The 115343-nt window shown below is 60.5% G+C and carries 107 protein-coding genes, 1 pseudogene and 1 other annotated feature (2 of these 109 cut by a window edge); of the genes and pseudogenes, 56 read left to right on the plus strand and 52 right to left on the minus strand.

The window, feature by feature from the left end; translation table 11 throughout:
* The 12 genes from N5D22_RS13275 to N5D22_RS13330 all read right to left on the minus strand — a co-directional run.
* Window positions 1–794, minus strand: partial view of a sodium-translocating pyrophosphatase gene (locus N5D22_RS13275; RefSeq protein ID WP_279655413.1) — the 5' end (the start) only. 1345 nt of this gene lie to the left of the window's left edge; only the first 794 of its 2139 coding nucleotides appear in the window; its start codon is at window positions 792–794; the stop codon falls past the left edge of the window.
* 221 nt (window positions 795–1015) lie between these two features.
* Window positions 1016–2239 carry an MFS transporter gene (locus N5D22_RS13280; RefSeq protein WP_279655414.1) on the minus strand — a complete coding sequence of 408 codons (1224 nt, stop codon included), beginning with the start codon at window positions 2237–2239 and terminating at the stop codon, window positions 1016–1018.
* A gap of 21 nt (window positions 2240–2260) precedes the next feature.
* Window positions 2261–2758, minus strand: coding sequence for a transcription antitermination factor NusB (gene nusB / locus N5D22_RS13285; RefSeq protein WP_004441180.1), 498 nt, complete (start codon window positions 2756–2758; stop codon window positions 2261–2263).
* Between the two features lie 4 nt (window positions 2759–2762).
* On the minus strand, window positions 2763–3242 hold the full coding sequence (locus N5D22_RS13290; RefSeq protein ID WP_279655415.1) for a 6,7-dimethyl-8-ribityllumazine synthase: 480 nt from the start codon (window positions 3240–3242) through the stop codon (window positions 2763–2765).
* A 130-nt stretch (window positions 3243–3372) separates the two neighbouring features.
* A complete protein-coding gene (locus N5D22_RS13295; protein ID WP_279655416.1) occupies window positions 3373–4005 on the minus strand; it encodes a LysE family translocator in 633 nt (210 codons plus the stop codon).
* A 197-nt stretch (window positions 4006–4202) separates the two neighbouring features.
* Window positions 4203–4814 (minus strand): riboflavin synthase, encoded by a 612-nt coding sequence (locus tag N5D22_RS13300; protein WP_279655417.1) that lies wholly within the window; start codon window positions 4812–4814, stop codon window positions 4203–4205.
* Window positions 4814–6058: a bifunctional diaminohydroxyphosphoribosylaminopyrimidine deaminase/5-amino-6-(5-phosphoribosylamino)uracil reductase RibD gene (gene ribD, locus N5D22_RS13305; RefSeq protein ID WP_279655418.1), complete on the minus strand. Its 1245-nt coding sequence runs from the start codon at window positions 6056–6058 to the stop codon at window positions 4814–4816. Before ribD ends, N5D22_RS13300 begins: the two co-directional genes overlap by 1 nt.
* 2 nt (window positions 6059–6060) lie before the next feature.
* Window positions 6061–6540, minus strand: coding sequence for a transcriptional regulator NrdR (nrdR, locus tag N5D22_RS13310; protein ID WP_003502218.1), 480 nt, complete (start codon window positions 6538–6540; stop codon window positions 6061–6063).
* Between the two features lie 12 nt (window positions 6541–6552).
* Window positions 6553–7842, minus strand: a complete 1290-nt coding sequence (gene glyA / locus N5D22_RS13315) for a serine hydroxymethyltransferase (protein WP_279655419.1) — start codon at window positions 7840–7842, stop codon at window positions 6553–6555.
* 372 nt (window positions 7843–8214) lie between these two features.
* Window positions 8215–9546, minus strand: a complete 1332-nt coding sequence (locus N5D22_RS13320; protein WP_279655420.1) for a murein L,D-transpeptidase — start codon at window positions 9544–9546, stop codon at window positions 8215–8217.
* A 374-nt stretch (window positions 9547–9920) separates the two neighbouring features.
* Entirely contained in the window at window positions 9921–10430 is a 510-nt protein-coding gene (locus N5D22_RS13325) for a MarR family winged helix-turn-helix transcriptional regulator (protein WP_026363448.1), read from the minus strand.
* A gap of 234 nt (window positions 10431–10664) precedes the next feature.
* Window positions 10665–11102, minus strand: a complete 438-nt coding sequence (locus N5D22_RS13330) for a DUF6163 family protein (RefSeq protein ID WP_164056192.1) — start codon at window positions 11100–11102, stop codon at window positions 10665–10667.
* A gap of 174 nt (window positions 11103–11276) precedes the next feature.
* On the opposite strand from N5D22_RS13330, the gene hemB reads away from it, so the two are divergent.
* From hemB to N5D22_RS13345, 3 genes are all read left to right on the plus strand, one after another.
* On the plus strand, window positions 11277–12290 hold the full coding sequence (hemB, locus tag N5D22_RS13335) for a porphobilinogen synthase (protein ID WP_279655421.1): 1014 nt from the start codon (window positions 11277–11279) through the stop codon (window positions 12288–12290).
* Window positions 12291–12388: 98 nt separating this feature from the next.
* Window positions 12389–12847, plus strand: a complete 459-nt coding sequence (locus tag N5D22_RS13340) for an RDD family protein (protein ID WP_279655422.1) — start codon at window positions 12389–12391, stop codon at window positions 12845–12847.
* Window positions 12848–13025: 178 nt separating this feature from the next.
* Window positions 13026–13784, plus strand: a complete 759-nt coding sequence (locus N5D22_RS13345) for an arginyltransferase (protein ID WP_279655423.1) — start codon at window positions 13026–13028, stop codon at window positions 13782–13784.
* Between the two features lie 90 nt (window positions 13785–13874).
* On the opposite strand, the gene parC is transcribed toward N5D22_RS13345, so the two are convergent.
* Complete coding sequence (gene parC, locus N5D22_RS13350) at window positions 13875–16127, minus strand: DNA topoisomerase IV subunit A (RefSeq protein ID WP_279655425.1); 2253 nt, start codon at window positions 16125–16127, stop codon at window positions 13875–13877.
* Window positions 16128–16356: 229 nt separating this feature from the next.
* Between parC and N5D22_RS13355 the strand changes: the two genes are divergently transcribed.
* A complete protein-coding gene (locus N5D22_RS13355) occupies window positions 16357–17547 on the plus strand; it encodes a hypothetical protein (RefSeq protein ID WP_279655426.1) in 1191 nt (396 codons plus the stop codon).
* A 40-nt stretch (window positions 17548–17587) separates the two neighbouring features.
* On the opposite strand, the gene N5D22_RS13360 is transcribed toward N5D22_RS13355, so the two are convergent.
* The 4 genes from N5D22_RS13360 to aspS form a co-directional block, all read right to left on the minus strand.
* Window positions 17588–19069, minus strand: coding sequence for a SulP family inorganic anion transporter (locus tag N5D22_RS13360; protein ID WP_279655427.1), 1482 nt, complete (start codon window positions 19067–19069; stop codon window positions 17588–17590).
* A 73-nt stretch (window positions 19070–19142) separates the two neighbouring features.
* Window positions 19143–19198 (minus strand) — a sequence feature (sul1 is cis-regulatory element that is thought to sense ions involved in sulfur or methionine metabolism; They are found in Alphaproteobacteria).
* A 78-nt stretch (window positions 19199–19276) separates the two neighbouring features.
* Window positions 19277–21382 (minus strand): HAMP domain-containing methyl-accepting chemotaxis protein, encoded by a 2106-nt coding sequence (locus tag N5D22_RS13365; protein WP_279655428.1) that lies wholly within the window; start codon window positions 21380–21382, stop codon window positions 19277–19279.
* Between the two features lie 279 nt (window positions 21383–21661).
* Entirely contained in the window at window positions 21662–23131 is a 1470-nt protein-coding gene (creD, locus tag N5D22_RS13370) for a cell envelope integrity protein CreD (protein ID WP_279655429.1), read from the minus strand.
* 246 nt (window positions 23132–23377) lie between these two features.
* The gene (aspS, locus tag N5D22_RS13375; protein ID WP_279655430.1) at window positions 23378–25165 is read right to left on the minus strand and encodes an aspartate--tRNA ligase; all 1788 of its coding nucleotides are present in this window, start codon (window positions 25163–25165) and stop codon (window positions 23378–23380) included.
* Between the two features lie 193 nt (window positions 25166–25358).
* Here aspS and N5D22_RS13380 point away from each other — a divergent pair, with 193 nt between their 5' ends.
* The 7 genes and pseudogenes from N5D22_RS13380 (at window position 25359) to N5D22_RS13410 (ending at window position 32570) form a co-directional block, all read left to right on the plus strand.
* Entirely contained in the window at window positions 25359–26630 is a 1272-nt protein-coding gene (locus tag N5D22_RS13380; RefSeq protein WP_279655431.1) for an MFS transporter, read from the plus strand.
* An 82-nt stretch (window positions 26631–26712) separates the two neighbouring features.
* Window positions 26713–27867 carry a ribonuclease D gene (rnd, locus tag N5D22_RS13385; protein WP_279655432.1) on the plus strand — a complete coding sequence of 385 codons (1155 nt, stop codon included), beginning with the start codon at window positions 26713–26715 and terminating at the stop codon, window positions 27865–27867.
* Between the two features lie 412 nt (window positions 27868–28279).
* Window positions 28280–29308, plus strand: coding sequence for an adenylate/guanylate cyclase domain-containing protein (locus tag N5D22_RS13390; protein WP_279655433.1), 1029 nt, complete (start codon window positions 28280–28282; stop codon window positions 29306–29308).
* 144 nt (window positions 29309–29452) lie between these two features.
* Window positions 29453–30811 carry an esterase-like activity of phytase family protein gene (locus N5D22_RS13395; RefSeq protein ID WP_279655434.1) on the plus strand — a complete coding sequence of 453 codons (1359 nt, stop codon included), beginning with the start codon at window positions 29453–29455 and terminating at the stop codon, window positions 30809–30811.
* Between the two features lie 150 nt (window positions 30812–30961).
* Complete coding sequence (locus N5D22_RS13400; protein ID WP_279655435.1) at window positions 30962–31309, plus strand: hypothetical protein; 348 nt, start codon at window positions 30962–30964, stop codon at window positions 31307–31309.
* A 164-nt stretch (window positions 31310–31473) separates the two neighbouring features.
* Window positions 31474–31822 (plus strand): annotated as a pseudogene (locus N5D22_RS13405) (hypothetical protein).
* Window positions 31823–31937: 115 nt separating this feature from the next.
* Window positions 31938–32570 carry a DapH/DapD/GlmU-related protein gene (locus N5D22_RS13410; RefSeq protein WP_279655437.1) on the plus strand — a complete coding sequence of 211 codons (633 nt, stop codon included), beginning with the start codon at window positions 31938–31940 and terminating at the stop codon, window positions 32568–32570.
* Between the two features lie 30 nt (window positions 32571–32600).
* Here the strand turns inward: N5D22_RS13410 and ppx are convergent, their stop codons facing one another.
* The 4 genes from ppx to N5D22_RS13430 are packed head-to-tail and all read right to left on the minus strand — an operon-like array spanning window position 32601 to window position 38309.
* Complete coding sequence (ppx, locus tag N5D22_RS13415) at window positions 32601–34124, minus strand: exopolyphosphatase (RefSeq protein WP_279655438.1); 1524 nt, start codon at window positions 34122–34124, stop codon at window positions 32601–32603.
* A complete protein-coding gene (locus tag N5D22_RS13420) occupies window positions 34121–36367 on the minus strand; it encodes an RNA degradosome polyphosphate kinase (protein WP_279655527.1) in 2247 nt (748 codons plus the stop codon). Before N5D22_RS13420 ends, ppx begins: the two co-directional genes overlap by 4 nt.
* 53 nt (window positions 36368–36420) lie before the next feature.
* A complete protein-coding gene (hdaA, locus tag N5D22_RS13425; RefSeq protein WP_279655439.1) occupies window positions 36421–37149 on the minus strand; it encodes a DnaA regulatory inactivator HdaA in 729 nt (242 codons plus the stop codon).
* Window positions 37150–37151: 2 nt separating this feature from the next.
* A complete protein-coding gene (locus N5D22_RS13430) occupies window positions 37152–38309 on the minus strand; it encodes an AI-2E family transporter (RefSeq protein ID WP_279655440.1) in 1158 nt (385 codons plus the stop codon).
* 242 nt (window positions 38310–38551) lie between these two features.
* Here N5D22_RS13430 and N5D22_RS13435 point away from each other — a divergent pair, with 242 nt between their 5' ends.
* From N5D22_RS13435 to N5D22_RS13450, 4 genes are all read left to right on the plus strand, one after another.
* The gene (locus N5D22_RS13435; RefSeq protein ID WP_279655441.1) at window positions 38552–39346 is read left to right on the plus strand and encodes a class I SAM-dependent methyltransferase; all 795 of its coding nucleotides are present in this window, start codon (window positions 38552–38554) and stop codon (window positions 39344–39346) included.
* Between the two features lie 123 nt (window positions 39347–39469).
* Window positions 39470–40543 carry a phosphoribosylformylglycinamidine cyclo-ligase gene (gene purM, locus N5D22_RS13440; RefSeq protein WP_279655442.1) on the plus strand — a complete coding sequence of 358 codons (1074 nt, stop codon included), beginning with the start codon at window positions 39470–39472 and terminating at the stop codon, window positions 40541–40543.
* Entirely contained in the window at window positions 40540–41214 is a 675-nt protein-coding gene (purN, locus tag N5D22_RS13445) for a phosphoribosylglycinamide formyltransferase (RefSeq protein ID WP_279655443.1), read from the plus strand. Before purM ends, purN begins: the two co-directional genes overlap by 4 nt.
* A gap of 132 nt (window positions 41215–41346) precedes the next feature.
* Window positions 41347–42282 carry an omptin family outer membrane protease gene (locus N5D22_RS13450; RefSeq protein WP_279655444.1) on the plus strand — a complete coding sequence of 312 codons (936 nt, stop codon included), beginning with the start codon at window positions 41347–41349 and terminating at the stop codon, window positions 42280–42282.
* Between the two features lie 158 nt (window positions 42283–42440).
* On the opposite strand, the gene N5D22_RS13455 is transcribed toward N5D22_RS13450, so the two are convergent.
* The 3 genes from N5D22_RS13455 to N5D22_RS13465 are packed head-to-tail and all read right to left on the minus strand — an operon-like array spanning window position 42441 to window position 45890.
* Window positions 42441–43052, minus strand: a complete 612-nt coding sequence (locus N5D22_RS13455; RefSeq protein WP_279655445.1) for an NUDIX domain-containing protein — start codon at window positions 43050–43052, stop codon at window positions 42441–42443.
* Between the two features lie 24 nt (window positions 43053–43076).
* Entirely contained in the window at window positions 43077–43673 is a 597-nt protein-coding gene (locus N5D22_RS13460; RefSeq protein ID WP_279655446.1) for an NUDIX domain-containing protein, read from the minus strand.
* A 12-nt stretch (window positions 43674–43685) separates the two neighbouring features.
* A complete protein-coding gene (locus N5D22_RS13465) occupies window positions 43686–45890 on the minus strand; it encodes a molybdopterin oxidoreductase family protein (RefSeq protein ID WP_279655447.1) in 2205 nt (734 codons plus the stop codon).
* A 41-nt stretch (window positions 45891–45931) separates the two neighbouring features.
* On the opposite strand from N5D22_RS13465, the gene N5D22_RS13470 reads away from it, so the two are divergent.
* A complete protein-coding gene (locus N5D22_RS13470) occupies window positions 45932–46795 on the plus strand; it encodes a 23S rRNA (adenine(2030)-N(6))-methyltransferase RlmJ (RefSeq protein ID WP_279655448.1) in 864 nt (287 codons plus the stop codon).
* Between the two features lie 5 nt (window positions 46796–46800).
* Here the strand turns inward: N5D22_RS13470 and N5D22_RS13475 are convergent, their stop codons facing one another.
* The gene (locus tag N5D22_RS13475; protein WP_279655449.1) at window positions 46801–47748 is read right to left on the minus strand and encodes a lysylphosphatidylglycerol synthase domain-containing protein; all 948 of its coding nucleotides are present in this window, start codon (window positions 47746–47748) and stop codon (window positions 46801–46803) included.
* Window positions 47749–47945: 197 nt separating this feature from the next.
* Between N5D22_RS13475 and N5D22_RS13480 the strand changes: the two genes are divergently transcribed.
* Both N5D22_RS13480 and N5D22_RS13485 read left to right on the plus strand, forming a co-directional pair.
* Window positions 47946–48704 carry a ribonuclease gene (locus N5D22_RS13480; RefSeq protein WP_279655450.1) on the plus strand — a complete coding sequence of 253 codons (759 nt, stop codon included), beginning with the start codon at window positions 47946–47948 and terminating at the stop codon, window positions 48702–48704.
* A gap of 30 nt (window positions 48705–48734) precedes the next feature.
* Window positions 48735–49331: a glutathione S-transferase gene (locus N5D22_RS13485; RefSeq protein WP_279655451.1), complete on the plus strand. Its 597-nt coding sequence runs from the start codon at window positions 48735–48737 to the stop codon at window positions 49329–49331.
* A gap of 116 nt (window positions 49332–49447) precedes the next feature.
* Here the strand turns inward: N5D22_RS13485 and N5D22_RS13490 are convergent, their stop codons facing one another.
* Window positions 49448–50104, minus strand: a complete 657-nt coding sequence (locus tag N5D22_RS13490; RefSeq protein WP_279655452.1) for an outer membrane protein — start codon at window positions 50102–50104, stop codon at window positions 49448–49450.
* A 349-nt stretch (window positions 50105–50453) separates the two neighbouring features.
* Between N5D22_RS13490 and N5D22_RS13495 the strand changes: the two genes are divergently transcribed.
* The 5 genes from N5D22_RS13495 to N5D22_RS13515 all read left to right on the plus strand — a co-directional run bounded on the left by N5D22_RS13495 (window position 50454) and on the right by N5D22_RS13515 (window position 54689).
* Window positions 50454–51242: an SDR family oxidoreductase gene (locus tag N5D22_RS13495; RefSeq protein WP_279655453.1), complete on the plus strand. Its 789-nt coding sequence runs from the start codon at window positions 50454–50456 to the stop codon at window positions 51240–51242.
* Window positions 51239–53284: an excinuclease ABC subunit UvrC gene (gene uvrC, locus N5D22_RS13500; protein ID WP_279655454.1), complete on the plus strand. Its 2046-nt coding sequence runs from the start codon at window positions 51239–51241 to the stop codon at window positions 53282–53284. The genes N5D22_RS13495 and uvrC overlap by 4 nt, the downstream gene beginning before the upstream one ends.
* Before the next feature lie 103 nt (window positions 53285–53387).
* Window positions 53388–53975, plus strand: coding sequence for a CDP-diacylglycerol--glycerol-3-phosphate 3-phosphatidyltransferase (gene pgsA, locus N5D22_RS13505; RefSeq protein WP_059752461.1), 588 nt, complete (start codon window positions 53388–53390; stop codon window positions 53973–53975).
* Window positions 53975–54229, plus strand: a complete 255-nt coding sequence (gene moaD, locus N5D22_RS13510) for a molybdopterin converting factor subunit 1 (RefSeq protein WP_279655455.1) — start codon at window positions 53975–53977, stop codon at window positions 54227–54229. The genes pgsA and moaD overlap by 1 nt, the downstream gene beginning before the upstream one ends.
* 4 nt (window positions 54230–54233) lie before the next feature.
* A complete protein-coding gene (locus tag N5D22_RS13515; RefSeq protein ID WP_279655456.1) occupies window positions 54234–54689 on the plus strand; it encodes a molybdenum cofactor biosynthesis protein MoaE in 456 nt (151 codons plus the stop codon).
* A 61-nt stretch (window positions 54690–54750) separates the two neighbouring features.
* On the opposite strand, the gene N5D22_RS13520 is transcribed toward N5D22_RS13515, so the two are convergent.
* Window positions 54751–55647, minus strand: coding sequence for a branched-chain amino acid ABC transporter permease (locus N5D22_RS13520; RefSeq protein ID WP_279655457.1), 897 nt, complete (start codon window positions 55645–55647; stop codon window positions 54751–54753).
* A gap of 61 nt (window positions 55648–55708) precedes the next feature.
* On the opposite strand from N5D22_RS13520, the gene N5D22_RS13525 reads away from it, so the two are divergent.
* Together N5D22_RS13525 and N5D22_RS13530 are read left to right on the plus strand one after the other, a co-directional pair.
* The gene (locus tag N5D22_RS13525; protein WP_279655458.1) at window positions 55709–56260 is read left to right on the plus strand and encodes a CGNR zinc finger domain-containing protein; all 552 of its coding nucleotides are present in this window, start codon (window positions 55709–55711) and stop codon (window positions 56258–56260) included.
* Complete coding sequence (locus tag N5D22_RS13530; protein WP_279655459.1) at window positions 56257–56769, plus strand: lipoprotein; 513 nt, start codon at window positions 56257–56259, stop codon at window positions 56767–56769. The genes N5D22_RS13525 and N5D22_RS13530 overlap by 4 nt, the downstream gene beginning before the upstream one ends.
* 319 nt (window positions 56770–57088) lie before the next feature.
* Here the strand turns inward: N5D22_RS13530 and ndk are convergent, their stop codons facing one another.
* Complete coding sequence (gene ndk, locus N5D22_RS13535; protein ID WP_003496769.1) at window positions 57089–57511, minus strand: nucleoside-diphosphate kinase; 423 nt, start codon at window positions 57509–57511, stop codon at window positions 57089–57091.
* Between the two features lie 103 nt (window positions 57512–57614).
* Window positions 57615–58310, minus strand: coding sequence for a glutathione S-transferase family protein (locus N5D22_RS13540; protein ID WP_279655460.1), 696 nt, complete (start codon window positions 58308–58310; stop codon window positions 57615–57617).
* A gap of 257 nt (window positions 58311–58567) precedes the next feature.
* Between N5D22_RS13540 and N5D22_RS13545 the strand changes: the two genes are divergently transcribed.
* Together N5D22_RS13545 and N5D22_RS13550 are read left to right on the plus strand one after the other, a co-directional pair.
* Window positions 58568–59614 carry a GGDEF domain-containing protein gene (locus N5D22_RS13545; RefSeq protein WP_279655461.1) on the plus strand — a complete coding sequence of 349 codons (1047 nt, stop codon included), beginning with the start codon at window positions 58568–58570 and terminating at the stop codon, window positions 59612–59614.
* 69 nt (window positions 59615–59683) lie between these two features.
* Window positions 59684–61567 carry an ABC-F family ATP-binding cassette domain-containing protein gene (locus N5D22_RS13550; protein ID WP_279655462.1) on the plus strand — a complete coding sequence of 628 codons (1884 nt, stop codon included), beginning with the start codon at window positions 59684–59686 and terminating at the stop codon, window positions 61565–61567.
* A 59-nt stretch (window positions 61568–61626) separates the two neighbouring features.
* Here the strand turns inward: N5D22_RS13550 and N5D22_RS13555 are convergent, their stop codons facing one another.
* The 5 genes from N5D22_RS13555 to N5D22_RS13575 all read right to left on the minus strand — a co-directional run bounded on the left by N5D22_RS13555 (window position 61627) and on the right by N5D22_RS13575 (window position 67883).
* Entirely contained in the window at window positions 61627–62109 is a 483-nt protein-coding gene (locus N5D22_RS13555; protein WP_279655463.1) for a heme-binding protein, read from the minus strand.
* 89 nt (window positions 62110–62198) lie between these two features.
* Window positions 62199–62807, minus strand: a complete 609-nt coding sequence (locus N5D22_RS13560; protein WP_279655464.1) for a response regulator transcription factor — start codon at window positions 62805–62807, stop codon at window positions 62199–62201.
* Window positions 62804–64465, minus strand: a complete 1662-nt coding sequence (locus tag N5D22_RS13565) for an ATP-binding protein (protein ID WP_279655465.1) — start codon at window positions 64463–64465, stop codon at window positions 62804–62806. The genes N5D22_RS13560 and N5D22_RS13565 overlap by 4 nt, the downstream gene beginning before the upstream one ends.
* Before the next feature lie 151 nt (window positions 64466–64616).
* The gene (locus tag N5D22_RS13570) at window positions 64617–66557 is read right to left on the minus strand and encodes a GGDEF domain-containing phosphodiesterase (RefSeq protein WP_279655466.1); all 1941 of its coding nucleotides are present in this window, start codon (window positions 66555–66557) and stop codon (window positions 64617–64619) included.
* Window positions 66558–66668: 111 nt separating this feature from the next.
* Entirely contained in the window at window positions 66669–67883 is a 1215-nt protein-coding gene (locus N5D22_RS13575; protein WP_279655467.1) for a GGDEF domain-containing protein, read from the minus strand.
* 309 nt (window positions 67884–68192) lie between these two features.
* Here N5D22_RS13575 and N5D22_RS13580 point away from each other — a divergent pair, with 309 nt between their 5' ends.
* Complete coding sequence (locus tag N5D22_RS13580; RefSeq protein WP_279655468.1) at window positions 68193–69119, plus strand: Gfo/Idh/MocA family oxidoreductase; 927 nt, start codon at window positions 68193–68195, stop codon at window positions 69117–69119.
* A 31-nt stretch (window positions 69120–69150) separates the two neighbouring features.
* On the opposite strand, the gene N5D22_RS13585 is transcribed toward N5D22_RS13580, so the two are convergent.
* From N5D22_RS13585 to N5D22_RS13595, 3 genes are all read right to left on the minus strand, one after another.
* The gene (locus tag N5D22_RS13585; protein WP_279655528.1) at window positions 69151–70179 is read right to left on the minus strand and encodes a sensor domain-containing diguanylate cyclase; all 1029 of its coding nucleotides are present in this window, start codon (window positions 70177–70179) and stop codon (window positions 69151–69153) included.
* A gap of 208 nt (window positions 70180–70387) precedes the next feature.
* Window positions 70388–70837: a DNA polymerase III subunit chi gene (locus N5D22_RS13590; protein ID WP_279655469.1), complete on the minus strand. Its 450-nt coding sequence runs from the start codon at window positions 70835–70837 to the stop codon at window positions 70388–70390.
* Window positions 70838–70862: 25 nt separating this feature from the next.
* Window positions 70863–72356 carry a leucyl aminopeptidase gene (locus N5D22_RS13595; RefSeq protein WP_279655529.1) on the minus strand — a complete coding sequence of 498 codons (1494 nt, stop codon included), beginning with the start codon at window positions 72354–72356 and terminating at the stop codon, window positions 70863–70865.
* Between the two features lie 298 nt (window positions 72357–72654).
* Between N5D22_RS13595 and N5D22_RS13600 the strand changes: the two genes are divergently transcribed.
* The 7 genes from N5D22_RS13600 to N5D22_RS13630 all read left to right on the plus strand — a co-directional run bounded on the left by N5D22_RS13600 (window position 72655) and on the right by N5D22_RS13630 (window position 81114).
* Window positions 72655–73824: an LptF/LptG family permease gene (locus N5D22_RS13600; RefSeq protein WP_279655470.1), complete on the plus strand. Its 1170-nt coding sequence runs from the start codon at window positions 72655–72657 to the stop codon at window positions 73822–73824.
* Window positions 73821–74909, plus strand: a complete 1089-nt coding sequence (gene lptG, locus N5D22_RS13605) for an LPS export ABC transporter permease LptG (protein ID WP_279655471.1) — start codon at window positions 73821–73823, stop codon at window positions 74907–74909. Before N5D22_RS13600 ends, lptG begins: the two co-directional genes overlap by 4 nt.
* Window positions 74910–77291 carry an LPS-assembly protein LptD gene (locus tag N5D22_RS13610; RefSeq protein ID WP_279655472.1) on the plus strand — a complete coding sequence of 794 codons (2382 nt, stop codon included), beginning with the start codon at window positions 74910–74912 and terminating at the stop codon, window positions 77289–77291. It begins immediately after the preceding gene.
* 299 nt (window positions 77292–77590) lie between these two features.
* On the plus strand, window positions 77591–78538 hold the full coding sequence (locus N5D22_RS13615; RefSeq protein WP_279655473.1) for a peptidylprolyl isomerase: 948 nt from the start codon (window positions 77591–77593) through the stop codon (window positions 78536–78538).
* A 26-nt stretch (window positions 78539–78564) separates the two neighbouring features.
* Window positions 78565–79587 (plus strand): 4-hydroxythreonine-4-phosphate dehydrogenase PdxA, encoded by a 1023-nt coding sequence (gene pdxA, locus N5D22_RS13620; protein ID WP_279655474.1) that lies wholly within the window; start codon window positions 78565–78567, stop codon window positions 79585–79587.
* On the plus strand, window positions 79587–80417 hold the full coding sequence (gene rsmA / locus N5D22_RS13625; RefSeq protein WP_279655475.1) for a 16S rRNA (adenine(1518)-N(6)/adenine(1519)-N(6))-dimethyltransferase RsmA: 831 nt from the start codon (window positions 79587–79589) through the stop codon (window positions 80415–80417). Before pdxA ends, rsmA begins: the two co-directional genes overlap by 1 nt.
* 73 nt (window positions 80418–80490) lie before the next feature.
* Window positions 80491–81114 carry an alpha/beta hydrolase gene (locus N5D22_RS13630; RefSeq protein ID WP_279655477.1) on the plus strand — a complete coding sequence of 208 codons (624 nt, stop codon included), beginning with the start codon at window positions 80491–80493 and terminating at the stop codon, window positions 81112–81114.
* On the opposite strand, the gene gmk is transcribed toward N5D22_RS13630, so the two are convergent.
* From gmk to fabD, 7 genes are all read right to left on the minus strand, one after another.
* Window positions 81115–81777 carry a guanylate kinase gene (gene gmk, locus N5D22_RS13635; protein ID WP_279655478.1) on the minus strand — a complete coding sequence of 221 codons (663 nt, stop codon included), beginning with the start codon at window positions 81775–81777 and terminating at the stop codon, window positions 81115–81117. It lies immediately after the preceding gene.
* 5 nt (window positions 81778–81782) lie between these two features.
* Entirely contained in the window at window positions 81783–82670 is an 888-nt protein-coding gene (locus tag N5D22_RS13640; protein WP_279655479.1) for a YicC/YloC family endoribonuclease, read from the minus strand.
* A gap of 66 nt (window positions 82671–82736) precedes the next feature.
* A complete protein-coding gene (mltG, locus tag N5D22_RS13645) occupies window positions 82737–83957 on the minus strand; it encodes an endolytic transglycosylase MltG (protein ID WP_279655480.1) in 1221 nt (406 codons plus the stop codon).
* Window positions 83958–84286: 329 nt separating this feature from the next.
* Window positions 84287–85549, minus strand: a complete 1263-nt coding sequence (gene fabF, locus N5D22_RS13650) for a beta-ketoacyl-ACP synthase II (protein WP_279655481.1) — start codon at window positions 85547–85549, stop codon at window positions 84287–84289.
* A 250-nt stretch (window positions 85550–85799) separates the two neighbouring features.
* Window positions 85800–86036: an acyl carrier protein gene (locus tag N5D22_RS13655; RefSeq protein ID WP_003502080.1), complete on the minus strand. Its 237-nt coding sequence runs from the start codon at window positions 86034–86036 to the stop codon at window positions 85800–85802.
* A 350-nt stretch (window positions 86037–86386) separates the two neighbouring features.
* Window positions 86387–87124 (minus strand): 3-oxoacyl-[acyl-carrier-protein] reductase, encoded by a 738-nt coding sequence (gene fabG / locus N5D22_RS13660; protein ID WP_206914611.1) that lies wholly within the window; start codon window positions 87122–87124, stop codon window positions 86387–86389.
* A gap of 83 nt (window positions 87125–87207) precedes the next feature.
* Complete coding sequence (gene fabD / locus N5D22_RS13665; protein ID WP_279655487.1) at window positions 87208–88152, minus strand: ACP S-malonyltransferase; 945 nt, start codon at window positions 88150–88152, stop codon at window positions 87208–87210.
* 222 nt (window positions 88153–88374) lie between these two features.
* Here fabD and N5D22_RS13670 point away from each other — a divergent pair, with 222 nt between their 5' ends.
* The 5 genes from N5D22_RS13670 to rplI all read left to right on the plus strand — a co-directional run bounded on the left by N5D22_RS13670 (window position 88375) and on the right by rplI (window position 92160).
* Window positions 88375–89418, plus strand: a complete 1044-nt coding sequence (locus tag N5D22_RS13670; protein ID WP_279655488.1) for an aldo/keto reductase — start codon at window positions 88375–88377, stop codon at window positions 89416–89418.
* 293 nt (window positions 89419–89711) lie between these two features.
* A complete protein-coding gene (rpsF, locus tag N5D22_RS13675) occupies window positions 89712–90143 on the plus strand; it encodes a 30S ribosomal protein S6 (protein WP_004441041.1) in 432 nt (143 codons plus the stop codon).
* A gap of 16 nt (window positions 90144–90159) precedes the next feature.
* Window positions 90160–90408, plus strand: coding sequence for a 30S ribosomal protein S18 (rpsR, locus tag N5D22_RS13680; RefSeq protein ID WP_003502063.1), 249 nt, complete (start codon window positions 90160–90162; stop codon window positions 90406–90408).
* Between the two features lie 187 nt (window positions 90409–90595).
* Window positions 90596–91570, plus strand: coding sequence for a DUF2232 domain-containing protein (locus tag N5D22_RS13685; protein WP_279655491.1), 975 nt, complete (start codon window positions 90596–90598; stop codon window positions 91568–91570).
* 14 nt (window positions 91571–91584) lie between these two features.
* Entirely contained in the window at window positions 91585–92160 is a 576-nt protein-coding gene (rplI, locus tag N5D22_RS13690; RefSeq protein WP_003520720.1) for a 50S ribosomal protein L9, read from the plus strand.
* 260 nt (window positions 92161–92420) lie between these two features.
* Here the strand turns inward: rplI and N5D22_RS13695 are convergent, their stop codons facing one another.
* Genes N5D22_RS13695 through N5D22_RS13705 form a run of 3 tightly spaced genes read right to left on the minus strand, consistent with a single transcriptional unit; the run spans window position 92421 to window position 95710 of the window.
* Window positions 92421–93488: an HlyD family secretion protein gene (locus N5D22_RS13695; protein ID WP_279655492.1), complete on the minus strand. Its 1068-nt coding sequence runs from the start codon at window positions 93486–93488 to the stop codon at window positions 92421–92423.
* Between the two features lie 18 nt (window positions 93489–93506).
* Window positions 93507–95258 (minus strand): MFS transporter, encoded by a 1752-nt coding sequence (locus tag N5D22_RS13700; RefSeq protein WP_279655493.1) that lies wholly within the window; start codon window positions 95256–95258, stop codon window positions 93507–93509.
* Window positions 95255–95710, minus strand: a complete 456-nt coding sequence (locus N5D22_RS13705) for a MarR family transcriptional regulator (protein ID WP_279655494.1) — start codon at window positions 95708–95710, stop codon at window positions 95255–95257. The genes N5D22_RS13700 and N5D22_RS13705 overlap by 4 nt, the downstream gene beginning before the upstream one ends.
* A 310-nt stretch (window positions 95711–96020) precedes the next feature.
* Between N5D22_RS13705 and N5D22_RS13710 the strand changes: the two genes are divergently transcribed.
* The gene (locus tag N5D22_RS13710; protein WP_065115307.1) at window positions 96021–97517 is read left to right on the plus strand and encodes a replicative DNA helicase; all 1497 of its coding nucleotides are present in this window, start codon (window positions 96021–96023) and stop codon (window positions 97515–97517) included.
* Window positions 97518–97586: 69 nt separating this feature from the next.
* On the opposite strand, the gene N5D22_RS13715 is transcribed toward N5D22_RS13710, so the two are convergent.
* From N5D22_RS13715 to N5D22_RS13730, 4 genes are all read right to left on the minus strand, one after another.
* Window positions 97587–99281, minus strand: coding sequence for an ABC transporter ATP-binding protein (locus tag N5D22_RS13715; protein WP_279655495.1), 1695 nt, complete (start codon window positions 99279–99281; stop codon window positions 97587–97589).
* A 188-nt stretch (window positions 99282–99469) separates the two neighbouring features.
* The gene (locus tag N5D22_RS13720; RefSeq protein WP_279655496.1) at window positions 99470–99772 is read right to left on the minus strand and encodes an AzlD domain-containing protein; all 303 of its coding nucleotides are present in this window, start codon (window positions 99770–99772) and stop codon (window positions 99470–99472) included.
* Entirely contained in the window at window positions 99769–100473 is a 705-nt protein-coding gene (locus N5D22_RS13725; RefSeq protein WP_279655497.1) for an AzlC family ABC transporter permease, read from the minus strand. Before N5D22_RS13725 ends, N5D22_RS13720 begins: the two co-directional genes overlap by 4 nt.
* 138 nt (window positions 100474–100611) lie before the next feature.
* Window positions 100612–101469: an AraC family transcriptional regulator gene (locus N5D22_RS13730; protein ID WP_279655498.1), complete on the minus strand. Its 858-nt coding sequence runs from the start codon at window positions 101467–101469 to the stop codon at window positions 100612–100614.
* 194 nt (window positions 101470–101663) lie between these two features.
* Here N5D22_RS13730 and alr point away from each other — a divergent pair, with 194 nt between their 5' ends.
* The 15 genes from alr to rarD all read left to right on the plus strand — a co-directional run bounded on the left by alr (window position 101664) and on the right by rarD (window position 114488).
* Window positions 101664–102839, plus strand: a complete 1176-nt coding sequence (gene alr, locus N5D22_RS13735) for an alanine racemase (protein WP_279655499.1) — start codon at window positions 101664–101666, stop codon at window positions 102837–102839.
* 65 nt (window positions 102840–102904) lie between these two features.
* Window positions 102905–103159: a type II toxin-antitoxin system ParD family antitoxin gene (locus tag N5D22_RS13740; RefSeq protein ID WP_003520710.1), complete on the plus strand. Its 255-nt coding sequence runs from the start codon at window positions 102905–102907 to the stop codon at window positions 103157–103159.
* Complete coding sequence (locus tag N5D22_RS13745; RefSeq protein ID WP_279655500.1) at window positions 103156–103467, plus strand: type II toxin-antitoxin system RelE/ParE family toxin; 312 nt, start codon at window positions 103156–103158, stop codon at window positions 103465–103467. Before N5D22_RS13740 ends, N5D22_RS13745 begins: the two co-directional genes overlap by 4 nt.
* Window positions 103468–103473: 6 nt before the next feature.
* Window positions 103474–104880: a DNA repair protein RadA gene (gene radA, locus N5D22_RS13750; RefSeq protein ID WP_279655501.1), complete on the plus strand. Its 1407-nt coding sequence runs from the start codon at window positions 103474–103476 to the stop codon at window positions 104878–104880.
* A gap of 89 nt (window positions 104881–104969) precedes the next feature.
* On the plus strand, window positions 104970–105557 hold the full coding sequence (locus N5D22_RS13755) for a CvpA family protein (protein ID WP_279655502.1): 588 nt from the start codon (window positions 104970–104972) through the stop codon (window positions 105555–105557).
* Between the two features lie 139 nt (window positions 105558–105696).
* Entirely contained in the window at window positions 105697–107205 is a 1509-nt protein-coding gene (gene purF / locus N5D22_RS13760) for an amidophosphoribosyltransferase (protein ID WP_279655503.1), read from the plus strand.
* A 145-nt stretch (window positions 107206–107350) separates the two neighbouring features.
* Entirely contained in the window at window positions 107351–108091 is a 741-nt protein-coding gene (locus tag N5D22_RS13765) for an SDR family NAD(P)-dependent oxidoreductase (RefSeq protein WP_020809110.1), read from the plus strand.
* A gap of 322 nt (window positions 108092–108413) precedes the next feature.
* Window positions 108414–108794, plus strand: coding sequence for a hypothetical protein (locus N5D22_RS13770; protein WP_279655504.1), 381 nt, complete (start codon window positions 108414–108416; stop codon window positions 108792–108794).
* Between the two features lie 191 nt (window positions 108795–108985).
* A complete protein-coding gene (gene cysS, locus N5D22_RS13775; protein ID WP_003520700.1) occupies window positions 108986–110371 on the plus strand; it encodes a cysteine--tRNA ligase in 1386 nt (461 codons plus the stop codon).
* Window positions 110372–110625: 254 nt separating this feature from the next.
* Window positions 110626–110994 (plus strand): endonuclease domain-containing protein, encoded by a 369-nt coding sequence (locus N5D22_RS13780; RefSeq protein ID WP_279658939.1) that lies wholly within the window; start codon window positions 110626–110628, stop codon window positions 110992–110994.
* Window positions 110991–111464 (plus strand): GFA family protein, encoded by a 474-nt coding sequence (locus tag N5D22_RS13785; protein WP_279658940.1) that lies wholly within the window; start codon window positions 110991–110993, stop codon window positions 111462–111464. Before N5D22_RS13780 ends, N5D22_RS13785 begins: the two co-directional genes overlap by 4 nt.
* Complete coding sequence (locus N5D22_RS13790) at window positions 111464–111928, plus strand: GFA family protein (protein WP_059752385.1); 465 nt, start codon at window positions 111464–111466, stop codon at window positions 111926–111928. Before N5D22_RS13785 ends, N5D22_RS13790 begins: the two co-directional genes overlap by 1 nt.
* Complete coding sequence (locus N5D22_RS13795; RefSeq protein WP_279658941.1) at window positions 111925–112410, plus strand: GFA family protein; 486 nt, start codon at window positions 111925–111927, stop codon at window positions 112408–112410. Before N5D22_RS13790 ends, N5D22_RS13795 begins: the two co-directional genes overlap by 4 nt.
* Window positions 112407–113363, plus strand: coding sequence for a prolyl aminopeptidase (gene pip, locus N5D22_RS13800; protein WP_279658942.1), 957 nt, complete (start codon window positions 112407–112409; stop codon window positions 113361–113363). Before N5D22_RS13795 ends, pip begins: the two co-directional genes overlap by 4 nt.
* A 216-nt stretch (window positions 113364–113579) precedes the next feature.
* Window positions 113580–114488, plus strand: a complete 909-nt coding sequence (gene rarD / locus N5D22_RS13805) for an EamA family transporter RarD (RefSeq protein ID WP_279658943.1) — start codon at window positions 113580–113582, stop codon at window positions 114486–114488.
* A 66-nt stretch (window positions 114489–114554) separates the two neighbouring features.
* Here rarD and N5D22_RS13810 read toward each other — a convergent pair whose 3' ends face one another.
* A protein-coding gene (locus N5D22_RS13810; RefSeq protein ID WP_279658944.1) for a penicillin-binding protein 2 crosses the window boundary here: on the minus strand, window positions 114555–115343 show its 3' end. The gene runs 972 nt beyond the window's last position; the window shows 789 of its 1761 coding nt (coding positions 973–1761); its start codon lies off the right edge, out of view — the gene reads right to left on this strand; its stop codon occupies window positions 114555–114557.

Genomic DNA, 115343 nt, shown 5'->3' on the forward strand with positions numbered 1-115343 from the left:
GCCAGCGGATAGACCATGGCGCTTTCCAAAATCGGCGTTCCGGCAAAGAAGATTGCGGCGAGAACCATGGTCGCGACGACAGAGACGGCATAGGTCTCGAACAGGTCGGCGGCCATGCCGGCGCAGTCGCCGACATTGTCGCCGACATTGTCGGCGATGGTTGCCGGGTTGCGCGGGTCATCCTCGGGAATGCCGGCCTCGACCTTGCCGACGAGATCGCCGCCGACATCGGCACCCTTGGTGAAGATGCCGCCGCCGAGACGGGCGAAGATGGAGATCAGCGATGCGCCGAAGCCGAGCGATACCAGCGCGTCGATCACCTCACGCGAGCCGGCCGGGTGGCCCATGACCGAAGTCAGGATGAAATAATAGATGGAGACGCCAAGCAATGCGAGACCCGCCACCAGCATGCCGGTGATGGCGCCCGACTTGAAGGCGATATCGAGACCGGCGGAAAGGCTGTGCGAGGCGGCCTGCGCGGTGCGCAGGTTGGCGCGCACGGAGACATGCATGCCGACAAAGCCGGCGACACCTGACAGCACCGCGCCGATGAGGAAACCGATGGCCGCCATGGAGGACAGGAGATACCAGGCCAGAATGGCGACGATCAGTCCGACGATGGCGATGGTGAGATATTGACGGGTGAGATAAGCCTGCGCACCTTCACGGATAAAACCTGCTATTTCACGCATGCGCTCGTTGCCCTGATCGGCATCGAGAACGCTTTTGGTCGCCCATACCGCGTAAACCACGGACAGGACACCGCATAAAATCACTATGGGTATTACGGTCATGCGCACTTACCTCCCAAAAGGCCGGGTCTCACTCCCTCCCCGGCTCGGCGAAACCTTGTGCAAGGACGGGGGCGATCACACGCTCTCCGCGTCCTGTCTTGGCGATTCGTTCCCCTCCCAAGGAAGAATGACCTGCGCGGCAAGATTGCGTTGGCGAAAGGCGCGGCGTCAAGCCCACAAATTTGCCTGAAACATGAAAGGGGTAGAGCGCGAATGCGATCTCAGGCAGTGTTCCTGCGCGGCCTCAGCAGCAGCGCCAGGACCAGCACGAGGCAAAGCCCCGCAACCGGCCAGATAACGAGGTTCATGACCGACCAGCCCCATGCCGTGAACACCTTGCCGGACGAGAAGGACGACAGCGCCACCGTGCCGAAAAGCACGATATCGTGGAAGCCCTGCACCTTGTCCGCCTCGTGCGGACGGTAGCTCGAGGTGATGATGGCGGTTGCGCCGATGAAACCGAAATTCCAGCCGAGACCGAGCAGGATGAGCGCCGCCCAGAAATTCCACAGCTCGATGCCCATGTGGGCGACGACGGCGCAGGCCATCAGCACGACAAGGCCTGCCGCCACGATTTTTTCAGCACCGAATCGGGAAATCAGCATGCCGGTGAAGAAGCTCGGGCCGAACATGGCGAGAACATGCCACTGGATGCCGAGCGTGGCGAGTTCGGTGGGGAAACCGCAGCCGACCACCATGGCAAGCGGCGCGCCGGTCATCATGAAGGTCATCAGGGCGTAAGAACCGATACCGCAGATCATGCCGGTGACGAAACGCTGTGTGCGGACGATTTCCGACAGCGGCCGCGCCGCCTCGGCATGGGCGGCGGCGGCTTTGGGGTCGGGCAGCTTCAGAAATGCCAGAATGACGATCGAAACGATGCCAAGCGGAACAAGCGCCATGAAGGCGCCGGCGAAGGTTACCGGCGCCAGCAGGTCCTTGCCGAAGATGGCGAGCTGCGGCCCGACAATGGCCGAGATGATGCCGCCCGCCAGAATCCACGAGATCGCCTTCGGCTTGTAGAAGGATGGCGAAGCATCGGCGGCGGCGAAGCGGATTTTCTGGGTGAAGCCGCCTGAGATGCCAATCAGCAACAGGCCAAGGGCAAACAGCCAGAAATCGGAGCGGAAGAGCGCGAGCGCGGCAATGCCGCCGCCGATGGAGCACATCAGCGCCCCGACCATGAAACCCGCCTTGCGGCCGAGGAAGCGGGATGCGGCCGCCACACAGATGGCGCCCAGCGCAACGCCGATATTAAAGCCGGTGAGCGGCGCGGTCGCCAGCGACTTGTCCGCGCCGAGCAGCTGATAGCCGGCAAGCGCGCCGACCGCAAAGCTCATGGGCGCGGCCGATCCCATGATCGCCTGCGCCATGGTGAGGAGGAAGACGTTGCGTTTCGCCTCGTCCAGTTGAACTTCAAGTCCGGGGACGGAAACCGCGCTCATCTCTTCCTCACCTGTTTTATTTCAGCGTTTAGCCTCGCCGCGCACCTGCTTGGCGATGCGGTCCAGAACTGCATTCACCAGCTTGGGCTCGTCATGCTCGAAGAAAGCGCGGGCGATCTCGACATATTCAGTGACGATGACGGCGACCGGCACATCCTTGCGCTCGAGAATTTCGAAAGTGCCGGCACGCAGGATGGCGCGCACGGTGGCATCGAGGCGCGACAGCGGCCAGTCTTCCAGAAGGGCGGAGCGCACCAGCGGGTCGATCTTCGTCTGATCGCGCACGACGCCGGAAACGATGGAACGGAACCACGACGGGTCGGCCTTCAGATAGGTATCGCCGTCGACTTCCTGGCCGAGACGATGCGCCTCATATTCGGCGACGACTTCCATCACGCCGGTTCCGCCGACATCCATCTGGTAAAGCGCCTGCACGGCCGCAAGGCGGGCCGCGCCGCGCTGGTTGGCGGGCTTTACCGAGGGCTGGCGCGGTTCGCCGCCATTTTCAACATTCGACATGCGCTCAGCCACCCAGTTTCCGCTTAAGCTCGATCATGGTCAGCGCCGCACGGGCGGCAAAACCGCCCTTGTCCTTGTCGGAGCGCCGCACGCGCGCCCAGGCCTGCTCGTCATTTTCGACGGTCAGGATGCCGTTGCCGATCGGCAGCGATTCGCTGACGGCGAGATCCATCAGGGCGCGGGAGGATTCGTTGGCGACGATATCGAAGTGATAGGTCTCACCGCGAATGACCATGCCGAGTGCGACGAAGCCGTCATATTCGGTGCCGTCATTGTCCGCGCCGTCAAGCGCCATGGCGATGGCCGCGGGGATTTCCAGCGCGCCGGGAACGGTGATGACGTCATAGGTGGCGCCGGCTTCGTCGAGCGCGAATTTCGCACCTTCGAGAAGGGCATCCGCCATATCGTCGTAAAAACGTGCTTCCACGATAAGAAGATGGGGTTTGGACATGATATTTTCCTGAAAAGCTTGATGCCGGATCATACCGGCTTTTGCGGCGGTCAAACCACGGCTGGCCGTTTTTGGCAAGTAATTTCATGTGTCGGCGACGCGAGAGGCCGCGTCTGCAGGGCATTTAGCCGGGTTTTTGCGCTCCCGGCGCGCTTCCCGAGAATCAGGTTTTCTGGAAGGCCAGATGGACGCCGAGCCCCATCAGCACCGTTCCGGCAGCGCGGCGGGCGAGCACCTGCACCGCGCCGGAACGCTTCAAGCGCCCGACCATTGCGCCCGCCAGAAGTACGCCGACCAGATCGGCAGAGGAGAAAATGAAATTGACGGCGACGCCGAGGATCAGGAATTGCAGCCAGACCGGGAATGCGGCAGCCGGATCGACGAATTGCGGCAGGAAGGCGAGGAAGAACAGCGCGGTCTTCGGATTGAGCACATCGACGATGATGCTGTCGATAAAGGCGCGGCGGGCCGATTTCGGCTCGATGGTCAGATTGACCGCCTCCCCTTCGAGCTTGCTACGCAGCATCGAGAAGCCGAGCCAGATAAGATACAGCGCACCGCAGAGCTTTACCGCAAGATAAAGCCACGGCACCGCCTGAAACAGCACCGAAAGTCCTGCCGCAGAGGCAAAGATGTGGAAATAACAGCCGACATGGATGCCAAGCACCGCCATCAACCCGGCAAACCGGCCGCGCGCCATGGTCTGCGCCGCCGCATAAAGCATGGCCGGGCCGGGGATATAGGCAAACAACGCGGTGGTGATGAAAAAGGCTGTCAGCAGTTCGAAGGACGGCATGATGTATTCCCCTACCCCGTTTGGGCCTAAAGACGTCTTTATAACGTTTGCGCGCCAATCGGAAGCAAAGTGTCCGACAAGAATCGATCTGTCGCAATGTCAGACGACGGTAAGTCCTTCCATCATTCCGGCTCACGGCCGGAATGATGGAGGAGGAAGTGCAGCGGCCACAATAAAGGCCGAGCCTGCTCCTCAGCTTAAGTCGACGGAAATTCCGCAAGCCTTGCGGCGTAACGCGCCATGGTATCGACTTCGAAATTGACGAAATCACCCGGCTGGCGTTCGCCCCAGGTGGTGACAGCAAGCGTGTGGCGGATCAGCAGTACATCAAAATCCGTGCCTTCGACGGCGTTGACGGTGAGCGAGGTGCCGTCGAGCGCCACGGAACCCTTGGGCGCCACGAATTTCGCCAGATGTTCCGGCGCACGCAGGCGAATACGCACCGCCTCGCCTTCCGCTTCAACAGCCAGGATTTCCGCCCTACCGTCGACATGGCCGGAGACGATATGGCCGCCAAGCTCATCGCCGATCTTGAGCGCCCGCTCCAGATTGACGCGGGTGCCTTGTCTCCAGCCGGCAATCGTCGTCAGTCGCAGCGCCTCTTCCCAGGCCTCGACCTCGTACCAGCGCTCATTGCTGCCGTCTTCCGGCAATCTCGTCACCGTCAGGCAAACGCCGCCATGGGAGATCGACGCGCCCATATCGATGGTCTTGGGATCGTAATTGGTCGCCACGCGAAGACGAATGCCTTCGGCCAGGGATTCCAGCTCGGAAACGGTTCCGACGTCGGTGACAATTCCGGTAAACATCAAATCGGCCTTTCATAATCGAAGCAGCGATCCGGCCCGTAGGCGGTTTCGCTGACCAGAGCATAGTCGCCCGTGATATCGGCACGCTTGAGCGGCGTTTCAATGCCGCCCTCACCGATCACAACAGGGCTTTCGAACAGCATGATACGGTCCACCAGATCAGCTTCAAGGAATGATTTTGCGGCGTGAGCGCCGCCTTCGACCAGAAGTTCCGACATGCCGCTTTCGGCGAGGATGTGGAGGAGGTTTTCGAGCGACGGGGCTTCGAGGATCTGGACACCGGCGTCGGTCAATCGTTGGCGTCGGAGATCGCGGTTACCCCCCTCCGCCCTGCCGGGCATCTCCCCCTCAAGGGGGGAGATCGGCAAGGGGCTAGCCGCCCGCTCAAACCGCGCCTTCGGTTCATCCTCTCCGCCCGTCGATGCAGGGTGGAGCGGCGCTCCATCGATCTCCCCCCTTGAGGGGGAGATGCCCGGCAGGGCGGAGGGGGGTATCGCCGCGACGATCACGGGGACCTCCCGCGCCGTCTTCACCAGCTTCGACGTCAACGGTAATTCAAAATGTCGGTCGAGCACGATGCGGACTGGAGAACGACCCTCAAGACCGTCGATTCGAACCGTCAGCTCCGGATCGTCCGCAATCGCCGTCCGAATACCAACGAGGATGCAATCGCAGCGCGCCCGAAGTTCATGTACGGCACGGCGCGACTCGGGACCGGTGATCGCAATCTGCCCCTCGCCTTCCCTGCCGATCATGCTGTCGGCGGAAATCGCAAGCTTCAGAATCACATGCGGTCGTTTTTTCATCTGGCGTGTGAGGTAACCCGCCAGCGCCCGCTGGCCCTCCGCGTGTAGCAGCCCGGTTTCCACGGCAATGCCGGCGTCGCGCAATATCTGATAACCACGGCCGGAAACGCGTTCATCCGGATCGTCCACCGCCACCACGACACGGGCGACGCCGTATTCCACCAACGCATTGGCGCAGGGCGGGGTCTTGCCCCAATGGGAGCAGGGTTCAAGCGTCACATAGGCGGTGGCGCCGCGCGCCGCCTCGCCGGCCAATTCCAGCGCCTGCCGTTCGGCATGCGGGCGGCCGCCGATGGCGGTTACGGCTTCGGCGATGATTTGTCCGTCCTTGACGAGAACGCAGCCGACCGAGGGGTTGGTCAGCGTCTGGCCCTGGTGGCGAAGCGAAACCTCGATGGCCCGCGCCATGAATCTTTCGTCATCGGCACGGCTCGTCACATCTATGCTCCACCGTCCGTATCACGGGCGATCTTGGCGTTGATTTCGGCAATCACGTTCTCGAAATCCTCGGCATGGCTGAAATCGCGATAGACCGAGGCGTAACGCACGAAGGCCACGTCATCGAGGCTCTTCAGCGCTTCGAGAACCTGCAGGCCGATTTCTTCCGAGGGAATTTCCGTCTCGCCGGAGCTTTCCAGTCGGCGGGCGATGCCTGACACGGCACGCTCGATCCGGTCGCGATCAACCGGGCGCTTGCGCAGCGCGATCTCGAAGGAGCGCACCAGCTTTTCCCGGTCGAAGGGCAGCTTGCGGCCGCTTTTCTTGATGACCATCAGCTCGCGCAGTTGCACGCGCTCATAGGTCGTGAAGCGGCCGCCGCAATCGGGGCAGATGCGCCGCCGGCGGATGGAGGTGTTGTCCTCCGCCGGACGCGAGTCCTTGACCTGTGTGTCTTCGGAACCGCAGAATGGGCAGCGCATCGTCTTCTTTCCTTACATGTAAGGGTACATCGGGAAACGGTCCGTCAGGCCGACGACCTTTTCACGCACCGCAGCCTCGACCGAGGCATTGCCCTCATCCGAGTTGGCAATCTTCAGGCCATCGAGAACCTCGACGATCAGCTTGCCGATTTCGCGGAATTCCGCTTCCTTGAAACCGCGCGTCGTGCCGGCCGGCGTGCCGAGACGGACACCGGAGGTGACGAAGGGCTTTTCCGGATCGAAAGGAATGCCGTTCTTGTTGCAGGTGATGTAGGCGCGGCCGAGTGCGGCTTCCGCCCGCTTGCCCGTGGCGTTCTTCTTGCGAAGATCGACCAGCATCAGGTGGTTATCGGTGCCGCCGGAAACGACATCCAGACCGCCTTCGATCAGGGTTTCGGCCAGCGCCTTGGCGTTCTTGACGACCTGTGCGGCATAGTCCTTGAATTCCGGCTGCAGCGCTTCACCGAAGGCGACGGCCTTGGCGGCGATGACGTGCATCAGCGGGCCGCCCTGAAGGCCGGGGAATACGGCGGAATTGAACTTCTTGGCCAGATCCTCTTCGTTGGTAAGGATCATGCCGCCGCGGGGGCCGCGCAGCGACTTATGCGTCGTCGTGGTGGCGACATGGCAGTGCGGGAACGGCGACGGGTGCTGGCCACCGGCGACAAGACCGGCGATGTGGGCCATGTCGACCATCAGATAAGCGCCGACTTCATCGGCGATCTCGCGGAATCGCTTCCAGTCCCAGATACGGGAATAGGCGGTGCCGCCGGCGAGAATGAGCTTCGGCTTGTGTTCCTTGGCCTTGCGCTCGACTTCGTCCATGTCGAGCAGGTTGTCGCCCTCACGCACGCCATAGGAGACGACGTTGAACCACTTGCCGGACATGTTGACCGGCGAACCATGCGTCAGGTGACCGCCCGAGTTCAGATCGAGGCCCATGAAGGTGTCGCCCGGCTGCAGCAGTGCGAGGAACACGGCCTGGTTCATCTGCGAACCGGAATTCGGCTGCACGTTGGCGAAGTTGACGCCGAACAGCTTCTTGGCGCGCTCGATGGCGAGTTCTTCAGCGATGTCGACGAACTGGCAGCCGCCGTAATAACGCTTGCCCGGATAACCTTCCGCATATTTGTTGGTCATTATCGAACCCTGCGCTTCGAGCACGGCGCGGGAAACGATGTTTTCCGAGGCGATCAGTTCGATCTCGTGGCGCTGGCGACCCAGTTCCTTCTCGATCGCGCCGAAAATATCCGGATCGACTTCGGCAAGCGGGCGGGAGAAGAAAGCATCTGTGTTCGACATGGTGAAGGCTCCTGAAACAGTAATGCGATGGCGTCTTAGCGCCCTGCCCGGACAAGAGCAATACAGGCAGCGAGATTTGCCCGTCAAACTGCGACGTTGCGACAAAAAACGACAGTTGTTTTTCAAAATCGCAAGAAAAAAGCCGCCCCGGGTGGCGCGACTTATAAACCCCATGCTTCACGTCATCCTCGGGCTTGACCCGAGGATCCATTCTTTGTGCGGCTGTGGATCCTCGGGTCAAGCCCGAGGATGACGGAGGAGAGGTTTTCGCGCCTACATCAGCGGTCAGAGCGAAGGGAAAACAATATCATCACCGCTGCTGAAAGCCGCACCAAACCGATGCAGCTTCCTTTCACAAAACCGATGCAGAGATCAGTTGCGCGGCAGCAGATCGTCGTCCACAGCGCCGGCCGGCTGTTCCATGCCTGCCGTGGTGTTGAGCGCCAGTTCGGCATTGCCGTCCTTGCCGTAGATGTCGTCGCGGAACTGCACCACGCCGTCCTTCGCCGACCATGCGGTGATGTAGACGAAATAAACCGGAACTTCCTGCGCCAGCTTGATCGGCGTGTTGACGCGGGTGGCGATGACACGTTCCATTTCCTGGCGCGACCAGCCGGGCGTGTCGCGCAGCAGCCAGCTCGTGAGGTCACGCACGTTCTGCACGCGCACGCAGCCGGAGGATTCAAACCGCATCAGCTTGTTGAACAGGCCCTGCTGCGGCGTGTCGTGCATATATTCGTTGTTCGGATTGTGGAAGTTGATCTTCGTCGAGGACATGGCGTTGATCTTGCCGGGGTCCTGGCGGAACATCAGGTTCGGAGCCTTGGGCGCAAACCAGTCGACTGCGGTCGGCGAAACTTCCTGCCCCTTGCCGTCGATGAGGCGGATGTTGTTCCGCTCCAGATAGGTCGGATCCTTCTGCATCAGCGGCACGATGTCCTTTTCGACGATCGAGCGCGGCGCGGTCCAGTAAGGGTTGAGGATGACCTCGTAAATCTTGGAATTGATGACGTGGGTCGGGCGGCTGGCGCGGCCGACGACGGCCGTGTTGCGCAGCACGACACGTTCATTTTCAACGGCTTCGATGGCGGCGGCCGGGATATTCACCATCAGGTGACGCTGGCCGAGATCGCCCGACATGGACTGGATGCGCACGAGGTTGGTCTGCAGCTGCGCCAGACGGATCTGCGCGGAAACATTGAGCGCCTTCGTGGTATATTCGCCGCTGACGCCATCGGCCGGAAGGCCATGACGGGCCTGGAAACGCTTCAGCGCGCCATCGACGTAACTATCGAAGGCGCTGGAAATGCCGGCTTCGCGCGGCAGGTCGCCGGATACCATCAGTCGCTGGCGCAGCGCCTGTACGGAAGGATCGGAGACGCCGATCTGGAGACGCTGCTGGGACGCAGGCACTTCCGGCCAGCCGCCATTCTGCACAATCTGCTGATATTGCATGATCGCCTGCTGCATATAGACAGGGGCTTCGCGACCGAGAACCGGATTGTTGGAAACGACGCCCACGGCGGAACGCGACGTATTGGCGTCGAACTGGTCATCCCAGTTGCCGCGGCGCGAAGAACCCATGAGATCGTTGAGCGCGTTCTGCGCAAAGGCCGGCGCGGCAAGCGCGGCGGCGCCAACGGAAACGGCCGAACGCAGAAGCGCGCGGCGCGATACGGAGTCGGAAACGGATTTCTTTGTCATTCTACCTACCAGCCACTTTGTTCGGCATTCTCAACAATGCCTAAATCAATATGATTAACAAACACGTACAACGCGCCTGCCGGCCGGTAATGCTCAACACCCATAACGCGGGCGCTATTGTCTGGCAGAACAGTCGGGACTTGCCGCGACAGCAGGAGAAACAGCCGGCTCCTTCACCCTTGCCGGTCCCATATCAATATGGCCGATTCGTGTCACGGCCCTATTCTCACGAAGCTTTGTTCGCCTGAGAAACAGGGCGAAGGCTCGATAAAGGGATGCGCTTGACAGTCAAAAGCGCCTGGTGGTGACCTGCGGAATCCGCAAGCCGGGAGCAAAAGGATGCCCCCGGCTTAAACAGTGAAACCGTCGCGATATTACAGGCGGTAAGCGATCGAGTCGTTCCAGAAGCGGTCGAGGCGCTGCAGCAGCTTGTTCATTTCGGAGAACTCGCCGGTGCCGATGCCGCCGACCTTTTCGATCGAGCCGACGTGGCGTTCATAAAGGCGGGCAACCGTTTCGGCGATTTCCTGGCCCTTTTCGGTCAGGCTGATGCGGACCGAGCGACGGTCGACACGCGAGCGCTGGTGGTTGATGAGACCGAGGTCGACCAGCTTCTTGACGTTGTAGGAGACGTTCGAGCCGAGGTAATAACCACGCGAACGAAGCTCGCCGGCCGTCAGTTCGGAATTGCCGATGTTGAACAGCAGCAGGGCCTGAACGGCGTTGACGTCATCGCGACCCTGACGGTCGAACTCATCCTTGATGACATCGAGGAGGCGGCGGTGGAGACGTTCCACCAGGTGCAGCGACTCCATGTAGAGCGAGCGGATGGTATCTTCATGTGCATCGGCAACAACGGCCTGGGGCTTAACTTTGCTATTGATCATGACTGCCTCACTGTTTTGTTTGGCGGTGTGTTTGTTTGTCTCCCGCCTTGAGTGAGAACCTAATCAATGCGCATAAAATTCTACTTAAAAGCTACGATTAACAAATGGTTACCTGCATTTTCCCCGGAAGGCCCAACTTGTGGCGAAGCGGGAATGGTCCAAGGTCATCTATTATAAATCAATAGCTTAGCCATGAAATGTGGCCCAAAATCAGGCCGAATTGCTTTATTCTTATGGTAAATCAATTCTTGCGCGTTCTTCATTCTGGCGCTGATCCAGCCAGAAAGCGACCAGGAATAGTATATAAATGGTTGCCACGAGGCCGTGCATGACCGGCACCAGCGTGTTGGCGCCGAAGATATGCGGCCATACCTTATACATGGCGATCTGCGCACCCGCGCCCATGACCCATATGACGGCCCCCCAGGATGCGCCGAGCCAGAGGCCGAGCGCCGCGACCGGAAAAATCACCGCCAGCGCGCTGCCCGCCACGCGCCATGGCAGGTTCAGCATATCGAACCGCCCGTGGCCGCCAAGCGAATAGCCCGTCAGCATCGCCCAATATTGCAGGCCGAACCAGAAACAGGAGACCGCGACCAGTCTCATGAAGACCAGAAAGAGGATTTCCGTAAGCGGGCGTTTCGGCAGAGGTTGAGAATCAGGTTCCATGGCCGGAAGATACGGTCTCGACGGACGGGCGACCAGCCCATATTGAATCCCGCCGCCTGCCTTGTCAAAGCATCATCGTCATCGCAGGACGCCGATGAGGGAAGATTGTCGCATTCGCATGGGCCAAGCTTCATGCTATGCAGCTTTCCAAATTCGATCGAAGGACATTCTTACATGCAGGACAAAACGCATCTGGTCGACGAGATCACCGGCCATCGCCGCATGCGGCGCAATCGCAAGGCGGACTGGACGCGCCGTCTGGTGCAGGAAAGCCGCCTCACCGTCGACGATCTCATCTGGCCGGTCTTCATCGTGCCGGGCAGCAATATTCTCGATCCCATTCCGGCGATGCCCGGCGTCAACCGCATGAGCATCGACAAACTGGTCGAAGCTGCGAAAGAGGCCGCCGATCTCGGCATTCCGGCAATCGCGACCTTCCCGAACATCGAGATGGAGCTGCGCGACGAGACCGGTTCCAACGTGCTCGAGGCGAACAATCTCATCAATCAGGCGACCATCGCCGTCAAGAAAGCCGTTCCGAATATCGGCATGATCACCGATGTCGCCCTCGATCCATTCACCAGCCACGGCCATGACGGCATTCTGCGCGGCGACGAGATCGTCAACGACGAAACCGTCGACCAGGTCGTCAGGGCGGCGATCCTGCAGGCGGAAGCCGGCTCCGACATTATTTCCCCGTCAGAGATGATGGACGGCCGCATCGGCGCCATCCGCCGCGGTCTCGACGCCGCCGGACACCAGAATGTCGGCATCATGGCCTATGCGACAAAATTTTCGTCCGGATATTACGGCCCCTATCGCGAAGCCATCTCCACGGCCGGCCTGCTCAAGGGCGACAAGGCGAGCTACTACATCAGCCCTGCCAACGGCATGGAAGCAATCCGCGATGCAGCGCTCGACGTGGAGGAAGGCGCCGACATGCTGATGGTCAAGCCCGGCCTGCCCTATCTCGATATCTGCTGGCGGCTGAAGGAAAATTTCGGCCTGCCGACCTTTGCCTATCAGGTCTCGGGCGAATATAGCCAGATCAAGGCCGCGGCCATGAATGGCTGGATCGACGGCGAGCGGGTGATGATGGAAACGCTCCTCTGCTTCAAGCGTGCAGGCTGCGACGGCGTTCTCACCTATTTCGCCATCGAGGCCGCACGCAAACTCGCAAAGGGCTGAGGACGGACGCTTATTGTATTCGGTCGTTTGTTTCCCATATTGTCTGCTGACACGGCATGCATGCCGCGCTTTCAGACCCTCTCAGGAGAAAACGACCGATGAGCCTCGACCAGAACCCCACCTATATCGCACCGGATGACTGGCGCGCCTATAGCGGCGTCCTGAGCCGGCGCGTCTTCGCATTCCTGATCGATTATGCGATCGTTCTCCTGCTGTGCATCCCGGCCGCGGTGATCGTCTTCTTTCTCGGCGTGATTACCTTCGGCCTCGGCTGGTTCCTCTTCCCGGCGCTGTTCGTCATCGTCGCGGTGCTTTATTTTGGCATGACGCTTGGCGGCTCCTCGCAGGCCACCCCCGGCATGCGGGCGATGGGAATTGCGATGGCGCGTATGGACGGGCAGCGAATCGATTTCCTGCTGTCGACCGTTCACATCGTGCTTTTCTGGGTCATCAACTCGGTTTTGACGCCGCTGATCCTGCTTGCCGGCCTGTTTACCGAGCGCTCGCGCCTCGTTCACGACTTCCTGCTCGGCACCGTCATCGTCCGAACACGCTGATATCGCTGAAAGCCACGTAAACGTGGCTTTCATATCGGGCAAATACCTCATCCCGCAGTTGACGTTTTCCGTCATTTTGCCATTCTGTGACATTATGCATGTCGCTTGAAGCGCCGCCGCCGGCCCCGTGAAATCGCGGCGCGCTTTCATAACAGACGCAGGAGGCGATCACGGTTCGATGAACACGCAGGCGACGCCCTCTCCCCAATTCTATCTTACGGCGCCGGCCACATGCCCCTATCTGCCGAACCAGATGGAGCGGAAGGTCTTCACCCACCTGGTCGGCCCGCGCGCCTCGGAAATGAACGATCTTCTGACCCAGGGCGGTTTCAGGCGCTCACAGAACATCGCCTATCGCCCGGCCTGTGAAAACTGCCGCGCCTGCGTTTCCGTGCGTATCCTGACCGAACAGTTCCAGCCGACGAAATCGATGCGGCGTGTTCTCTCCGCCAACCGGGATGTCGTCGCCACCGTGCATGCCGCCGAGCCTTCCACCGAACAATTCGCCCTGTTTCGCCGTTATCTCGATCACCGCCACCAGTCGGGCGGCATGTCCGACATGTCGGCCCTGGACTATGCGATCATGGTGGAAGACACGCATGTGAACACCCGCATCATCGAATATCGCGTGCGCGAACCCGGCTCCGGCATCGATTCCAGCAAGCGCGGCGAGCTTCTGGCCGTGGCGCTCAGCGACGTGATGAGCGACGGCCTCTCGATGGTCTATTCCTTCTTCAATCCCGATCTCGAAAAACGCTCGCTCGGCACCTTCATGATCATCGATCACATCACCCGCACCCGCGCGCTCGGCCTGCCGCATGTCTATCTCGGCTACTGGGTCGATGGTTCGGAAAAGATGGGATACAAGACCCGCTATCATCCGCAGGAACATCTGACGCCGCGCGGGTGGGAGGTTTACCACCCTGAAGAAAAATGAGCTGCCGTTAAAACCTCAGCGAATGCCGAGCTCTTGTAAGTAAAGCAGGAAAGACGTCCCGGCTTTGCCACCGGGAACGTCATTTACGTATTATCCGCCAAATTTCCCGCTGCGCGGAAAGCCCTTCGGCACGGTACGGCCCACAGTGGCACGGTCGGCCAGCCATTCGCGCAATTCCTCACCCACCTTGTTGAATAGACGCCCGGCCGTGTCGGACCAAGACAAGCCTTCGGCAAGCGCAAAACATTTCACGTCGATGACGCCGCCATCCTTGTAGCGTTGCAGGCGCACGCCCTTGCCGCGTGACATTTCCGGCACCTGCGACAGCGGGAAGGCTAGGAGCTTGCGGTTCTCACCGACGACGGCGACATGGTCGCCCGTGACGGGCACGGCGAGCTTGGCTTCATCCGGCATCGAGACATTCATGATCTGCTTGCCCTTGCGGGTATTCGCGACCATTTCGCTCTCGGGTACGATGAAGCCGTTGCCGGCGGTGGAGACGAGCAGCAACTTGCGCGCCGGATCGTGGACGAAGGCGGTCAGGATGTCCTGATCGTTCTCCATATCGACCATGATGCGGATCGGCTCGCCATGGCCTCGCCCGCCCGGCAGCTTGTCGGCGCCAAGCGTATAGGCCTTGCCGCCCGTCGTCAGCAGCAGCAGCTTGTCGGTCGTCTGCGCCGGGAACGCGATTTTCGGGCCATCGCCTTCCTTGAAGGTGAGCGACGAGGTGTCGGACATGTGCCCCTTCAGCGCCCGGATCCAGCCCTTCTGCGAGATGACGATGGTGACCGGTTCCTTTTCGATCATCGCCTGCTGGATGGCCTCGATATCGGCATCGGGCGCATCCGCGAACTGCGTACGACGGCGGCCGATTTCGGTTGCCTTGGCATATTTCTTTTTGACCTCGCCGATTTCCCAGGCGACGGTCTGCCATTGCTTGTCATCGGAAGCGAGCAGCGACTCGATCTCTGCCTTCTCGTTGCTGAGATCGTCGAATTCCTTGCGGATTTCGAATTCTTCGAGCTTGCGCAGGTTGCGCAGCCGCATGTTGAGGATGGCTTCGGCCTGATTGTCGGTGAGCGACCACTTGGCCATCATCACCTGTTTCGGCTCATCCTCCTCGCGGATGATGCGGATCACCTCATCGAGATTGAGATAGGCAACGAGCAGGCCGCCGAGAATCTCAAGCCTGCGGTCGATGGCCGCGAGACGATGGCGGGAACGGCGGACCAGCACATCCTTGCGGTGGGCCAGCCACTCGCTCAGCACCTCGTTCAGCGCCATCACCTTCGGCACCCTGCCGAGCGACAGCACGTTCATATTGAGCGGCAGGCGGCTTTCAAGGTCGGACAGGCGGAACAGTGATTCCATCAGGAGCGTCGCATCGACGGTACGGCTCTTCGGCACCAGCACGATGCGCACGTCTTCGGCGGATTCGTCGCGAATATCTTCCAGCAGCGGCAGCTTGCGGGCGATCAGCAGCTCAGCGATCTTCTCGATCAGCCGCGATTTCTGCACCTGGAAGGGAATTTCGGTGATGACGATCTGATAACCGCCGCGGCCGAGATCTTCCGTCTCCCATTTGGCGCGCACGCGGAAACCGCCGCGACCAGTCTTATAGGCATCGAGAATATTCTCGCGGCTTTCGACGATCACGCCGCCGGTCGGCAGGTCGGGGCCGGGAATGAATTCCACCAGCTTTTCCACCGTCGCATCGGGATGCTTGATGAGATAAAGCGCCGCATCGCAAATCTCATGGGCGTTGTGCGGCGGGATCGATGTCGCCATGCCCACCGCAATACCGGAGGCGCCATTGGCGAGCAGATTGGGGAAAGCGCCCGGCAGGACGACCGGCTCCTCGTCTTCTTCGTTATAGGTGGCGCGGAAATCCACCGCATCCTCGCCGATGCCCTCGAGCAGCAGCGCCGCAACCTCGGTCATGCGCGCTTCGGTGTAACGATAGGCGGCCGCACCGTCGCCATCGATATTGCCGAAATTGCCCTGCCCGTCGACAACAGGATAACGCTGCGAGAAATCCTGCGCCAGACGCACCAGCGCATCATAGACCGACTGGTCGCCATGCGGGTGGAACTTACCGATCACGTCGCCGACGATACGGGCGCATTTCTTGAAGGCCGAGTTGGGGCGAATGCCCATTTCGCTCATGGCATGGATGATGCGGCGGTGAACCGGCTTCAGGCCGTCACGCACATCCGGTAGCGCACGATGCATGATCGTCGACAAGGCGTAAGCGAGGTAGCGCTCTTCAAGCGCCGCCTTCAAATCGACCGGATGAATGTTATCGTCTCCGCCGGACGGAGGTAGAAGATTTTTTCCCATGGCGCTTGACTAGCGGAAATGCAGATTCCCGGCAAGAAATTCAGGGGTCTGCCCTGTGGATGAAACCACCTCTTTCATGAGGTTTTTTATTAACTGCGTTGCAAATGCCGCAATGCCGCCGTCATGGGAATCGATCTAAATCCTATAGACCTTTGAATAATCGCGAATATAAGTATCACCATTAGCATTGAGACACGGAACACATCCGTACGTTGAGGGAAGAAACATCATGAGACTGAAATCCACCCGGCAGGTTCTTTTCGCGAGCGCCGCGCTTCTTACACTTTCGGCGCCGGCCTTCGCGCTGGATGGCGGGGATGTGCTGAAGAAGATCAATGCAGCCTATGCCACACAGGGCGGCGAGATCGCCGCCGGCTCCGTCGCCGTCAACGGCTCGACGGTGACGCTGAGCGACGTGACCTTCAACGCGGCCGCAGACCCGGCCAAGAAGATCCCGGTCGGCAATGTGACGCTCGAAGGCGTCGAGGAAAACAACGGCGGTTACAAGATCAAGAACGCCCGTTTCGACAATATCGACTACAAACAGGAAAACGTGGAGATCAAGGCAAGCGACATCTACATGTCCGGCCTCGTCATTCCCGCCGATGCCACCACGGGCACCATCGATGCGCTGATGTTCTACGATGAAGCCCATAGCGGCCCGGTTTCCGTTTCCGTCGACGGCAAGCCGGCTTTCTCGCTTGAAGAAAGCACCGCGACCATGTCGGTCAGCGACGACAAGTCGTCGATCGGTTTCGAACTGGATGCATCCGGCTTCAAGGCCGATCTCAGCGAAGTCACCGACCCGGCCACGAAGGACGCAATCGAGAAGCTCGAACTCAAGGCGCTCTCCGGTGACATGACCATGAGCGGCAGCTGGGAAGTGGCTTCCGGCACCATCGATGTCGAGGAATATGCCATCGATCTCGATAATGTCGGCCGTCTCAACATGTCGTTCGGCTTCTCCGGCTACACACTCGACTTCATCAAGTCGATGCAGGAGACGGTGAAGGCGCAGGCCGCCAATCCGAACAAGGAACAGGCGGACCAGGCGGCAAGCCTCGCCATGCTCGGCCTGATGCAGCAGCTCTCCTTCGTCAATGCTGAAATCAGCTTCGAGGACGCCAGCATCACCAAGCGCGCCATCGACTATGCGGCAAGCCAGCAGGGCATGACCGGCGATCAGCTTGCCCAGACCATCAAGGGCATGGCGCCGATCATGATGGCCTCGCTCAACGTTCCGGAACTGCAGAACATGGTCTCGACGGCCGTCAACGCCTATATCGACAACCCGAAGAACTTCTCGATCACCGCGGAGCCGGAAAAGCCGGTTCCGTTCCCGATGATCATGGGCGCTGCGATGGGCGCGCCGAACACCCTGCCGAAAATGCTCGGCGTGACGGTGACGGCAAACGAATAAACAAAAAAGCCCCGGTTACGCCGGGGCTTTTCATTTGTGCTCAGTGCAGGGGTGATGCCGCGCCTTCCTGCTTGTCGTGCAGGGCGAAACGGTCGATCATGTGGGCGCTCGCCTCGTTGACGCCGATGACCTCGACCCGTTTGCCGACCTTACGGAATTTCAGCACCACCTTGTCCAGTGCGCCGACCGCCGAAATATCCCACAGATGCGCCCCCGTGACATCGATGGTCACGGCGTCCGCCTCATCGGCGAAATCGAAGGCGGCGATGAAGCTTTCCGTCGAGGCAAAGAAAATCTGGCCGTCGACGCGATAGATGCGCTCGCGGCCATCGGCTGAAAGCTCCGGCCGGACATGGAAGAGTTTCGACACCTTGCCCGCAAAAAACACGCCGGAGAGAAGCACGCCGACCAGCACGCCTTTTGCAAGATCGTGGGTCGCAAGCACCGTGCCGACGGTCGCCAGCATGACGATGCTCGATGATGGCGGGTTACGGCGAAGATCGAGGATCGAGCGCCACGAGAAGGTGCCGATGGAGACCATGATCATCACCGCCACCAGCGCCGCCATCGGAATGATCCGCACGAGATCGTCAAGCACCAGAATGAGAAACAGCAGGAAAGCGCCCGCCACGAAGGTGGAGAGCCGCCCGCGCCCACCGGAACTGACATTGATGACGGACTGGCCGATCATGGCGCAGCCGCCCATGCCGCCGATGAGGGCGGATGCGATGTTGCTTGTCCCCTGCCCGATGCATTCCTGGCTCTTGTTGCTACCCGTATCCGTCATGTCGTCGACGATCTGGGCCGTCAGCAGCGATTCCAAGAGGCCGACGGCGGCGAGCGCCACGGAATAGGGAAAGATGATCTGCAAAGTCTCGAAGGTCAGCGGCACCTGCGGCAGGGCAAGAACCGGCAATGTCGAGGGCAATTCGCCGAGATCGCCGACCGTGCGGATATCCATGCCGGAGAAAACCGCCACGCAGGTCAGGGCGACGATGGCGGCCAGTGGCGACGGAATGACCTTCGTGACCAGCGGGAAGAGATAAATGATCGCAAGGCCGGCCGCGATCATGACATAGGTTTCGACCGGCACGCTGATCAGTTCGGGCAATTGCGCCATGAAGATCAGGATCGCCAGCGCATTGACGAAACCGGTCATGACCGAGCGCGACACGAAACGCATCACCCGGCCAAGTTTCGCAAAACCCGCCGCGATTTGCAGCACGCCCATGAGAATGGTGGCGGCGAAGAGATATTGCAGCCCGTGTTCCTTGACGAGCGTCACCATCAGGACGGCGGTGGCGGCGGTTGCCGCCGAGATCATGCCCGGCCGGCCGCCGGTGAAGGCGGAGACGCAGGCAATGGCGAAGGAGGCGAACAATCCCACCTTCGGATCGACGCCGGCGATGACGGAAAAGCCGATGGCTTCGGGAATGAGGGCAAGGGCCACGACGATGCCGGAAAGAAGATCGCCGCGAATATTGGAAAACCACTCACGTCTGTAAGTCTGAAATCTGTTCATCTGATTTTTTCGCAAAGAATGACGCACCGGCCGGAGCCATGTCCGGTAGATTGAAAGGAATGTCGGTGCTTTGCGTTGTCTGGCGGATCGGCGGCCAGAAGAGCCACCCGGAATTTCACCGGGTCCGTGGTGAGTGGCCCAGCTATAAACGGCAAAAAAGCGGGCCGCAAGTTGCCTGCCCGCTTTTCAATGCCCGCAATGGCGCCCTCAGGCCGCTTCGCGCTGGCCGTCGTCCCGCAGATCCGCCTCGCTCAGCCGGAACTGATAGACCAGTTCCTTGAGGCGCGCCGTTTCGCCCGCCAGCATGGCGCTGGCGGCATTGTTTTCCTCGACCATGGCCGCATTCTGCTGCGTGCCCTGATCCAGATGGTTGACCGTGCTGTTGATCTCGGAAAGACCGAGCGACTGTTCTTTCGTTGCCGCGGCAATAGCCTCGATATGGTCGTTGATCGTCTTTACCGAACCGCCGATGCGCGACAGGGCAGCCCCCGTTTCCCTGACGAAACGCGCGCCGTCCTTCACCTCCGAACCGGAGGTCTGGATAAGCACCTTGATCTCGGCGGCAGCCTTTGCGGAACGCTGCGCCAGCTCGCGCACCTCCTGCGCGACGACGGCGAAACCGCGGCCCGCCTCGCCTGCACGCGCAGCCTCGACACCGGCATTGAGGGCGAGAAGATTGGTCTGGAAGGCGATCTCATCGATAACGCTGATGATGCTGCCGATCCTGCCGGAGGAATGTTCGATCTTTTCCATGGCCATGATCGTATCGACAACGAGATCGGCCGTGCGGTTGGCGTCTTCGTCGGCCGAATGGGCGACCGCGCGGGCTTCCACCGCACGCTCCGCCGAAATACGGATATTCGCCGTCAGCTCATCCAGTGCTGCTGCGGTCTCCTCCAGCGAGGCGGCCTGCTGTTCGGTGCGGCGGGCAAGGTCAGCGGCACTCTGGCTGATCTCCTGGCTGCCGCCGTCAATGGCGACGCTCGACTGTACGACGCCGGACAGGGCGGCATCGAGCTGGCGGATCGTCCGGTTGAGATCGTGACGCAGCGCCTCGAAATCCGGAGCAAAGGGCTCGTTCAGCTCGAAGGAGAGATCGCCGTCGGCAAGACGGTGCAGCGCGGCCGCAAGTCCGGTGGTCGCCTGCATCAGCCGCGCTTGTGCTTCGGCCTCGGCCTCGCGCTGGAAGCGGGCTTTTTCCGCTTCCGCCTGCTGCCGGGCCGCAAGCGCCTGGCTCTCCAGTTCGATCTTGGCGATGGCCGCCTGCCGGAAAATTTCCAGCGCATGCGCCATGGCGCCGAACTCGTCCCCGCGGCGCAGGCCGGGAACCGCAAATTCGGTTTCGCCTTCGGAAAGACGGCGCATGGCGCCGGTGATCGCGGTTGCCGGCCGGGTTATCGAGCGGCCGATGAAATAGACCCCGGCAAAAAGGCTCAAAACGGTCAGCGCAATGAAGGCGACGACAATCGAAACCGTTCTCTCCGCCGCCGCGTTGTTTGCCAGCGCGCTCGCCTCCCGCTCCTGCCGGTAGGTAGCGGAAATCTCGGTGACGATGGGCAGCAGGGCATCATAGGCGGAGGCGACCGTTTCGCGCGCCTTCTCCTCCTCCAGCACCGCCTGGGCATAAAAGCGGAATGAGGCGGTGTAGATTTCCAGCGCATCCATGATGCGCTGACGCTCCGCGCCCGGCCGATATTCCAGCTTCACCAGCGCCTTGAAGGTCTCCACTTCAGCTGCGTGTTTTGCCACGTAGCCCTCGTCCCGCCGCAGGATGAAATCTTTCTCGTGCCGGCGCATCATCAGCATGCTGGCGCGGATTTCTGCATTGGCGACGACGTCGATGAGTTTTTCAATGGAATGGACACCGTTGCGCATCGCACCCTCCAGACCTTCGGAGGGCGTGAGACCCAGTTCCCCGTTCTTGGAAACCAGCGCCTTCATGCGGTCGGAATAGGCGGCCGCAGCCTGCGCCAGCGCTTCGAGCCGCGTCCGTATCTGCGGTGTCGCACCGCCTTCGAGATAGTTCAGCGACTGCCCGACCTGCTGCATCGTCTGGTCAAACCGCGCGACGGATTTCATATCGCGCGTCAGCAGAAAATCTCTCTGGTGAAGGCGGCTTTCATGCAAACCGTCCTCCAGCGCCGCCAGTTCTCCGTCCCGTGCGATCAGCGTCTCCTCGGCGACGCGATAACGCGCCTCCATCTGCCTTTGCCAGAGCAGCATGCCCGCGATAACGGCGATCCCGCACAGCGCGGCCAGCGCCAGCATTGAGACGCGATGCGCAATTTTGAACGTCGAGACCAGCGAAAACATTCAACCCTCGTTTGTGAAACCCGTTGGGGCGATGAATGATCGACAAGGCTTAAGAAGTCCTCTACCGGATTTGTCAGTTCGATTAAGTTTTTATGACAATCCACAGATCAAATGCGAAGATGCAGATGCGGCCCGCAAACAACGGTCGCCAACGGCGAAGATTGCGGCAACCACAGGATGGAAAAGAGGCTGGAACACATCGCTCCAGCCTCGCTGTTACACTTCCCGCTTTTCACGCCGGATGCCAAGCCGGGTAAGAAAAACCCGCAATGCGGCCACTCAAACCGATCCGGTCGAACCGGACGACACCGCATGGTCTGCACCGTTGCGCGGCCGCAAGGCGGCGGCTCCTGACCAGTCGACCCGCCGGGTGGCGAACATGGTTGCGGCTATGGCGATGAAGGAAATCACCGCACCCGCCAGCAATGCATATTCATCCTCGTTCAGAACCAGGTACATGACACCATAGGCGACCGCCAGAACGGCAAATAGCACCATGCCGTTCATACTGCTATTGGTTGCGCTACCGAGATAGAAAGCGATCAGCGCTGCCGTCGATATCGATGCCGTCGCATAGGCGACCATAAAGCCCGTATGTTCGGAGAGCGCCAGCAGCAGCACGTAGAAAACAATCAGCGCCAGCCCGGTCAGCACATATTGTATCCAGTGCACGGCGGCGCCGCCCTTGAGCTCGACAATGAAGACGGCAAGGAAAACCAGCGAGATGAACCCGATCGAATATTTCAGCGTCCGGGCGATGATCTGGTAGAATTTCACGGGCTCTACGAGGTTGATCGTCATCAGGCTGTTCGATAGCGGCAGGCGCGTGCCTTCCACCACCCGGTCCACCCCCCTTGCAAGATAGGGAATGGTCCAATTGGCCTCAAAATCGGTGGCGGTAACGGTCTTTTGCTCGGGAAGGAACAGTCCCTCGAAGCCGGGATGCGGCCAGTCGGCTTTTGCCGCGAAACTCGTCGTCTGGCCAGCAGGAGCGACGGCGAAACTGCCCGAACCATTCAGGGAGAATGCGATGTCGAAGGCGAAACCGGTTTCGACAAGGCTTTTTTCGATCGACCTGTGCACCCCGGCGTCGGACCTCACCGGCGCACCGGGGCCATCATGGGTCGTCATCGCTGAAATATCCCGCATGCCAGGGTCGAAGGGCAGAACCGGACCGCCGTTTATCCTGACACCGGCGCTCGACCGTATGCCCGTGATATCCTGAATGCTGAGAACGAGAATGGCGCTGTCGAGACGCGGCGTACCGGAGAAACGCGCCAGATCCTGCAGGATGCCGGAACCGAAGCGGCCGTTGAGGACAAGATCGCCATTATAGACCGGCAGACTGTAGATCGAGAGCCGCTTTTCCTCGGTCTTCAGGCTGGCCGTGACATCGAGCGTTTCCGGCATGACCAGCACCCATTCGGTGGTGCGGTCGACGATGCTGCGGCCATCCACCTCGCGGCGGCGCTCCACGTCGAAAGGCACAGCGAGATAAGGGCCGTTCACCACCTGATCGCCACCCCAACCACTGGCGATCCGCCCCGAAACGTCTTCCGCCCGCGAGGCCCGCTCTTCCGTCAATCCCCAGACGAGCAGCAGCGGCACGAGCAGAACCATCGATATGAAACCGATCATCAGAAACTTTGCGCCCGGCGAACGCAGGCTGACGGCGAAACTGCCGCGCGGCAGAACTGGAGAAACCTGCCCACCCGCCGGGGCAAGGTCTTTTTCCGTTTCATGTACCATGCTGAAATCCTTCTAAATATGATCGCGCCGAAGCGAAGCTCGGCCGGCGCTGTCCCAAGTTTAAAACCCCTGATAGTCTTGCGTCCCCTCAGTGAACGCGGAACCTATACTGGGATCGGATTTCGGCTGATTATGTGCGAAATTCGGCTTAACTCGCGGTAAAATTGTGGCTTTGCCGCGTTCGTTGCAAAAACAAAAAGGGCCGGCGTCGCCGCCGGCCCTTATTTTAAACCCGAATAATCCGGATCAGTCCTTCTTGGACGGCACCACGCGCAGCGCCAGCTCGCGAAGCTGGGTCGGCGTTGCCGGCGACGGGGCGTTCATCAGGAGGTCCTGTGCCTGCTGGTTCATCGGGAACAGCGTGATTTCGCGCAGGTTCTTGGCGCCGACCAGCAGCATGACGACGCGGTCGATACCGAAAGCGCAACCGCCGTGCGGAGGCGCGCCGTACTGGAAGGCGCGGTAGAGACCGCCGAAGCGCTCTTCCACATCGGTCTGCGACAGGCCGACCTTCTCGAAGGCCTTGACCATCAGCTCTGGCGACTGGTTACGGATCGAACCGGAGGCGATTTCGAAGCCGTTGCAGACCGCGTCATACTGGAACGCCTTGATGGAGAGCGGATCCTGCCCTTCCAGCGCTTCCAGACCGCCCTGCGGCATGGAGAAGGGGTTATGGGCGAAGTCGATCTTCTTTTCCTCTTCGTTATATTCGAAGAAGGGGAAATCGACGATCCAGCACATTTCGAAACGGTCGCGGTCGATCAGGTTCAGCTCGTCGGCGGCACGGGTGCGCGCCTCGCCGGCAAACTTGTAGAACTTGGCGGGATCGCCGGCGACGAAGAAGCAGGCATCGCCCGCCTCAAGGCCGAGCTGCTGGCGCAGCGCCTCGGTGCGTTCCTCGCCGATGTTCTTGGCGAGCGGACCGGAACCGCCGACCTTGCCGTCCTCTTCCTTCCAGAAGATGTAGCCGAGGCCGGGCTGGCCCTGAGACTGCGCCCATGCGTTCATGCGGTCGCAGAAAGCGCGCGAACCGCCTGTTTTTGCCGGGATGGCCCAGACCTGAACCTTGGGGTTGGAAGCGATCATGTTGGCGAAGACCTTGAAGCCCGAACCGTCGAAATGTTCGGTCACGGCTTCCATGACGATCGGGTTGCGCAGGTCGGGCTTGTCGGAACCGTATTTGCGGATCGCCTCGTCATAGGGAATGCGTGGCCACTCTTTGGTAACCGGCTTGCCTTCGGCGAACTTCTCGAACACGGCCGTCATCATCGGCTCCATCGTGGTCCAGACATCTTCCTGGGTCACGAAGCTCATTTCGACGTCGAGCTGGTAGAATTCGCCCGGCAGACGGTCGGCGCGCGGGTCTTCATCGCGGAAGCACGGCGCGATCTGAAAATAACGGTCGAAACCGGCCACCATCAGAAGCTGCTTGTACTGCTGCGGCGCCTGCGGCAGCGCGAAGAACTTGCCTTCATGGATACGCGAGGGCACGAGGAAGTCGCGCGCGCCTTCCGGCGAGGAAGCGGTGAGGATCGGCGTCGTATATTCGGCAAAACCGGCATCGGCCATGCCGGTGCGCATGGCGGAGATGATCTGCGTGCGCTTGACGATGTTCCTGTGCAGGGTTTCGCGGCGAAGATCAAGGAAGCGGTATTTCAGGCGAACGTCTTCAGGATAGTCAGGCTCGCCGAAGACCGGCAGCGGCAGTTCCTTGGCAACGCCGAGAACCTCGATCTCCTGTGCATAAAGCTCGATCTCGCCGGTCGCCATGCCCTTGTTGACGGTATCTTCCGAACGCGCCTTGACGAGGCCGTCGATGCGGATGACCCATTCGCCGCGCACGGTTTCCGCAACCTTGAAGGCCGGGCTATCGGGATCGGCGACGACCTGGGTGATGCCGTAATGGTCGCGAAGGTCGATGAAGAGAACGCCGCCATGATCTCGCACGCGATGAACCCAACCGGAAAGGCGAACGGTTTCGCCGACGTCGGACTTGCGGAGAGCGGCACAGGTGTGGCTGCGGTAACGATGCATTTTTATATCCTGGAACGTGCTGCGGGCCAGATGGAAAGACCAGATGGGCCGCACTGTCGAAATTGGCCGGAAAAGCGCATGACCAGCCCGATTTGTCAAGGCAAAGCACAACAATGTCGCCTTCAGCCTGTCCTTTCCCCCGCCTTCGCTTTAGATAGGACTAATCCAGCCCGCCAAACCGAGTCGGCCCGCAATGAGCCAGATCAGACCCCTTATCCCGCTTCTCGTCACCGCCGGCATCCTGATCGGCGGCAACGGCCTGCAGGGAACCTATATTGCGCTGCGTGGCATCTCCGAGGGATTCTCGGCCAGCACCATCGGCCTCATCAGCGCCGCCTATAGTATCGGATTCGCGCTCGGCTGCATTTCGGTGACGCGGCTTCTCCGGCGGATCGGCCATATCCGCGCCTTCGCCACCATGGCGGCGGTGGCTTCCGCAGCGTCGATCGCCATGCCGCTCATCATCCATCCCCTGTTCTGGATGCTGATGCGCTTCGTCATCGGCATCGCAGTCGCCTGTCTTTTCGCCGTGATCGAAAGCTGGATCAATGCGCAGGTGACGAATTCCAACCGGGCGCGCACGCTCTCCATCTATCGTTTCGTCGATCTCGGCTCCGTGACGCTGGCGCAATATATCATTCCCATCGCCGGTATCGGCGGGCCGGTGGTGTTTTCGCTGATCGCCATGGCGCTGTCGCTGTCACTCGTGCCGATCTCGCTTGCCGACAAATCCAACCCCGCGCCGCCGAAGCAGATCCCCTTCAATCTCTTTGCCGTCTGGCGCATCTCGCCGCTTGCCGTGGTCGGCTGCGTGGCCGTCGGTCTCAGCATGGCGGCGTTTCGCAATATCGGCCCGATCTATGCCGAACAGATCGGCCTTTCCGTCACCGCCATCGCCACTTTCATGAGCGCCGGCATCATCGGCGGCGTGGTGCTGCAATATCCGCTCGGCGTCTATTCCGACCGCTATGACCGGCGCATCATCATTCTCGCCACCACGGCCGGCTCGGTCGTCGTCGGCCTGTTCCTCGCCTTCTTCGCCGGCACGGATGAGTGGAGCAACATCATCGGCGTCTTCATCTTCGGCGCCTTCGCGCTGCCGCTCTATTCACTGAGTTCGGCCCATGGCAACGACCATGCGAAGGAGGGCGAACATGCGATGGTGTCGGCCGGGCTGCTGTTCTTCTGGTCGGTGGGCGCAACCGTCGGACCGCTGCTCGCCTCCGTGCTGATCGACCAGTTCGGCCCGAAGGCGCTGTTCAGCTATACGGCCGCGATCCAGATCGTTTTCATTGCCTATACCATTCACCGGCTGCAGGTGCGCGAAGGCGTACCTGTGGAGGAGCGGAACTGGCGTTTCAGCTCGCTTTTGCGCACCTCGGCCTATTTCCAGAAGCTCGCCGCCCCGCCTCCGCCCAAAAAGGACGGGCCAGCATCCGATCCGCCCGAGAAAAACGACCCCTGAGGCCGGAAACGCGGGCTTTGTATTGACATGCGCCCGGCAAAGGGAAAGTAAGACGGATAATTTTCACGATTGGCCAATAACAATGATTGAAACGACTGCCGCCCTCGCCGAAGCCTGCACGGAACTGGCAAAATCGGAATTCATCACCATCGACACCGAATTTCTGCGGGAAACGACCTTCTGGCCGGAGCTGTGCCTCGTGCAGATGGCGAGCCCGACGCTCGAGGTGCTGGTCGATCCGCTGGCCAAGGGTCTCGACCTGACCCCGCTGTTCGAACTGATGGCCAATCCTGCTGTCGTGAAGGTTTTCCACGCGGCGCGGCAGGACATCGAGATCATCTACCATCTCGGCGGGCTTATTCCGCACCCGATTTTCGATACGCAGGTCGCCGCCATGGTCTGCGGTTTCGGCGATTCGATCTCCTACGACCAGCTGGTGCAGAAGATCAAGAACGTCCAGATCGACAAATCCTCGCGTTTCACCGACTGGAGCCGCCGCCCGCTTTCCGACAAGCAGCTGGATTACGCGCTGGCCGACGTGACCCACCTGCGCGACGTCTATCTGTCGCTGAAGGCACAGCTGGAGCGCGAAGGCCGCTCGCTGTGGCTGACCGAAGAGATGGACATTCTGGAATCACGCGACACCTATGACATGCATCCCGACGATGCGTGGCTCAGGCTGAAATCGCGGCTGCGCAAGCCGACGGAACTTGCGATCCTCAAATTTGTCGCCGCCTGGCGTGAACGGGAGGCCCGCTCCCGCAATGTGCCACGTTCGCGCGTCCTGAAGGACGATGCGATCTTCGAAATCGCCCAGCAGCAGCCGAAGGACGCCGAGGCGCTGTCGCGGCTTCGCACCATCCCCAAGGGCTGGGAGCGTTCCGCCTCCGGCACCGCCATCGTCGAAACGGTGAATGCGGCGCTGGCTCTGCCAAAAGAGGAAATGCCGAAGGCGCCGCGTCACAGCCACGCGCCGGAGGGCTCCGGCGCTGCCGTGGAGCTTTTGAAGGTCCTGCTGAAACTGACGGCGGACAAGCATGGCGTTGCCGCCAAGGTCATCGCCAATAGCGACGATCTGGACAAGATCGCCGCCGAGGGCGAGAAGGCAACCGTCGCGGCCATGACCGGCTGGCGGCGCGAGCTGTTCGGCGATGTGGCGCTTAAGCTCATCAATGGCGAAGTGGCCCTGCGCTTTGCCGGCAAGAAGGTCGAGGCGGTGGAGGTGAGCGGGGTGTAATCCCCGCGCCACAACCCCAATCTTGCCAGTATCGCGCTGCGCCTCTTTGGAGACCGCTGCGCGTTGCGGGTTTCACATGCACCCTGCCCGCACCCGGCCGCTCGCCGCCCCTCTGGCAGCCGCCGGCATTCGGCTGCGTTTTGCGTCTTTCCGGTCAAATGGTGGAGCCGCGCGCCCGGTGATCGGCCGCAATCTCCGCGTGAAATGGCCGATGACAGAACATCCTCCTGGGCATATCGCCACATCCGCACCGGTTTTGCGGCAACAGGGCAACAGCCTTACCAATCCTTCATGCAACCTTACCGATTGCTCACTTTTTGCGGCGCATTTTCCACACTAATGTCACATATGACCTGAACAGAAGCTTCGCCCGAAGGGAGCGGCGGGCCTTCCCTTCCCGAGATCAAGAACCATGAGAAAATTGCTGCCCATTCTGGATTACGTGGTGCTCTTCGTTACCGTGGCCGGCAGCGGCGTGGCCTACGCCTTGCTCGAATATGGCGGCGGCGCGCTGATCGGCGCGACCTATGCGCTTTTCGCCTGCACGCCCATTCTCGCCTTTGAACGCGGTTACATCATGCCCGGCCTGTCGCGGCGGGTCAGCGCCCTGCCGACTCCCGCCTATATCGCCGTCGGCCTCATCATCTACGCCATCCTCGTTTTTTGCGGATTCGGGCTCGGCGGCACAATCCTGTGGTTGAGCGGCATATTTCCCGGCACCTGGAAAAGAGCGGTGCATGCGGAGATGCAGACGCTCATCTTCACCCTCATCGTCTGCGGCATCATCGTCTTCATCATGCGCGTGCGCGAACTTCTCGGCCGCGATATCTTCATCGATCTCATTTTAGGCCGCTATCGCCGCCCCGTCAGCGAAGACCGCGTCTTCATCTTCATCGATCTCGTCGGCTCCACCTCCTTTGCCGAAACCAATGGCGACCTGAAGGCCCAGGAATTCCTGGGTGAAATCTTCGCGACCTATGCCGCGCCGGTCAGGAAACACGGCGGCGTCATCGACGATTATATCGGCGACGCCGCCATCATCACCTGGCCCTATCACATGGCGATCAGGCGGGCAGCCTGCGTGCGCTGCGTTTTCGACATTCAGGCGACCATCGATGAAAAACGCGACATGTGGCTTTCCCGTTTCGGCGAAATGCCGCGCCTGCGCTTCGCCATCCATGGCGGGCCTGTTATCACCGCGGAAATCGGTGTCGATCATCACAAGATCACCTATTTCGGCGATACGGTGAACACGACCTCCCGGCTCGAATCGCTGAGCAAGATGCTCGGCCACCCGGTGCTGATTTCCGCCGATCTCGCCCATCAGCTGGTGCTTCCGAAGGGCGTGCGCAGCGAATATCTCGGCGAACATGCGGTGAAGGGCCGTGGCCAGACGCTGGGCGTCTGCACGCTCAGCCAATATCAGGCGCCCGCCGCTTAGGCGCGGGAAACGGCGCAATCCTGTTTCTCCGGAGCGTCCGTCATCAAAATTCATCAAAGCTTCAAACGGCAATCACCTGCCTGTCATGCGACGACCCTATCGCGTCAATCCTGTCTTCAACAGGTACTGAGAGGGGTCTCCATCATGAAGCACATTCTTTTCGCATCCTGCGCGGTTATCGCGCTGGCCACCGCATCGCACGCCGCAGAGCAGGAGTTTCCGGCAAAGCTGGTCTCCCACGCCATCCTGCCGGCCAACACCATCATCGCAGCACCTGCTGACGCGCCCGAACATCTCAAGACCTCCGCCAAGTTCACGACCGCCGACCGCAAGCGCGCGGAAGGTCTCGGCACCGTGCCCGGCAAGGATGGCGTGCGCCTGACCGGCCTTTCCATGCCGTTCAACGGCCAGCCGATGCAGGGCTTTTCCGGCATCAAGGCGATGCCCGACGGCAGCTTCTGGAGCCTTTCCGACAATGGTTTCGGCTCCAAGCTCAATTCCAGCGACGCCATGCTGATGCTTCACCACCTGAAGTTCGACTGGGACGCCGGCAAGGTCAACGCGCTTGAAACCGTGTTCCTCTCCGACCCTGATATGAAGGCGCCCTTCCCCATCGTTCTCGAAGGCTCGAGCAAGCGTTACCTCACGGGCGCGGATTTCGATGTCGAATCCATTCAGCCGGTTGCCGATGGTTTCTGGGTCGGTGAGGAATTCGGTCCTTACATCCTGAAATTTACCCGCGACGGCAAGCTGACCGACGTGATCTCCACCAAGGCCGGCGATATCGACGTGAAGTCGCCCGACCATCCGACCCTGGCGCTGCCCGGCAACCCGACGCAGAAAATGCCGGCCTTCAACCTGAAGCGCTCGGGCGGTTATGAGGGCATGGCGCTTTCCAAGGACGGCTCCAAGCTCTACGGCCTTCTGGAAGGCCCGCTCTACATGGCTGACGGCCAGGTGGAGAAGACCGAAGACGGCGCGACCGCACTGCGCATCATCGAGCTCGACACCGCCAAGAAGGAATGGACCGGCCGCACCTGGCTTTATCCGCTGGCACAGGGCGGCGAAGCCATCGGCGACTTCAACATGCTTGATGACAGCACCGCGCTGGTCATCGAGCGCGACAATGGCGCCGGCACCGCCGACAAGGCCTGCGCCGACCCGAAGAAGCCGGAAGCAAACTGCTTCGCCGTGCCCTCCAAGGTCAAGCGCATCTACAAGATCGAATTTAATGACGCCAATGTCGGCAAGGCCGCGCGCAAGATCGGCTATATCGATCTTCTGAAAATCTCCGACCCCGACAACAAGAAGCGTCAGGGCGGCGGCAACGGTTATTACGACATGCCTTTCGTCACCATCGAGAATGTCGACCGCGTCGATGCCACGCATATCATCGTCGGCAACGACAACAACCTGCCTTTCTCGGCCGGCCGCGCGCTGGACAAGGCTGACGACAACGAATTCGTCCTGCTGGAAGTCAAGGATCTGCTCGACGCCAAATAATATCCCGACGCCGGGCTTCGTTCCGGCGCCGTCCGCGCATCCGCGCACATTCAACAGACAGAGCGCCGCGCAGCCTTCAGGGGATGCGCGGCGCTCCGTTCCGATTCTGCTCATATCCGGAACCGTGATCCGAAACGGGAAAGACTTTTCATGCAGGACCATGCCGAACGACTTTATTACGCCTTGAGGAAAAGCTGGTCAGGCGAAACCAGCAGCCTTTGGTCGCGCGAAAACCCCGCCCGTGGGCAGGGCAGCGTCACCGCACTGGTGGTTCAGGACATTTTCGGCGGTGAGCTTGCCAAAACCGCCGTCAGCGGCGCCGACCACTTTTACAATATCGTCGAGGGTACGCGCTGGGACTTTACCTTTGCGCAGTTCGATATTCCCGTCGGATATGAGGACAAACCCGCCTCGCGCATGGAGGCCATGGCGAAGACGACACCGCTGCAATATGCCTATCTCAGCGCCTGTATCCGGAAAGCGCTCGGACACGGCTGAACCGTTTACGCCGGAATGTCAGCCCATTGCCGTTTCACCCAGTGCCCTCTCGCAGGGCGTTGTGCTTCGCTCAACGCCGCGATTTCCATCTTTCCCGCAAAGCCGACACAATCCATGCGATAATATCGCTCAGCAAGATGGCGCACCGACAGGAGAGATGTTCGATGAATGAGAGTTGCCCGGTTCTGACCCCGGCAGAACGGCAGGTTCAGGATATATTGCAACATACGGAAGCGGCGATGATGGCCACCATTCACGCAGCGCTCGAGCGCGCCGGCAAGGAAGTCGTCGAGGCGTTCCAGACCGTCGATTCAGACATGCAGCCACCGCCTCGTGACTATTTTACGGCCGTCGCGCACCAGCAGCTTTTCCTGCGGTTATGCGGCGCCGATCCGCAGACCTTCGAGGGCGGAGACCCGGAAATTGCCGGCCACATCATCCGCAACGCTCAGAACATATCCGACCATTACTGGAAGTAAAAAAGAGGCGGCGGCGAATGTCACACACAAGTGACATTCGCCGGTGCCGACGCTGATCTGCATTTGAAGAGGGCCGAACAGCCCTGGCCATGCCACGTCACAGGTCTTTCATCATGCCCGGTTAAGCAGGCGCAAATCTGGAGGCAGGAATGGATTCGACCGCACAGGCCAAGCACCCGAAAATTGCAGAAACCATCATCCATGCCACGGCGAGCATAAGAGATTCGCAGATCGGCGCGTGCTGCGAGATCCTGGCAGATACTACCCTGCACAATGCCGAACTTGGTGACTACTCCTATCTCGGACCACGCTGCATGGTGGGCGATGCGACGATCGGAAAATTCTGCGCCATCGCCGCTGAGGTCAGGATAGGCGCTCCGAACCATCCGATGGACCGGCCATCCATGCATCGGTTCAGCTATTGCCCGGAATATTACTCTGCCGATGCGGTACGCGACGATGCCTTTTTCAAACGGCGGAAAGAGGACCGTGCCATCATCGGCCACGATGTCTGGATCGGCCACGGGGTCATCGTCCTGCCGGGTGTCAAGATTGGTGACGGCGCAGTGCTCGCCGCCGGCGCGGTCGTCACCAGGGACGTGCCGCCCTACACCATCGTCGGTGGCGTTCCCGCAAAAATCATACGCGAGCGATTTTCCCGGGCCATCGCGGAAAAGCTTGCTTCAATCGCCTGGTGGGACTGGCCATTCGAAACGATCATGGCGCGGCTTTCCGACTTTCAGTCGAACGACATAGAAGCCTTTTGCGAGCGCTGGTCCTGACCTGCGCCGCAAAACAGACTTTTGCCGCCATTACTCGAACACGAATGCCAGCCGCTTTCCGGTCAGCTTCGCCAGCTGCTGCAACCGCCCATCCAGGCGCTCGCCGGCAAAATCGCAATAAGCATGCGGCACGACGAATTCCAGATCGAGATCCGGATTGTCGGACCTGCGGAATTTCAAGTGGTCGACAACGCCGGGCATCGAGGCCGAGAAGAGATAGACCACGCGCAGCAGGCCGCCGAGCAATTTTCCGAGTTCCTGCAACCGGTCACCCGCCATGGCCGCGAGCGGCTCGGTGGTGCCGTTGTCGTTCAGGCCTTCGAAGCGATAATAATTGGCGAGCGCAATATAGGCGCGGCCGGGATGGGTGATCGCCACGAAGGATGAATGGGCGATGATGTTGAGCGCCTGCAGGCCACGATAATCCGGGTGGGCGCGCCAGCTGATATCGGCCAGAAGGCAGGCGGCCTGCCGGTAGCGGCTTTCCTCTTCCGTCTCGTCAATGCCGAAGACCGGGAAGGTACGGCCGCTCCAGTCCGCCAGCTCACGCGCATGTTCGGGCGAACGGGCACGCAGAATGGCAAGCTCATCCGCCGCGACCAGCAGCGGATCGGAGTCCCGCTCTTCTTCCGTGAGCAGCGAATAAAGATAACCTTCACGCACGCCCTGCGCCGAGAAGGCGATCCTGGCCGGTTTCATCACCCTCAGAACCTCACGCATGGCGATGGCGCCGAAGGGCAGGAGCGAACGGCGGTTCTTGGAAACCGCCTGCCAGGCCGGATCCTTGCTGTCCCGGGAGACAATGACCTCCTCGAGGAAATTCAGCATTTCCTCGAGCGGCAATTCATAGCCCTGCATCATATGCAACGGATAGCCAGTGATCTCCATGTGCAGCTTGGCGATGTTTCGCCAGGTGCCGCCCACGGCGTAAAAGGTGCGCCCCTCACCCGCCGCCAGAAGCTTTGCGAAGGACTTCACGTGTTTTCTGGCGATCGTCGCCGCTTTTTCCAGCGAACCGTCCGACTGTTCCGACAGCCGCAGGCCGCCGAGCGGCAGGGTGATGCCTTCGCCGCAGCTCTTGCCCTTGATATCGATGAGTTCAAGCGAACCGCCGCCAAGGTCACCCGCGATGCCATCGGGATCATGGAAACCGCTGATCACGCCATAGGCGGAATAAAGCGCTTCCTTTTCGCCTGACAGCACTTCGATCTCGCAGCCGAGAATGGCTTCGGCCTCGCGGATGAAATCCGGGCCGTTTTCCGCCTCACGCGCCGCAGCCGTCGCCAGCACATAAAGCTTCTGCGCCTGCGCCTGCTCGGAAAGCACATGGAAGCGCCTCAGCGCCATCAGCGCCCGGCTCACACCTTCCTCATGCATGCGCCCCGTCAGCGCCAGTCCCTTGCCAAGGCCGCACAGGACCTTTTCGTTGAACAGCACGGCGGGCGCGCGGGAGAGACCTTCATAGACGACAAGACGAACGGAGTTCGAACCAATATCGATGACGGAAACGGGGGCAAGGCCGGTCAGCCGCCCCTGTGCTTCTGATCGTGTCATTCAGCCTGTTTCTTGCGGGACGAAATCAACCCGGCAATCAATTTTGGCGCACTGGATTTCAGGGCTTCACCACGTCCGGAAAGGCTGGGATTGGTCATGAAATAGTGCTGCGCGTTGAACGGTTCTTCGCCTTTACGCACCTCGATGCGCCTCGACGTTCCGTCCGCAAGTATCTCGTAGCTCTGCTGGTTGTCAATGAGATTGCCCAGCATAATCTGTGAAAGAACCTGCTCATGCACGGTGGGATTGGTGAGCGGCACCAGCGTTTCCACGCGCCGATCAAGGTTGCGCGGCATCATGTCGGCCGAGCCGATATAGACCAGCGCCTTGTCCGACGGCAGGCCGAAACCATTGCCGAAGCAGAAGATCCGGCTGTGTTCGAGGAAGCGGCCGACGATGGATTTGACGCGGATATTGTCCGACAGACCAGGCACCTGCGGGCGCAGGCAGCAGATGCCGCGCACGACGAGATCGACCTCCACGCCAGCGGCGCTGGCGCGGTAAAGCGCATCGATGATTTCTGGGTCGACCAGCGAATTCATCTTCATCCAGATCGCCGCCGGCGCGCCGCGCTTGGCATGTTCGATCTCTTCGTTGATGTGCTTCACGATGCGCGAGCGCAGCGTATAGGGCGAAATGGCGAGCTTCATGCCTTCTTCCGGTTCGCCATAACCGGTTATGAAGTTGAAGATATTCGCCATGTCATGGGCGATCTTCGGGTTGCAGGTGAAGAAGGACAGGTCGGTATAGATCTTGGCGGTGATCGGGTGGTAATTGCCGGTGCCGAGGTGGCAATAGGTCCTGAGCTTGCCGTCCTCGCGGCGCACCACCATCGACATCTTGGCGTGGGTCTTGAGTTCGATGAAGCCGAAGACGACCTGCACGCCGGCGCGTTCCAGGTCGCGCGCCCAGCGGATATTCGCCTCTTCATCAAAACGCGCCTTCAGTTCGACCAGCGCGGTGACGGATTTACCGGCTTCGGCCGCATCGATCAGCGCGCGAACGATCGGGCTGTCATTGGAGGTGCGGTAAAGCGTCTGCTTGATGGCGAGCACTTCGGGATCGCGCGCCGCCTGCAGCAGGAACTGCACGACGACGTCGAAGCTTTCATAGGGGTGGTGAACCACCATGTCCTTTTCGCGGATGGCGGCAAGGCAATCGCCGGCATGTTCGCGCACGCGCTCGGGGAAACGGGCGTTGTATGGTTCGAATTTCAGGTCGTCGCGCGGCGCGCGGACGATTTCCGAGATGGTGTTGAGCGCAAGAAGGCCGGGCAGAACGGCGACGCGATTATCAGGCACGCCAAGCTCATGCACCACGAACTGGCGCAGCGACTGCGGCATTTCGCTGTCGGTCTCGATGCGGATGACGGAACCGCGGCGGCGGCGTTTCAGCGCGCTTTCGAAGAAACGGACCAGATCTTCCGCCTCTTCTTCGACTTCGATATCGCTGTCGCGGATGATGCGGAACGTGCCGAATCCCTTGACGCTATAGCCGGGATAAAGCCGGTGAATGAACAGGCCGACCACATCTTCGAGCGTGATGTAGCGGATGGCGTTCTTTTCATCCGGCAGGCGCACGAAACGGTCAAGCGCCGGCGGCAGGCGCAGGAGCGCCGTCATCGGCTCGCGGCCGTTGACGCTGTCGAGCTGCAGGCCCATGGAAAAGCCAAGGTTGGGAATGAAGGGGAACGGGTGCGCCGGATCGATGGAGAGCGGCGTCAGAACCGGGAACATGCGTTCCTCGAACTCCGTCTCCAGCCAGGTGCGGTCCGCATCAGACAATGCGGCCGGGCGCACGATGAAGATGTCTTCCTTGGCGAGATATTGCTGCAGAACGGCAAGCGAAGCCTGCTGCTCCATCTGCAGATTGTCGATTTCCTTCAGAATATCTTCGAGCTGTTCGGCCGGCGTCTTGCCGTCGGGCGTCTTGACGGTGATCTTCTGGCGCACCTGCCCTTCGAGGCCGGCGACGCGGACCATGAAGAACTCATCGAGATTGGCGGCCGAAATGGAGAGAAAACGCAGCCGCTCCAGCAACGGATGATCCGTGTTCAGCGTTTCCTCGAGAACGCGGCGATTAAACTGCAGCCAGGAGAATTCGCGGTTGATGAAACGCGCCGGGCTGTCCCAGAGGCTCTCGCCCTCGGCTGCCGGCTGAACCTTGTTGAAGTCTTCCTGCGCGATAGCGTCCATTCCCTGTTCCATCCCCTGACCAATTTCCGTCCCGTGATCCTGCTGCATCGCGCGATCGTCCTTCTTGCCCGTATAACAGTTTGACGACGGAACTGTGACAGTCAATCGCCGTCCAGCCCGCTGCCCGCTCCTGCGTTGTCCATCGCGTTGAGGACTTCCGCCACCAGCGGACGTGTAATTCTCGTTCCGCGCGAAAGCGCCAGCCGGTCAATCCGGTCGACGATCGTCTGCGCCGTATCGAGCGAACGCTCCATTCTATTAACGATGTAACCTATGAGTTTGTCATCCATGTAAAGCTGCCGGTCGGCGAAGAGCTTCACCAGCACCTGCGCCAGCAGCCCCTCGTCCGGCTCGCCGGTTTCCACCACGGTCACGGCCTTCAGGCGCGAACGCAGGTCCGGCAGCGTCACCGGCCATGCGGAAGGCCATTGCCGACTGGTCATCAAAAGCGTGGTGCCGTGCTGGCGCACGCTGTTGATGACATGGAAGAGTTCGGTATCGTCGAAACCGCGCCGGTCGGCGTCCTCAAAAAGAACCGGTCCCGTTTCGGCCGCACGCGCGGCATCCGCACCGGCCTCGGGGTGAATGTCGCGCGCGTCGCTGATCTTTTTCCAGATATTGGCGAGATGCGATTTTCCCGAGCCCGGCGGCCCGGCCAGCACGACGACGGGCGAGCGCCAGTTTGGCCATTCATCGATGAGGCTGACGGCGGCCGCAAGCGAAGCCGAGACGAGGAGATCGTCCCTGCCCGAAGCAGACGGGTGCGAGAATGCGAGCGGCAGCTGCTCGGCCTTCGACCGGGCGTTGTCGGTTTTGATTTGGTCAGTCATCGTCAGCTCTGAGAGTCAACCTTGCCGGAGGACGTTTCCCCTTCTTCCGGGGCAGTGTTTGTGTCCCAGGGAAGGTTGGCGGCGTGCCCGTGGTAAAGATCGCTCTCAAGATACCGCGACAAGGCGAAGCGGACAAGCACGCCGACCGCCGCCGCCGCCGGCACCGCGATCAGAAGGCCAACAAAGCCGAAAAGCGCGCCGAAGGCGAAGAGGGCGAACATCAGCCACACCGGGTGCAGGCCGACGCTTTTGCCGACGAGCTTCGGCTGCAGGATGTTGCCCTCGATGAACTGGCCCGAGAAGAAAACGGCGAGCGTCAGAAACACATAGATATAATCCGGCCAGAACTGCACGATGGCGACGCCGACGGCGAGGATCAGGCCGACCATTGAGCCGATATAGGGAATGAAACTGATGAGACCGGAGAAAAGCCCGATCAGCAGACCGAAATTCAAGCCCACCAGCGACAGGCCAACGGCGTAATAAACCCCGAGAATGATGCACAGCGACCCCTGCCCGCGCACGAAGCCGGCAATGGTCTTGTCCATGTCACGGGCGATCTGGCGCACGGTATGGACGTAATCACGCGGTATCCAGCTGTCGACCTTGTCGATCATCCGGTCCCAGTCGAGCAGCAGGTAGAAGGCGACGACGGGCGTGACCACCAGAAGCGACATGACGTCGACCAGCGATTTGCCGGAATTCCAGATCTGCGTCAGCAGCGTGCCGATGAAACCCGCGCCTTCGGCCAGAAGCTTGGAGAAATTCTCCTTCACGGCGTCGATCTGGTTGCTGACCCAATCCGGCAGAAGATCGGTATCGGCGCCGGCGATCAGCTGTTGCAGCGAGGAGATATATTGCGGGATGCGCGTGATGAATTCCGCGGCCTGGGCGGCGATCAGCGGAATGATGATGATGAGCGACAGCGCGAAGATCAGCACGAAGGAAACGAGGATGACGACGGTCGCCATCAGCCGGCTGAGGCCGCGCCGTTCCAGCCAGTCGGCCACCGGATCGAGAAAATAGGCAAGCGCCATGCCCGCCACGAAAGGCAGGAGAATGGAGCTGAAGACCATCAGGAAAAGGACAAAGACGGCAAGCACGCCGATCCAGAAAAACACCTGCCGGCGCAGGTTCGTACCGCTCACATGGGGTTGCATCCGTCCATCCTTCTGTCGCCGTACTGTCACCGCCCATGATGGAGATAGGATGCGCATGTACAGGTGGTCAAGACCATCGCTTTGGAGGCTGGCAAAAGGAGGCCGCCCGCATGGCGACAAAATCCCTCATATCCGGCCAGCCCCTCGCAACGACAGGTTGACGGGAGGGGGATATTGGACAACTATCGAATATTGCCGGGCGGGCCAGCGTGGTTCCTTCATGCCCGGTGGCCGGAGGCACGATGCAGGGCACCAGTGAAAATGGCATCGCGGACTATAATGCCGGTCTCTTCGACAATCCAGAAGTTGCCGCGTGGTACGACAACCAGCAGCTTTATCCCGCCGAACGCATCATTCTCGATCAGTTCCGCCACGCCTATGCCGGCAAGCGGCTGCTTGATCTCGGTGTCGGCACCGGCCGAACGACGAAGCCGCTTCTGCCGCTGGTGGGGGAATATATCGGCATCGACCGCTCGCAGCCCATGCTTGCGCTGGCTCGGCGCAATTTTCCCGCCGCCACCTTTCTGGACATGGATGTGCGGGCAATCGGCCAGTTCGGCGCGGAACGTTTCGATTGCGTGCTCGGCGCGCTTGCGATCTTAAGCGCCTTCGGTCATGAGGACCGGCTTGCCATCATCCGTGCCGTCCGAAGCATCCTGTCACCGGGCGGTTACTTCATCTTTTCGTTTCATAACCGGCAGTGGAAGCGGGCCGGCGGCATGCCGCTGCATCGGCGATCCTGGCACCCGCGCGAGGTGGTGAATTCACTGCATCCGCAAAGCTGGATCAACTATCTGCGCCTGCAGCCCCTTACCCGGCGGACGCCGGAATATGCCATTCTTGCGGATCAGGCGCATCGCTGGAGCGGCCTGTTTTATTTCATCGACCTTGCCGCCCAGACCCGCCAGCTGGAAGCGGCGGGCTTCGAGATCGCCGCGCGTTATGGCGAAAACGGGCGGCCGATAGAGGAAAATTCCGATACGTCCAATGACGGCCTGCTCAATCTCGTCTGTCGCGCCGCGCTGCCGACATCATGAGCGCACGGTACGGTCGGCCTTGCCAAAGCCGTTAAAAACCGGAGCTTTTACCGCTCGAACCCTTGCATCAGGCCCCGTCCCGTGCGAATGGCGACGCCAAAGGAACCAGCGGAGACGAGAGCCATGAGCCAGTCGGGCAAGAACGGTCTTACCTATAGTGATGCGGGTGTGGATATCGACGCCGGCAACCTGATGGTCGAAAAGATCAAACCGGCGGTGCGTTCGACGCGGCGTCCCGGCGCGGACGGCGAAATCGGCGGCTTCGGCGGCCTGTTCGACCTGAAGGCGGCTGGCTTCACCGATCCGGTTCTGGTGGCCGCCAATGACGGCGTCGGCACCAAGCTGAAGATCGCCATCGATGCTGACTATCACGACACCGTCGGCATCGATCTCGTCGCCATGTGTGTCAACGATCTCGTCGTTCAGGGCGCAGAACCGCTGTTCTTCCTCGATTATTTCGCCACCGGCAAGCTCGACCCCGACCAGGGTGCGGCCATCGTTTCCGGCATCGCCGCCGGCTGCCGCGAATCCGGCTGTGCGCTGATCGGCGGCGAAACCGCTGAAATGCCGGGCATGTATTCCGATGGCGATTACGATCTCGCAGGCTTTGCCGTGGGTGCAGCCGAACGCGGCCAGCTTCTGCCCGCCGGCGACATTGCCGAAGGCGACGTCATTCTCGGCCTCTCCTCTTCCGGCGTTCATTCCAACGGCTTTTCGCTGGTGCGCAAGATCGTATCGGTCTCCAGTCTCGGCTGGGATGCTCCCGCTCCCTTCGCCGATGGCAAGAAGCTCGGCGAAGCGCTGCTGACGCCGACCCGCATCTATGTGAAGCCGCTTTTGAAGGCGATCCGCGAGACCGGCGCGCTGAAGGCGCTGGCGCATATTACCGGCGGCGGTTTCCCGGAGAATATTCCGCGCGTTCTGCCGAAGCATCTCGCCGCCGAAATCGATCTCGAAGCAATCAAGGTTCCCGCTGTCTTCTCGTGGCTCGCGAAAACCGGTGGCGTCGAAGCCAAGGAAATGCTGCGCACCTTCAATTGCGGCGTCGGCATGATCGTGGTGGTTTCGGCTGAAAATGCCCGTGAGGTCACCGAGGTTCTGACGGCCGAAGGTGAAACCGTCTTCCCGCTCGGCCGCATGGTCGCCCGCGAAGAAGGCGCGCATGGCACCATCTACAAGGGCGCCCTCGGCCTATGATGAGCGCCGCCTTCCCGTCCGGCCGCAAACGCGTCGTCGTTTTCATTTCCGGCAGCGGCTCCAACATGATGTCGCTGGCCAAGGCCTGCCAGACGGCGGATTTTCCGGCGGAAATCGTCTGCGTCATCTCGGACAAGGCGTCTGCGGGCGGGCTGAAAAAGGCTCGGGATCTGGGCATTCCCACGCTGGTCTTCGAGCGCAAGACCTATGTCAGCAAGGCCGAGCATGAGGGCGCCATTCTGGCCGCACTTGGTGAAATCGCACCCGATATCATTTGTCTCGCCGGTTACATGCGGCTGATATCGGGGGATTTCATTGCCCCCTATGAAGGGCGCATCATCAATATCCACCCTTCCCTGCTGCCGCTTTTCCCCGGTCTCAACACCCATCAGCGCGCCATCGACAGCGGCATGAAGATTTCCGGCTGCACCGTGCATTTCGTCACCGAAGGCATGGATGAAGGTCCGACCATCGCGCAGGGTGCGGTGCCGGTCATTTCCGGCGATACGGCCGACACGCTGGCGGCGCGGATCCTGACCGTCGAGCACCAGCTCTATCCGCTGACCCTGAAGCGGCTTGCGGAAGGCAGGGTGCGAATGGAAGACGGCAAGGCCGTCTTTAGCGACAGCGAAAGTAAAAACGAGTATTCCAACCTCATTTCCGCCTCCTGATAAAGTTATTCCTAAAGTACAAAAAATACCAGACACGGTATTTTTGGAAAAATAAACCGATCATTTACCATAATCATCTTTAGTGTCCGCAACGGCCATTATTCCTGGCCCTCCGGTCACTCAGGAGCGATTATGCGATTTTCGAGACTTTCCCTGCCGCTTTCGGTTGTCCTGCTGGCGGGCGCCAGCCTGCCGGTCGCGGCTGAGCAAGGCGGCGTTACAGCCTCGCTGGATGCCGGCGTTCTCAATCTTCGCGCGACGGAAACCGTTCATCTCGGCGGCCGCAAGGTGAGCGAACTCGAATGGGAAACCAAAAACGCCGTAGCCTTGCGCGGCTCGCTCGGACTTGAACTTGCGCCCGGCTGGCGCGTCAAGGCGGAAGGCCGCGTCGGCTTTGAAGGCGATGGCTACATGACCGACTATGACTGGCAATGGCCGTTTTATAAGGACAGCTCCAAGAATGGCTGGAGCGATCGCTCGCAACACGACGATACCCGCCTCGACCATTATTTTTCGGGAAGCCTCGAACTCAATCGCATGTTGCTGGACGATCCGCAGCAATATCTCAGCGCCGGCGTCGGTTTTCGATATACGGACGTGCAATGGTCGGCTTATGGCGGCAACGCCGTTTACAGCGTTTTCTCCCCCCGTGATTTTTCGGGCAAATTCAAGGATGGCCTCAAGGGGATCACTTACCGCCAGCAAATCCCGGTTTTCTACGGCAACCTGACGGGTGGCCAGAGGTTCGGCAACTGGTCGTTCAATGCGGGCCTTGAAGGCGGCGCCATGGTCTATGGCAAGGCGACGGACGATCACTGGCTGCGCGACATGCGCTTTACCGACAAATTCGACGTCGCCGGCATGTTCGGGGTAAAGGCCGGCGTCGCCTATGATCTGACCGAGAATGCCTCGATCTATCTCGACGGCGCGTATGACTATACAAGCCTCGGGCGCGGAGACACCCACTATAGCGGCGCAGGCGCCGGAAACCTGTCATCGGAAAAGAATGCCGGTGGCGGCGACCTGCAGTCGATTTTTGTGGGGATGGGTGTGAAAGGTCGCTTCTGATTTCGATGGCGACCGTCGAAAAGAGATCGATCTGACGTACTTGGCCAACCACTTGACCAAGTACGATGGCGCTCCCAACAACGCGCCTCTGGTAACACAGGACAGAAAGCTCGCGGCTGCCGCAAAGCTGGAAAACGTCGCGTTCGTTTAAGGTCCGTTCAAAGCCGGGCGCGGTTCAACATCGCCCATTGCAGCAGAATGATGGTCTTGGAATCGGTGATTTCACCCGATGTGATCATCGCGAAGGCCTCGTCCAGCCCGTAGGTCAGAACCTCCAGATCCTCACCTTCGTCCTCAAGTCCGCCGCCGCTGCCGGCCTGCACGTCGAGATCGATGCGGGCGACGAAGAGACTGACCTTTTCCGTCAGCGTGCCGGGACTGGCATACATATCGAAGAGATAGTCGACCTTTTCGACGGCGTAGCCGGATTCTTCCATCGCCTCACGCTGGATGGCATCCGCTGCAGCATCGTCATCGAGCAGGCCTGCCGGCACCTCGATCATAAAACTCGGATCGCCATTCACGAAGGCGGCGGGACGGAACTGGCGCACCATCACCACGCTGTCGCGTTTCGGATCATAAAGAAGAATGGCGGCGGCGCTGCCGTGGTCATGGACTTCCCGGACGATGCGGATGGTCCTGCCATCCGGCATGCGCTGATCGAAAACAAGCTTCTGCATGTGCACGAAGCCTTTCCAGACCGTTTCCTTCTCCACCAGCCGAACCCTGTCCGCCTCGGCGGCGGGCGCTTTCGTCAGCGATACATTCATGAGCGCTCCGTCGAGGTTGGAATATCAAATGGTGAGAGAATGACGGTTCAGGGCCGCCCATTGCAGCAGCATGATCGTCTTGCCGTCGCAGATATCACCGGTTTCTATCATTTTCAGGGCATCGTCCAGGGCGATTTCCACGACCTCGATATCCTCGTCCTCATGCACGGCGCCACCGCCCTCCTCCAAGCGATCCGACGATTCGACGGTCGCGGCGAAGAAGTGGATGATTTCGGTCACGGACCCGGGCGACATGAAAGACTTGAACAGGAAGCGCACATCCTTGACGACATAACCGGTTTCTTCCGCCACTTCGCGGCGAATGGCCTCAGCCGGATTATCGCCATCCAGCAGGCCGGCAGGCGTTTCGAGCAGCCAGCCGTGATGGCCGTTCACGTGGGCAGGCATGCGGAACTGTCTCACCAGCACCACGGTCTGGCGGCGTGGATCGTAGAGGAGGATCGTCGCACCATTGCCGCGATCATAGGCTTCGCGCCTGATGACCTTCGTCTCTCCGCGAGAATTGGTGTAATTGTAGGTGATGTTACGGAGATGATACCAGTTCTTCGAAAGCGTCTCGTCTTTCAGAATCTCGATCTTCACATTGTCGAACTTCGTCATTCAAATCTTCCGTCAGTTCTTGCTCAGCCAGACCTTGTTGTCATGGAAAGCGGCGCCGCCATAGGGAGCCACGGCATCGGCCCCGGTCAGGACATTGATGCCCTCGCCGTCCAGATGCGCCTTGTTGGGCCACAGTCCCTCGGCAATCAGCACGCCCGGCCTTGCACCCTCCACGATTTTTGCGTGGAGCCGCACTTCGCCGCGGCCGTTGCCGATGCGGACGATGTCGCCATCGGCGATCCCGTTCGTGGCGGCATCTTCAGGACAGATCATCAATTCCGGGCGGCCTTCCTTCTGCACGGAAGTTTTGGTTTCCGCGAAAGTGGAGTTCAGGAAATTACGCGCCGGCGATGTCGCGAGCCGGAACGGATGATCCGCATCCGCGGTTTCGATGACGTCCACCTGATCCGGGAACTTCGGAAATTGCGAAACGGGGCCCATCACGCCGATATTTTTCGGCGGCCTGTTCGGCGAGGGTCCTGTCGCCCATTCAGGGCTGAAACGGAATTTGCCATCGCCATAGCCGAACCCTTCGAGATAATGCGCCACCTCGAAGGACGGCTGCGCATCGATCCATTTTTCTTCCGCCAGCGTATCGAAATCGCCCCAGCCGCTGACTTTCAGCATGCGGTCCACATGATCGCGCGCCGAAAGGCCGAAGCCCGGCATGTGGTCGATGCCGAGACGCTTTGCCAGTTCCTCGATGACGAAGAGGTTGGTGCGTACCGTTTCCGGCGGCTCCACCAGTTTGGGTCCAAGCAGAATATGGTTCTGGCCGCCGGCGCGGTAGATGTCGTCATGCTCCAGAAACATGGTGGCAGGCAGAACGATATCAGCCACCTCGGCCGTCTCGGTCATGAACTGCTCATGCACGGCGACAAACAGGTCGTCGCGCAGGAAGCCTTGCTTCACCAGACGCTGTTCAGGTGCGACATTGACCGGATTGGTGTTCTGGATAAGGAGCGCCGTCACCGGGCCGCCGTGGCGCAGCGCCTGCGCATCTCCCGTCAGCACGCGGCCGATCTGCGACTGGTCGAGCTGGCGGACATCCGGATCGGCATAGGCGGTGCCCATCAGTTCCGACTTGTTGAGGCGGAAAATATCGCCATTATTGTGGAAGGCGCCCCCACCCTCATATTGCCAGCAACCGAGCACCGTGGCGATCGACAGGGCCGCATGCATGGCGACCGCGCCGTTGCGCTGCCGGGCAAAACCGTAACCCAACCGGAAAAAGGTCTTTTTCGTGGTGCCGACCAGCCGCGCGAAATCCTCGATCTCCTCCACCGAGAGGCCGGTGATTTCGGCGGCCCATTGCGGCGTCTTCGTCTTCAGATGGGCCTCAAGCCCAGCCGGATCGTCGGCGAAGCGCGCCATGTATTCGCGGTCGGCGTAACCGTCGCGGAAGGCGATATGCATGACGGCGCAGGCAAGTGCGGCATCCGTGCCGGGGCGGACGACGATGCGCATATCCGCCTGCTTCATGGTCGGATTGTCATAGATATCGACGACGACGATCTTCGCGCCGCGCTCCTTGCGGGCTTTCACCGCATGGGTCATGACATTGACCTGCGTGGCGACCGCGTTGGTGCCCCAGATGACGACGACATCGGCCTTGGCGATCTCGCGCGGATCCGGACCGCGCAGCGCGCCGGTCCCCATCACGTAACCGGTCCAGGCCATGTTGGTGCAGATCGAACCGAAGAAGCCGGAATATTTCTTGGCGTGGCGCAGGCGCTCGATGGAATCGCGCTGTACCTGGCCCATGGTGCCGGCGTAAAAATAGGGCCAGATGGCCTCCGCGCCGTGCCGCGCCTCGGCTTTGACGAGAGCATCGGCCACTTCGTCCAGCGCCGCTTCCCAGGAGATTTCCTGCCAGTCACCGGCGCCCTTCGCCCCCTTGCGACGCTTCGGGGTCAGCAAACGGCCGGGATGGTAGATGCGCTCGGAATAACGCGCCACCTTGGCGCAGATCACGCCGGCGGTGTAAGTATTGGCGTTAGCCCCGCGCACGCGGCCGATGCGGCCATCGGCATTGATGTCGACCTCCAGCGCGCAGGCGCTCGGACAGTCATGCGGGCAGACCGTGTGCCCGATACGGACTTCGGTCTTGGCGGCGGCTTTTTCAGCGGAAATCGGGGTCGCAACGTTCATGGCTTTTGTATATTGCATCAACGATGCGGCAAAAAGGCCGAAGTGACGTCCATCAAGAATATTCATCCTGACCATTCATCCGGATAAACGGCAAGCGAGACACATCCATGAACTACCGCCACATCTATCACGCCGGCAATTTCGCGGATGTCCTCAAACACGCCGTTCTCGCCCGCCTCGTGCGCTACCTGCAGAACAAGGACAAGGCATTCCGCGTGCTGGACACCCATGCCGGCATCGGGCTTTACGACCTCACCTCGGAAGAGGCGCAGAAAACCGGCGAATGGCAGACCGGCATCGGCAAGCTGATGGAGGCCGACCTGCCCGCCCCCATCGCCGAGCTGCTGGAGCCCTATCTCACCGCCGTCCGGGAGCTCAACCCGGAAGGCGGCGTGAAATATTATCCCGGCTCACCGAAGCTCGCGCGCATGCTGTTTCGCCCGCAGGACCGGCTTTCGGCCATGGAACTGCACCCGGATGACAGCCGGGCGCTGGCGCGCCTGTTCGAGGGCGATTATCAGGTGCGTGTTACCGAGCTGGATGGCTGGCTGTCGCTCGGCGCGCATCTGCCGCCGAAGGAAAAGCGCGGCCTCATCCTCGTCGATCCGCCTTTCGAGCTTGAGAATGAATATCAGCGGCTGGCCGATGGCTTGAACAAGGCCTACAGGCGTTTTTCCACCGGCACCTATTGCCTGTGGTATCCCTTGAAGAAAGGCGCACCGATCAAGGACTTCCACGAGCGGCTGCAATCCTTCGACATTCCGAAGATGCTGTGCGCGGAACTGTCGGTCAGAAGCGACCGGCTGGATGGCCTGAGCGGTTCCGGCCTCATCATCGTCAATCCGCCCTATACGCTGAAGGACGAGCTGCACACGCTGCTGCCTTACCTGAAGACAACGCTGGCGCAGGACAGGTTCGCCTCGCAGCGCGCCTTCTGGCTGCGCGGCGAGGAAAAATCGGAGGAGAATTGAGGGGGCTATCTCAGCCCTTCCCGCCTCTGCGCCTGCGCAAGCTGCGACCGTTCGAAGAACAGGATCACGAACAGGGCCATGATGAAGGGAATGATGAGGTAGAACAGCCGGAAGACCAGCAGCGCCGCGATGACGTCCGCCGGGTTCATGTCCGGCAGGCCGGTGACGAAGACCAGTTCCAGCACACCCAGTCCGCCCGGCGCATGCGAGATGAGCGCCGCCGAGAAGGACACCAGAAATATGCCGAGAATAATCATATAACCGGGATTGCCGGCCTCCGGCAGCGCGAAATAGATGATGCCGGCCGCACCTATCAGCTCGATCGGGCCGATGACGAGCTGCTGCGCAACAAGCTTCGGCGCGGGGTAAGGCAGCACGAAGGAGCCGATCTTCAGGGGCTTCAGCCGGAGCAGGCTGCCGAGAACATAAAGGCCGACGAAGACGAGCAGCAGCACGCCCGTCGTGGTGGAGGCTTCGACAGGCAGGATGCCGGTGAACCGTTCGGTGATGTCTGGTTCGTAAAGCAGCACCAGCCCGATCAGCATGATCGTGCCGATGAGGAAGGTGAAGGAGCAGAGGCCAACGAGGACGCCCACTTCCGCCACACTCAGCCCCTTGGAGGTATAGGCCCGATATCGCACCACCGCGCCCGAAAATACCGACGCCCCGACATTGTGGGACAGCGCATAGGTGGTGAAAGAGGTGAGCGTGATGAAGAACCAGTTCACCTTGCGGCCAAGATGCTGCAACGCGATGCGGTCGTAACCGGCAAGCGCCGCATAGGCCAGCAGGGTTGCAAGGCCCGAACACAGCCAGTCCCGCACACGAATGGCTTTCAGGCTGTCCCAGAGATCATCGAGCGACAGGCCACGCAGTTCGTGAAAAAGCAGCCAAGCGGAAAAACCGATCGTCGCGAAGCCAACGACGGGCCAGATATATTTCTTGAATTTCATGCGGTCATGCCGCCTATTTCCTCCAGCTTCACCCCAGCCCCGTTCCGTCTTTCGCGGAAGATTCGCTTGAGTCTATTCGTTATGCGGCGAAGCTTTCAACCTTTTTGCCCGTTTGCCTCGTTCACAAATTTATGTAAGACCGGGTCGTCGCCCGATGGCGGCATGAGATGGTCCAGTTTCCGGGGAACATGCACGGAATGAAACGTTATGCCGGTTTCATCGCCTTGGGTCTTCTGTCGCTTGCAGCACTTTGGTTTGCGCAGGAAAAACCCGCCCCGAGCGGCTCCTCGAATGGCTGGACCATGTATCCGCCATCGCAGCCCGCCGGAACCTCCCAGCCCGATGATTCCCGGCGTGACACGGGCGGCAAATCCGCACCTCGCGGAACGGGTTTCGATTTTTACGTGCTCTCCCTGTCCTGGTCGCCGGCATTCTGCGCCAGTTCCGAAGGCTCCGGCAACCGCCAGCAATGCGGCGGCGACAGGCGTCACGGTTTCGTGGTGCACGGGCTGTGGCCACAGAACGAAAACGGCTATCCCGAATTCTGCCGGAGCAGCGAACCCGAGCGTGTTCCCGACGCAATCGGCCGCACCATGTTCGACATCATGCCATCCATGGGCCTGATAGGCCACCAGTGGCGCAAGCACGGCTCCTGTTCCGGCCTGTCGCAGAAGGACTATTTCTCGGCGACGCGGGCCGCCTTCGAAGCCATACGGTTGCCGGGAAAGATCGCCTCGGGCGCCGAAGCCGCCACTCTTTCCGCCGACGCCATCGAAGCCGCCTTCACCGAGGCCAATCCCGGCCTGTCGAAACGCGGCATCTCCATCAGCTGCGACGGCAAGCGCCTCGAGGAAGTGCGCATCTGCCTCAACAGGGATATGACATTCCGCGATTGCCCCGAGCTCGACCGCAGGGGCTGCCGCGCCAGCTCTACCGAAATCATGCCGATACGCTGATTACCCATATCGAACCCACAGGACCCGACCATGGAACTGCTTTATTCGCCCGCCTCCCCCTATTCCGCCAAGGTGCGCATGGCCGCCCGCCATCTCGACATCGACATTACCTCCGTGCGCGTCGATACCAATGCCGAACCCGCCACGCTGATGGACAACAATCCGCTCGGCAAGATCCCGGTCCTGCTGCTGGATGACGGCGGCTCGGTCTATGACAGCGTCGCGATCATGCACTATCTCGACCGCCTTTCGGGCGGCAAGCTCTATCCCAAAAAGCACGGCAAGCGCACGGATGTGGAAATTCTGGAGGCGCTGTGCGACGGCATCATGGATTGCCTGCTGGCCATCGTCTATGAGCGCCGTTTCCGCCCGGAAGACAAGATTCACCAGCCCTGGATCGACAAGCAGTGGAGCAAGGTGGTCCGCGGACTAGACCATCTCAACGCCAACCTGCCGAAGACCGGAAAGAAGCTGCATGGCGGTCATTTCGCCCTGGCGGCGATGATCGGTTATCTCGACCTGCGTTTTGCCGGCGAATGGGCCGAGGGTCGCGACGCGCTGGCGGCCTGGCCGGAAATCTTCGGCAAGCGTTTCGAAGCCTATACGGAAATGAAGGCCGCGGCCTGAGGCCGGGTCAGCGGGATGCCCGGCATTGTCCGCCGGGCATTATTCCGATGGCGAATCTCAAAAACAGAAAAGCCGGGGCGCAAACCCCGGCTTTTCCTTTACCGATCCTGGAAGGATCAGAACTTGACGCCGATACCGGCCTTGACGGAGTGGTCGTCGAAACCACGCGAGAAGGCGTCGTTGCCGAGCGTGTAGTCCTTCTTCTGGTAATCGCTGTAGCGATATTCCAGACGGGCGGTGATGTTGTCAGTAACCATGGCTTCTACACCGGCACCGACCGTGTAACCGAGGGCCGTGGCGCTGTCCTTGTTGACGCCGTCACGAACCTTGTTGTCGGAGACGGCAAGACCGGCCGTACCGTAGAGCAGGAACGGGTTCATGTCGTAACCGACGCGGCCGCGCAGCGAGCCGTTGACGCCCTGCTTGCCTTCGACGGAGCGGCCTGCGACCGTACCGGCGGAGCCGCGCTCGTCACCGAGGTTGACGTCGGCTTCGGCACCGTAAACCAGCTGGCCGTTCTGCCAGTTGTAACCGCCGTAGAGACCGCCGCCGGCGCCCTTGGCGTCACGGCCGTCATTGCTGGAGCTGAAACGGCCCCAGTCGTAGTTGACCGTACCACCGAGGTAGGCGCCGGACCAATCCTTGACCGGTGCGGGCTGGTCGTAGGACACCGGTGCCTGCGGCACTTCATTTACGGCGTCAGCGGCGTAAGCAGCCGAAAAGCCGGCAGCTGCCATGGTCGAAGCCATAAGGGTTGCTACGAAAATACGCATGCTATTCTCCTTTCAGGACCGCTCTGCACTCAAAACATTGTTTTCAGACGCGGTGTAAACTCGTCGGGTTAATCGCCCCTCTGGAAACTGAACTTGATGGGAGAATGCGGAGATCAAAGAGCCAAAATGTGAATTGTTTGGGGCAGAGCGGTGACTAGAATTAGACGTTGCCTAATTGCCACAAGGGTTTTATTAACCCTAACAGAAGCCTAACCAGCAATAGATCGCCTTTAAACTTAGTTATATTCAAATTAAACCAAAATTGCATTGCGAATAAAAAATCGCCCAATTCTTTTGGGGCTGACGGACAGCTTGCGATTTGCATTTATATCCAGCAAATAGGACGTATATGAGCAAATGCAGGTCCGCCGTGAACGAAAATATACCGAAGACAGTCTTGATAACGGGAGCCGCACGCCGGCTCGGGCGGGCAATCGCCACCGATCTCGCCGCCCACGGCTTTGCGATCGCCGTCCATGCCAATGAATCGATGGTTCAGGCGGAGGAATTCGCTAATGAAATAAGGCAAAAAGGTGGCAGGGCCGCGGCCGTCCAGGCGGATCTGACACAATCGGAGCCGACAAAAGCGCTTGTCGGGAAGGCGGCTTCCGCTCTCGGCCCCATTGGCGTCGTCATCAACAATGCCTCGGTTTTTCTCGACGACTCGGCCGAAGAGCCCGATCCCGATATCTTCGACGCCCATTTCGCCGTGCATGTGCGGGCCCCTTCCCTTATCGCCGCCGCCTTTGTCGAGCAGCTACCTGCGGATCAATCCGGGCTGATCGTCAATATCATCGACCAGCGCGTGCTTGCGCTCACACCACGGTTTTATTCCTATACGCTTTCGAAATCGGCGCTTTGGACGGCCACGCGAACGATGGCGCAGAGCTTTGCGCCGCGTGTGCGGGTCAACGCCATCGGGCCGGGTCCCACCTTCAAAAGCGAAAGACAGGCGCCCGAGGACTTTCAGGCGCAGATCGACGGCCTTATATTAAAGCGTGGTCCCGCCCCGGACGAATTCGGGCGGACGATTCGCTTTCTTTACGACACGCCGTCGGTCACCGGACAAATGATCGCGCTCGACGGCGGCCAGCATCTTGGCTGGGAAACCCCTGACGTGGCGGAGATACCTGAATGAACGGAAAGAAGCTGCCTGACGGCGGTATTCTCTTCGATGAAACCGACGACGAAGACGACGATGCAAGCCTTGCCGCAACGGAAACGGCCGAGGCTTCGCGCGACGTTGCCGGCATGGACTGGAATGCGGGCTGGAAGAATGAATCCGGCCTGAAGGGCATGGACCTCATCGCCGAGTTCGTCAAACACCTGCCGAACTCGCCGGGTGTCTATCGCATGTTCAACGAGGCGGGCGACGTGCTTTACGTCGGCAAGGCGCGTTCGTTGAAGAAGCGCGTCGGCAATTATGCGCAGGGGCGCGTGCATTCCAACCGTATCGCCCAGATGGTGCGTTTCACCACCCATATGGAATTCGTCACCACCCGCACGGAGACGGAAGCGCTTCTGCTCGAGGCGAATCTGATCAAGCGCTTGCGGCCACGCTTTAACGTGCTTTTGCGCGACGACAAGTCCTTCCCCTATATTCTCATCACCGCCGACAATCGCGCGCCGGCGATTTTCAAACACCGTGGGGCGCGGGCACGCAAGGGCGATTATTTCGGCCCCTTTGCCTCAGCCGGCGCGGTCGGCCGCACGATCAATTCGCTGCAACGCGCCTTTTTGATCCGCACCTGCACCGACAGCGTGTTCGAGACCCGCACGCGCCCCTGTCTTCTTTACCAGATCAAGCGCTGTTCCGGCCCCTGCACGCATGAGATCAGCGATCAGGGGTATGAAGAACTCGTCAAGGAAGCCAAGGATTTCCTGTCCGGCAAGAGCCAGAGCGTCAAGACCGCGATTGCGCGGCAGATGAACGAGGCGGCCGAGGACCTCGATTTCGAGCGCGCCGCCGTCTATCGCGACCGGTTGGCCGCGCTTTCGCATGTCCAGAGCCATCAGGGCATCAACCCCGCCGGCATCGAGGAAGCGGATGTCTTCGCCATCCATCACGAGGGCGGTATCTCCTGCATTCAGGTGTTCTTTTTCCGCACCGGCCAGAACTGGGGCAACCGCGCCTATTTCCCGAAGGCCGACCCTTCCCTGCCCGGCTCGGAAATCCTCAATGCATTCCTGGCGCAGTTTTATGACGACAAGCCTGTGCCGAAGCAAATCCTGCTTTCCGAAACGGTGGAGGAGCAGGAATTGCTGGCCGCAGCGCTCGGCGAAAAGGCCGGGCACAAGGTTACCATCAGCGTGCCGCAGCGCGGCGAGAAGAAGGACATCACCGACCATGTGCTTGCCAATGCCCGCGAGGCGCATGGCCGCAAGCTGGCGGAAACCTCGTCTCAGGCGCGGCTGCTGAAGGGTTTTGCGGAAACCTTCGGCCTTTCCTATGTGCCGCGCCGGATCGAGATTTACGATAACTCCCATATCATGGGCACCAATGCCGTCGGCGGCATGGTGGTGGCGGGGCCGGAAGGTTTCGTGAAGAACCAGTACCGCAAGTTCAACATCAAATCGACCGACATAACCCCCGGCGATGACTTCGGCATGATGCGCGAGGTGATGACCCGTCGTTTCTCCCGCCTGCTGAAGGAAGAAGGCAAGCCGGACCGCGAACGGACACCGACACCGGAAGAAGCGGCCGACATGCCCTTCCCCACCTGGCCGGATGTGATCCTGATCGATGGCGGTCAGGGCCAGATGACGGCGGTGCGGGCCATTCTCGATGAACTCGACATTCGCGACTGTGTGACCGCCATCGGCGTCGCCAAGGGTGTGGACCGCGAGGCGGGCCGCGAACGCTTCTTTGCGGATGGGCGCAGCGATTTTTCGCTGCCGCCGCGCGATCCCGTGCTTTATTTCATCCAGCGCATGCGCGACGAGGCGCACCGTTTCGCCATCGGCTCGCACCGGGCGCGGCGCAAGAAGGAAATGGTGCGCAATCCGCTCGACGAAATCTCGGGAATCGGTCCGGGCCGCAAGCGTTCGCTGTTGCAGCATTTCGGCACGGCCAAGGCGGTTTCCCGCGCCGGTCTCAACGATCTGATGGCCGTCACCGGCATTTCCGAGGCGGTGGCGCGGCAAATCTACAATCACTTCCACGAGAGTAGCGGCGATTGACGCAGAACGGTGCGACCGAACTGCTAAAAAAACATAATGAGATGTTGACGCTATGCCCTGGCGGCGGCATCAAGGCAGTTGATCTCAGACTGACAGGTTTCCCATGGCTTCGCGCGCATACAGCATTCCCAACCTACTCACCTATGGCCGCATCCTCGCGGTTCCTGTCATTGTTTTGTGCTTTTTCATCGAAGGAAAACTGGAAAGCTCGGATTTCGCGCGCTGGACGGCGTTGTGGCTGTTCATCATCGCCTCGCTGACCGATTTCCTCGACGGTTATCTGGCGCGTATCTGGAACCAGACCTCCAATATCGGCCGCATGCTGGACCCGATCGCCGACAAGCTGCTGGTCGCCTCCGTCCTGCTTTTGATGGCGGCGGATGGCACCATTGCCGGCTGGTCGCTCTGGGCGGCCATCACCATTCTCTGCCGCGAAATTCTGGTCTCCGGCCTGCGCGAATATCTGGCGGCGCTGAAGGTCAGCGTTCCCGTCACCCGCATCGCCAAGTGGAAGACCACCATCCAGATGGTCGCCATCGCCTTCCTGCTTGCCGGTCCGGCGGGTGACAAGGTTCTGCCCTACACGACCGAAATGGGCATTACCCTGCTGTGGATCGCGGCGGCGCTGACCATGTATACCGGCTATGATTACTTCAAGGCTGGCCTGAAGCACATCGTGGACGAAGACTGATGACACGGATCGTTTATTTCGCCTGGGTACGCGAGAAGATCGGCACGGACGAAGAAGAGCTGGACATCCCCTCCTCGGTCACCACCGCCGGCGAGCTGATCGCCTGGCTTGCGGCGCGCGGCGAAAATTACGAAGCCGCCTTCGAGTTTCCCAATGTGATCCGCGTCGCCGTCAATCAGGAACATGTCGAGCACGATGAAAGCATCGTCGGCGCACGCGAGATCGGCATCTTCCCGCCGATGACGGGGGGATGAGCGGATGCAGCCGACAGTCCGCGTCCAGGCAGAGGATTTCGATGCTGCGGAAGAAACCCGCCGGCTGACGGAAGCTGACAGGAGCATCGGTGCGGTGGTGGCCTTCACCGGGCTCTGCCGGGATGATGGCGGCACGCTCGCGGCGCTGGAACTCGAACATTATCCCGGCATGGCGGAAGCGGAAATGATGCGCATCGCCAAACTTGCCGTGGAGCGTTTCGGCCTTCTCGGCCTCACCGCCATCCACCGCCACGGCAAGATCGCCGCCGGCGAAAACATCGTCCTCGTCATTGCAGCTTCATCGCATCGGCAGGCCGCCTTCGATGGCGCTAATTTCGTGATGGACTACTTGAAGACATCCGCCCCGTTCTGGAAAAAGGAACATGGCAAGGACGGCGCGGCGGGCAACTGGGTTGCGGCAAAGACAACCGACGATACGGCCAAGGACAAGTGGCGATAGCGCTTGCTCTTTTCTCGCATTTCCGGACGGAAAACCTAAGTCCACTTTTGCTGGAAATGCTCTAGGGCGCTTCCACCCTGCTGCGCATGACGATCAGCCAGCCGACCAGCATCGCCAGAACCACCGCATCGCGCCAGGCGGCCGGTCCATAACCGACCCAGAAAGTTTCGGCAAAGCCGACGGCGGCGGCCCCAAGGCCGCAGATGAGCGGGCTTGCATAACCGCCCGCCGCCGAAATCAACACCACCTTCAGGCCAAAGACCAGCCCGGCGCCGAAATCCATGGTGCCGTAATAAAAAGTGGCCAGCACGCCGGCAATGGCGGCGACGAGGCCCGCCGCGCAATAGGAAACGAGAAATATCCGGCCGGCATTCACCCCGCATAAAGCGGCGGCGAAAGCATCGTCCGTGACCGCCTTCCAGCGCCTGCCGAAAGCGGAACGGCCAAGATAAAGCGACCCTGCGAGAATGAGCAGGCAGAAGGCTGCCGTGTTCAGCATCTGCATCGGCGTCAGGGTCACGGCAAAGCCGCCATCGGCCCAGAAGCGCACCGGCTGAGATAAAAGCGGCGGCAGCCATAATTGCCTCGTGTCGGCGGCCAGCCTCGCGCTTTCGGTCAACACGATCAGCACGCCGACGGAGGCGACGGTCACCGCATTGGGAGAGGCTTTCGCCAGCGGCCGCATCACCGCCCTGCCGACAAAACCCGCCGCCCACAGCCCGCCGAACAGGCCCGCCCCTGCCCCGAGCGCCAATGTTGCCGGCAGGACCAGCCAAAGCCGGTTCCAGCCGAAATCGGCAAACAGCAGGCAGGTCTGGCCGGCAAAGGCGAATATGGCGCCATAGGTGACATCGGCGCGTTTGGTGACCGAAAAGGCGATGGCATAACCAAAGGCCAGAACCGCATAAAGCGAGGCGACCGGCACGGCATTCAGCAATTGTTGCAGGAAATAGGCCAAGCGCATCCTCCCGCCTCAATTATAACTGTTAAAACTCATTTTGATAGTTATAATATGCGACATGACCTTTCGCTGGACGCAACATCGTTTCGCAGGCGGCGCATTGGCGCTGGATGTCGCCAATAGCGTGATCCTGCGCTCGGATGCGGCAAAATCAGTCGACCGTTTTGCCGTGTCGACGCAGATCGCGGCCTTTGCCGAAGCGGCCACAAGGCTCGGTGCGGAGCGTGACAGGTTTCCCGCGCTCACCGCTCCCGAGGCGGAAAAGCAGGCGGTTTTTCTCGATCTTCGCGAGGCTGTCGACGATTATTTCCGCGCCGCCATTGCCGGCAGCGACGATGGCGACGGCCGGCTGGCCGGGCTTCTCTTCGCCTGCGGCACGGCGCTGCGAACGTTTCCGCTTGCCGAAAGCCTCGGCAACGCCACCGCCCATTCCGCCCTATCGCTGCTTGCCAGTGAGACAAAGGAGCGGCTGCGGATCTGCGGCAATTGCGGCTGGCTTTTCATCGACCGCAGCAAGAACAGAAGCCGTATCTGGTGCGATATGGCGGTGTGCGGTAACCGGAAGAAAGCCAGCCGGCACTATCTTCGGAAGAAGGAAGTGCGATCATGAGAAGAATTGCCCTTCCCTTACTGGCGATTTCGGCGATGCTCGCGCTTTCCGGCTGCCAGCGGGATGAGCCGCGCGAAGTGGCCAAGGTTTCCGGCCGGATGTTCGTTTTCAACTACCGCGTCGCCATTGCCACCTATCTGGTGACGCTTCAGCGCATCGCGCCCGTTCGCGATGGCAGCACGGTGGAAGCGACGTTCGAAAACCCGCGCGGCGGTCCGGACCTCACCAGCCGCGAGAAGATTTTCCCGAAAGACGAAAAGATCACCGTCCAGAGCCCACCGGTGGAATGCGTGAAGCAGGACCGGCCCTATAAGGTCACCATCCGCATCACGGGGCCGGAAGGCGACATTCTCCAGACCATCGAAACCACGATCCGTTCCGACACCGACCAGTCGCTGCTGCCCGCCAAGCCGCTGGTGGTCGGCCCGCTTTATACGCCCAACCCGGAGGTGTTCAAACCGGATGGCACGACGGATATGCGGCCGGTTCAGGGGTGTCCGGCGTCCTAACAAAAAATTGCAGCCTTAGGCTCAGTTCTCTGTAGGGGGTGGCAAACCTCTCTTCCGTCATGCCGGGCTTGACCCGGCATCCAGCAGCCGCGCGTCTGCGTGGCGTAAGAGTCTTTGCGATCAAGGACTTGATCGCGCTGGACCCCGGATCCAGTCCGGGGTGACGGAGTATGAAGTGAGGTCTCCGCAGAAATGCACCGTCTTGCAGGTAGCGCTCCAAAACAAAAAAAACGGAGCCTTTCGGCTCCGTTTCTTCGAGTCTTTTCAGCGGCTTCACACAATCGCCTGCAACAGCGATTCAAGCCGTTGAGATTTTGAATCAGCCGACGATTTCGGTTTCGGCGAACCAGTAGGCGATTTCCTGTGCGGCGGTTTCCGGGGCGTCGGAACCGTGAACGGAGTTTTCGCCGATGGAGAGCGCGAAGGTCTTGCGGATGGTGCCTTCAGCGGCCTGGGCCGGGTTGGTGGCGCCCATGATTTCGCGGTTCTTGAGGATGGCGTTTTCGCCTTCCAGAACCTGAACGATGGTCGGGCCGGAGGTCATGCCTTCAACGAGTTCGCCGAAGAAGGGACGCTCCTTGTGAACGGCGTAGAAGCCTTCTGCTTCGCGCTTGCTCATCCAGACGCGCTTGGAGGCGACGACGCGCAGGCCGTTGTCTTCAAATACCTTGGTGATCGCGCCCGTCAGGTTACGCTTGGTTGCGTCCGGCTTGATCATCGAAAATGTGCGTTCAATCGCCATGTGTTCGTTTCCTTTTCCTTCAGAGAAAGTGGGCGGTCTTTACCCGCCCAAAGTCCCGAAAACAAGGGGGATCGACGAGATTGCAACGATCATGCCAGACATTTCACGCCGCTGTCACACTGCGGCCTCGCGCATCGTAGAGATCGAGGCAGCCTTCGAACCAGTCCCGCACCGGATCGTTATCGGCAAAGAGATCCGCCCCGGTGGTGATCCGCGCCCATTGCAGCGCGCCGAATACGATGTAATCCGCAAAGAGCGGCGATGTGCCGCCAATGAAAGGCTGGAAGCTCAGCATACGCCGGATCGGCGCGAGCAATGCCGGGAAAGCGGCGATTTCCGCCTCGCGGTTCGCCACCACATCCTCGAGCGGACGGCCGAGCGCCTTCGTGCGGCTGTCGCGGAAATAACGGCGATCCGGCTCGTCCAGCATGTTGTGGATATCGAGAACGGCGATGCGGACGATGGCCGGATGGAGCACCGTCTGTGACCAGCTTTCGACGAAACGGGCCATGGCCTTGCCGCCCTCGCCGTTGAACAGCGACGGGCGCTCCGGATAAGCCTCATCAAGATAAAGCGCGATTTCGAAACTGTCGCTCACCAGCTCGTCGCCGTCGCGCAGGATCGGCACGGTCTTCGAAAAACCGTCCTCCACCGTCGGGATGATCGTGAAGGGCAAAGGGCGCTCCTCGAAATCCAGCCCCTTATGCGCCAGCGAAAGCACGGTTTTCCAGCAATGGGGAGAAAACGGTCGGGAAACATCGCTTCCGCACAACGAATAGAGTGTTCTTGATGTCGTCATGGGCTGCCCTCTTCTGCAATGTGGATGAAACGATATAAGAACGGCCTTCTCGTGAAATCAAATCAGGATTTGTCATATCATCGATCAGCGAACCCATATGGCCCGAATACTTGCCAGAGGTAGAATTTTCCGGTTTTCGGCACCGAAAGCTTTCATGGATTCAGTCAATTTTAAACCGTTGCTTGTAACAATAGGCCCGTTCAACAATCGGTTATCGCCGGTCCATCCATAATAATCCATCCATATTGGGGCTGTCAGTGACGACATCGGCGGGCGATAAAAAACGCGAGCAGGCAAGGAATTCCCTTGTCATTACCAGGATCGCGCAATTCATTGCCAAGATGAACATTGCGCCTTTGCCGCGCAACTATGAATTGATCTACGAAATATTGTCGGGACACAATCCCGCCATGGGCCACGACATTCTCGCGCTCGGCAATGCGCCGCAGCAGCACGAGATCGATATCATCGGCCAACGGCACAATCTGCCGGGCTTTTCCCGGATCGAGGCCGAGCAGATGGCGAGTGAAGCCTTCGAGACCTTGACGCAGATTTCCGCGCGCCTGGATGCAGGCCTGCAACGCACCGAAACCTTCATCAGCGCCCTCCAGCAGGATGCGGATGGCGAACCGCCCGTAACGGAGCGTTTCATCGACCTGCTGGACGATATCCGCGACGAACAGGCGAGCCTTCGCCATTTCATCGCCATGGGGCTGATGAAAATCCGCGAAGTCGAGAAAAACCGGGTGGAGCTTCAGGCGGCCTCGCTCCGCGATGCCCTGACGGCGCTTCCGAACCGGGCCGCCTTCCTTGAAAAAATCGGCAGCCTGTTTGCGAGGGATCGGGCGGCTTCCGCCACCTCGCTCGCGCTGCTCGATATCGATCATTTCAGGGAAATCAACGGCAAATACGGTGCCGCCGCCGGCAACAAGGCGCTCCGAAGGCTCGCTGCCCTGTTTCGCAAGACCATCAAGAAGGACGATTTCGTGGCCCGCATCGGCGGCGATGAATTTGCCTTTCTGTTTGCCGGCGTGCCGCAAAACACGGCCGAGGCGATTGCCGAGCGGCTTCGACAAAGCGTCGAAGCCCTGCGTTTCGTGACCCGGGAGGGCGACGGAGAGCATCTGACGGTTTCGATCGGCGTCGCCGAGGTGGATGGCACCGCCACGCCCGCCGAATTTTTCAGCCATGCCGAACTTGCGCTGCTTTCGGCCCGTTGCGGCACACGCAACTGCGTCATCGGATATTCGCGCGAGGTGGCGCAGCACAGCCGCAACGGCTATCTGGCGCAGCTCGGCGATTGACAGTTTAATCTCGTCCGATGTGGCGCGGGCGCTCTTGCCTTGGCCGGACAGTTCGGCCAAAACGGCGCCATGATTACGATTACCGATCTTTCCGCCCGTATCGCCGGGCGTCTGCTTCTCGACCATGCCAGCGTGACGCTTCCCGCCGGTGTGAAGGCGGGCCTTGTCGGCCGCAACGGCGCCGGCAAATCCACCCTGTTCCGGGTCATCACCGGCGATTTCTCGGCGGAAAGCGGTTCGGTGACGATACCGAAACAGGCGCGCATCGGCCAGGTGGCGCAGGAAGCGCCGGGCACCGAAGAATCGCTGATTTCCATCGTGCTTTCGGCCGACAAGGAGCGCAGCGCGCTTTTGGCCGAGGCCGAAACCGCAACCGATCCGCACCGTATCGCCGAAATCCAGATGCGGCTTGTCGATATCGACGCCCATTCGGCGGAAGCGCGCGCATCGAGCATTCTCGCCGGCCTCGGTTTCGATCACGAGGCGCAGCTTCGTCCGGCCTCCTCCTTTTCCGGCGGCTGGCGCATGCGTGTGGCGCTTGCCTCCGTGCTGTTTGCCGAACCCGACCTTCTGCTGCTCGATGAGCCGACCAACTACCTCGACCTCGAAGGCACGCTGTGGCTGGAGGACTATATCCGGCGTTATCCGCATACCGTCATCATCATCAGCCATGATCGCGATCTTCTCAACAACGCCGTCAATTCCATCGTGCATCTGGACCAGAAGAAGCTCACCTTCTATCGCGGCGGTTACGACCAGTTCGAGCGGCAGAAGGCCGAGGCCGACGAATTGCAGATGAAGGCGAAGGCGAAGAACGACGCCGCGCGCAAGCACCTGCAAAGCTTCATCGACCGTTTCCGCGCCAAGGCCACCAAGGCGCGGCAGGCGCAGAGCCGCATCAAGGCGCTGGAGCGCATGGGCACCGTCGCCGCCGTGATCGAGGATCACGTCCAGCCGATCACCTTCCCGGAACCGGAAAAACAGCCCGCCTCCCCGATCGTCGCCATCAATGGCGGCGCCGTGGGTTACGAGCCGGGCAAATCGATCCTGAAGCAGCTCAATCTCAGGATCGACAATGACGACCGCATCGCGCTGCTCGGCTCCAACGGCAACGGCAAGTCTACCTTCGCGAAATTCATTTCCGGCCGGCTTGCGCCGCAGGCCGGCGATCTGCGCGTCGCTCCCGGCCTGAAGATCGGTTTCTTCGCCCAGCACCAGCTCGATGACCTCGTGCCGGATGAAACCCCGGTCGAACATGTGCGCAAGCTGATGCCGCTGGCCCCGGAGGCGCAGGTGCGTGCCCGCGTGGCGCAGATGGGCCTTGCGACGGAAAAAATGGCGACGGCGGCGAAGGATCTGTCCGGTGGCGAAAAGGCCCGCCTGCTGATGGGGCTTGCCGCCTTCCATGCACCGAACCTGCTGATCCTCGACGAACCGACCAACCATCTCGATATCGATAGCCGTCGCGCGCTGATCGAGGCGCTGAACGATTACAGCGGCGCGGTCATCCTCATTTCGCACGACCGCCACCTCATCGAGGCGACGGTGGACCGGCTGTGGCTGGTGGCTGACGGCACGGTCAAGACCTTCGAAGGCGACATGGAGGAATATCGCGATCTCGTCGTTTCCTCCGGCAAAAAGAAGGAAGACAAGACCGACGCCGTAGCCGATCAGGCTTCCAAAGCCGATCAACGCAAGGCAAGCGCGGAAAGGCGCGCCCAGCTTGCGCCGCTCAAGAAAAAGATCAACGAAATCGAATCTCTGACGGCGAAGCTTGAGAAACTGATTCAGACGCTCGACACCGAACTGGCGGACCCTGGCTTATACGAAAAAGCGCCCGCCAAAGCCGCGCAGAAAGTCAAGGAGCGCGGTGAGGCCGCCAGCAAACTTTCCGACGCGGAGGAGCAATGGCTGCTGCTTTCCAGCGAGTATGAGGAAGCAATGGCGGGCTGATGCGCGACAGCGCAGAACCGGCGGCTTCTCACGAAGCCGCCGTACCGTGCTGACGCGGCTTACTTCGCGCCGATGGCGTTGAGGCCTTCGCGGGCGCATTCGGTATCGATCGCGCCCGACGGTGCGCCGCCAACGCCGATGCCGCCGACCAGTGCGTCGCCGATCTTGATGGGCAGACCGCCGGCCTGAACGACCAGACGGTCATCCATGGTGCGCAGGCCTTCATTGGCGGGCTTGGCGGCGACGAATTCGGCGATTTCTCCGGTATCGCGGCCGAGCGATGCGGCGGCAAAGGCCTTGCCGGTTGCGCTGGAGACCGTGTGCGGGCCGGAGCCATCCGCCTTCAGCACCGTCTTGGTGGCGCCATCACGGGCGACGATGGCAACGGTGACGGCGTTGCCCTTGGCCGAGCAGGCCTGAAGTGCTGCCTTGGCCGCCTTTTCCGCCATTTCGAGCGGCAGATAAGGCGCCGTCGGCAGCGTCTGCGCCAATGCGGCCGAAGGTGCGATCAGAACGGAGGCGATGAGAAGATTGCGGATCATGAAAAGGTCCTCTTGCTTGATGAGGACTGCAACTTAGGCCGATGGCGTTGAGCCGCGAATCCGTAGGACTTGCCGGCGGCTCCGTAGTTCTACCGATCCGCACCGGCTTCCAGCCAGAGCCTTGTCATTTCCGCCTGCGAGGTGGTGCCGAGCTTGAGGCCGATGGCGGCGCGATGGCTGTCCACCGTGCGCGGCGACAGGCCAAGCCCGTCGGCGATCTGGCGCGTGGTGAAACCGAGTGCGATGCGTTCGAGTATTTCCCGCTCGCGTGCAGTCAGCAGCGACAGAAGCGCCATCGTTTCCGCCTGCAACGCTTTTGCATCGAGTGTGCGGGCCAGTATCCCGTGCGCCTTCTGGATCGCGTCGATGAGATCCTGCTCATCCACGGGCTTGGAAAGAAAATCCACAGCTCCATTGTGAAAGGCCCGGCGGCAGGCTTCGATATTGCCGTGACCGGAAATGATGATGACAGGCCAGTCGATCCCCTCTTCCGTCAGCTTCTCCTGCAGCTTCAATCCGGTGATGGCGGGCATGCGGATATCGAAGATGAGACAGCCCGGCTCAAGCGCGGCCAGCTGGCCGAGAAACACCACCGGATCGGCAAAACCCTTCGCCTTGATGCCGACGGTGGACAGGAGCAGGATCAGCGCCTTGCGCACGGCATCGTCGTCGTCGACGAGATAGACGGGCAGTGTCATGGGGTCTGCGCCTCCGGCGCAATCGGGAGGACAACCCGGAAAAGCGCGCCATTCTCACTTTCGACATAGAGGATTTCGCCGCCGGCGCGCTCCACCAGCCGCTGGCTGAGGGCAAGTCCAAGCCCCATGCCGTTCTTTTTCGTAGTGGCGAAAGGCGTGAACAGCCGGTCGCGCAGGCCCGGCGCGACACCGGGGCCATTATCGGCAACCTCGAGAACGGCAAAATCGCCGCCTCGGCTCAATCTGGCGGTGATTGCGCGCCTGCCTTCGATGGCTGCGAGCGCATCGAGCGCGTTGCGCAGCAGATTGAACATCACCTGTTCTATTTCCACCGGATCGACCCGCACCAAAAGCGGAGCCTCGGGCATGGCGATGTCGATGCTGGCCTCATGCCGGGCCGCCTCGCCGGCAAGCAGCGCATCGACGTTGCGCAGGGCGTCACGAAGATCATGCGCCACCACCGGCTGGCGGTGCGGCAGCGACCAGTTGCGAAACCGGTCGAGCATATTGGCGGCGCAGCGCGCCTGATCGATCATATCGTCGAGAGCACCGGAAAGGGCCGTGATATCCTGACGGGCAAGCAGTCGCCGCCCGGCCTGCGCCTGCGCCAATATCGCCGTCAAGGGCTGGGTCAGTTCATGGGCGAGGCCGCTCGCCATCTCTCCGAGAGCATTGACCCGCGAAGCATGGGTAAGTCTCGCCTCCATGCCGCTCAGTTCGGCCCGTCTTTCAGCGGCGCGCATGCGCGTCCTCTGTTTTACCATGACAGCGCCGAGCAGGAAAACGACGCTGGCGCCGGCCATGCCCGCCAGCAGGGCGCGGCCCGGCAAAAGATCACGCCAGGTGATCGAGAGCGCGACTTCGAGCGTGAGCGGCTGGCTGGCGCTGCTGAGCTGCCGGACATATTGCGGTGCTTCCGGCAGCGAAGGCGGGCCGACGAGGACCGTACCGTCGGGCATTTTCAGGCGGATCACCGCCTGTTTCGTCGACCAGAACGGAACATCCGACGCCAGAAGCCGCGCGGCATCGACGGCGAGCACCAGCACTTTCGAGGCCGCCTCGCTATTGGGGCTGCGCTTGACGATCATGTAATGGCCGGGCCTGAGATCGCTCGCCAGCAGGGCCGGTCGGCCGGAAAATACCGATGCCGCCTTGCGGATCGCCGCTATCAGTTCGTTTTCCAGCGGCCGGGTGCCGATGGCAGGCCCCGCCTCATTGAGGGAAACCAGCTGAACCTCGTCAATGCGCGGGTAAAATTGCAGAATGGGTGCCGCGACATCGAGCAGCAGGCCGTAATCCGCCCCCTGCTCCGCCTGCGCCACCGCAGAAAGCGCCGTCACATGGGCGTCATGCTGATCGGCCCGGCGGGAGGCCTCGGCCTGCAGGGCGTCGCTCTGCCGCTCCAGTTCGCCGAGCAGGCTGACATATTGGTACGCTGCCAGAGCGGAAATGACAGCCGCCATGAGCAGCCCCCAGACCAGAAACACCCTGAGCAAGGGCCAGGCTGCCGGGACGCGCGTATCGCCCGCCATGCGCCGGCCGGCCGATACGGCCCGCAGGGACCGGTCGGCGCCGCCGGCGCGTGTACCCGCTTCTTGCGGCACGTGCTGAGCCGACTTTGCAGACATGTCGCTCCATACATCGTTGTTTTCAGCCATCGGCTCGCTCGCGTGACCGGAAATGCGGTCGCAACATTGGTTCGTCGAAGGACCTTCCCAGCACAGACCGGGAGAACATTCAATCCGGCCGAGGCTGAATTTCCATCCTGCCGCCATCGGTCGCCACAAGAAGACAAACGATCCCGGCGCGCTAGGCGCATTCCCGGTGCGGCTGCAACCGCTCAAGCGGTACGGCGGGCGAATAAAGATAACCCTGACCGAAGCGGATGCCCATCTGTATGAGAAGCCGGCTCTGCTCCTCCGTTTCTATGCCTTCGGCCACCAGCTTGGCGCCGTAACGGTCCGCACTCTCGAAGGCAAGCGCGATGGCATCCCTGAACCGCGACTGATCGAGCCTCGACGTCATCCAGTGATCGATCTTGACCTCTTCGAAAGGAAACCGCGCCAGCAAGGTGAGCGCGGCATAACCGGTGCCGAAATCGTCGAGCGCCAGCCGGACGCCTGCGGTTACCAGCGCATCGAAATTCTGCTGCACGACATCGGTGGTCGGTATCCTGCTCATCTCCGTCACTTCGATCGAGAGGCGATGCGCAGGCACCGCCATTTCGTGCAGCAGCGCGACGACCCGGTCTCCGAAACGCGCAGTCGCAAAAGACGACGCGGAAATATTCACGGCCAGATGAAAATCCGCCTCGAGGCCGTGCAGCTCACCAAGGTCGCGCACGACGGCCACGATCGTCGACCATTCGAATTCCACCAGCAGCCGATGGCGTTCGGCGATTTCCAGCACATAATAGGGCGACACCGCCTGTCCGCGTGTATCCACCGCACGCAGGAGCGCTTCGGCGCCGATCATGCGGCGATCGCGCATTGCGAATTTCGGCTGATAATAAATGGGTGGCCTGCCGGATTTGATCCAGGCGCCCAGCATCTGCCGCACCGCCTCGTCCCGTATGGCTTTTTCGGCAAAGGAGAAGGGGAAAATCTGTACCGGATGATCGCTTCCCTTCAGCGCCAGGCTGAGTTGCCGGAGGAAGGAGGCCACATTCTGCCGGGAAAGCCGGTCCAGATTTGCCGCACCGATCTTGAGATGCGGAACCGGCCCCGCTTCCGCCGAGCGGCAAAACGCGCTCAACCCGTCATGCAGATGCATCATGAGTTTCGCACTTTCCGACTTTTCCAGCGAAATCCCCTGCATGACGACCGCAAGTGTCGTATCGCCGAACATGAAGCTGCAGGGCGTATTGGACATGCCCAGCAGACCGTCTTTACCATCGCAGATTTCCTGCGCCAGCTTGGGCCAGAAAAGATCGCTCCAGTCCTCGCCCTCGCAGGCGGCGACATCGGCAATATTGACGATCTCGATCAGAATGAGGGCATGCGGAACGGCGGGATCGTGCCGCATTGTCGCTTCTATATGATCTTTGAGCGCGCGCCTGTTGGGCAAGCCGGTCAATGAGTCCGTACGAGCCGCCACCTCGCGCTTCTTCGCCTCTTCCCGCGCCCGGGCCTCGCTGCGCAGAAGCATGAACAGGCAGACGATCATCGGCAGGCCGACGGCAACAGCACCGAGGGTTCGGCGGCCCACTGCGCTCAAAAACAGTGCCTGATCGACCAGACCCAGCGCGAATGAGAGTGCGATGGCAAGCAGCACGGCAATGAACCTGACCGCAAAGACGGTGAGGATATCCCGAATTCCAAGATCGGCGAGACGGCGCTTGCGCATCCAGCCATACATGATGATGCCGCAGGCCGAAATGACGACCATGTCCTGCAGGGCCGCAAAAAACAGCACGGGACCGCCGAACACAAAACGCCCGGCCGCCACCAGGGACAGGCTGATCAAACCGCCCTGCCAGGAGCCAAGCAAGCCGGCGAAAAACAGCAGGTCGGAGCGGATGTAAGGTTTGGAGGGCAGCTTGATGAATTCGGAAACCAGCAGCGTCAACAGAAAGCCCGTCATTCCGAAAACGATGCCATAATAGATTTTATAGCGGGGGTCTTCGAGGGCTATGTTTCGCCGCAGCAGGATCAGCACGGACACCATGCCAACGACGGCGGCCGCCTGAAGCAGCAGGAATGGAAGTTCGGCGGCGGATGCTGCCGCTTGTGTGGCGATCAATTCCATCATCTGCATTCCCCGGTCATTATTTGTTCTGGCGCCGGAATTCCGGCATATGGCCTTCACAAATCCTGCTTAGCGCAGGATAGAAATTATAACACATCCCTGAACGTCTTTATCCTATGCCGACATTGCGGCTCCGACGCCGTAAAGCCCCGCTGGCCCGGCAATCGTCCCCGCATGACCGGAGGCCAGTACCAGCCGGTCGCGGCCCTGGCGCTTTGCCTCGTAAAGCGCCACGTCGGCCCGGTTGACCATCTCGTATATGATCTCTTTGCCGTCACCGGAAACCGCGATGCCGAGGCTGACGGTGACGATCTCCCGCCCGTCGGGGCGGTTGAGATGGGGTATGGCCTCGTCGATCACCGCCAATCTCAGTCTTTCACCGATGGCGAGTGCGGCGGAAACAACGCAATTGTCGAGCAGAACCACAAATTCCTCGCCACCATAACGCGCGACGAAACTTCTGTCGCCATCATCCCTGCGCAGGGCGCTTCGCAGCCTGCCGGCGATCCTGCGCAGACAATCATCGCCGGCCACGTGGCCTTCCGAGTCATTATAGTTCTTGAAATAGTCGACATCGAGAAGGATGAGCGCCCGCGGCCTGCCGCCGCCGCCCGAAACCTCGTTCGCCGCCTCGTCGAAGCTACGCCGGTTGCGGATGCCGGTGAGCTGGTCGGTATTGGAAAGCTGCTGCAGTTCGTGATTGGCGTTTTGGATACGCTGCAGCAGCGTCTTCTCGCGCAGCGACGCCAAGTAATCCCGTCGCTCCACCTGCTCGATACGATAGGCTGCAAACAGCGAGACGGCGCTGATTCCGACCGAACACATGATCGCCGGCAGCTTGGCCACCTCGCTCGTTACGGTGACATATTCCATGCCGACGATGAAAACCGCCATGCAGCCGACCGTGCCCATGACCGCAAGCGGAAACGGTTTGCGGTGTATCGTATTCATGTAAAGGACAACGGTGACGATGCCCATGTAATATTCGCTCGCCGACGAGGCCCGCGCATTGGCATAGATGAACATGATCGATGCGACGACCAGCATGCAGCCCAACCCGTGAAGAACCTCATGCGCCACCGCATCCGGCCGCATCTTGACCGCGTAATACCGGGCAGGAAAATAAAGGAACAGAAGCGGGGTTATGACAAACAGACGGACGGTCAGATCCAGCCAGATGATCTCCGGCACAAGCGTCACATCCACAAACAGGTAGAGATTGTACAGGGCGACGCCAAAAATCAATCCATATGTATTGAATTGACGGCTGCTCTCATTGACCTTCTGAACGAAGCCCGACGACCGGTCATCTTTGAGTAAAACCACCATGCACTTGCTCTTCAAAAATCCACTCAAGTGAAATCTAAATTTAATACCGATGATTACAGAATATACATCGAATAATTAAAATTATAATCGTCAATCAACAAAATAACACTTCAAAAAACAGGAAAATATTTCCGCTTCTTAAATATTACATAATCCGATAATACTCATATCAAAAAGTTTGTTATCAGGTTACAGCTTGAAAAAAGACGGGACGCGCGGGAACGATCACCTTGCTCCTTCGATCGTTTCTGCTAAAAACTTGTAAAAATCACACTTTATCTCCTGCAGCACTCAAACGGGTTCCACTTCATGTCAGCCACCAAGCTTGCCATCGTCGGCGTCGGCAAAATCGTTCGCGACCAGCATCTTCCCGCCATTGCAGGCAATCCGGATTTTGAATTGATCAGCACCGCAAGCCGTCATGGCACCGTGGACGGCGTTCCGTCCTATGGCACCATCGAGGCCATGCTGGAGGCCGTGCCTGCTATCGATGCGGTATCGCTGTGCATGCCGCCGCAATATCGTTACGAGGCGGCTTACGCGGCACTCAATGCCGGCAAGCACGTTTTCCTCGAAAAGCCGCCGGGCGCCACCCTTTCGGAAGTGCAGGACCTCGTCCGGCTGGCGGATTCGAAGGGCCTTTCGCTGTTTGCAAGCTGGCATTCGCGTTATGCGCCGGCGGTCGAGGCTGCGAAGGCGTTTCTGGCATCGACAAAAATCGACAGCGTGCATGTCATCTGGAAAGAGGATGTGCGTCACTGGCACCCGAACCAGGCCTGGATCTGGCAGGCTGGCGGCCTCGGCGTGTTCGACCCCGGCATCAACGCGCTTTCGATCATCACCCATATCCTGCCGCGCGCGCTGTTCCTGACCAAGGCGACGCTCGAATTCCCGGAAAACCGCGACGCCCCCATCGCCGCCGACCTGCATTTTTCCGACGTGACGAAAATGCCGGTCCATGCCGAATTCGACTGGCGTCAGACCGGCAAGCAGAGCTGGGATATCGTTGCCGAGACGGCGGCGGGACGGATGGTGCTTTCGGAAGGCGGCGCAAAACTCTCGATCAACGGCGAAGAGAAACTGTCCGAGCCGGAACGGGAATATCCGGCCCTTTACGAGCGTTTCTCCGAGATTATCAAGGCCGGCCGCTCCGATGTCGATCTCGCGCCCTTGACCCATGTGGCCGACGCCTTCCTGCTCGGCCGTCATAAATTCGTGGATTCCTTCTACGATTGAGAAGCGGCAACGCTTCCCGAAGGACAATGCCTCAAAGGGCGCGGCTGACGAAACGGTCGCGCCCTGATTTTTTGGCCTGATACAGTGCTTCATCGACACTGCACAGCAGCGTTGCCCGGTCTGTGCCCGCCTGTGGGGCAAGCGCACCGCCGATGCTGAGGCGGGCGTCCACCTCCTGCCCGCCCACGCTGAAAGGGTTGCGGAAGGCGGCCAGAAGCCGCTCCGCCATTCCATTCATGACATCGGGGCTGTCGGGCCGCGGTATAAAAATCGCAAATTCATCGCCGCCCATGCGCACGACGATGTCCTCCTTGCGGATTGCCTTGCGGATACGTCCGGCGGCGGCGGTCAGAACGCGGTCGCCGGCAGGATGGCCGAACGTGTCGTTGATGGTCTTGAAACCGTCCAGATCAAGATAGAGGACACCGAAGGCCTCGTTTGCACGCAGGGCCGCGCCGAGCTGGCCGTCGACGATCGCCTCCAGCGCCTTGCGATTATAAAACCCGGTCAGCGGATCGGTCATCGCCGCGTCACGCAATTCGCGCTCGGCCAGACTCATGGTGAAATTGGCTTTCTGAAGCCGCAGCAATGCAGCCGCCAGCAACGCGAAATGTCTGAGATTGTCGATTTCGATGCGGGAAAAATTTCTCGGCACCGTATCGACCAGACAAAAGGCGCCGACAACAAGGCCGGGCTCAAGTTCGATCGGCGCACCCGCATAGGACCGCAGCTCCGGTCCCCCTTTGACATAGGACATGAAGCGGAAATGCGGATGCTCGGTCAGATCGGAAATCACCACCACATCCTGCTTGGCGATGACGCGGTTGCAGATCGACAGATCGCGCGGGCATTCCGACAATTCCATTCCCGCCTGCTCGGCGATATGAAGCCAATCCTCATCGACAATATTGACCGCCGCACGCGCCACGCCAAAAACCCCCTGCCCCAGTTGCGACAGCACTTTCAGCTCCGGCATCCCGGCTTTCTTGAAAGACATTATCGACCGCACCGCGACCAGACGCTCGGTTTCTCCCTCCGGTCGCGATATCGCCTGTCCCATGCTCATGTCCTTCTGCTGTTTCGCTACAGGAAGTCGCTCTCGATCAAGGCGGGATCAAACGAACCGCCCCAATCGAAGCGGAAGCCAGTTTCCGCTACGTTTCCTTTCGGCGCATAATGCAAAAACCGGCAAATGACGCCACATGCGAATTTTTGCCGGTCCGTTTGCATATGGAACCAAACGCGGAAATACCCAACCTGCGGTGCGATCAGGCCTTCTTCTGCCAGCGGCCTTCAGGCGACTGCTGCCAATAGGTCAGGGAATGCCCCTCAGTCTTCAGTCTTTTCCAGTGATTTCGCGCCGTTTCGAGCTGGTAGGCATCGTATCCATCGAACATGAACACGATCCGCTCATAGGCCTCCACCGCCGGCGGTTCGGCGCCGTCGACAAGAAAGCGGACGCTCGCCGCGTTGGCGTTGTCCTCCGAAGCCGTCAGGAGAATCGGCTGGATTTGCGGTGCGGGCGACGTATCGGTGGCGTGCGGCAGGAAACTGTCGTCACGAAAGGTCCATAGATGGGTATCGAGGAAATCGCGGCGCTCCTCGTCCACCGTCTGGATCGCGACCTTCCAGCCGCGTTCCAGCGATTTTTCGAGCAAGGGCGGCAACGCATCCTCCAGCTTCGATTCCGTCAGATGGTAAAACAGAATTTCAGTCATCCGCAGACGTGCCGCTCCGCTCGTTTCAATCTTCGTAATGGGCGCGAACGAGTTCGTTCAGCAGCCTGACGCCGTAGCCCGAGCCCCAGGACTGATTGATCTCGGTCAGCGGCGAACCCATGGCGGTGCCGGCGATATCGAGATGCGCCCAGGATGTTTCGCCCACGAAACGCTTGAGGAACTGCGCGGCGGTGACGGAACCCGCCAGACGGCCGGCGCTGTTCTTCATGTCGGCGAATTTGGAATCGATGATCTTGTCGTAGTCCTTGCCGAGCGGCATGCGCCAAAGTTTTTCCGCCGTCACATCGCCCGCCTGCGTGAGGCGCGCTGCAAGCTCGTCATCATTGGAGAAAAGACCGGCCTGAAGATTGCCGAGCGCCACCGTGATCGCGCCCGTCAGCGTTGCGAGGTTCACCATGAATTTCGGGTTAAAGCGATCCTTGGTGTACCAGAGCGCATCAGCCAGAACCAACCGGCCTTCGGCATCGGTGTTGATGATCTCGATGGTCTGGCCGGACATGGAAGTGACGATATCGCCGGGACGCTGGGCGTTGCCGTCAGGCATGTTTTCCACAAGGCCGATGACGCCGATCACGTTTGCCTTGGCCTTGCGGGCGGCCAGCGCATGCATCAGCCCGGTCACGGCGGCGGCCCCGCCCATGTCGCCCTTCATATCCTCCATATTGAGGCCGGGCTTCAGCGAAATGCCGCCAGTATCGAAAACGACGCCCTTGCCGACAAAGGCAATCGGTTCATCCTTCTTGTTGCCGCCGTTCCACTGCATGACTGCAAGTCTGGGCGGGCGCGCCGACCCCTGCGCCACACCGAGAAGCGCATTCATGCCGAGCTTCTTCAGCTCCTTCTCACCGAGGACTTCCACCTCGACGCCGAGCTTGCGCAGTTCTTCCGCCTTCTCGGCGAATTCGACGGGGCCGAGAGCGTTCGGCGGCAGGTTGACGAGATCGCGCGCCAGGGTAACACCGCCCGCAACGGCCTCGGAGGCAGCAAAAGCCTTTTCCGCTTCCTGATGGGCGGCCGTGACGATGACGATCTCCACCTTCTTCGGCGTCTTCTCTTCATCGGACTTTTTCTTGGTCTTGTAGGCATCGAAGCTATAGGCGCGCAGCAGCAGGCCAAGTGCGAAATCCGCAGCAGCCTGCGCACCGACCTCTACGCCCGGCGCATCGAGATAGATGACGACCTTGTCCGCCTTCTTGAAACTGGCGGCGGCGGTGCCACCGGCGCGCAGCCAGTCATGGGCGACCAGCTTCGACGGCTTGCCAAGCCCGATGACGAGCAGCCGGTCGGCGGCGGAACCCTGCGGCGCGATCACATCGAGCGTCGCCATGGATTTTGCGGAAAAGCCTGAAATCTTGGCCGCCCTCTCGATCACCCCACCCGGATCGGCCTCGGAGGCGCCGGCGACGGCCTGCGCCTCACCCGAGACCTGCAGCACGACTGCCAGCGCATTTTCAAGCGAGGCGGAATTGGCGAAAGAAATATCGAATTTAGCGGACATGTTTTCCTGCTCTTCCTGGTCGATTTTTACGGTGCGCATGATCATGGCCTTTTCGGCCCCGGGCGCAACCCCGCATTCTTTAAGGGACTACAGTCGTTAAAGGAAAGGCATTTTTGTGGAATGCGAAATCGCGTCATGAAACCGACAGCTTGTTCCACAAAAAGACACAGGCAGCGGAAAAATCGTCGCGCAAAACATATTTGTGAGCATGCCGGAATAGCCAATTGCAAACGATGCGATTAGATAAGCGGAAATTCGGCGGGCGACCGCACGGAAAAACAATGTCGAACAGGGCCGTATGAAGCTTCTCGAGAACTATATCCTGCGGCGGACAACGCAGATGTTTCTGGTCGCGCTGCTGCCGGTGCTGGCCATCATCTGGACCATCCAGGTTCTCCAGAGAATCAATCTCGTCACCGATACGGGCCAGTCGATGGGTTCCTTCATGGCGCTCGCGACGATGATCCTGCCGACACTGATCCCCGTCGTCCTGCCTTTCGCGCTTGTCATCGGCATCACCCAGATCTTTACGACGATGAACAATGATTCCGAGCTTGCCATCATCGATGCGGCCGGATCACCGCGTTCGATCATGTATCGCCCGGTTCTCATTCTGGCCGCCGTTCTGAGCGCGTTTTCCTTCACCATCACCAATTTCATCGAACCGCCCGCCCGCAGCTCCGCGCGGCAGATGGTGGCCGCCGCCTACGCCGACCTCCTGTCCTCGGTGATCGAGGAAAAGACCTTCCGCACCATTCAGGACGGTCTTTACGTGCAGATCGCCCAGCGGCAAGGCCGCATCCTCAAGGGCCTGTTCGTCGCCGACCGCCGCGATCCGAATTTCGACCTCATCTATTATGCCAAGGAAGGCATGATCGACGAAAGCGGCACGTCGCTGACCATGCGCGACGGCGAAGTGCAGCAGAAGACGCCGGACGGCAAGGTTTCGATCGTCAAGTTCCTGTCCTATGCCTTCGACCTTTCGACCATGTCGGAAAAGCAGGATTCCGAGCCGTCGCTCTCTCCGGGCGATGCCAGCCTCGGTTTCCTTCTTTCGCCCGACGAGAACAATGCGAGCTACAAGCGCTCACCGGAGAATTTCCGCAGCGAGCTGCACAAGCGCCTGTCGGACTGGATGTTCGCCTTCTCCTTCGCATTGATTTCGCTGGTCATCGCCGCCGACGCGCGTTCGCACCGCGAGGCGCGCCTGCATCCGATGGTCGCCGCGCTGGTGACGGCCTTTATGCTGCGATGGCTCGGTTTTTACGTCACCAATCAGGTCAAGCAGAGCGCGGCCTTCATTCCGCTGGTCTATGCCGTGCCGGGCCTCAGCGGCGGCGCCGCCGCCTTCATTCTGCTGACCGGCCGCAAGCCGAAAATGCCGAAAATCATCGCCGATGCGATGGGTCGTCTGCGGCGTCTCTTCTCCAGCCGGATGCCCAAAAGCTCGGGGAGCGGCAACGCATGATTTTCAACACGCTCTCCCGGTATTTCCTGAAACGATACCTGATCACCGCCATCTGGTTCGTGCTCGGCGTATCCTCGATCATTTACCTTGCCGACTTCAGCGAAACGGCACGGCGCATGTCCGGCCTGCCCGGCTATTCCGTTCCGGCCGCCCTTGGCCTGACGGCGCTTCGCCTGCCGCTGATCCTGCAGCAGACCGTGCCCTTCATCGCGCTTTTCGTCGGCATGACGACCTTGATCTCGCTCAACCGTCGTTACGAACTGGTGGTGACTCGCGCCGCCGGCATTTCCGCCTGGCAGTTCATCCTTCCCTTCGTGCTCGGCGCGGTTTTCATCGGCATCCTGTCGGTCACCATCCTGAACCCCATAGCCGCATGGGGCCAGAACAAGTCGCTGGCGATGGAAGCCGGTCTGCGCAACGAAGCGGGCGGCGGCCGCCAGCAGGAGATCATTCCGTGGATGCGCCAGTCGAGCGGCGGCCAGGATACGATCATCGGCGCCAAGAGCTTCGAGGACAATGGAACGCTGCTCCTCGACGTGGTTCTGATCGACATCGACAAGGACGGAAACATCGTCTCGCGTAAGGATGCGAAGTCGGCTAAATTGGAAGATGGTTACTGGCTTCTTAACAACGTTTCTGAAACGCGCGCCGGACATGTGCCAGTTCGGCAAGAGAGCACGCGGATCAGTACCAATCTGAGACGGGAATTCGTCCAGGAGCGCATGACGCAGACGGAAACCGTTGCTTTCTTTGACCTTTCTCACAAGATCGAAGTTGCAAAGTCCTTTGGACTATCTTCAAAGGCGCTTGAGACGCAGTATCATTTCCTGCTATCGACGCCCCTGCTTCTGGTCGCGATGACCTTGATCGCCGCGACCGTTTCATTAAAGTTCAGCCGCTTCGCCCAGTCGCGCTCCGTGATTCTGGGTGGAATCGTTTCCGGCTTCGTGCTTTATGTAGTAACCGTGCTCGTAAGGGCATTCGGGAGTGGTGGTGTTGTCCCTCCCACCGTTGCGGTCTGGGTTCCAGTTATCGTGGCGTTGGCTTTGGGGGCAACCATTCTGCTTCATCAGGAGGACGGCTAAGTGGCGGTATATGACCGCGGGAATATCAGGCGGCTTTGGACGGCCCTTCTGACAGGTGCCGCTGTGTGCGCGTATTTGGCATCCAGCCCGGTCGCTTTCGGCCAGGATGGTTTGCTTGCGTCGGCAAGCCAAGACGATTCGAAACTCCTGCTTACAGCAAATGAACTGACCTACAATCGCGATGCCCAGCGCGTTATCGCAAAGGGCGTGGTTCGCATGAAATATTCGGGCTACCGCATGGTGGCCCAGCAAGTGGAATATAACCAGCAGAGCGGCCGCGTGATTGCCCATGGCAATATCGAGCTGATCGAGCCGGGCGGCAACAAGATCTATGCCGACGAGATGGATGTGACCGATGACTTCGGTCAGGGCTTCGTCAATGCGCTGCGCGTCGAGACCACGGACAATACCCGTATTGCCGGTGAAAGCGCCGAGCGCCTCGAAGGCGACCTGATGGTCCTCAACAACGGCGTCTACACCGCGTGTCTGCCCTGCGCCGCAAAACCGGAAAAGGCGCCGCTGTGGCAGGTCAAGGCCGAGCGTGTCATTCAGGACGGCAAGACCCATACGGTGCGGCTGGAAAAAGCCCGCCTGCAGCTTTTCGGCCATTCGATCGCCTATCTGCCGTTCCTCACGGTTCCGGACAACACGGTAAAGCGCAAATCGGGCTTCCTGTTCCCGCAGATGAGCATTACCGACAATCTCGGTTTCGGCATCGGCGTCCCCTATTTCCAGGTTCTGTCCGACACTTCGGACGTGACCGTCACGCCGACCTATTACACGACCCAGGGTCTGCTGCTGCAGGCGGAACTGCGCCAGCGCTTCGAAACCGGCATGCATACGGTCACGATCGCAGGCATCAGCCAGCAGAAGTCCGAAACCTTCACGGCCGGAACCAGCGACGCCCTCAACGACAATCGCGGCATGATCGCCAGCAAGGGTGATTTCTCGATCAACCCGCGCTGGGCATTCGGGTGGGACGCCATGGTCCAGACTGACAATAACTTTTCGCGCACCTATGGGCTGAAGGGTTATAAAAACGACGTTCAGACCAACCAGATCTATCTGACCGGTGCGAGTGAGCGTAACAGCTTCGAAGCCCGCGGTTATTATTTCAACGTTCAGGATACGGACAATACCGAAGCCAAGGAACGCAAGCAGGCAATCGTCCACCCGGTTGTCGACTACCGTTATTTCGTGCCGGATCCGGTTTATGGCGGCGAACTTTCGCTGACCACCAACCTGACGAGCATCACGCGCCTGCGGCAGGATGCTTACGCGCTCGGCGGTTATCCGCGTTTCAGCGGGCTTGAGGGCGACTATACGCGCCTTTCCACCGAAGCCGAGTGGAAGCGCACCTTCACGATGGACAGCGGCCTGCAGATCACACCGATCCTTGCCGCACGCGGCGACGCGCTCTGGACGGACATGTCTCCCGCAGCCTTCACCTCGGGCGGGACCTCCTATGCCTATGAGGGCATGATGCATGACGGCGCGGCTTTCCGCGGCATGGTCACCGGTGGCCTCGAAGTGCGTTATCCCTGGTTGTTCACGGCGCTCAACAGCAGCCACGTGATCGAGCCGATCGCACAGATTTTCGTGCGTCCGAACGAACAATATGCCGGCCGTCTTCCGAACGAGGACGCTCAGGCATTCGTCTTCGACGCGACCAATCTGTTCGAACGCGACAAATTCTCCGGTTTCGACCGGATCGAAGGCGGCACGCGCGCCAATATCGGCTTCCGCTATAATGGCACGTTCGACAATGGCTACGGTGTTCGCGCCATTGCCGGCCAGTCCTTCCATCTGGCGGGCGACAATTCCTTCGCCTCCTACGATCTCGTCAATGCCGGCGCCAATTCGGGGCTTGAATCCGACCGTTCGGATTATGTCGCCATGGCCGCCTTCGATGCGCCGATCGGCCTTTCGCTGTCATCGAGCCTGCGTCTCGACAAGGACGATTTCGACATCAACCGGTCGGAAACGGGCATCAGCTATTCGGACCGCCGCCTTACCGGCAAGCTCAGCTATACGCAGGTCAAGGCGCAGCCGAAATATGGCTATAATGAAGACCGCGATATCATCCAGGCGTCCGGTACGCTGCGCATGGATGACAACTGGTCGCTGTTCGGTTCGATCAATTACGACCTGAACGGAAAATTTGCGGCCGAACGCCGTATCGGTATTGCCTATCAGGATGAGTGCACGATCCTGACGGTCAGCTATTCCGACGAAGGCAATATCAATTCCAGTCGCCAGGCCGCCAATGACTGGTCGATCAATGCCCGCCTGGCCTTCCGTACGCTCGGCGATGTCAGCATTGGCTCAGCCAATGAGGACTGGAACGACATGGATATCGGTTGGAAGCCGAATAATTACTGAGTTTAGAGGCAGGCCGCACAACATCGTGGCCTGCCTTTTTGCAATCCCGCCAGTAAAAGTCACGGTTTTGCCGCAACAACGCGCCAGTGTCGGCTCGGCACAAGACCGTATCGGGGCTTCTTTCAACAAACCCACACATTGCCGTTTTGCGGATCACGATGATATATACGTGGAAAATTCGCGGTGCGGATGCACAGATGCAGGTCTGAAATAACGGGGAATGGATTAATCCCCATCGTCAGACAGAACAGATTGGCGGGACAGGAAACGGAAACCTGCCCGACGAAAGGGAGAAGGACATGATGAATTTCGGAAAGTCGGCTTTGCGTGGCGCTGCTTTCGCCTTTGCGATATTCGCCGTCCCCATGGCCGCAGTGCCCTATGCCGGCCAGGCCTTCGCCGAAAGCGCGGTCAAGATCGTCGTCAACAAGACCCCCATCACCAATGACGATATCGCCAAGCGCGTCGCTTTCCTGAAGCTGCAGCGCCAGTCCGGCAATCTCAATGAAAAGGCACGCGAGCAGCTTATCGACGAGGCGCTGAAGCGCGAGGAAATCGGCCGCGTCAAGATGTCGGTCAGCACCGACGATGTCGATGCGGCCTTCGCGCGTTTTGCCGGCAACAACAAGATGACGCCGCAGCAATTGACGAAGGTGCTTTCGCAGGCGGGTGTCGGCGCCGATCATTTCAAGGCCTTCATCGCCGTTCAGATGAGCTGGCCGCGCCTTGTCAACGCCCGTTATGGCGCACGCGGCAAGATGTCGACGCAGGACCTCGTTACCCGCCTGAAGGAACGCGGCGACAAGCCCGTCACCACCGAGTATTTCCTGCAGCAGGTCATCTTTGTCATCCCGGAATCGAAACGCAACGCCATTACCGGCAAGCGCAAGGCCGAGGCTGAAGCCTCGCGCAAGCGTTACCCCGGCTGCGACCAGGCCATGAGCTTCGCCGCGACCATGCGCGACGTGGCGATCAAGGACCTTGGCCGCATTCTGGCGCCAGAACTGCCGGAAGACTGGAAGGCGCTGGTGGAGAAGACCAAGGAAGGCGGCACCACCGGCACCCGCGTCACCGAAAAGGGCGTCGAATATCTGGCCATCTGCAAGCAGCGTCAGGTCTCTGACGACTATGCGGCGGAAATGGTGTTCAAGTCCGAGGACCTGATGAAGGCCAAGGACGGCGAAAACCCCAACGAAAAGAAATATATGGACGAGCTGCGCAAGAAGGCGCAGATCGTCAACACCTGATATTGATATAAGAGCCGGGTCTTTCCGTGACATATGCATCCCTGCCGCTTGCCCTGACACAGGGAGATCCAGCCGGTATCGGCCCTGACATCGCCATCGCCGCCTGGGCAAAGCGCCGGGAGAACGGCGTGCCGCCCTTCATCTTCATCGGCGACCCCGATGTGGTGGCGAGCCGTGCGGCGCTGATCGGCATTCCCGTCAATATCGAGACCTGCGATGCGGAAAGCGCCGTCGGCCTGTTCGAACAGGCCTTCCCCATCCTCTCCCTTCCCGTCGGCTTCGAAGTACAGGCGGGGCAGCCGCATGTCGGAGCGGCGCACGCGACGATCAAGGCCATCGAGACCGCCGTTTCCCTGACGGTCGAGGGCAAGGCTGCGGCCGTTGTCACCAACCCGATTGCGAAATCGGTGCTATACGAGGCAGGTTTCGGTTTTCCCGGTCATACGGAATTTCTCGCCGATCTCGCCCTGCGCCAGACCGGCGAGCAAGTCATCCCGGTCATGATGATTGCCGGCCCCAAGGTCCGTGTCGTCCCGGTGACGATCCATATCCCCGTGAAAGACGTGCCGGCCGCCCTCACCGAAGAGCTGATCGTCACGACCTGCCGGATCATCGATGCCGATCTTCGGCAGAAATTCGGCATCGAGGCCCCGCGTCTGGCGGTTGCCGGCCTCAACCCGCATGCGGGTGAAGATGGCGCACTCGGCACCGAGGATCGCGATATCGTTCACCCCGCGACCATACGGTTGCGGAAGGACGGGATCGATGCCTTCGGCCCCCTGCCCGCCGACACCATGTTCCACGATGCCGCCCGCAAGCGTTACGACGTGGCGGTGTGCATGTATCACGACCAGGCGCTGATCCCGGCCAAGGCGCTCGGCTTCGACGATTCCGTCAATGTCACGCTCGGCCTGCCCTTCATTCGCACCTCGCCCGACCACGGCACAGCCTTCGGCATTGCCGGCCAGGGCATCGCCAATGAGGCGAGCCTTGTGGCGGCGCTGAAGATGGCGGCGGAAATTTCCCTTCGCAGCCGGGCCAACGCATAATGGCGGCCATCGACGGACTGCCGCCGCTGCGCGATGTCATCCAGCGCCACGGGCTCGACGCAAAAAAATCGCTCGGCCAGAACTTCCTGTTCGACCTCAACCTCACCCAGAAGATCGCCAGAACGGCAGGGCCGCTGGACGGCGTGACGGTGATAGAGGTCGGCCCCGGTCCCGGCGGCCTCACCCGCGCCATTCTTTCGCTCGGGGCAAAAAAGGTCATCGCCGTCGAACGCGACAGCCGCTGCCTGCCGGCGCTGGCGGAAATCGAAGCGCATTATCCCGGACGGCTCGACGTCATCGAGGGCGACGCCCTCAAGACCGATTTCGAGGCTCTGGTTCCCGCCGGTGAGCCGGTGCGGATCATCGCCAACCTGCCCTACAATGTCGGCACGCAATTGCTGGTCAACTGGCTACTGCCGAAACAGTGGCCGCCCTTCTGGCTCTCCATGACGCTGATGTTCCAGAAGGAAGTCGGCCAGCGCATCGTGGCGGAAGAAGGCGACAACCACTATGGCCGCCTCGGCGTTCTCGCCGGCTGGCGCACCGTGTCGGAAATGGCCTTCGACGTCCCACCGCAGGCTTTCAGCCCGCCGCCCAAAGTGACCTCCACGGTCGTGCATCTGCTGCCGAAGGACAAGCCGCTGCCCTGCGATGTCGCCAAACTTGAAAAGGTCACGGAAGCGGCCTTCGGCCAGCGCCGCAAGATGCTGCGCCAGAGCGTGAAAGGCCTTGGCGGCGAAACGCTGCTGGAAAGAGCCGGTATCGATCCGACGCGCCGCGCGGAAACGCTGTCGGTGGAGGAGTTCGTGACATTGGCGAACTGCCTGTAAATCCGCCATGTAATGTGCCATTCCGAGCGGCGGGACACGGGTTCGTGGAGACTGCGAATATAGGAACAAGCGCATGGAGAGTGCCGGTTTTCATTACAAGCTCGATATTCCCGCTGAAACGCCCGACTGCGCGGTTGTCTTGCTGCATGGATCGGGGCGAACGGAAGACGACCTCATTTCTTTTGGCCGCGCCGTCTTTACCAAAGGCGTCTTGTACGCACCGAGAGGCGCTGTTCCCTGGGAAAATGGCTTCGCATTTTTTCGCAGAAAACCCGACAGACAGCTCGACATTGACGATCTGAAACATCAAGCCGCCAGACTATGCCGGTTTGTCACCATGGTCTTTCAGCAGACGGGGCAAAGACCCTTTCTCGTCGGATACTCCAACGGCGCGATCATCGCCGCTGAAACGATATGTCAGGACCGTCATCTATCGAAAGGCGCCATTCTGCTTCGCCCGCTATCTCCGAGAAAGGACCAGCCTTTTCCGAGCCTGGCAGGATATCCCATACTCCTGCTGGCGGGCACTCGGGACGACCGGCGGCATCCCTCGGATGCTCCAGATTTGGCCGAGCAGCTGGCGTCAGCCGGAGCGGAGGTTGTTCTGGAAACGATCGAAACGGGTCATGGCTGGGCGGAAGACGCAGTAGACGAGCGACTGTCCCGCCAATGGCTTGCACCCGAATTCATCGTGTAGTCAGAGCTTCGGCTCTTCCTCGAGCAACGCCCGCACGAAATCGAACATGCCATGGCGGCGGTCGCGGCGGACGCGTTCGGCCTTGACGATGGCTTCGACGGCCTCGAAGGCGGCCTGCAGGTCGTCATTGAGGATGACATAGTCATAGTCGCGCCAGTGCTCGATTTCGGCACGGGAATTGAGGAGACGGGTCTTGATGACCTCTTCGGTGTCTTCGGCGCGGCGATGCAGGCGCGATTGCAGTTCGGTCATGGTCGGCGGCAGGATGAATATCGAAACGACGTCCGCCTTCATCTTGTCCTGCAGCTGCTCGGCGCCCTGCCAGTCGATATCGAACAGCATGTCGCGACCGGCGGCCATGGCATCTTCCACCGGCCCGCGCGGGGTGCCGTAAAAATTGCCGTGAACCTCCGCCCATTCCAGCAGCGCGTCGCTGTCCCGCAGGCGCTCGAAGTCCCGCTTGGAAATGAAATGGTAGTGGATGCCGTCAATCTCGCTCTGGCGGCGTGGACGTGTCGTGACGCTGACGGACAGGCCGATATTCTTGTCCTTGTCGAGCAGGTTGCGCGCAATAGTGGATTTACCCGCGCCGGATGGCGAAGAAATCACCAGCATCAGCCCTCGGCGGGCAATCGTGACGGGAGAATCATTCACCGGAACCATGGGGTCTACTCCAGATTTTGGACCTGCTCGCGAAACTGGTCGATCACCACTTTCAGCTCTATGCCTGCTGCGGTTACCGCACTGGCGTTCGATTTGGAACAGATTGTATTCGACTCGCGGTTAAATTCCTGTGCAAGAAAATCGAGCTTGCGACCCACCGGCCCGCCATTCTCCAAAAGCTCGCGCGACGCCTGCACATGGGCGTGCAGCCTGTCGATCTCTTCGCGCAGATCCGCCTTGGTGGCGATCAGCGCCGCCTCGGCATGCAGCCGATCACGATCCAGACCGTGCATGCCATCACCGATAAGGGCGATCTGCTGGGCAAGCCGTGCCGCGATCTGCTCGGGCTGGCGGGAAGGATCGTTTTCGATGATGTCAACGAGCTGCTCGATCCGGTTGATATGACCGGACAGGATGGCGAACAGCGACGCCCCTTCGCGCTCGCGCATATCCTTCAGCTTCTCCACAGCAGCGGCAAAACCGGCCAGCACATCGCCGTTACGGGTGGCCTGCGCTTCCGCATCATCTTCCGCCTCGCGAAAATCGACAAGACCGCGCAGGGTGAGCAGCGTGTCGAAGCTCAGCGGCTTGTCCTCGACGACATCGCCAAGCTCCTTCTTGAGCGCCAGAACCGCAGCGAGCGCATCGCGGTTGATCACGGCCTCCAGCCGATTTTCCGCAATCGCCAATGTCAGGCCTGCCTGAATATTACCGCGGGAAAGATGCTCGCCCGCGATTTCCCGCAAGCCGGTTTCCAGCGCCTCAAGACCGGTTGGCAGGCGCAGGCGTACATCGAGCCCCTTGCCGTTCACCGACCGCAATTCCCATGCCCAGCGGTAACGGCCGGAGGTCCCTTCGCTGCGTGCGAAGCCGGTCATCGATTGCAATGTCATATCTGGAAGCCCCCCGTCATGCCGCACAAAACCGGGCCCTGCGCAAACAGGACCCGATCAGGATTATCAGTTGTTGGCCGGTTTTTCCGCCTCGGCGCCGCCGGGCTGACCATCCACGGCAACATCGGGATTGGCTCCGGCGGCCGCTTTTTCGGCCTCTATCTTGCGCCAGCGGCGAACATTGGCGTTGTGCTCTTCCAGCGTCTTGGCAAAGACGTGGCCACCTGTGCCATCGGCGACGAAATAAAGATCGTCGGTACGCCACGGATTGGCGACGGCCTCGAGTGCGGCGCGACCCGGATTGGCGATGGGCGACGGCGGCAAGCCCTTGATGACATAGGTGTTGAACGGCGTCTGCTTCTGCAGGTCCGACTGGTAGATCGGCCGGTCGGACGGCTTGCCGTCCCCGCCGAACAGACCGTAGATGATCGTCGGGTCGGATTGCAGGCGCATGCCCTTCTTCAGGCGGTTATAGAAGACGGAGGCGACATGGGCGCGCTCGTCATCCTTGCCGGTTTCCTTCTCGACAATCGAGGCAAGCGTCACGAATTCCTCGACCGTCTTGATCGGCAGGTCTGGGTCGCGCCGTTCCCAGATCATGTCGATCAGCTTGTCCTGCGCCGCACTCATCTGGCTGATGATTTCTTCGCGCTTGGTGCCGCGGGTAAAGCGATAGGTATCGGGGCGCAGGCTGCCTTCCGGCGGCAGCGCGGCGGGAAGTTCGCCATCCAGCACTTCATCGGCGGCAAGACGCGCAAACATCTGCTTCACGGTCAGGCCTTCCGGCAGCGACACGGAATAAAGGATCGACTTGCCGGATTCCAGCAGCAGCATGATGTCCTTCATCGATGCGCCGGCCTTGATCTCGTATTCACCCGTTTTCAGCGTCTGATCCTTCTGCAGATAGCTGCCGGTCATCAGGCGGAAAACGCGGGCGTTGGAGATGATGTCATTGCGTTCGAGATTGTTGGCGATCTCGATGATGCCGGCGCCGTTGCGCACGGTGAAATGGGTGTTCGTCTGGAGCGGACCGGGCTCCTGGAACGCATTGATCATGTAATAGAAGGCGGCAATGGCCAGCACACAGACGGCAACCGCAAGCGTCATCAGGAAGTTCAGGAAGATCACAAGCTGGCCATGGGCCTTGCGGGAGCGCTTCGGCGGGGCCGGCACCTTTTCCGGGCGCAGCGCCTCGGTCGGGGATTTCGGAATGATCGGGCCGCGATTGCCATCGCCCGCGCCGTTTTGTCCGTATGGTCCCTGGCTGTTCTGGTTCGTGTCGCTCACCGTCGGTCCTTTTCAGTTCGGCGTTGTCAGCGCTTTTTGCGCAGGTAATGCGGCAAAAACAGGTTCGGAATGTCTTCCTGCACCACATGGAGATATCGTGAAGCCCTGATATTGCGCTTCACGAACATCGTTTCGGACAAAGCCGATGGAGAAAGCCGCCTGCGGCCGGAAATCACCCCGAACCGGCAGACCCATTCCATAAACGACTACAATATCGGCGCGAAAATCGGAATGGCTTTCGCAGGCCGCAATGCGTTCTTCAAAGGAAAGAACGTCCTTTGTCAGTACCCGGTGGGAGGGCGCCAGCGGCGGCGGAGCCGCCGCCGCAATTATGCTTCGTAACGACGCAGCACGAGGGAAGCGTTGGTGCCGCCGAAGCCGAAGGAGTTCGAAAGCGCCACATTGACCTGCCGCTTGCGCGCCTTGTGCGGCACGAGATCGATCTTGGTCTCGACATCGGGATTGTCGAGGTTCAGCGTCGGCGGAACGATGTTGTCGCGGATCGCAAGCGTCGCGAAAATCGCTTCGATGGCGCCCGCAGCGCCGAGAAGATGGCCGGTGGCCGACTTGGTGGAGGACATCGAAATCTTCGACGCCGATTCGCCGACCAACCGTTCGACCGCGCCAAGCTCGATCGTATCGGCCATGGTGGAAGTGCCGTGGGCGTTGATGTAATCGATATCGTCAGGCGTGAGACCCGCGCGCTTCAGCGCCATCGACATGCAGCGATAGGCGCCCTCACCGTCCTCGGACGGCGCGGTGATGTGATAGGCGTCACCGGAAAGGCCGTAGCCGACGACTTCGGCGTAAATCTTCGCGCCGCGCGCCTTGGCATGTTCCAGTTCCTCCAGAACAACGATGCCCGCACCCTCGCCCATGACGAAACCGTCGCGGTCACGGTCATAGGGGCGCGAGGCCTTTTCGGGATTGTCGTTGTGCTGGGTGGAAAGCGCCTTGCAGGCGGCAAAACCGGCAAGCGCGATGCGGCAGACCGGCGATTCGGCGCCGCCGGCGACCATGACGTCGGCATCGCCGAGCGCGATCAGACGGGCGGCGTCGCCGATGGCGTGCGCGCCGGTCGAGCAAGCGGTTACCACGGCGTGGTTCGGCCCGCGCAGCTTGTGGCGAATGGAAACCTGGCCGGATACGAGGTTGATCAGACGGCCGGGAATGAAAAACGGGGAAATGCGGCGCGGGCCCTTGTCGCGCAGCGTGTAACCCGCCTCGACAATACCTTCCAGGCCGCCAATGCCGGAGCCGATCAGCACGCCAGTGGCGATCTGGTCTTCATCCGTTTCCGGATGCCAGTTTGCATCGGCAAGCGCCATGTCGGCGGCAGCCATGCCGTACAGGATGAAAGGATCGATCTTGCGCTGTTCCTTGGGTTCCATCCAGTCATCGGCATTGAAGGTGCCGTTGGAACCATCGCCCACGGGAATACGGCAGGCGATCTTTGCCGGAAGGTCATCGACTTCGAATTCAGTCACGAGACGGGCGCCGTTCTGGCCGGCCAGCAGCCGCTCCCAGGTGACTTCCGTCCCACATCCAAGAGGAGATACCATGCCGGTACCGGTGATAACGACACGCCTCATCGCCAATGCTCCGCCCTTATCCAAATCATCGGTCTTTCTGCAACGCCGGGCACCAGGGATGGCGCTCGCGGCAGGCCGCAGTATGTCTAAATCTTTGCACGAAAGTTACAGGCAGCGTTGTTCGGGCCCGTAACCCTTGCGACATCCGGAGCTGGCGCCTATCGGGCGCGCACCGTCTGCCGATAAAACATTGGCCCGGACGAGCCGGGCCAAGGACGGGAGGATATTGCACCTCCCCCATGAAGGTCGATCAGGCCTGGGCCTTCTCGATGAACTTGACGGCGTCGCCGACGGTCAGGATCGAGTCCGCTGCGTCGTCGGGAATTTCAACGCCGAATTCTTCTTCGAAAGCCATGACCAGTTCAACGGTGTCGAGCGAATCAGCGCCCAGATCGTCAATGAAGCTGGCGCCTTCGACAACCTTGTCGGCGTCAACGCCAAGATGATCAATTACAATTTTCTTTACGCGTTCTGCGATATCGCTCATGTCGGTTTCCTCGACCTTTATTTTGAAGGGAATGCCTCGCGGCACCCTGCCCTGTTAGAAGCCCTCATGCGCCGTTCAAATCCGGCACTGCGGGCAAACCCGTTCAACCCGGTCCAAGCTAGACATCGTCACGCAAAATCGCAACGGCTTCCTGTCTCTCCGGGACGACTGTTCACAGTCTTGGCCCGCTTAACATGGTTTCAATCGGTCGAAAAGCCTGAAAACGCGCTAAGCACAGCGTATGACAGGCTATTTCGCCGGAAACCGTTCGGCGGAGCCTTGCGGCGCCAGCTACCCAAGAAGGTGCTCAAACAGCGCCGCAATCCTTTTCATGACGGCCCTGAGCGCCGTCAGATCATCGCCATGCCGCCATTGACGTGCAGGGTCTGGCCGGTCATGTAGGCGGCTTCATTGGAAGCCAGGTAAAGAACGGCCGATGCGACTTCGGCGCCGGTTCCCATGCGCTTCATGGGAATGGCGCCCATGATGGCCTCTTTCTGCTTGTCGTTCAGCTTGCCGGTCATGGCGCTTTCGATGAAGCCCGGCGCCACGCAGTTGACGGTGACGTTGCGGGTGGCGATTTCCTGGGCCAGTGACTTCGAAAAGCCGATCATACCCGCCTTGGAGGCGCAGTAGTTGGCCTGGCCTGGATTGCCGGTAACGCCGACGATGGAGGTGATGTTGATGATGCGGCCGAAACGGCGGCGCATCATCGGATGCGTCAGTTCACGCGTCAGGCGGAACATCGCCGTCAGGTTCACTTCGATGACGTTGTCCCAGTCCTCGTCGCTCATGCGCACGAAGAGGCCGTCCTTGGTGATGCCGGCATTGTTGACGAGGATATCGACGCCTTCCAGTTCGGCTTCGGCCTTTTCGCCGAGCGCCTTGACCTCGGCGCGGTCGGCAAGGTTGGCCGGGAAAATCTTGACGCGTTCGCCAAGTTCCGCCGCCAGCGCTTCGAGCTTTTCAACGCGGGTGCCGTGCAGGCCGACGGTTGCGCCCTGGCTGTGCAGAAGGCGGGCGATTTCTTCGCCGATGCCGCCGGTCGCGCCGGTTACGAGAGCCTTGCGGCCTGTCAGATCAAACATGTCCTATTCCTTCTTTAGAGCTTCGGACTGAAAATGTTCAGCGCTGTTGCGCCCGATGAATGCGGCAGCCGGAGTATCCCGTCTCAGCCGATGAGGGTGGCAAGAAGCTGGTCGATATCAGCCGCGCCGTTGACGGCGACGCCGTTCACCGTCTTGTCGATACGGCGTGCAAGGCCCGTCAGCACCTTGCCGGAGCCGATCTCGTAAAGCTGCGTGACGTTGTTGGCGGCGAACCATTCCACCGTCTCGCGCCAGCGCACCTGGCCCGTCACCTGCTCGACCAGCAGGGCGGCGATCTCATTGGCGTCGGAAACGGGGGCGGCGCGCACATTGGCGACAACAGGCACGACCGGGTTGCGCTTTTCGACAGCCGCCAGCGCTTCGCGCATGGCTTCCGCCGCCGGCGCCATCAACGCGGAATGGAAGGGCGCGGAAACCGGCAGCATGATGGCGCGCTTGGCGCCCTTTTCGGAAGCGATCGCCGCAGCCTTTTCAACGGCAGCCTTGCCGCCGGAAATGACAAGCTGGCCGCCGCCATTGTCGTTGGCGATCTGGCAGACGCCGAGAATGCCGGCTTCGTCGCAGATGGCGGAAACGGCATCGTGCTCGAGCCCGATGATCGCCGCCATGGCGCCCTCGCCCACCGGAACCGCCGCCTGCATGGCGTTGCCGCGGATGCGCAGAAGACGGGCGGTATCGGCAACCGAGAAGGTGCCGGCGGCACAGAGCGCCGAATATTCGCCGAGCGAATGGCCCGCGACATAAGAAACCGTGTCAGACAGCTTGAAGCCGCGCGCTTCGAGAACCCGCATGACCGCCATGGACACCGCCATGAGGGCCGGCTGGGCGTTGGCGGTCAGCGTCAGCGTTTCTTCCGGGCCGTTCCACATGATATCGGAAAGCTTCTGGTCGAGCGCCTCGTCGACTTCCTGAAACACGGCGCGTGCTTCCGGATAGGTATCCGCCAGCTCCTTGCCCATGCCGACGGCCTGGCTTCCCTGACCGGGAAATGTGAATGCAATACCCATGGGATGTCGTCCTTCTTGTCTGGCCTTGCCTTTATTCTTTCGGACTTCCATTCACATTCCCGCCAGCGAAGTCAAGGCTTGAAGCCCGATGGCAGGCCCTTGTCAGGGGTTTTGCCGTCCTGTTTTCCCCTTTCTTTTCATCATATTTTTTCTTGCACTGCGGCAATTCCCCATTACTTTCACACCGCCTTCCAAAACTCGCCAAAGCACCGGGACCTCTCCATGAAACAGAATCTACTGGGACGCACGGGCATTTCCGTGTCCGAAATCTGCCTCGGCACCATGACATGGGGCACGCAGAACACCGAAGCCGAAGCCCATGAGCAGATGGACTATGCCATCGAAAACGGCGTGAATTTCTTCGATACGGCCGAGCTTTATCCCACCACGCCGGTTTCCGCCGAAACGCAGGGCCGGACCGAAGAATATATCGGCAGCTGGTTCGAAAAGACCGGCAGGCGCGATCAGGTCGTGCTCGCCACCAAGGTCGCCGGTTCGGGGCGCGATTATATTCGCGGCGGCCGCGATATCGACGCCTCCGCCATTCGCGAGGCTGTCGATACCAGCCTCAAGCGCCTGAAGACCGACTATATCGACCTCTACCAGATCCACTGGCCGAATCGCGGCACCTATCATTTCCGCGGCGCCTGGGGATTCGACGCTTCCGGCCAGGACACCAAGCGCACGCTCGCCGAAATCACCGAAAAGCTCGATACGCTCGGCGAACTGGTGAAGGCCGGCAAGATCCGCGCCATCGGCCTTTCCAACGAGAGCGCCTGGGGCACGCAGAAATATATCGATATCGCCGAGGCCCACGGCCTGCCGCGTGTCGCCACCATCCAGAACGAATATAACCTGCTGTACCGCAGCTTCGATCTCGACATGGCGGAAGTCGCCCATCACGAGGATGTCGGCCTGCTCGCCTATTCGCCGCTGGCGGCAGGGCTGCTGACCGGCAAATACCAGAACGGCGCGTGCCCGGCGGGATCACGCGGCAGCATCAACAGCAACCTCGGCGGCCGTCTGCAACCGCTTCAGGAAGCCCCGGTCAAGGCCTATCTGGAACTCGCCGCGGCCCACGGGATCGACCCGGCCCATCTCGCCATCGCCTTTTGCCTCACCCGCCCCTTCATGGCGTCAGCCATCATCGGTGCGACGACGATGGATCAGTTGAAGACGGACATTGCCGCAGCCGATGTGGTGCTGTCGGAAGAAGTGCTGAAGGGTATCGCAGCGATCCACCGGCAATATCCGATGGCGATCTGATGATCGGACGGCGCGCTTTTTCGCCCCTTGCCCTTGCATTCCGGGCAAAAATCCGTATAAGCGCGCTGTTCACAACACCCGGTCCAATTGGCTGGTGGCTGAACGGAGGGCTGGTTCCGGTAACGGAACAGCAGGAACCATAAGGTTTTTCCGGCCTCCCGTGTCTCCGCTCTCGACCGTCTCGAACAACGCTTTTCTTGCTTCAAGGCCTTACCCGCCTCACCCAAGAGCAGTCGTTGAGGCTTAGCGCTGTTGCCGGGTGAAGGACGAAACGCAAGAAAGGCAAAGCTTAAATGGCTCTTTACGAACACATCTTCCTTGCCCGGCAGGATATTTCTGCCCAGCAGGTCGACGCACTTGTCGAGCAGTACAAGGGCGTTATCGAATCGTTCGGCGGCAAAGTCGGACGCATCGAGAACTGGGGTCTGAAGTCCCTCACCTACCGCATCAAGAAGAACCGCAAGGCTCACTACGCTCTCATGGACATCGACGCTCCGGCGGCCGCCATCCATGAAGTCGAGCGCCAGATGCGCATCAACGAAGACGTTCTTCGCTACATGACCATCGCCGTCGAAGCCCACGAAGAAGGCCCGTCCGCGATGATGCAGAAGCGCGACCGTGACGACCGTCCGCGCCGCGATGGCGACCGTCCGGACCGTGGCCCGCGTGAAGATCGTGGTCCCCGCGAAGACCGTCCGCGCCGTCCGCGCGAAGACCGTGCATAAGAAGGAGTTTTGACCAATGGCTGACGCATCCTCTTCCCAGGCACGCCGCCCGTTCCACCGCCGTCGCAAGACGTGCCCCTTCTCCGGCGCCAACGCTCCGAAGATCGACTACAAGGACGTACGTCTGCTGCAGCGCTACATTTCCGAGCGCGGCAAGATCGTTCCGTCCCGCATCACGGCCGTTTCCCAGAAGAAGCAGCGCGAACTCGCCCAGGCGATCAAGCGCGCCCGTTTCCTCGGCCTGCTGCCCTACGTCGTAGCGTAATGATTTGAAGCGAGGCTGCGTCTCGGCGCGGCCTCGTTTTCTCCCATGAAGCAACTGACTTTTAATCAGTAGGTTGCGAGCTCAAATCCTTCCGCGTTGGGCGCGGATCGATACCATAAAACCCATGTTGGGGATGAGGCTCTCAGGAGCGATCCTCTAACTGCTTAAGTTTCAGCAGGACAGCGAAGTGCAGAAGTTGAACCAGACAGTGCTGATCTCCGGCGTTCTCGCCGGCATATGCGCCGCGTTTCTGACGCTTGGCGCAACGGCACAGTCGTCCCTGTCCTTCCTGCTCTATGCCGGTTCCGCCATGCCGATCTTCATCGCCGGCATGGGCTGGGGCAACCGCGCCGCCATTATCGCCATCATCACCACCGCCCTCATCGGCGCTCTCGTCATGTCGCCGCTTTTTGCGCTGACCATTGCGATCTTCACGCTGATCCCGGCGGGCTGGCTTTCGCATCTCGCCAATCTGGCGCGTCCCGCCTCCGAACTCGGCGGCCCGGATGATCTGCTTGCCTGGTATCCGCTTTCCGGCATCGTGCTGCATCTGTGCATTCTGGTTTCCGTCGCCGTCGTCATTCTCGGCTGGATGATCGGTTACGGTCCCGATCTCGTCGCGCGCATGGTCGATGTGATGATGACTTCGGTTCAGAACCGCGAACCGCTGTTCGAGCCCAATCTCGAGGCGCTGGCGCAGACGAAGTCGCTGCTTGTGCTGATGCTGCCGATCGTTCAGGGCGGACTCTGGGTCATCCTGCTGTTTGCGGCCTATTATTTCGCGACGCGAGTGGTTGGTACCTTCGGCAAGGGTCTGCGCCCGCGTGAGGACATTGCCTCCGCACTGCGCATGCATCGCAACGCCATCTTCATCTTCCTCGCGGGCATCATCGCCATGTTCCTCGGCGGCGGCGCCGCCATGGTCGGCGCTGTCATCTGCGGTACCTTCGGCGCAGGCTTCCTGATGGCGGGTTACGCCTCGCTGCACAAGCGCGCCCGCGGCAAGGACTGGCGGCTGCCGGTTCTCATTCTCGCATATCTCTCGGCGGTCTTTGTCTTTCCGCTGTTCATCATTCTCGTGTTCGGCCTGAGCGACGTGCGCAGCACGATCTCTCTTACTCCGACGCGGAAAACCGACAATACGAACGAAACCAACAACTAGAAAGGATCAAGAAGATGGACGTCATTCTTCTCGAACGCATCAACAAGCTCGGCCAGATGGGCGAAACCGTCAAGGTTCGCGACGGCTACGCCCGTAACTTCCTGCTGCCGCAGGGCAAGGCGCTGCGCGCCAACGCCGCCAACAAGGCACGTTTCGAAACCGAGCGCGCAACGCTCGAAGCCCGTAACCTCGAGCGCAAGTCGGAAGCCCAGAAGGTTGCCGAGGCTCTGGAAGGCAAGTCCTTCATCGTCGTCCGTTCGGCTGGTGAAACCGGCCAGCTCTACGGTTCTGTCGCCGCTCGCGACGTCGTTGAAATCCTCGGCGCCGAAGGCTTCAACATCGGCCGCAACCAGGTTGAACTGAACACGCCGATCAAGACCATCGGTCTGCACAACGTTACGCTCCACCTGCATGCCGAAGTTGAGCTGCAGGTTGAGCTGAACGTTGCCCGTTCGGCTGAAGAAGCAGAACGTCAGGCCAAGGGCGAAAGCCTCACCTCCGCCGACGCCATCTACGGCGTTGACGAAGACGCGCTGCGTCCGGAAGACTTCTTCGATCCGGAAGCTGACCGCGACGGCGACGACGAGTAATAGTTTGGCCTTGCGGCCATAAGAAAACCCCGGATGGCGACATCCGGGGTTTTTTGTTGGGTTGAATTCGCGAAGGAATACCCCCCTCTGCCCTGCCGGGCATCTCCCCCTCAAGGGGGGAGATCGGCAGGAAGCGCTACCACCACTTCATTCGCAAACGTTGAGATGGGCGAGACCTAACCGCGAGTCGATCTCCCCCCTTGAGGGGGAGATGCCCGGCAGGGCAGAGGGGGGTGCCTCTCGGTAAACTCCACGCCTGACTACTTCGCCGCCGTCTCCGCCCCTTCCGGCGCCACGCTCTTGTCCACATGCACTACCACCGACATGCCCGGCGAAAGCTCCGCCGCCAGCGGCTGATCGGCATCGATGGCGATCCGCACGCCGAGGCGCTGGGCGATCTTCACGAAATTACCCGTCGCATTGTCGGGCTTGATGACGGCGAATTCCGAACCCGTGGCGGGCGAGAAGCGTTCGACACGGCCGGTCAGCTTGCGGCGATGCAGGGCGTCCACCGAGATCGTCACCGGCTGGCCGACCTGCATGCCGGCAAGCTGGGTTTCCTTGAAATTAGCGATAACCCAGACATCATGGGGCACAACGGCCATCAGCTGCGTGCCGGCGGTGACATATTGGCCGGTACGCACGCCAATTTCACCGAGCCTGCCGTCCACGGGCGCATGGATTTCAGTATTGGCCAGATCGATCCGGGCGAGCTCGACGGCAGCTTCGGCATTGGCGACGGCCGCCTGCAGCGAGCTGCGGTTGACGATGATGGTCTGCAGATCCTGCCGCGAAACCTCAAGCGCCGCCTTGGCCTGCGACAGCGACGCCCTCGCCTTTTCCAGTGCGGCATGGGCCTCCTCCTGGAGGCTGGAGGTTCCGACGCCGCTTTTGATGAGATTGTCCTGCCGGTCGGATGCGAGCTGCGCCTGTTTCAGAGACGCCTCGGCGCTGTCGACCGCCGCCTGGCTGGAAAGAATATTGGCATTGGCGGCATTTTCCTGCTGGCGGGAATTATCGAGCGCCGCTTTCTGCGTATCGAGCGTGGCTTCCGCCTGCGCCTGCTTCTGGCGATAGATGCGGTCGTCGATCTTCGCCAGCAACGCGCCCTGCTTCACTTCCTGGTAATCCTTCACCGGCACATCCACGACATAGCCGCTGACCTGCGGGCTCATGGTGGTCACGTAACCGCGCACAAAGGCGTTGTCGGTCATTTCGACGGTGGAGAGAAACGGCGGCAGCCGCCAGGCGTAAAGCACCAGCGCCACACCGGCGAGGCCGCCGAGCAGCACGAGAATGGAAACGGGGGTAAAAAACTTCTTCAGCATTTTGTCACTCTTGGAGGTTCAAGACTGTGGCGCCGGCGCGGCATCGACATTATTCCCCGAAAGGAATGGGCGGATGCGCAACCATGCAAGGTGGATCAAAAGCGCGATGAGCGCCAGCGCGGAAACGACCGAGATCAGCAGGAACGTATCGTTGTAGGCAAGCACATAGGCCTGCCGGCTGACCTGCTGGCCAAGCAGCGACAGCCCTTCCGCCTTCAGCAGCGCCGGATCGGTGATGACGTGGCTGTAGGCGCCAGAAAGCTGCGATACGCGCTGGGCGACCAAGGGATTGGTGAGCAGGATATTTTCCACCAGAACATTGGAATGGAATTTTTCCCGCAGCGTTACGAAACTGCCGAGCAGGCCGGTCATCAGCATCGAGCCGGTGATCTGCGTGAACAGGAAGATGGTGATGAAATTCACCAGATAGGGCGCACCCCGGGCCAGCGCCGCCGCAAAGCCCTTGGACATGACCGGCGGCAGGAACATGGCGGCGCCAAAGGCGATCATCATCTGGCTGAGATACATCTGCTCCGGCCGCGTCAGGTCGTTGGACTGACTGTCCATGAACGAACCGGCCGCAATCAGTATCAGGGCAATCACATGGGCCGTGTCGACATATTTTGTCAGCATCAGCCAGGCGCAGGCAGCGCCGCCGAGCACGGTGGCGAGAAGCACCAGCCCATAAAGTGTGGTCGTCTGGTCGTTCAGCAATCCGAGTTGCTGATAGAAGCTGACCGCCGTGGAGGATTGTTCCGACGAGACCGCCCGGTAGACCAAGAGCACGGCCATGGCGTGCAGGTTGGTTTTGGAGAAAATCCAGCGCAGATCGAGCAGCGGGTTCTTGCGTGGCAGTTCGATGAAGGCCATCAGCGTCAGAAGCGCGATGGATGTCGCCAGAAGAACGCCCAGCCACCATGTTTCGAACCACCAGTAGAACCGGCCGAGCGTCAGCATCACCGCGAGACAGCCAAGACCGCCCGCAAACAGCAGATAGCTCAGAATATCCATGCGCTCGATGACTTTTGCGCGCGGCGGCGGTGTGACCTTGAGGACGTAGATCATCGCGAAGGAAATCAGCGCGAAACCCACCTCCATGGAATAGAGCGTATTCCAGCCGTCGACTGCCAGGAGCGTGGGCGAGACGATGCGCGCCAGCGGCGCCGACAGCAACGTGCCTGTAAGCGCGATGCTGAAGCCGAGCGAGAATTTCCGCGCAGGCGGAAAGGCCTCCAGAATGTAGAGAAAGCCAAGCGACGAAATCGGCGCCGCCGCCATGCCGCTGACGAAGCGGATGACGATGGCCGAATGCAAATCCGTCACGAAGAGGTTCAGACAGGAAGCGACCACGAAAACGATGATCGAAACCTCGGCGAAGGGCCGTAGCCCATATTGCGCCCGCACCTTGAAAAGCGCGATGGAGAAGGTGGCATAGGGGGCCATATAGGCGGCGGAAAGCCAGGCGACTTCCGCCACCGTCGCGGAAAACTCGCCCTGCAGCTGGTAGATATTGGCCATGACGAGGTTCATGCCCAACCCTTGCGTGATGAAGAAGGACAGGCCTGCGAAGATGAAGCAGAGCCTCTGCCACAAGGGCCGCTCCAGCGGCTGAGGTGCGGCGGGCGCAGCAGGTTCCGGCGCGCTCTCGCCCGCGCCGGAAGCGCTCACCGGCGCAGCGGGTTCTGCTGCCGGAAGGGCGGCCGGCTTGGCATTCGCCTCGGCATTTTCGGAAACGGCTCCATCCGTTGTCTGCGGCAACAGGGTGCTCACGATTGCGCCCTCTCGACCGCCAGATTTTGCAGATTGGCAGAAAGTCGCCGCATCACGTTCAGGGCCATGGCCAGCTCCTGAGAGGAAATATCGGCGGTAATCTCCGAGCGCAGCGACTTTGCTACCGCCTGCACCGTCTCGGAGGTCTTCTCGCCCTCATCCGTCATGTGGATGCGTTTGGCGCGGCGGTCGTTTTCATCGGAGCGGCGCTCGATGAGATTCTGTTTCTCCATGCCGTCGAGTACCCGCACCAGCGTCGGCGTTTCGATTTCCATCTCCTCGGCAAGCTCCGTCTGCGTCAGCGGCCCACGGCGCGACAGCGCAAAAAGCGCCCGCGCCCGCGCCAGCGTCAGTCCGCTTTCCCCTACCCGCGCATCGAAAAACGCGCGCAGTTTGCGGGTGAAAGCGGAGACTTCATCCAGAAGCTGTTCCTTGTCGGTCTCGCGGGACATGTCAGCAAGCCTTATAATTAGCATACTACTTATTTTCTGCCTATTTATTCGTAAGCCTGATGATTTTCAAGTTTCTTTCATGCCGGGTCTGCCATGCGGTAAACTCATGGCAGCGAATCACCTTGCCGGAAGAGTCCGGCATCTTGCCCCACCCGCCTGTGGATTATTGGGGACAACTGAAGAAGTGATCAGGCTTCGCAGAGCGGACGTCAGCCTGCCATAGAGTGTTGCAACAATATCATTGACTGCCATGCCACAGAAAGCCAAACCCGAGGTTTAATGACAAAGGCAAAGGGAGATCGCGCAAACCATGAACGACGCTGTGAGAAAGATCACCCCCGCGCAGCCGGCAGAACCGCATTACCGCGAAGCGCCGAACAATATCGAGGCCGAACAGGCGCTGCTCGGCGCCATCCTCGTCAATAACGACGCCTATTACCGCGTGTCGGACTTCCTGAAGCCTGTGCATCTCTACGAACCGCTGCATCGCAAGATCTTCGAAGTGGCGGGCGATATCATCCGCATGGGCAAGACCGCCAATCCGGTGACGATCAAGACCTTCCTGCCGGCCGACGACAAGATCGGCGATCTGACGGTGGCGCAGTATCTTGCACGCCTGGCGGCGGAAGCCGTATCGATCATCAATGCGGAAGATTACGGCCGGGCGATCTATGATCTGGCGCTGCGCCGCGCGCTGATCCAGATCGGCGAGGATGTCGTCAACATCGCCTATGATGCGCCGCTCGACATGCCGCCGCAGGCGCAGATCGAAGACACCGAACGCCGCCTGTTCGAACTGGCGGAAACCGGCCGTTACGACGGCGGCTTCCAGTCCTTCAACGATGCCGTGGCGCTGGCGATCGACATGGCCGGCGCTGCCTTCGAACGCGACGGCAATCTCTCCGGCATTTCCACCGGCATTCATTCGCTCGACGCCCGCATGGGTGGGTTGCAGCGCTCCGACCTTATCGTGCTTGCCGGTCGTCCGGGCATGGGCAAGACCTCGCTTGCCACCAACATCGCCTATAATATTGCCGCATCCTATGAGCAGGAGGTGCAGCCGGACGGTTCGTACAAGGCCAAGAACGGCGGTGTCGTCGGTTTCTACTCGCTCGAAATGTCGTCCGAACAGCTGGCGACCCGTATCATTTCCGAGCAGACGGAAGTGTCCTCCTCGAAAATCCGCCGTGGTGACATCACCGAGTCAGATTTCGAAAAACTCGTCGCCTGCAGCCAGATGATGCAGAAGGTGCCGCTTTATATCGACCAGACCGGTGGTATCTCGATTGCCCAGCTGTCCGCCCGCGCCCGCCGCCTGAAGCGCCAGCGCGGCCTCGATGTTCTTGTTGTCGACTACGTTCAGCTGATGACCGGCTCCGGCAAGAGCGGCGAAAACCGCGTGCAGGAAATCACCCAGATCACCACGGGTCTGAAAGCGCTCGGCAAGGAACTCAACGTTCCGATCATCGCTCTGTCACAGCTCTCCCGTGCGGTGGAAAGCCGCGAAGACAAACGACCGCAGCTTTCCGACCTGCGTGAATCCGGCTCCATCGAGCAGGACGCGGACGTGGTGCTGTTCGTGTTCCGCGAGGAATATTACGTCAAAAACATGGAGCCGCGCGATCCCGCAGACCCGAAATATGCCGAATGGGAAGCCCTGTTCGACAAGGTAAAGGGCACGGCCGACGTCATCATCGCCAAGCAGCGTCACGGACCGACCGGTACGGTGAAACTCGCCTTCCAGTCCGAGTTCACCCGCTTCGCGGACCTGGCCGACCCGAGCTTCAGCCAGTACGAAGAACATTGACACACAGCCACACAGGCTATCGCTGAGAAAACACCACCCCGTCCGGTTTCCGGACGGGGCGGAATCTTTTCAATGGCTTGGCACTGACACTTCAGAACCCGATTCATCGGGTGCCCTGCCTGGCAAAGCGACGACCTGATCGCCGGTGCGGATGCTGCTCTGGCGGTGGGTGATGGCGATGATGGTGATATCGCTGTCGACCCGTCTTAACTGCTCCATGATTTCCCGCTCCGTCTCCTCGTCCAGCGCCGAGCTTGCCTCATCGAGCAGCAGAATGGAGGGTTCACCGTAAAGCGCACGGGCAATCGCAATGCGCTGACGCTCGCCGCCGGAAAGCTTCAGCCCCCTTTCCCCGACAATCGTATCGAAACCTTCCGGCATCGCCTCTATCCTGTCGAGTATCGCGGCGCGCTCGGCCGAGCGGCGCAGTTTTTCCTCATCCAGCACCCGCCCGAGGACGATATTGCTGCGCAACGTATCGTTCAGCAACTGCACCTCCTGCGGAACGATGCCGGCAACGGCAAACCAGTCGTCCCGGCCGATGGCGGTCAGATCGGTGTCATCGATGGTGATGCGACCGGATTGCGGCGCCATGGTTTTCTGCAGAAGCCGGAAGAGTGTCGATTTTCCGGAGCCGGTCTCGCCGGTGATGAAGGTCAGGCGTCCCGGCGCTGCGGTGAAAGAAACACCTTCAACACCGCGACCGTTTTCGTAACGAAAACCCACCTTATCAAACCCTATCGCTTTGCCCGACAGCTGCAGCCGGCTGACATTTGAAGGCTCCTCCTCCGCTGGCTCATTCCACATGCGGGCATAGGGCGCGAATTGGGCGAAGGAACGGACCGCCTCGCTGATCGATTGCCCGATCAGTTCGAAGGGCATGTTGAGCTGAAGCAGAAGCGTGTTGAAGAGAACGATATCGCCTATCGACAGGGCTCCCGCCTCGTAACGCGGCAGCAGCAGATAAAAGCCGATGACCATCTGCGCGGCGAGTGCAAGCGAGATGGTGAAGACGAAGCCGATGCGGCGCAGGGAATAAAGCCGCCAGTTGCGATAGATCGAGCCTGCATTATCCGCGAAGCGACGCTTCATCCACGCCGTGCTGCCCGTGTGCCGCAAAGGCTCGATCATGCCGATGGCGTTTCCGACAAAACCGGCATTCTCCTGCCCGGCTTCGATGGCCTTTTCCAGAAAAGGCGTGGTCAGGCGGTTCGAGGCGAGCGTGAGCGCAATGAAGGCCGCGCCGTAAACGACGACTATGGCGACCAGATCCGCACTGAGGACCGTTCCCAGCAACAGGGTGCTGAACAGGAACGTCGCGATGCCCGGCACGAAATAGATGAGGCCGATCTGCATGATCGCCGAGGCGGCCGAAGCGCCCCTTGTCTGCGCAGCCTGAATTTCCGCCGGGTTGTGATCGTTGAAGAAGGACGGTTTTTTATGGACGATGCGCTCGAAGAAGCGTGTCGTCGCGACATATTCAAGCCGCTCCGAATGGATGACCGACATATATTGCGTGGAGCGCTGAATACCCGTCGCCAGTGCCGTCAGGCCCGCATAGAGCGAAAAACCGAGCATCCATTGCAGCGGCGCATCCGGCAGATCGTCGATCAGGCGGGAAAACACATAAGGCCCGGCGGTGGCGAGAACAGACCCGAGCAGGATCGTCAGCAGCAAAAAGGTGATGGACGGCCATGACGTCTTCAGGTCTTCGGCATAGATTCGGGAAAGCGGTCCGAATGCAACTTCGCGATTGCCTGTCATCACTCTCTCCCGCCCGGCGCTGCTTGAAAGATACGGCAGGCACTGGATAACGGCTTGCAAGCGCCTGCTCAAGTCCGGACTATCGTCCTGCGTTCACATTCAATATTCCGCATGGAACGGGTTTTCGCCCTCTCCTGCCCGTTCTACTCCCAAGGGCGGAATCTTTTCAACGGTTTGACCGGATTGTCTCACAATCCGATTCCGCGCAGCAGCGCCACGGCCGCAACACCGAGCGTTGCGGCCGGCAGAAGGCTGAGGCGCAGCGCAGCGGCGGCGGTGATTGCGCAGGCGATGGTTTCCGCCAGACCGCTGGCGAGCGCGGTCGGCGTCACCACGGCCATCAGGACGGCGGGCGGCACCACGCCGAGCGCCTTTTTCAGGCGCGGCGTCAGCGTAAAATGAGTGACGAGCAACAGGCCGCCAAGGCGCGTGGCGACGGTTGCCGCCATCATGGCAAGGATCGTCAGCAGCGTATTCGGATCAAGCGTCATGCCGGCTGCTCCGCCTGTTCCTCGTGGCCGAAGGCGGCGACAGCCAGACCCGCCAGCGCACCGGCGGCGATGTACCAGGCGCCGGGAACCAGCGCGTGGGTAAGACAGGCGGCGGCGGCGCTTGCCAGAAGCACGAAGCCGGTTTCCCTGCCCTTCCAGAACCCCATGAGCAGCACGATGAAGACGGCTGGAAAGGCGAAATCCAGACCGATGACCGACATGTCCCCCACCACCGAGCCGAGCAGCGCGCCGGCAAGGGTTGCGAGGTTCCAGACGAGATAGATCGAGAGCGCAGCACCGGTGAAGAAGGCCGCCGTCAGCCTGCCGGCGATGACGCGGAATTCGGACAATGCCCAGGATTCATCCGTCAGCACCAGCATGGCGGCATATTTGCGCCAGCCACTGAAATCATCCAGCTTGCCGGCGATGGAGGCGCTCATCAGCACATGGCGCAGATTGACCAGCAGCGCCGCAAAGCCGAGTGCGCTCCAGCTTGCCGGATGCGTCCATAGATCCATCGCCACGAATTGCGAACCGCCGGCAAAGACCAGCAGCGACATCAACGACGCCTCAAGCGGCGACAGGCCCTTGCCGATGGCGACCGCGCCGAACACCACGCCGATGGGCACCATGGCGACCAGCAATGGCGCGGCGGCCCGCAATCCGGCGCTGAATTCCGCGCCTTTTCCCGATATCGACATCGCATTCTCCCTTTCGAAAGAGAGGGATTACGCTTGCGACATTCTTCGGTCTTGAACGAAAGTGACGTCAGGCGGTTTTCTGCTGAAGCGTCGCTTTTTCTTTTGTCGCATTTCCGAACGGAAATGCGGGCTTTGAACTCAGGCCAACCGGAACTGCCCCGGTGTGACACCGGTGCGGGCCTTGAAATGCCGGGTGAAATGCGCTTGGTCGGCAAAACCGCACATCGCCGCCACCTCGGCCGGCATCTCGCCGGCGCGCAAAAGCCGGCGCGCCCTGCGGATGCGCACATCCGTCAGATAGGCATGCGGGGTGATGTGAAACTCTTTCCTGAAAGCGCGAATGAGGTGCGCGCGGCTGAGACCGGCAATGGAAGCCAGTTCCTCAAGGCCGATATCGGTCTCGTAATTGTCGGAAAGATAGTCGCGGGCGGTATAAACCGCCGTTTTCTCTCGTGTTTCGACGGGCAGGACAATGGCGCTGCCGTGCCTGCCGAACAGGGCGGCGAGAACCGAGAACATGCCCTCATCCGCCTCCAGCGCCCCGGTCTTGGCCTCAAGCCGTCGATGCGCCATCTGGAAGGCGGCCGCCATCTGCGGATCATGCGGCAGAAACCTTGGAAAGGACGGCGTGCCGTGAAAGGCCCTTCCCGTCACATCCTCGATAATATCGCGCAGCAAGACGATATCGGGATAGATCATCCGATAACGATAACCGCCGCCGCCCGGCGCGCCGTCGTGAACCTCATCCGGGTTGATGAGATAAAGATGTCCCGGTCCCGTCTGCTCGGTGGTGCCCTGAATGGTGGAAATCTGCGAACCGCTTTCGATCGCGCCGATGGAGAAAGTATCATGCGCGTGCGGGGAATATTCATGTGTCAGGAACGTCGCGCTCAGACATTCCATGCCGCCAAAACGCCGGTCGCGCCAGAAACGCGTGGTTTCCGTCGCGGCAATCGGCATGACGTCTATGGCCTGTTCCTGCGAAACATTGTGCATGGAACGAGTTTAAACCAATCGGCCATTACCGTCTTGAACAAAAGTGCCCGAGCTTCATTCCGGCGCATTTCCACAAATGCGCGGAATGAAGCTCTAACACTTTGAATCTATGCATCGTGCTTTGCAAAAATCGATAACGATTTTTGCGCCGATGCTGTAGGGTCCGCGAGGTTCCAATCAACCGGACGCATGGCATGACAGACGACTTCGAAGACAGCTTTCCCGAAAACGAAACCGACACTTTCGAGCACGCGCCGCTGAGGCTGACCGTCGATCTCGGCGCGCTCGCCGATAATTGGCGGGACATGAAGAGGCGTTCCGGCAAGGCGCGGACGGCGGCTGTGGTCAAGGCCGATGCCTATGGTCTCGGTATCGAGGATTGCGGGGCGACGCTTTACCATGCCGGCGCGCGCGATTTCTTCGTGGCCACGGTGGCCGAGGGTGCGACGCTGCGTTCCTATGCTCCGGAAGCGCGCATCTTCGTGCTGTCAGGCATATGGCAGGGTCAGGAACGGCAGGTCTTCGACAACGATCTTGTGCCGGTTCTGGCCTCCGAGGAGCAGCTGTCCTTCTGGATGGCGACGGTTGCCGAGCGCGGCGACCACCCCTGCGCGCTGCATGTGGATACCGGCTTCAACCGCCTCGGCCTGCCCCTCGACGACGCGCTGTTTCTGGCCGACGACGTGACGCGGCCGGCAAGTTTCGACCCGGTTCTGGTGCTGTCGCATCTCGCCTGCGCCGACACGCCCTCCTCGCCAATGAACAGGGTACAGCTCGAATCATTCCGGAAGGTTAGCGCTGCTTTCGAAGGTATCGAATCAAGCCTTTCGGCTTCCGCCGGGATTTTCCTCGGCTCGGACTATCATTTCGATCTCACTCGCCCCGGCATCGCCCTTTATGGCGGCGAAGCGGTCAACGGCATGGCGAACCCTATGCGGCCCGTCGCCACAGCCGAAGCGCGGATCATCCAGATACGCGAGGCCGGCGAAGGCCAGACCGTGAGTTATGGCGGCACCTTTCTGCTGAAACGCGCAAGCCGCCTTGCCATCGCTTCCGTGGGTTATGCGGATGGATATCAGCGTTCGCTTTCCGGTTCCGGCATTCCGCTGCGCGAAATGGGCCATGGCGGCGCCTATGGCGTCGTCAACGGCCACAAGGTGCCGGTCGCTGGCCGCGTGACCATGGACCTCACCATTTTCGACGTGACGGATGTCCCGGCCAACGCCATCCGTGCCGGCGACTATATCGAGCTTTTCGGCCCCAATGTGCCGGTCGACGAGGCCGCACAGGCGGCCGGCACTATCGGTTACGAGATGCTGACGGGGCTTGGCCTGCGGTACGAGCGGCAATATCTGATGGCCGACGACTGAGCCACGCCTTTAGCCCTTGGAAAGCTGCCGCGACCTGTGCTAGAAGAGAACAAAAGGAGATCGAAATGCCCGAAATCCATTTGAGCGAGCAGGACGAGAAGTTCATCGAGGAGCAGGTGGCGGCGGGCATCTACAGCGATGCGGACGCGGTTATTCATGCAAGCCTGCAATTGTTGAGCAGTGATGAGGGACGACTCGCGGAGCTCCGGAAGATGATTCACGAAGCTGACGCAGAGTTCGAACGGGGTGATTACGTGACCTTTTCGACGGATGATGATCTGACCGCCTACATCATCGAACGCGCCAGAAACGAAAAGTGACGAAGGCCCGCATCTATTCCCTGTCATCGCGCGCCATTCGTGATCTTATCCATCTCTATAAATTTCTGGAGGACAAAAATCCGGTCGCCGGCGAACAGCTTGTGTCGGCCATTGAGCGGAAAATCCGGGATACAGCCCGGCTGGGTCTGACCGGAGTTTCCCGTGACTGGATCAGCAGCGGTCTTCGTGCGGTAAATCACAAAAATCGCTGCATCTATTTTCGTGTAAAAGAAAACGAATTGCGCATATTGCGCATCGTCCACGGCCATCAACACATTGGCGCCGAAGACGTAGAAGAAGAAAACTGACACAAGATGGCCAAAGGCAAGACCCAATTTGTGTGCCAGAACTGCGGCACGGTTCACACCCGCTGGGCGGGAAAATGCGAAGGCTGCGGCGAATGGAACACCATCGTCGAAGAGGACCCGATGGGCGGCATCGGCTCCGGACCGGGCAAGACGCCAAAAAAGGGCCGGCCTGTCACCCTCACCTCGCTTTCCGGCGAGATCGAGGAAGCGCCGCGCATTCCGACCGGCATCAGCGAACTCGACCGGGCAACCGGTGGCGGTTTCGTACGCGGTTCGGCGGTTTTGATCGGCGGTGATCCGGGTATCGGCAAATCGACACTCCTCATGCAGGCCGCAGCGGCTCTTTCGCGGCGTGGGCATCGTATCATCTATGTCTCGGGCGAAGAGGCGGTGGCGCAGGTGCGTCTGCGCGCGCAGCGTCTCGGGGCTGCGGAAACCGATGTGCTGCTGGCGGCGGAAACCAATGTCGAGGATATTCTGGCGACGATTTCCGAAGGCAAGCGGCCCGATCTCGTCATCATCGATTCCATTCAGACGCTGTGGAGCGACACGGCCGATTCCGCCCCCGGCACGGTGACGCAGGTGCGCACCGGCGTGCAGGCGATGATCCGCTTCGCCAAGCAGACCGGCGCGACCATGGTGCTCGTCGGCCATGTCACCAAGGAAGGCCAGATCGCCGGTCCGCGCGTTGTCGAGCACATGGTCGATGCCGTGCTTTATTTCGAAGGCGACCGCGGACATCATCATCGCATCCTGCGCACCGTCAAGAATCGCTTCGGGCCGACCGATGAAATCGGTGTGTTCGAAATGTCGGATCGCGGCCTCCGGGAAGTCTCCAACCCCTCCGAACTGTTTCTCGGCGAACGCAACGAAAAGTCGCCGGGCGCTGCGGTTTTTGCCGGCATCGAGGGCACGCGGCCCGTGCTTGTCGAAGTGCAGGCGCTGGTCGCCGCCACGTCGCTGGGTACGCCGCGTCGCGCCGTGGTCGGCTGGGACAGTTCCCGCCTCGCCATGATTCTCGCCGTGCTGGAGGCCCATTGCGGCGTGAAGCTCGGACAGCATGATGTCTATCTGAATGTCGCCGGCGGCTACCGCATTTCCGAACCGGCGGCCGATATGGCGATTGCCTCGGCGCTCGTTTCCTCGCTTGCCGGTCTTGCCCTGCCTGCCGATTGCGTCTATTTCGGCGAAATCAGCCTGTCGGGCGCGGTGCGCCCGGTCTCGCATACGGGCCAGCGATTGAAAGAAGCTGAAAAACTCGGTTTTTCCGCCGCACTTCTGCCTTCTGCTTCGGCTGAATTGCCGAAAGGCGGCAAGGGACGCTGGACGGAAATCGAAAGCCTTCCGGACCTCGTGGCCCGCATCGCCGGCTCCGGCAACCGGTTCAAACAGGTTGAGGACGACGAATATTGATCCTTTCGCCAAGGGAAACAGTGGTGTAAGAGGATCGCAAAATTGGCAAGGCAGCGTCTGACAAGGCGTCGCACCTCCGGAGTTGGTATATGCCCATTACAATTTTCGACGGCATCGTCATCGCCGTTGTTCTTTTCTCCGCCATTCTCGCGATGGTCCGCGGCTTCTCCCGCGAAATCCTGTCGATCGCGAGCTGGGCCGGTTCGGTCGCCGCCGCCTATTATCTCTATCCGGTCCTGCTGCCCTATGCGCGCAACTATACCGATGACGACAAGATCGCCATTGCCGGTTCGGCGGGCGTCGTCTTCCTCGTCTCGCTGATCGTGATTTCCTTCATCACCTCGCGCATTGCCGATTTCATCATCGACAGCCGCATCGGCGCGCTGGATCGCACGCTCGGTTTCCTGTTCGGCGCGGCGCGCGGCATTCTGCTGCTCGTCGTCGCGGTCGCCTTCTGGAACTGGCTGGTGGATGTGAAGACGCAGCCGGAATGGGTGACGCAGGCGAAGTCCAAGCCCTTCCTCGACGGGCTGGTGGGCAAGCTGGAAGCGGTTCTGCCTGACGATATCGAGCCGCAGATCCGCGCCCGCATCCTTGGAAAACCGCAGGAGCCGACGGCCGCGCAGGCGCCTGCGGAAGATGTACCGGCGACAAATCCGCCGGCAACGAATAATTGACACAGTGTCGCGCCTTGCAATGCATGCAAGGCGCGCTATTTGTGCTAAATATCAAGCACGACACAGACGGACCGACCGGGGGAAACACTCACCGGAGAGGTCTTTCTTTTTTTCTCGGTAGAGAGCAAGGGCAAGCCGGATGATTGAGCCGCTTTCGCATTCCACTTTCCATGAGGCCACGTTCAAAGAAGAGATCGACGGCGACACGCTGCATGAAGAATGCGGCGTTTTCGGCATTCTCGGCCATGCCGACGCCTCGGCGCTGACCGCGCTCGGCCTGCATGCGCTTCAGCATCGCGGCCAGGAAGCGGCGGGCATCGTCTCCTTCGATGGCAAGCGTTTCCATCAGGAACGCCATATGGGCCTCGTCGGCGATCATTATACCGATCCCGCAACGCTCGCCCGCCTGCCCGGCTCCATCGCCATTGGCCACACCCGTTATTCCACGACCGGCGAAGTGGCGATGCGCAACGTGCAGCCGCTATTTGCCGAGCTGGAAGAAGGCGGTATTTCCATTGCCCATAACGGCAATTTCACCAACGGCCTGACGCTGCGCCGCCAGATCATCGCCACCGGCGCCATCTGCCAGTCGACGTCGGATACCGAAGTCGTTCTTCATCTCATCGCCCGCTCGCGCCACTCCTCCACCGCCGACCGTTTCATCGACGCCATCAGGCAGATGGAAGGCGGTTATTCGATGCTGGCGATGACGCGCACCAAGCTGATCGCCGCCCGCGATCCCATCGGCATCCGCCCGCTGGTCATGGGCGAGCTTGATGGCAAGCCGATCTTCTGCTCGGAAACCTGCGCTCTCGATATCATCGGCGCGAAATTCGTCCGTGACGTTGAAAACGGCGAAGTCATCATCTGCGAAATCCAGCCTGATGGTTCGATCACCATCGATGCGCGCAAGCCTTCGAAGCCGCAGCCGGAGCGTCTCTGCCTGTTCGAATATGTCTATTTCGCCCGTCCCGATTCCGTCGTCGGCGGCCGCAACGTCTATACGACGCGCAAGAACATGGGCATGAACCTTGCCAAGGAAGCCCCGCTGGACGCCGATGTGGTGGTTCCGGTTCCCGATGGCGGTACGCCGGCAGCACTCGGTTTTGCGCAGGAAAGCGGTATTCCGTTCGAATACGGTATTATCCGCAACCATTATGTCGGCCGCACCTTCATCGAGCCGACCCAGCAGATCCGCGCTTTCGGCGTCAAGCTGAAGCATTCCGCCAACCGGGCGATGATCGAGGGCAAGCGTGTGGTGCTGGTGGATGATTCCATCGTGCGCGGCACGACCTCGGTGAAGATCGTGCAGATGATCCGCGAAGCCGGCGCCAAGGAAGTGCATATCCGCGTCGCCAGCCCGATGATCTTCCATCCGGATTTCTACGGCATCGACACGCCCGACGCCGACAAGCTGCTCGCCAACCAATATGCCGATGTCGAGGCCATGGCGAAGTTCATCGGCGCCGATTCCCTGGCCTTCCTGTCGATAGACGGGCTTTACCGCGCGGTGGGCGGTGAAAACCGCAATCCGGCGCGTCCGCAGTTCACGGACCATTATTTCACCGGCGATTATCCGACCCGCCTCCTCGACCAGAATGGCGAGGCGATGGGCAGCAAGATTTCCATGCTGGCCAGCAACGGCTGATACGCCTCAAACAAAGCGGCCATCCGGCTTCCGGTGGCCGCTTTTTTCTTGCCTTTTGTTCAGGCCATCGCACGCGAAGATATAATCGCTTGCGAAAGGCCGGCGGCGCTTCGTAGAAGGAAGCGCAATCATTTCGGGGGAGACAATGACTATCGATCTTAAGGGCCGCATCGCTCTCGTTACCGGCGCTTCGCGCGGCATCGGCTACTTCACGGCGCTGGAACTCGCCAAGGCCGGCGCGCATGTCATCGCCTGCGCCCGCACGGTGGGCGGCCTTGAGGAACTTGATGACGCCATCAAGGCCGTCGGCGGCACGGCGACGCTCGTTCCCTTCGATCTCTCCGACATGAAAGCCATCGATGCGCTGGGCGCGAATATCTTCGAACGCTGGGGCAAGCTCGATATTCTCGTCGCCAATGCCGGCGTTCTCGGCGTCATCTCGCCGGTCGGCCATATCGAGGCGAAGGTCTTCGAAAGGGTCATGAACATCAACGTCACCGCCACCTGGCGGCTGATCCGCTCGGTCGAGCCGCTGCTTCTGAAGTCGGATGCCGGCCGCGCGTTGATCCTGTCTTCGGGCGCCGCCCACAGCTGTCGCCCCTTCTGGGGTGTCTATTCCACCTCCAAGGCGGCTGTTGAAGCGCTGGCCCGCACCTGGGCAGCAGAAACGCAGAAGAGCGCGCTTCGCGTCAACAGCATCAATCCCGGCGCAACCCGCACGGCGATGCGCGCGCAGGCCATGCCCGGTGAAGACCCGGCCACTGTGCCGCATCCGTCAGAGGTGGCCGCGGCCATTCTTCCGCTCGCCTCGCCCGATCTCAAAGAAACCGGCAAGCTCTTCGTGGTGCGGGAAAAGCGTTTCGTGGATTACCGCCAGCCGGAATAAGCGCGACCGGTCCGATGCGGGATCGCCGACGGCAAAGCCGGCAATCCCGCCTGCCTGCCTGAAAGAAGGAAAGCGCTTCTTCGCTTGCGTGACGGCATGCTGCAAAAACGTCGTATAGCTCTGCTACGAAGACTCCGGATCGTTTTTGCCGACGGCAAATAAATCTGCGCCATTGTCCAGACCGGTCACAATTCTTTCAGACGCATATATCGAGCAATACATTCAAATTTCCTGATTTTACTGCCGCATTTCCAAAGCTTCATCTCCACGGCGCTGCAGATCCGCCATCGCATGCGGGTCTCTTTTCAATGGGAATATCCGGATGAAAAATGTTGCTTTCTATTTCTTCACCGCAGCCGTGCTCTGTGCAGCGGCCGGCATGATCTGGGGTGTGCAGATGTCAGTCTCCAGAGACCACTCGCTGTCCATGGCCCACGCCCATCTCAGCCTCGTCGGCTGGACGACGCTTGGCCTGTTCGGCCTTTATTACACCGTGACACCGGACGCCGATGGCACCGTGCTTTCCAGAACACATCTCGCCATCGCCCTTGCCGGCGTTGTCAGTCTCGTGCCCGGCATCGCTCTCGTCCTGACCGGCGGCACACCGCTTCTGGCGGTAGCGGGTTCGTTCCTGACCGTCACGTCGATGCTGATCTTCCTCGTCACCGTGATACGAAACGGCATCGGCCGCAAGCCTGCCTGACACAGCCGGGCAGGCTCTTGACCAACGGCCTGCCCCGCGCCATAACGCAAGTCATGAAAACGACGATCTGCACCTGCTGCTGAAATAATTTTTGCTGGTTTACCGCCGGCCAGATCGTTTTCGTCTCCCCGCAAGGTCCAACAGACAAACGGTCCGGCCAGGACAATATTCTGCCTTTAGGGAACTGCCGCATGTCCTTGCGCCTGAAATTTCACAATACACTCACACGCGAAAAAGCGGAATTTGCACCGATCGACGCTGATAATGTGCGCATGTATGTCTGCGGTCCGACGGTCTATGATTTTGCCCATATCGGCAATGCGCGCCCGGTCATCGTGTTCGATGTTCTCTACCGGCTGCTGCGCCACGTCTTTGGCGAAGACCATGTGACCTATGCCCGCAACATCACCGATCTCGATGACAAGATCAACGCGCGGGCCCTGAGGGATTATCCGCATCTGCCGCTGAACGACGCCATCCATGCGGTGACAAAAAAGACCGCCGACCAGTTCCATGAGGATGTGGCCACGCTCGGCTGCCTTCCGCCGACCGTCGAACCGCGGGCCACCGACTACATCGCGGAAATGATCGACCTCATCGAGAAGCTGATCGCCCGCGGCCATGCCTATACGGCTGGTGGCGAGGTGCTGTTCGACACCCGCTCGATGGCCGATTACGGCCAGCTTTCCAAGCGGCCGCTGGACGAACAGCAGGCCGGTGCGCGCGTGGCGGTGGAAGCCCACAAGAAGACCCCCGGCGATTTCGTGCTGTGGAAACTGTCCTCGGACAATGAACCGGGCTGGGAAAGCCCCTGGGGCCGTGGCCGTCCGGGCTGGCACATCGAATGCTCGGCCATGGCCGGTCGCTATCTCGGCGAGGTCTTCGATATTCACGGCGGCGGGCTCGACCTCATTTTCCCGCATCATGAGAACGAAATTGCGCAATCGCGCTGCGCCAACGGCACGCATGTCATGGCCAATGTGTGGATGCATAACGGCTTCGTGCAGGTGGAAGGCCGCAAGATGTCGAAGTCCGAGGGCAACTTCGTGACGATCTATGAATTGCTGCACACGGAGAAATTCGGCGGCCGAAAATGGCCGGGCGAGGTTCTGCGCCTTGCCATGCTGATGACACATTATCGCGAGCCGATCGATTTTTCCGTGAAGCGTCTAGAAGAGGCCGAACGTCTGCTCGCCAAGTGGCCGGCAGCGGAAGCCTCCGATGCAGCACCGGATGAAACCGTGCTCGAAGCGCTTGCCGACGATCTCAATACCGTTGCCGCCGTGCAGGCGCTGCATGCGCTGGCGCACGCCGCCAATCTGGACCCATCCAGACTGCCCGCCTTTGCGGCGAGTGCTGCCCTGCTGGGTGTCCTGCCGAAGAAGGCGGAAATGGACGAGGCCATCGTTTCGGCCGTCGATGCGCTGGTTGAGCTGCGTCTGGAAATGTTGAAGGCGAAGAACTTTGCGGAAGCGGATCGTTTGCGTGATGAGCTTTCCGAGAAGGGTATTCAGCTGAAGGATGGCAAGGACAAGGAGACCGGGGAGCGGACGACGACGTGGGAGTTGAAGCGGTAGGCTCCACATTCGAGGCTCACCCCCCTCTGCCCTGCCGGGCATCTCCCCCACAGGTGGGGAGATCAATCGCGGTGACCGCTCGCCCAACTCTGACGCTGCGGATGGAGCGGGGAGTGTGCTTCTAGCCGATCTCCCCACCTGTGGGGGAGATGCCCGGCAGGGCAGAGGGGGGGGCAGACGGTCACCACAATCCGCTTGCGGTTTTGAGTTACCTCAACCAATCTTAGTTGAGGTACTAAACAGCGAGCCAAATCATGCCGCATGCAAACGTAGATCCGATGCATCGCAAATATGCGAAGCAGATGCGTAAAGTCATGACGGATGCCGAGCTGAAGCTCTGGAATGCCATTCGCGCTCATCGCCTTGAACGACTAAGTTTTCGCAGACAAATGCCGATTGCCGGCTTTATTGTTGATTTCGCCTGTTCGGATCATCGTCTGATTGTTGAGGTCGACGGTTCTCAACACACATCTGAAGCGGCACTGCGCTACGATCAGGCAAGAACTGCGCGGCTTCAGGAAGACGGCTGGACAGTCCTCCGTTTCTGGAACGAGGATATCCTCAGAGACATCGACAATGTCTGTCTCCACATTATCCGAACGGTGAAGGAGGACCGACCATGACGACATATACCGGCGGATGCCAGTGCGGCGCGATCCGTTTTCGCGCCTTCGGAGAGCTGAAAGACAGTTCCATATGCCATTGCCGCATGTGCCAGAAGGCTTTCGGGGCCTATTACGCGCCGCTGGTTTCGGTGCGCGGCGTGGCATTCGAATGGACCCGGGGAGAGCCGAAACGCTTCCAGTCATCGAGCGTCGTCAAGCGCGGTTTCTGCCCCGAATGCGGAACGCCGCTCACCTATGAGGCGCCTGACGGTGTGGCGGTGGCGGCCGGGGCCTTCGACGATCCCGCCGCATTGCCGCCGACCATTCAGTGGGGCGTGGAGCGCAAGATCGGTTTCGTCGACACGCTTCACACGCTGCCTGCCGTTGCCACCGAAGACGACCTGACGCAGGTGGATTACCTCGCCGATCTCGTTTCCTACCAGCATCCCGACCACGACACTGAAAACTGGCCACCGGAGAACAGATGATGAGCGAAGCAGGATTTTCCGGCGGTTGCCAGTGCGGCGCCGTGCGTTTCCATGCGGGCAAGCTCGGCCGGGCCTCCATCTGCCATTGCCGCATGTGCCAGAAACATTTCGGCAATTTCTTCGGCGCGCTGGTCAGCGCCGATCAGGCGCATCTGACCTGGACACGCGGCCAGCCTGCCCTCTTCCGCTCCTCGGCAAAAATCCATCGCGGTTTCTGCAACAAATGCGGCACGCCGCTGACCTATCATTATCCCGGCGGCGTGGAGATCGCCATCGGCGCTTTCGATGAGCCGGAGCGGATCGAGCCGCAGGTGCAGGTCAATTTCCATAAGCGCATGCCGTGGATCGAGCAGCTGTTCGGCAAGCCGGCCGTGGAACAGGGCGTGGACGAGGCGGAGATCACCTCCTATCAGCACCCGGATCACGATACGCAGGTCTGGCCGCCGGAAGACGAGCGCGCATGAGCGGGCCCGAGGGTTTCAGCGGCGGATGCCAGTGCGGCGCGGTGCGTTACCGGATAGGGGGCGATCTTCGTTATCCGCATCTGTGCCATTGCCGCATGTGCCAGAAGGCATCGGGCAATTATTTCATGCCGCTTGCCGCAAGTACGCTTACGCAGTTTGAAATGACCCGTGGCGAAGCGGCGTGGTTCCAGTCCTCCGATCACGTGCGTCGCGGCTTCTGCGGCCGATGCGGCACGCCCCTGTTCTACGACATGCAGGGCGCCGATTTCATCAATGTCACCCTCGGTTCGCTGGATGAGCCGCAGCGGGTAAGGCCCGAGGCGCAATCCAATCTCGCCGGCAAGATGCATTGGTTCGGCGCACTCGATGACTTGCCGGTGGAGCCGGAACCTGCAACGGATAACCCTCCCCCTCGGGTGAACAACCGACAGCACCCGGACCATGATACGGCCGAATGGCCAGCGAAGGACGATGACCCATGACCGAAGAATTGCGCGGCTTTTACCCCGAGATCGAACCCTTCGAGACCGGCATGCTCGATGTCGGCGACGGCCACACGATCTATTGGGAAAGGGTGGGCACGCGCGGTGGAAAACCGGCGGTTTTCCTGCATGGCGGCCCCGGCGGCGGGGTGAACCCCACGCATCGCCGCGTCTTCGATCCCGCCCTTTACGACGTCATCCTGTTCGATCAGCGCGGCTGCGGCCGCTCCACGCCGCATGCGGAGCTTGAAGCCAATACCACATGGCATCTCGTTGCCGATATCGAAAGGCTGCGCGAACTCTGCGGCTTCGAAAAATGGCTGGTTTTCGGCGGCTCCTGGGGCTCGACGCTGGCGCTCGCTTATGCCGAAACCCATCCCGAGCGCGTCAGCGAGCTGGTACTGCGCGGCATTTACACCGTCACGAGGCCGGAGCTGGACTGGTATTACCAGTTCGGCGTTTCCGAAATGTATCCCGACCGCTGGGAGAACTTCATCGCACCCATTCCCGAAGCCGAGCGCGGTGAGATGATGCAGGCCTATAACCGCTATCTCACCGGCGCCGACGAGGCAAAGAAGCTGGAATGCGCCAAGGCCTGGAGCCAGTGGGAAGGCGCGACCATCGCGCTTGTTACCGATGCCGACCGTGTCGAGGATTTCGGCGAGGATAAATACGCCATCGCTTTCGCCCGCATCGAGAACCATTTCTTCGTCAATGGCGGCTGGCTGGAGGAAGGGCAATTGCTGCGCGATGCCGGCAGGCTCAGGGATATTACCGGTGTTATCGTGCACGGGCGCTACGATATGCCCTGCCCGCTGAAATATGCCTGGCAGCTGGCCAAGGCCTGGCCGAGAGCGGATTTCCATATCATCGAGGCGGCCGGACACGCGATGAGCGAGCCGGGCATTCTTGACCAACTGATCCGCGCCAACGACCGTTTTGCCGGGAAATAACCTATTATTTCATCACCTTGCAATGGCCGGATAAGACAATGATTCATGCAGGGTTTCCTGCGTGAATCATTTCCTCCCGTCGCGGGGCAGCCCATTTCAAGGGCAGCGCGCCTTTTATTCATGCAGTTTTTCTCATGAACCCTTCACGGAAATGAATTGGCCGCCACTGTGGCGATCCGTTATAAAACGCCATCCGAACAATTGGCGGTACTCCCCATGGCACTCGACAAATCGCTCCCGGCCCAGGAGGGCGGCGACAGCGCGCGCGGTTTTGCTTTCGCGCTTTCCGCTTATCTGCTGTGGGGCTTTCTTCCCTTTTACATGAAGGCGGTTGCGCATATTTCGCCGATTGAGGTCATCGTCCATCGCGTCATCTGGTCGGTGCCGATCGCGGCGGTCGTGCTGATCGCACTCGGACGCACGGCGGAAATCCGCACGGCGCTGAAAACCCCGAAAATGCTGGCCATGGCGAGCCTGACGGCGGCTCTCATCAGCATCAACTGGGGCGTCTATATCTGGGCGATCGGCGCGGGCCGCGCGCTTGATGCCGCACTCGGTTATTTCATCAATCCGCTGTTCAGCATCTTCCTCGGCGCCGTGCTTCTCAAGGAAAAGCTTTATCCGGCGCAGATCGCCGCCATCGGCCTTGTGGCGCTGGCGGTGGCCATCCTCACCTGGCACGCGGGCAGCCTGCCATGGGTGTCCATCGCGCTCACCGTGTCCTGGGGTTTTTACGCCTTTTTCCGCAAGACATTGCCGATCGGCGCGACACAGGGCTTCCTGCTGGAAGTCATGCTTTTGTCCATTCCCGCCGTGCTGGTCATGATCTGGCTCGCCTTCAGCGGACAGGCGCATTTCATGGGCGGCAGTTCCGCCGATACCTGGCTTCTGGCGGCAAGCGGCGTGGTCACCGCGGTTCCGCTCATCCTCTACGGCAACGGCGCAAAGCTGCTGCGGCTGTCGACCATCGGCATCATGCAATATATCGCGCCGACGATGATCTTCCTGATCGCCATCTTTATCTTCAAGGAGCCTTTCGACATGGTGCGGATGGCGGCCTTTGCGATGATCTGGATCGCGCTGGCGATCTATACCGGCTCAAGCCTGATGCGGCTCAAGCGGTAAATTGCGGCGTCGTGCTATCTCCATCCCTCATTCCTGTGCTTGTCACAGGAATGAGGGAATCTGAAGTCAATAATCCATCAGCAGCTGCGGGTCCGCTTCGTAACCGAAACGCGGCTTGACGCCGAGAAGTGCGGCCGTCCGGGCGACGATTTCGCGGATCATCGGCGCTGCAGTGGAGGCCGCCGTGCGCCCGCCGTTCTCGCCCGTCTTTGGGGCGTCGATCATCGACAGCACGACATATCGCGGCCTGTGCATCGGAAAAGCGGCAACGAAAGTGTTGAAATTGATATCCTTGGCATAGCGGCCGTTGATGACCTTGTCGGCCGTTCCCGTCTTGCCGCCGACATGGAATCCATCGACCTGCGCGCGCCTGCCGGAGCCCTTTATGCCGTTCCAGTTGAAAAGATAACGCATGTCGGTGCTTGTCTTCCCCTTGATGACGGCGCGGGAAATCGCCGCGGCGTCTTCCTTGGAGCGCGACAGGAAGGTTGGCGAAATCAGGTTTCCGCCATTGACGAGCGCCGCGGCGGCCACCGCCGTCTGCAACGGGGTGGTGGCGATGCCGTGCCCGAAGGAAATGGTGACGGAATTGATCTTCTTCCATGTCGCCGGCTGGGTGGGCGTGGCCACACCGGGCATTTCGGTTTCCATGCGCGACAAAAGCCCGAGTTTCGTCAGAAACTGCTGGTGGCCTTCGATACCGACCATGTCGGCGACGGCGGCCGTGCCGATGTTGGATGAGTATTGAAACACTTCCGGGATGGAAAGCGGACGGTTCCGGCCCCAGAAATCCTTGATGGTGAAGCCGCCCATGCGGATCGGCCGCGATGCATCGACGATCGAATTGAGCGTGAT

Origin of the sequence: Agrobacterium sp. GD03872, assembly GCF_029840625.1 — a bacterium.
GTDB lineage: Bacteria > Pseudomonadota > Alphaproteobacteria > Rhizobiales > Rhizobiaceae > Agrobacterium > Agrobacterium fabrum_A.

Bases quoted from the DNA above. Each gene is read 5' to 3' on its own strand.
- N5D22_RS13280 (WP_279655414.1), bottom strand. From the start codon at position 2,239: ATGAGCGCGGTTTCCGTCCCCGGACTTGAAGTTCAACTGGACGAGGCG.
- nusB (WP_004441180.1), bottom strand. From the start codon at position 2,758: ATGTCGAATGTTGAAAATGGCGGCGAACCGCGCCAGCCCTCGGTAAAG.
- N5D22_RS13290 (WP_279655415.1), bottom strand. From the start codon at position 3,242: ATGATCCGGCATCAAGCTTTTCAGGAAAATATCATGTCCAAACCCCAT.
- N5D22_RS13295 (WP_279655416.1), bottom strand. From the start codon at position 4,005: ATGCCGTCCTTCGAACTGCTGACAGCCTTTTTCATCACCACCGCGTTG.
- N5D22_RS13300 (WP_279655417.1), bottom strand. From the start codon at position 4,814: ATGTTTACCGGAATTGTCACCGACGTCGGAACCGTTTCCGAGCTGGAA.
- nrdR (WP_003502218.1), bottom strand. From the start codon at position 6,540: ATGCGCTGCCCATTCTGCGGTTCCGAAGACACACAGGTCAAGGACTCG.
- glyA (WP_279655419.1), bottom strand. From the start codon at position 7,842: ATGTCGAACACAGATGCTTTCTTCTCCCGCCCGCTTGCCGAAGTCGAT.
- N5D22_RS13320 (WP_279655420.1), bottom strand. From the start codon at position 9,546: ATGACAAAGAAATCCGTTTCCGACTCCGTATCGCGCCGCGCGCTTCTG.
- N5D22_RS13330 (WP_164056192.1), bottom strand. From the start codon at position 11,102: ATGGAACCTGATTCTCAACCTCTGCCGAAACGCCCGCTTACGGAAATC.
- hemB (WP_279655421.1), top strand. From the start codon at position 11,277: ATGCAGGACAAAACGCATCTGGTCGACGAGATCACCGGCCATCGCCGC.
- N5D22_RS13340 (WP_279655422.1), top strand. From the start codon at position 12,389: ATGAGCCTCGACCAGAACCCCACCTATATCGCACCGGATGACTGGCGC.
- N5D22_RS13345 (WP_279655423.1), top strand. From the start codon at position 13,026: ATGAACACGCAGGCGACGCCCTCTCCCCAATTCTATCTTACGGCGCCG.
- parC (WP_279655425.1), bottom strand. From the start codon at position 16,127: ATGGGAAAAAATCTTCTACCTCCGTCCGGCGGAGACGATAACATTCAT.
- N5D22_RS13355 (WP_279655426.1), top strand. From the start codon at position 16,357: ATGAGACTGAAATCCACCCGGCAGGTTCTTTTCGCGAGCGCCGCGCTT.
- N5D22_RS13360 (WP_279655427.1), bottom strand. From the start codon at position 19,069: ATGAACAGATTTCAGACTTACAGACGTGAGTGGTTTTCCAATATTCGC.
- N5D22_RS13365 (WP_279655428.1), bottom strand. From the start codon at position 21,382: ATGTTTTCGCTGGTCTCGACGTTCAAAATTGCGCATCGCGTCTCAATG.
- creD (WP_279655429.1), bottom strand. From the start codon at position 23,131: ATGGTACATGAAACGGAAAAAGACCTTGCCCCGGCGGGTGGGCAGGTT.
- aspS (WP_279655430.1), bottom strand. From the start codon at position 25,165: ATGCATCGTTACCGCAGCCACACCTGTGCCGCTCTCCGCAAGTCCGAC.
- N5D22_RS13380 (WP_279655431.1), top strand. From the start codon at position 25,359: ATGAGCCAGATCAGACCCCTTATCCCGCTTCTCGTCACCGCCGGCATC.
- rnd (WP_279655432.1), top strand. From the start codon at position 26,713: ATGATTGAAACGACTGCCGCCCTCGCCGAAGCCTGCACGGAACTGGCA.
- N5D22_RS13390 (WP_279655433.1), top strand. From the start codon at position 28,280: ATGAGAAAATTGCTGCCCATTCTGGATTACGTGGTGCTCTTCGTTACC.
- N5D22_RS13395 (WP_279655434.1), top strand. From the start codon at position 29,453: ATGAAGCACATTCTTTTCGCATCCTGCGCGGTTATCGCGCTGGCCACC.
- N5D22_RS13400 (WP_279655435.1), top strand. From the start codon at position 30,962: ATGCAGGACCATGCCGAACGACTTTATTACGCCTTGAGGAAAAGCTGG.
- N5D22_RS13410 (WP_279655437.1), top strand. From the start codon at position 31,938: ATGGATTCGACCGCACAGGCCAAGCACCCGAAAATTGCAGAAACCATC.
- ppx (WP_279655438.1), bottom strand. From the start codon at position 34,124: ATGACACGATCAGAAGCACAGGGGCGGCTGACCGGCCTTGCCCCCGTT.
- N5D22_RS13420 (WP_279655527.1), bottom strand. From the start codon at position 36,367: ATGCAGCAGGATCACGGGACGGAAATTGGTCAGGGGATGGAACAGGGA.
- hdaA (WP_279655439.1), bottom strand. From the start codon at position 37,149: ATGACTGACCAAATCAAAACCGACAACGCCCGGTCGAAGGCCGAGCAG.
- N5D22_RS13430 (WP_279655440.1), bottom strand. From the start codon at position 38,309: ATGCAACCCCATGTGAGCGGTACGAACCTGCGCCGGCAGGTGTTTTTC.
- N5D22_RS13435 (WP_279655441.1), top strand. From the start codon at position 38,552: ATGCAGGGCACCAGTGAAAATGGCATCGCGGACTATAATGCCGGTCTC.
- purM (WP_279655442.1), top strand. From the start codon at position 39,470: ATGAGCCAGTCGGGCAAGAACGGTCTTACCTATAGTGATGCGGGTGTG.
- purN (WP_279655443.1), top strand. From the start codon at position 40,540: ATGATGAGCGCCGCCTTCCCGTCCGGCCGCAAACGCGTCGTCGTTTTC.
- N5D22_RS13450 (WP_279655444.1), top strand. From the start codon at position 41,347: ATGCGATTTTCGAGACTTTCCCTGCCGCTTTCGGTTGTCCTGCTGGCG.
- N5D22_RS13455 (WP_279655445.1), bottom strand. From the start codon at position 43,052: ATGAATGTATCGCTGACGAAAGCGCCCGCCGCCGAGGCGGACAGGGTT.
- N5D22_RS13460 (WP_279655446.1), bottom strand. From the start codon at position 43,673: ATGACGAAGTTCGACAATGTGAAGATCGAGATTCTGAAAGACGAGACG.
- N5D22_RS13465 (WP_279655447.1), bottom strand. From the start codon at position 45,890: ATGAATATTCTTGATGGACGTCACTTCGGCCTTTTTGCCGCATCGTTG.
- N5D22_RS13470 (WP_279655448.1), top strand. From the start codon at position 45,932: ATGAACTACCGCCACATCTATCACGCCGGCAATTTCGCGGATGTCCTC.
- N5D22_RS13475 (WP_279655449.1), bottom strand. From the start codon at position 47,748: ATGAAATTCAAGAAATATATCTGGCCCGTCGTTGGCTTCGCGACGATC.
- N5D22_RS13480 (WP_279655450.1), top strand. From the start codon at position 47,946: ATGAAACGTTATGCCGGTTTCATCGCCTTGGGTCTTCTGTCGCTTGCA.
- N5D22_RS13485 (WP_279655451.1), top strand. From the start codon at position 48,735: ATGGAACTGCTTTATTCGCCCGCCTCCCCCTATTCCGCCAAGGTGCGC.
- N5D22_RS13490 (WP_279655452.1), bottom strand. From the start codon at position 50,104: ATGCGTATTTTCGTAGCAACCCTTATGGCTTCGACCATGGCAGCTGCC.
- N5D22_RS13495 (WP_279655453.1), top strand. From the start codon at position 50,454: ATGAGCAAATGCAGGTCCGCCGTGAACGAAAATATACCGAAGACAGTC.
- uvrC (WP_279655454.1), top strand. From the start codon at position 51,239: ATGAACGGAAAGAAGCTGCCTGACGGCGGTATTCTCTTCGATGAAACC.
- pgsA (WP_059752461.1), top strand. From the start codon at position 53,388: ATGGCTTCGCGCGCATACAGCATTCCCAACCTACTCACCTATGGCCGC.
- moaD (WP_279655455.1), top strand. From the start codon at position 53,975: ATGACACGGATCGTTTATTTCGCCTGGGTACGCGAGAAGATCGGCACG.
- N5D22_RS13515 (WP_279655456.1), top strand. From the start codon at position 54,234: ATGCAGCCGACAGTCCGCGTCCAGGCAGAGGATTTCGATGCTGCGGAA.
- N5D22_RS13525 (WP_279655458.1), top strand. From the start codon at position 55,709: ATGACCTTTCGCTGGACGCAACATCGTTTCGCAGGCGGCGCATTGGCG.
- N5D22_RS13530 (WP_279655459.1), top strand. From the start codon at position 56,257: ATGAGAAGAATTGCCCTTCCCTTACTGGCGATTTCGGCGATGCTCGCG.
- ndk (WP_003496769.1), bottom strand. From the start codon at position 57,511: ATGGCGATTGAACGCACATTTTCGATGATCAAGCCGGACGCAACCAAG.
- N5D22_RS13540 (WP_279655460.1), bottom strand. From the start codon at position 58,310: ATGACGACATCAAGAACACTCTATTCGTTGTGCGGAAGCGATGTTTCC.
- N5D22_RS13550 (WP_279655462.1), top strand. From the start codon at position 59,684: ATGATTACGATTACCGATCTTTCCGCCCGTATCGCCGGGCGTCTGCTT.
- N5D22_RS13555 (WP_279655463.1), bottom strand. From the start codon at position 62,109: ATGATCCGCAATCTTCTCATCGCCTCCGTTCTGATCGCACCTTCGGCC.
- N5D22_RS13560 (WP_279655464.1), bottom strand. From the start codon at position 62,807: ATGACACTGCCCGTCTATCTCGTCGACGACGACGATGCCGTGCGCAAG.
- N5D22_RS13565 (WP_279655465.1), bottom strand. From the start codon at position 64,465: ATGGCTGAAAACAACGATGTATGGAGCGACATGTCTGCAAAGTCGGCT.
- N5D22_RS13570 (WP_279655466.1), bottom strand. From the start codon at position 66,557: ATGATGGAATTGATCGCCACACAAGCGGCAGCATCCGCCGCCGAACTT.
- N5D22_RS13575 (WP_279655467.1), bottom strand. From the start codon at position 67,883: ATGGTGGTTTTACTCAAAGATGACCGGTCGTCGGGCTTCGTTCAGAAG.
- N5D22_RS13580 (WP_279655468.1), top strand. From the start codon at position 68,193: ATGTCAGCCACCAAGCTTGCCATCGTCGGCGTCGGCAAAATCGTTCGC.
- N5D22_RS13585 (WP_279655528.1), bottom strand. From the start codon at position 70,179: ATGGGACAGGCGATATCGCGACCGGAGGGAGAAACCGAGCGTCTGGTC.
- N5D22_RS13590 (WP_279655469.1), bottom strand. From the start codon at position 70,837: ATGACTGAAATTCTGTTTTACCATCTGACGGAATCGAAGCTGGAGGAT.
- N5D22_RS13595 (WP_279655529.1), bottom strand. From the start codon at position 72,356: ATGTCCGCTAAATTCGATATTTCTTTCGCCAATTCCGCCTCGCTTGAA.
- N5D22_RS13600 (WP_279655470.1), top strand. From the start codon at position 72,655: ATGAAGCTTCTCGAGAACTATATCCTGCGGCGGACAACGCAGATGTTT.
- lptG (WP_279655471.1), top strand. From the start codon at position 73,821: ATGATTTTCAACACGCTCTCCCGGTATTTCCTGAAACGATACCTGATC.
- N5D22_RS13615 (WP_279655473.1), top strand. From the start codon at position 77,591: ATGATGAATTTCGGAAAGTCGGCTTTGCGTGGCGCTGCTTTCGCCTTT.
- rsmA (WP_279655475.1), top strand. From the start codon at position 79,587: ATGGCGGCCATCGACGGACTGCCGCCGCTGCGCGATGTCATCCAGCGC.
- N5D22_RS13630 (WP_279655477.1), top strand. From the start codon at position 80,491: ATGGAGAGTGCCGGTTTTCATTACAAGCTCGATATTCCCGCTGAAACG.
- gmk (WP_279655478.1), bottom strand. From the start codon at position 81,777: ATGGTTCCGGTGAATGATTCTCCCGTCACGATTGCCCGCCGAGGGCTG.
- N5D22_RS13640 (WP_279655479.1), bottom strand. From the start codon at position 82,670: ATGACATTGCAATCGATGACCGGCTTCGCACGCAGCGAAGGGACCTCC.
- fabF (WP_279655481.1), bottom strand. From the start codon at position 85,549: ATGAGGCGTGTCGTTATCACCGGTACCGGCATGGTATCTCCTCTTGGA.
- N5D22_RS13655 (WP_003502080.1), bottom strand. From the start codon at position 86,036: ATGAGCGATATCGCAGAACGCGTAAAGAAAATTGTAATTGATCATCTT.
- fabG (WP_206914611.1), bottom strand. From the start codon at position 87,124: ATGTTTGATCTGACAGGCCGCAAGGCTCTCGTAACCGGCGCGACCGGC.
- fabD (WP_279655487.1), bottom strand. From the start codon at position 88,152: ATGGGTATTGCATTCACATTTCCCGGTCAGGGAAGCCAGGCCGTCGGC.
- N5D22_RS13670 (WP_279655488.1), top strand. From the start codon at position 88,375: ATGAAACAGAATCTACTGGGACGCACGGGCATTTCCGTGTCCGAAATC.
- rpsF (WP_004441041.1), top strand. From the start codon at position 89,712: ATGGCTCTTTACGAACACATCTTCCTTGCCCGGCAGGATATTTCTGCC.
- rpsR (WP_003502063.1), top strand. From the start codon at position 90,160: ATGGCTGACGCATCCTCTTCCCAGGCACGCCGCCCGTTCCACCGCCGT.
- rplI (WP_003520720.1), top strand. From the start codon at position 91,585: ATGGACGTCATTCTTCTCGAACGCATCAACAAGCTCGGCCAGATGGGC.
- N5D22_RS13695 (WP_279655492.1), bottom strand. From the start codon at position 93,488: ATGCTGAAGAAGTTTTTTACCCCCGTTTCCATTCTCGTGCTGCTCGGC.
- N5D22_RS13705 (WP_279655494.1), bottom strand. From the start codon at position 95,710: ATGTCCCGCGAGACCGACAAGGAACAGCTTCTGGATGAAGTCTCCGCT.
- N5D22_RS13710 (WP_065115307.1), top strand. From the start codon at position 96,021: ATGAACGACGCTGTGAGAAAGATCACCCCCGCGCAGCCGGCAGAACCG.
- N5D22_RS13715 (WP_279655495.1), bottom strand. From the start codon at position 99,281: ATGACAGGCAATCGCGAAGTTGCATTCGGACCGCTTTCCCGAATCTAT.
- N5D22_RS13720 (WP_279655496.1), bottom strand. From the start codon at position 99,772: ATGACGCTTGATCCGAATACGCTGCTGACGATCCTTGCCATGATGGCG.
- N5D22_RS13725 (WP_279655497.1), bottom strand. From the start codon at position 100,473: ATGTCGATATCGGGAAAAGGCGCGGAATTCAGCGCCGGATTGCGGGCC.
- N5D22_RS13730 (WP_279655498.1), bottom strand. From the start codon at position 101,469: ATGCACAATGTTTCGCAGGAACAGGCCATAGACGTCATGCCGATTGCC.
- alr (WP_279655499.1), top strand. From the start codon at position 101,664: ATGACAGACGACTTCGAAGACAGCTTTCCCGAAAACGAAACCGACACT.
- N5D22_RS13740 (WP_003520710.1), top strand. From the start codon at position 102,905: ATGCCCGAAATCCATTTGAGCGAGCAGGACGAGAAGTTCATCGAGGAG.
- radA (WP_279655501.1), top strand. From the start codon at position 103,474: ATGGCCAAAGGCAAGACCCAATTTGTGTGCCAGAACTGCGGCACGGTT.
- N5D22_RS13755 (WP_279655502.1), top strand. From the start codon at position 104,970: ATGCCCATTACAATTTTCGACGGCATCGTCATCGCCGTTGTTCTTTTC.
- purF (WP_279655503.1), top strand. From the start codon at position 105,697: ATGATTGAGCCGCTTTCGCATTCCACTTTCCATGAGGCCACGTTCAAA.
- N5D22_RS13765 (WP_020809110.1), top strand. From the start codon at position 107,351: ATGACTATCGATCTTAAGGGCCGCATCGCTCTCGTTACCGGCGCTTCG.
- N5D22_RS13770 (WP_279655504.1), top strand. From the start codon at position 108,414: ATGAAAAATGTTGCTTTCTATTTCTTCACCGCAGCCGTGCTCTGTGCA.
- cysS (WP_003520700.1), top strand. From the start codon at position 108,986: ATGTCCTTGCGCCTGAAATTTCACAATACACTCACACGCGAAAAAGCG.
- N5D22_RS13780 (WP_279658939.1), top strand. From the start codon at position 110,626: ATGCCGCATGCAAACGTAGATCCGATGCATCGCAAATATGCGAAGCAG.
- N5D22_RS13785 (WP_279658940.1), top strand. From the start codon at position 110,991: ATGACGACATATACCGGCGGATGCCAGTGCGGCGCGATCCGTTTTCGC.
- N5D22_RS13790 (WP_059752385.1), top strand. From the start codon at position 111,464: ATGAGCGAAGCAGGATTTTCCGGCGGTTGCCAGTGCGGCGCCGTGCGT.
- N5D22_RS13795 (WP_279658941.1), top strand. From the start codon at position 111,925: ATGAGCGGGCCCGAGGGTTTCAGCGGCGGATGCCAGTGCGGCGCGGTG.
- pip (WP_279658942.1), top strand. From the start codon at position 112,407: ATGACCGAAGAATTGCGCGGCTTTTACCCCGAGATCGAACCCTTCGAG.
- rarD (WP_279658943.1), top strand. From the start codon at position 113,580: ATGGCACTCGACAAATCGCTCCCGGCCCAGGAGGGCGGCGACAGCGCG.